The organism is Specibacter sp. RAF43, assembly GCF_052114065.1.
Taxonomy (GTDB): Bacteria; Actinomycetota; Actinomycetes; order Actinomycetales; family Micrococcaceae; genus Specibacter.
The window spans coordinates 45,629-150,274 of sequence record NZ_JBFREA010000026.1 but is presented as its reverse complement, the minus strand read 5'-3'; the positions used below and the strand labels follow the sequence as shown (position 1 = coordinate 150,274).

General features: G+C 67.8%; 98 protein-coding genes and 1 tRNA gene. 52 read left to right on the top strand and 47 right to left on the bottom strand.

Going from position 1 to position 104,646, the window contains the following annotated elements; translation table 11 throughout:
* Window positions 1–500 (bottom strand): hypothetical protein (locus tag AB4Y80_RS14340; protein WP_442215018.1); only part of this gene is annotated, 500 nt, incomplete at its 3' end.
* 217 nt (window positions 501–717) lie between these two features.
* On the opposite strand from AB4Y80_RS14340, the gene AB4Y80_RS14335 reads away from it, so the two are divergent.
* Both AB4Y80_RS14335 and AB4Y80_RS14330 read left to right on the top strand, forming a co-directional pair.
* Window positions 718–1,428, top strand: coding sequence for a DUF6318 family protein (locus AB4Y80_RS14335; protein ID WP_442215017.1), 711 nt, complete (start codon window positions 718–720; stop codon window positions 1,426–1,428).
* Window positions 1,429–1,808: 380 nt separating this feature from the next.
* Entirely contained in the window at window positions 1,809–2,336 is a 528-nt protein-coding gene (locus AB4Y80_RS14330; protein ID WP_442215016.1) for a PKD domain-containing protein, read from the top strand.
* A 77-nt stretch (window positions 2,337–2,413) separates the two neighbouring features.
* On the opposite strand, the gene AB4Y80_RS14325 is transcribed toward AB4Y80_RS14330, so the two are convergent.
* Together AB4Y80_RS14325 and AB4Y80_RS14320 are read right to left on the bottom strand one after the other, a co-directional pair.
* Window positions 2,414–4,489, bottom strand: a complete 2,076-nt coding sequence (locus tag AB4Y80_RS14325; RefSeq protein ID WP_442215015.1) for an acyl-CoA dehydrogenase family protein — start codon at window positions 4,487–4,489, stop codon at window positions 2,414–2,416.
* Between the two features lie 3 nt (window positions 4,490–4,492).
* Window positions 4,493–5,155, bottom strand: coding sequence for a TetR/AcrR family transcriptional regulator (locus AB4Y80_RS14320; protein WP_442215014.1), 663 nt, complete (start codon window positions 5,153–5,155; stop codon window positions 4,493–4,495).
* Window positions 5,156–5,297: 142 nt separating this feature from the next.
* Here AB4Y80_RS14320 and AB4Y80_RS14315 point away from each other — a divergent pair, with 142 nt between their 5' ends.
* The 4 genes from AB4Y80_RS14315 to AB4Y80_RS14300 all read left to right on the top strand — a co-directional run bounded on the left by AB4Y80_RS14315 (window position 5,298) and on the right by AB4Y80_RS14300 (window position 9,776).
* Entirely contained in the window at window positions 5,298–6,629 is a 1,332-nt protein-coding gene (locus AB4Y80_RS14315; RefSeq protein WP_442215013.1) for an acetyl-CoA C-acetyltransferase, read from the top strand.
* Between the two features lie 5 nt (window positions 6,630–6,634).
* The gene (locus tag AB4Y80_RS14310; protein ID WP_442215012.1) at window positions 6,635–8,002 is read left to right on the top strand and encodes a 3-oxoacyl-ACP reductase; all 1,368 of its coding nucleotides are present in this window, start codon (window positions 6,635–6,637) and stop codon (window positions 8,000–8,002) included.
* A 2-nt stretch (window positions 8,003–8,004) separates the two neighbouring features.
* Entirely contained in the window at window positions 8,005–8,928 is a 924-nt protein-coding gene (locus AB4Y80_RS14305) for a MaoC family dehydratase (RefSeq protein WP_442215011.1), read from the top strand.
* Between the two features lie 227 nt (window positions 8,929–9,155).
* A complete protein-coding gene (locus AB4Y80_RS14300; protein WP_442215010.1) occupies window positions 9,156–9,776 on the top strand; it encodes a COG4315 family predicted lipoprotein in 621 nt (206 codons plus the stop codon).
* 45 nt (window positions 9,777–9,821) lie between these two features.
* Here AB4Y80_RS14300 and AB4Y80_RS14295 read toward each other — a convergent pair whose 3' ends face one another.
* The 5 genes from AB4Y80_RS14295 to AB4Y80_RS14275 all read right to left on the bottom strand — a co-directional run bounded on the left by AB4Y80_RS14295 (window position 9,822) and on the right by AB4Y80_RS14275 (window position 13,486).
* Window positions 9,822–10,625, bottom strand: a complete 804-nt coding sequence (locus AB4Y80_RS14295) for a zf-HC2 domain-containing protein (protein ID WP_442215009.1) — start codon at window positions 10,623–10,625, stop codon at window positions 9,822–9,824.
* The gene (locus AB4Y80_RS14290) at window positions 10,622–11,173 is read right to left on the bottom strand and encodes a sigma-70 family RNA polymerase sigma factor (RefSeq protein ID WP_442215008.1); all 552 of its coding nucleotides are present in this window, start codon (window positions 11,171–11,173) and stop codon (window positions 10,622–10,624) included. The genes AB4Y80_RS14295 and AB4Y80_RS14290 overlap by 4 nt, the downstream gene beginning before the upstream one ends.
* A 283-nt stretch (window positions 11,174–11,456) precedes the next feature.
* The gene (locus AB4Y80_RS14285; RefSeq protein WP_442215007.1) at window positions 11,457–12,383 is read right to left on the bottom strand and encodes an HNH endonuclease family protein; all 927 of its coding nucleotides are present in this window, start codon (window positions 12,381–12,383) and stop codon (window positions 11,457–11,459) included.
* A gap of 182 nt (window positions 12,384–12,565) precedes the next feature.
* Window positions 12,566–13,291, bottom strand: a complete 726-nt coding sequence (locus AB4Y80_RS14280) for a hypothetical protein (RefSeq protein ID WP_442215006.1) — start codon at window positions 13,289–13,291, stop codon at window positions 12,566–12,568.
* A 112-nt stretch (window positions 13,292–13,403) separates the two neighbouring features.
* Window positions 13,404–13,486, bottom strand: a tRNA-Leu gene (locus AB4Y80_RS14275).
* A gap of 192 nt (window positions 13,487–13,678) precedes the next feature.
* Between AB4Y80_RS14275 and AB4Y80_RS14270 the strand changes: the two genes are divergently transcribed.
* Window positions 13,679–14,983, top strand: coding sequence for a M20/M25/M40 family metallo-hydrolase (locus tag AB4Y80_RS14270; protein ID WP_442215005.1), 1,305 nt, complete (start codon window positions 13,679–13,681; stop codon window positions 14,981–14,983).
* Between the two features lie 30 nt (window positions 14,984–15,013).
* The gene (locus tag AB4Y80_RS14265; protein ID WP_442215004.1) at window positions 15,014–16,168 is read left to right on the top strand and encodes an acyl-CoA dehydrogenase family protein; all 1,155 of its coding nucleotides are present in this window, start codon (window positions 15,014–15,016) and stop codon (window positions 16,166–16,168) included.
* Between the two features lie 34 nt (window positions 16,169–16,202).
* Here AB4Y80_RS14265 and AB4Y80_RS14260 read toward each other — a convergent pair whose 3' ends face one another.
* Window positions 16,203–16,442: a DUF5703 family protein gene (locus tag AB4Y80_RS14260; protein ID WP_442215003.1), complete on the bottom strand. Its 240-nt coding sequence runs from the start codon at window positions 16,440–16,442 to the stop codon at window positions 16,203–16,205.
* Window positions 16,443–16,554: 112 nt separating this feature from the next.
* On the opposite strand from AB4Y80_RS14260, the gene AB4Y80_RS14255 reads away from it, so the two are divergent.
* Window positions 16,555–16,827: a hypothetical protein gene (locus tag AB4Y80_RS14255; RefSeq protein WP_442215002.1), complete on the top strand. Its 273-nt coding sequence runs from the start codon at window positions 16,555–16,557 to the stop codon at window positions 16,825–16,827.
* Between the two features lie 5 nt (window positions 16,828–16,832).
* Here AB4Y80_RS14255 and AB4Y80_RS14250 read toward each other — a convergent pair whose 3' ends face one another.
* On the bottom strand, window positions 16,833–17,762 hold the full coding sequence (locus tag AB4Y80_RS14250; protein ID WP_442215001.1) for an aldo/keto reductase: 930 nt from the start codon (window positions 17,760–17,762) through the stop codon (window positions 16,833–16,835).
* 85 nt (window positions 17,763–17,847) lie between these two features.
* Here AB4Y80_RS14250 and AB4Y80_RS14245 point away from each other — a divergent pair, with 85 nt between their 5' ends.
* A complete protein-coding gene (locus tag AB4Y80_RS14245) occupies window positions 17,848–18,684 on the top strand; it encodes an undecaprenyl-diphosphate phosphatase (RefSeq protein WP_442215000.1) in 837 nt (278 codons plus the stop codon).
* 116 nt (window positions 18,685–18,800) lie between these two features.
* Entirely contained in the window at window positions 18,801–20,093 is a 1,293-nt protein-coding gene (gene mshC, locus AB4Y80_RS14240; RefSeq protein ID WP_442214999.1) for a cysteine--1-D-myo-inosityl 2-amino-2-deoxy-alpha-D-glucopyranoside ligase, read from the top strand.
* Between the two features lie 40 nt (window positions 20,094–20,133).
* On the opposite strand, the gene AB4Y80_RS14235 is transcribed toward mshC, so the two are convergent.
* Window positions 20,134–21,015 carry a PAC2 family protein gene (locus tag AB4Y80_RS14235; RefSeq protein WP_442215024.1) on the bottom strand — a complete coding sequence of 294 codons (882 nt, stop codon included), beginning with the start codon at window positions 21,013–21,015 and terminating at the stop codon, window positions 20,134–20,136.
* Between the two features lie 106 nt (window positions 21,016–21,121).
* Between AB4Y80_RS14235 and AB4Y80_RS14230 the strand changes: the two genes are divergently transcribed.
* The 18 genes from AB4Y80_RS14230 to AB4Y80_RS14145 all read left to right on the top strand — a co-directional run bounded on the left by AB4Y80_RS14230 (window position 21,122) and on the right by AB4Y80_RS14145 (window position 42,193).
* Window positions 21,122–21,889 carry an HAD family hydrolase gene (locus AB4Y80_RS14230; RefSeq protein ID WP_442214998.1) on the top strand — a complete coding sequence of 256 codons (768 nt, stop codon included), beginning with the start codon at window positions 21,122–21,124 and terminating at the stop codon, window positions 21,887–21,889.
* A complete protein-coding gene (locus tag AB4Y80_RS14225) occupies window positions 21,886–23,037 on the top strand; it encodes a M50 family metallopeptidase (protein WP_442214997.1) in 1,152 nt (383 codons plus the stop codon). Before AB4Y80_RS14230 ends, AB4Y80_RS14225 begins: the two co-directional genes overlap by 4 nt.
* A 96-nt stretch (window positions 23,038–23,133) precedes the next feature.
* Window positions 23,134–24,231, top strand: coding sequence for a tRNA (adenine-N1)-methyltransferase (locus AB4Y80_RS14220; protein ID WP_442214996.1), 1,098 nt, complete (start codon window positions 23,134–23,136; stop codon window positions 24,229–24,231).
* A gap of 261 nt (window positions 24,232–24,492) precedes the next feature.
* Window positions 24,493–26,178, top strand: coding sequence for a proteasome ATPase (gene arc / locus AB4Y80_RS14215; protein WP_442215023.1), 1,686 nt, complete (start codon window positions 24,493–24,495; stop codon window positions 26,176–26,178).
* 14 nt (window positions 26,179–26,192) lie between these two features.
* A complete protein-coding gene (dop, locus tag AB4Y80_RS14210) occupies window positions 26,193–27,770 on the top strand; it encodes a depupylase/deamidase Dop (protein WP_442215022.1) in 1,578 nt (525 codons plus the stop codon).
* A gap of 68 nt (window positions 27,771–27,838) precedes the next feature.
* The gene (locus tag AB4Y80_RS14205; protein ID WP_442214995.1) at window positions 27,839–28,051 is read left to right on the top strand and encodes a ubiquitin-like protein Pup; all 213 of its coding nucleotides are present in this window, start codon (window positions 27,839–27,841) and stop codon (window positions 28,049–28,051) included.
* A gap of 6 nt (window positions 28,052–28,057) precedes the next feature.
* Window positions 28,058–28,867, top strand: coding sequence for a proteasome subunit beta (gene prcB, locus AB4Y80_RS14200; protein ID WP_442214994.1), 810 nt, complete (start codon window positions 28,058–28,060; stop codon window positions 28,865–28,867).
* A 2-nt stretch (window positions 28,868–28,869) separates the two neighbouring features.
* Window positions 28,870–29,655, top strand: coding sequence for a proteasome subunit alpha (gene prcA, locus AB4Y80_RS14195; protein ID WP_442214993.1), 786 nt, complete (start codon window positions 28,870–28,872; stop codon window positions 29,653–29,655).
* A gap of 1 nt (window position 29,656) precedes the next feature.
* Complete coding sequence (pafA, locus tag AB4Y80_RS14190; protein WP_442214992.1) at window positions 29,657–31,030, top strand: Pup--protein ligase; 1,374 nt, start codon at window positions 29,657–29,659, stop codon at window positions 31,028–31,030.
* A gap of 148 nt (window positions 31,031–31,178) precedes the next feature.
* Window positions 31,179–32,147: an FKBP-type peptidyl-prolyl cis-trans isomerase gene (locus tag AB4Y80_RS14185; protein WP_442214991.1), complete on the top strand. Its 969-nt coding sequence runs from the start codon at window positions 31,179–31,181 to the stop codon at window positions 32,145–32,147.
* 26 nt (window positions 32,148–32,173) lie between these two features.
* On the top strand, window positions 32,174–32,569 hold the full coding sequence (locus tag AB4Y80_RS14180; protein WP_442214990.1) for an FKBP-type peptidyl-prolyl cis-trans isomerase: 396 nt from the start codon (window positions 32,174–32,176) through the stop codon (window positions 32,567–32,569).
* A gap of 104 nt (window positions 32,570–32,673) precedes the next feature.
* Window positions 32,674–34,770, top strand: coding sequence for a helix-turn-helix transcriptional regulator (locus AB4Y80_RS14175; RefSeq protein WP_442214989.1), 2,097 nt, complete (start codon window positions 32,674–32,676; stop codon window positions 34,768–34,770).
* Window positions 34,771–34,779: 9 nt separating this feature from the next.
* Window positions 34,780–35,151, top strand: a complete 372-nt coding sequence (locus AB4Y80_RS14170) for a hypothetical protein (RefSeq protein ID WP_442214988.1) — start codon at window positions 34,780–34,782, stop codon at window positions 35,149–35,151.
* Between the two features lie 21 nt (window positions 35,152–35,172).
* Window positions 35,173–35,451, top strand: coding sequence for a Sec-independent protein translocase subunit TatA (tatA, locus tag AB4Y80_RS14165; protein WP_442214987.1), 279 nt, complete (start codon window positions 35,173–35,175; stop codon window positions 35,449–35,451).
* Between the two features lie 17 nt (window positions 35,452–35,468).
* The gene (gene tatC, locus AB4Y80_RS14160) at window positions 35,469–36,305 is read left to right on the top strand and encodes a twin-arginine translocase subunit TatC (protein ID WP_442214986.1); all 837 of its coding nucleotides are present in this window, start codon (window positions 35,469–35,471) and stop codon (window positions 36,303–36,305) included.
* Window positions 36,306–36,347: 42 nt separating this feature from the next.
* Window positions 36,348–39,218, top strand: coding sequence for a DEAD/DEAH box helicase (locus tag AB4Y80_RS14155; RefSeq protein WP_442214985.1), 2,871 nt, complete (start codon window positions 36,348–36,350; stop codon window positions 39,216–39,218).
* An 88-nt stretch (window positions 39,219–39,306) separates the two neighbouring features.
* Window positions 39,307–40,971, top strand: coding sequence for an amidohydrolase (locus tag AB4Y80_RS14150; protein ID WP_442214984.1), 1,665 nt, complete (start codon window positions 39,307–39,309; stop codon window positions 40,969–40,971).
* Between the two features lie 493 nt (window positions 40,972–41,464).
* Entirely contained in the window at window positions 41,465–42,193 is a 729-nt protein-coding gene (locus AB4Y80_RS14145) for a polyprenol monophosphomannose synthase (protein WP_442214983.1), read from the top strand.
* 91 nt (window positions 42,194–42,284) lie between these two features.
* Here AB4Y80_RS14145 and AB4Y80_RS14140 read toward each other — a convergent pair whose 3' ends face one another.
* From AB4Y80_RS14140 to yczR, 4 genes are all read right to left on the bottom strand, one after another.
* On the bottom strand, window positions 42,285–42,626 hold the full coding sequence (locus tag AB4Y80_RS14140; protein WP_442214982.1) for an RNA polymerase-binding protein RbpA: 342 nt from the start codon (window positions 42,624–42,626) through the stop codon (window positions 42,285–42,287).
* An 85-nt stretch (window positions 42,627–42,711) separates the two neighbouring features.
* Window positions 42,712–43,656, bottom strand: a complete 945-nt coding sequence (locus AB4Y80_RS14135; protein WP_442214981.1) for an SPFH domain-containing protein — start codon at window positions 43,654–43,656, stop codon at window positions 42,712–42,714.
* 90 nt (window positions 43,657–43,746) lie between these two features.
* The gene (locus AB4Y80_RS14130; RefSeq protein ID WP_442214980.1) at window positions 43,747–44,232 is read right to left on the bottom strand and encodes an NfeD family protein; all 486 of its coding nucleotides are present in this window, start codon (window positions 44,230–44,232) and stop codon (window positions 43,747–43,749) included.
* 61 nt (window positions 44,233–44,293) lie between these two features.
* Window positions 44,294–45,703 (bottom strand): MocR-like transcription factor YczR, encoded by a 1,410-nt coding sequence (yczR, locus tag AB4Y80_RS14125; RefSeq protein ID WP_442214979.1) that lies wholly within the window; start codon window positions 45,701–45,703, stop codon window positions 44,294–44,296.
* 60 nt (window positions 45,704–45,763) lie between these two features.
* On the opposite strand from yczR, the gene yczE reads away from it, so the two are divergent.
* Window positions 45,764–46,423, top strand: coding sequence for a membrane protein YczE (yczE, locus tag AB4Y80_RS14120; protein ID WP_442214978.1), 660 nt, complete (start codon window positions 45,764–45,766; stop codon window positions 46,421–46,423).
* Window positions 46,424–46,471: 48 nt separating this feature from the next.
* On the opposite strand, the gene AB4Y80_RS14115 is transcribed toward yczE, so the two are convergent.
* From AB4Y80_RS14115 to AB4Y80_RS14105, 3 genes are read right to left on the bottom strand one after another with little or no spacing between them, the layout of a single operon-like run.
* The gene (locus tag AB4Y80_RS14115) at window positions 46,472–47,365 is read right to left on the bottom strand and encodes a methyltransferase domain-containing protein (protein WP_442214977.1); all 894 of its coding nucleotides are present in this window, start codon (window positions 47,363–47,365) and stop codon (window positions 46,472–46,474) included.
* 41 nt (window positions 47,366–47,406) lie between these two features.
* Window positions 47,407–48,060 (bottom strand): peptide deformylase, encoded by a 654-nt coding sequence (locus AB4Y80_RS14110; protein ID WP_442214976.1) that lies wholly within the window; start codon window positions 48,058–48,060, stop codon window positions 47,407–47,409.
* Window positions 48,053–48,247, bottom strand: coding sequence for a hypothetical protein (locus AB4Y80_RS14105; RefSeq protein WP_442214975.1), 195 nt, complete (start codon window positions 48,245–48,247; stop codon window positions 48,053–48,055). The genes AB4Y80_RS14110 and AB4Y80_RS14105 overlap by 8 nt, the downstream gene beginning before the upstream one ends.
* Window positions 48,248–48,368: 121 nt before the next feature.
* On the opposite strand from AB4Y80_RS14105, the gene AB4Y80_RS14100 reads away from it, so the two are divergent.
* On the top strand, window positions 48,369–48,911 hold the full coding sequence (locus AB4Y80_RS14100; protein ID WP_442214974.1) for a GNAT family N-acetyltransferase: 543 nt from the start codon (window positions 48,369–48,371) through the stop codon (window positions 48,909–48,911).
* A 515-nt stretch (window positions 48,912–49,426) separates the two neighbouring features.
* Here AB4Y80_RS14100 and AB4Y80_RS14095 read toward each other — a convergent pair.
* Window positions 49,427–50,059 carry a class I SAM-dependent methyltransferase gene (locus AB4Y80_RS14095; protein WP_442214973.1) on the bottom strand — a complete coding sequence of 211 codons (633 nt, stop codon included), beginning with the start codon at window positions 50,057–50,059 and terminating at the stop codon, window positions 49,427–49,429.
* Between the two features lie 382 nt (window positions 50,060–50,441).
* On the opposite strand from AB4Y80_RS14095, the gene AB4Y80_RS14090 reads away from it, so the two are divergent.
* The 3 genes from AB4Y80_RS14090 to AB4Y80_RS14080 all read left to right on the top strand — a co-directional run bounded on the left by AB4Y80_RS14090 (window position 50,442) and on the right by AB4Y80_RS14080 (window position 54,488).
* Window positions 50,442–50,798: a VOC family protein gene (locus AB4Y80_RS14090; protein ID WP_442214972.1), complete on the top strand. Its 357-nt coding sequence runs from the start codon at window positions 50,442–50,444 to the stop codon at window positions 50,796–50,798.
* A gap of 107 nt (window positions 50,799–50,905) precedes the next feature.
* Window positions 50,906–53,296 carry an ATP-binding cassette domain-containing protein gene (locus tag AB4Y80_RS14085; protein WP_442214971.1) on the top strand — a complete coding sequence of 797 codons (2,391 nt, stop codon included), beginning with the start codon at window positions 50,906–50,908 and terminating at the stop codon, window positions 53,294–53,296.
* A gap of 376 nt (window positions 53,297–53,672) precedes the next feature.
* Complete coding sequence (locus AB4Y80_RS14080) at window positions 53,673–54,488, top strand: MBL fold metallo-hydrolase (protein ID WP_442214970.1); 816 nt, start codon at window positions 53,673–53,675, stop codon at window positions 54,486–54,488.
* Between the two features lie 34 nt (window positions 54,489–54,522).
* Here AB4Y80_RS14080 and AB4Y80_RS14075 read toward each other — a convergent pair whose 3' ends face one another.
* A complete protein-coding gene (locus AB4Y80_RS14075) occupies window positions 54,523–55,200 on the bottom strand; it encodes an NADPH-dependent F420 reductase (protein WP_442214969.1) in 678 nt (225 codons plus the stop codon).
* A 242-nt stretch (window positions 55,201–55,442) separates the two neighbouring features.
* Between AB4Y80_RS14075 and AB4Y80_RS14070 the strand changes: the two genes are divergently transcribed.
* Window positions 55,443–55,952 (top strand): YbaK/EbsC family protein, encoded by a 510-nt coding sequence (locus tag AB4Y80_RS14070; protein ID WP_442214968.1) that lies wholly within the window; start codon window positions 55,443–55,445, stop codon window positions 55,950–55,952.
* Here the strand turns inward: AB4Y80_RS14070 and AB4Y80_RS14065 are convergent.
* Window positions 55,949–56,422, bottom strand: coding sequence for a VOC family protein (locus tag AB4Y80_RS14065; protein WP_442214967.1), 474 nt, complete (start codon window positions 56,420–56,422; stop codon window positions 55,949–55,951). The genes AB4Y80_RS14070 and AB4Y80_RS14065 overlap by 4 nt on opposite strands.
* A 143-nt stretch (window positions 56,423–56,565) precedes the next feature.
* On the opposite strand from AB4Y80_RS14065, the gene AB4Y80_RS14060 reads away from it, so the two are divergent.
* Window positions 56,566–56,955, top strand: coding sequence for a DUF3054 domain-containing protein (locus AB4Y80_RS14060; RefSeq protein WP_442214966.1), 390 nt, complete (start codon window positions 56,566–56,568; stop codon window positions 56,953–56,955).
* 81 nt (window positions 56,956–57,036) lie between these two features.
* A complete protein-coding gene (locus tag AB4Y80_RS14055) occupies window positions 57,037–57,318 on the top strand; it encodes an Lrp/AsnC family transcriptional regulator (protein WP_442214965.1) in 282 nt (93 codons plus the stop codon).
* A 27-nt stretch (window positions 57,319–57,345) separates the two neighbouring features.
* Here the strand turns inward: AB4Y80_RS14055 and trpD are convergent, their stop codons facing one another.
* Window positions 57,346–58,416 (bottom strand): anthranilate phosphoribosyltransferase, encoded by a 1,071-nt coding sequence (gene trpD / locus AB4Y80_RS14050; RefSeq protein ID WP_442214964.1) that lies wholly within the window; start codon window positions 58,414–58,416, stop codon window positions 57,346–57,348.
* A gap of 186 nt (window positions 58,417–58,602) precedes the next feature.
* Between trpD and ctaE the strand changes: the two genes are divergently transcribed.
* From ctaE to qcrB, 4 genes are all read left to right on the top strand, one after another.
* Entirely contained in the window at window positions 58,603–59,241 is a 639-nt protein-coding gene (ctaE, locus tag AB4Y80_RS14045) for an aa3-type cytochrome oxidase subunit III (RefSeq protein WP_442214963.1), read from the top strand.
* Between the two features lie 89 nt (window positions 59,242–59,330).
* Window positions 59,331–60,119, top strand: a complete 789-nt coding sequence (gene qcrC / locus AB4Y80_RS14040; protein WP_442214962.1) for a cytochrome bc1 complex diheme cytochrome c subunit — start codon at window positions 59,331–59,333, stop codon at window positions 60,117–60,119.
* A gap of 93 nt (window positions 60,120–60,212) precedes the next feature.
* A complete protein-coding gene (qcrA, locus tag AB4Y80_RS14035; protein WP_442214961.1) occupies window positions 60,213–61,244 on the top strand; it encodes a cytochrome bc1 complex Rieske iron-sulfur subunit in 1,032 nt (343 codons plus the stop codon).
* Between the two features lie 2 nt (window positions 61,245–61,246).
* Entirely contained in the window at window positions 61,247–62,920 is a 1,674-nt protein-coding gene (gene qcrB / locus AB4Y80_RS14030) for a cytochrome bc1 complex cytochrome b subunit (RefSeq protein WP_442214960.1), read from the top strand.
* 104 nt (window positions 62,921–63,024) lie between these two features.
* Here qcrB and AB4Y80_RS14025 read toward each other — a convergent pair whose 3' ends face one another.
* A complete protein-coding gene (locus AB4Y80_RS14025) occupies window positions 63,025–63,804 on the bottom strand; it encodes a GntR family transcriptional regulator (protein ID WP_442214959.1) in 780 nt (259 codons plus the stop codon).
* Between the two features lie 79 nt (window positions 63,805–63,883).
* Here AB4Y80_RS14025 and AB4Y80_RS14020 point away from each other — a divergent pair, with 79 nt between their 5' ends.
* Window positions 63,884–64,213: an HPr family phosphocarrier protein gene (locus AB4Y80_RS14020; protein WP_442214958.1), complete on the top strand. Its 330-nt coding sequence runs from the start codon at window positions 63,884–63,886 to the stop codon at window positions 64,211–64,213.
* A 33-nt stretch (window positions 64,214–64,246) separates the two neighbouring features.
* On the opposite strand, the gene AB4Y80_RS14015 is transcribed toward AB4Y80_RS14020, so the two are convergent.
* From AB4Y80_RS14015 to AB4Y80_RS13995, 5 genes are all read right to left on the bottom strand, one after another.
* Entirely contained in the window at window positions 64,247–64,648 is a 402-nt protein-coding gene (locus AB4Y80_RS14015; RefSeq protein ID WP_442214957.1) for a cytochrome c oxidase subunit 4, read from the bottom strand.
* The gene (gene ctaD, locus AB4Y80_RS14010; RefSeq protein WP_442214956.1) at window positions 64,645–66,351 is read right to left on the bottom strand and encodes an aa3-type cytochrome oxidase subunit I; all 1,707 of its coding nucleotides are present in this window, start codon (window positions 66,349–66,351) and stop codon (window positions 64,645–64,647) included. Before ctaD ends, AB4Y80_RS14015 begins: the two co-directional genes overlap by 4 nt.
* Before the next feature lie 13 nt (window positions 66,352–66,364).
* Window positions 66,365–67,237: an aa3-type cytochrome oxidase subunit II gene (ctaC, locus tag AB4Y80_RS14005; protein ID WP_442214955.1), complete on the bottom strand. Its 873-nt coding sequence runs from the start codon at window positions 67,235–67,237 to the stop codon at window positions 66,365–66,367.
* A 182-nt stretch (window positions 67,238–67,419) separates the two neighbouring features.
* Window positions 67,420–67,806, bottom strand: coding sequence for a HesB/IscA family protein (locus AB4Y80_RS14000; RefSeq protein WP_442214954.1), 387 nt, complete (start codon window positions 67,804–67,806; stop codon window positions 67,420–67,422).
* An 80-nt stretch (window positions 67,807–67,886) separates the two neighbouring features.
* Window positions 67,887–69,326: a dipeptidase gene (locus tag AB4Y80_RS13995; protein ID WP_442214953.1), complete on the bottom strand. Its 1,440-nt coding sequence runs from the start codon at window positions 69,324–69,326 to the stop codon at window positions 67,887–67,889.
* A gap of 70 nt (window positions 69,327–69,396) precedes the next feature.
* Here AB4Y80_RS13995 and AB4Y80_RS13990 point away from each other — a divergent pair, with 70 nt between their 5' ends.
* Window positions 69,397–69,999, top strand: a complete 603-nt coding sequence (locus AB4Y80_RS13990) for a DUF3043 domain-containing protein (RefSeq protein WP_442214952.1) — start codon at window positions 69,397–69,399, stop codon at window positions 69,997–69,999.
* Between the two features lie 74 nt (window positions 70,000–70,073).
* The gene (locus tag AB4Y80_RS13985) at window positions 70,074–71,078 is read left to right on the top strand and encodes an aldo/keto reductase family protein (RefSeq protein ID WP_442214951.1); all 1,005 of its coding nucleotides are present in this window, start codon (window positions 70,074–70,076) and stop codon (window positions 71,076–71,078) included.
* A 27-nt stretch (window positions 71,079–71,105) separates the two neighbouring features.
* Here AB4Y80_RS13985 and AB4Y80_RS13980 read toward each other — a convergent pair whose 3' ends face one another.
* Window positions 71,106–72,173: a quinone-dependent dihydroorotate dehydrogenase gene (locus tag AB4Y80_RS13980; RefSeq protein WP_442214950.1), complete on the bottom strand. Its 1,068-nt coding sequence runs from the start codon at window positions 72,171–72,173 to the stop codon at window positions 71,106–71,108.
* Between the two features lie 103 nt (window positions 72,174–72,276).
* On the opposite strand from AB4Y80_RS13980, the gene AB4Y80_RS13975 reads away from it, so the two are divergent.
* Window positions 72,277–73,944 carry an FAD-binding dehydrogenase gene (locus AB4Y80_RS13975; protein ID WP_442214949.1) on the top strand — a complete coding sequence of 556 codons (1,668 nt, stop codon included), beginning with the start codon at window positions 72,277–72,279 and terminating at the stop codon, window positions 73,942–73,944.
* Between the two features lie 5 nt (window positions 73,945–73,949).
* Window positions 73,950–75,026, top strand: a complete 1,077-nt coding sequence (locus tag AB4Y80_RS13970) for an alpha/beta hydrolase (RefSeq protein ID WP_442214948.1) — start codon at window positions 73,950–73,952, stop codon at window positions 75,024–75,026.
* Between the two features lie 36 nt (window positions 75,027–75,062).
* On the opposite strand, the gene AB4Y80_RS13965 is transcribed toward AB4Y80_RS13970, so the two are convergent.
* The 3 genes from AB4Y80_RS13965 to leuA form a co-directional block, all read right to left on the bottom strand.
* Window positions 75,063–75,875: an isoprenyl transferase gene (locus AB4Y80_RS13965; protein WP_442214947.1), complete on the bottom strand. Its 813-nt coding sequence runs from the start codon at window positions 75,873–75,875 to the stop codon at window positions 75,063–75,065.
* 3 nt (window positions 75,876–75,878) lie between these two features.
* Complete coding sequence (gene recO / locus AB4Y80_RS13960) at window positions 75,879–76,631, bottom strand: DNA repair protein RecO (protein WP_442214946.1); 753 nt, start codon at window positions 76,629–76,631, stop codon at window positions 75,879–75,881.
* Between the two features lie 65 nt (window positions 76,632–76,696).
* Window positions 76,697–78,436 carry a 2-isopropylmalate synthase gene (gene leuA, locus AB4Y80_RS13955; RefSeq protein ID WP_442214945.1) on the bottom strand — a complete coding sequence of 580 codons (1,740 nt, stop codon included), beginning with the start codon at window positions 78,434–78,436 and terminating at the stop codon, window positions 76,697–76,699.
* A gap of 298 nt (window positions 78,437–78,734) precedes the next feature.
* On the opposite strand from leuA, the gene AB4Y80_RS13950 reads away from it, so the two are divergent.
* Window positions 78,735–80,690, top strand: a complete 1,956-nt coding sequence (locus AB4Y80_RS13950) for a M13 family metallopeptidase (RefSeq protein WP_442214944.1) — start codon at window positions 78,735–78,737, stop codon at window positions 80,688–80,690.
* Window positions 80,691–80,702: 12 nt separating this feature from the next.
* Here AB4Y80_RS13950 and AB4Y80_RS13945 read toward each other — a convergent pair whose 3' ends face one another.
* The 5 genes from AB4Y80_RS13945 to AB4Y80_RS13925 form a co-directional block, all read right to left on the bottom strand.
* Window positions 80,703–82,298 carry an LCP family protein gene (locus AB4Y80_RS13945; protein WP_442214943.1) on the bottom strand — a complete coding sequence of 532 codons (1,596 nt, stop codon included), beginning with the start codon at window positions 82,296–82,298 and terminating at the stop codon, window positions 80,703–80,705.
* A gap of 271 nt (window positions 82,299–82,569) precedes the next feature.
* Window positions 82,570–83,535, bottom strand: coding sequence for a GTPase Era (gene era, locus AB4Y80_RS13940; RefSeq protein ID WP_442214942.1), 966 nt, complete (start codon window positions 83,533–83,535; stop codon window positions 82,570–82,572).
* Complete coding sequence (locus AB4Y80_RS13935) at window positions 83,528–84,919, bottom strand: hemolysin family protein (protein ID WP_442214941.1); 1,392 nt, start codon at window positions 84,917–84,919, stop codon at window positions 83,528–83,530. Before AB4Y80_RS13935 ends, era begins: the two co-directional genes overlap by 8 nt.
* Entirely contained in the window at window positions 84,916–85,389 is a 474-nt protein-coding gene (gene ybeY, locus AB4Y80_RS13930; RefSeq protein ID WP_442214940.1) for an rRNA maturation RNase YbeY, read from the bottom strand. Before ybeY ends, AB4Y80_RS13935 begins: the two co-directional genes overlap by 4 nt.
* The gene (locus AB4Y80_RS13925) at window positions 85,386–86,462 is read right to left on the bottom strand and encodes a PhoH family protein (RefSeq protein ID WP_442214938.1); all 1,077 of its coding nucleotides are present in this window, start codon (window positions 86,460–86,462) and stop codon (window positions 85,386–85,388) included. The genes ybeY and AB4Y80_RS13925 overlap by 4 nt, the downstream gene beginning before the upstream one ends.
* A 397-nt stretch (window positions 86,463–86,859) precedes the next feature.
* Between AB4Y80_RS13925 and AB4Y80_RS13920 the strand changes: the two genes are divergently transcribed.
* A complete protein-coding gene (locus tag AB4Y80_RS13920; RefSeq protein WP_442214936.1) occupies window positions 86,860–87,795 on the top strand; it encodes a GerMN domain-containing protein in 936 nt (311 codons plus the stop codon).
* Between the two features lie 38 nt (window positions 87,796–87,833).
* Here the strand turns inward: AB4Y80_RS13920 and AB4Y80_RS13915 are convergent, their stop codons facing one another.
* From AB4Y80_RS13915 to hrcA, 3 genes are read right to left on the bottom strand one after another with little or no spacing between them, the layout of a single operon-like run.
* Entirely contained in the window at window positions 87,834–88,619 is a 786-nt protein-coding gene (locus tag AB4Y80_RS13915; protein WP_442214934.1) for a 16S rRNA (uracil(1498)-N(3))-methyltransferase, read from the bottom strand.
* A 5-nt stretch (window positions 88,620–88,624) separates the two neighbouring features.
* On the bottom strand, window positions 88,625–89,749 hold the full coding sequence (gene dnaJ / locus AB4Y80_RS13910; RefSeq protein ID WP_442215021.1) for a molecular chaperone DnaJ: 1,125 nt from the start codon (window positions 89,747–89,749) through the stop codon (window positions 88,625–88,627).
* Between the two features lie 54 nt (window positions 89,750–89,803).
* Window positions 89,804–90,817: a heat-inducible transcriptional repressor HrcA gene (hrcA, locus tag AB4Y80_RS13905; protein WP_442214932.1), complete on the bottom strand. Its 1,014-nt coding sequence runs from the start codon at window positions 90,815–90,817 to the stop codon at window positions 89,804–89,806.
* Between the two features lie 169 nt (window positions 90,818–90,986).
* Between hrcA and AB4Y80_RS13900 the strand changes: the two genes are divergently transcribed.
* Window positions 90,987–91,838, top strand: a complete 852-nt coding sequence (locus AB4Y80_RS13900) for a DUF3097 family protein (protein WP_442214930.1) — start codon at window positions 90,987–90,989, stop codon at window positions 91,836–91,838.
* Window positions 91,839–91,891: 53 nt separating this feature from the next.
* Entirely contained in the window at window positions 91,892–92,287 is a 396-nt protein-coding gene (locus AB4Y80_RS13895) for a DUF4870 domain-containing protein (protein WP_442215020.1), read from the top strand.
* Window positions 92,288–92,489: 202 nt separating this feature from the next.
* Here the strand turns inward: AB4Y80_RS13895 and hemW are convergent, their stop codons facing one another.
* Window positions 92,490–93,716 (bottom strand): radical SAM family heme chaperone HemW, encoded by a 1,227-nt coding sequence (gene hemW / locus AB4Y80_RS13890; protein ID WP_442214928.1) that lies wholly within the window; start codon window positions 93,714–93,716, stop codon window positions 92,490–92,492.
* 33 nt (window positions 93,717–93,749) lie between these two features.
* Window positions 93,750–95,606: a translation elongation factor 4 gene (lepA, locus tag AB4Y80_RS13885; protein WP_442214926.1), complete on the bottom strand. Its 1,857-nt coding sequence runs from the start codon at window positions 95,604–95,606 to the stop codon at window positions 93,750–93,752.
* Window positions 95,607–95,802: 196 nt separating this feature from the next.
* On the opposite strand from lepA, the gene AB4Y80_RS13880 reads away from it, so the two are divergent.
* Window positions 95,803–96,339, top strand: coding sequence for a type II toxin-antitoxin system PemK/MazF family toxin (locus AB4Y80_RS13880; protein WP_442214924.1), 537 nt, complete (start codon window positions 95,803–95,805; stop codon window positions 96,337–96,339).
* 183 nt (window positions 96,340–96,522) lie between these two features.
* Window positions 96,523–96,783 carry a 30S ribosomal protein S20 gene (rpsT, locus tag AB4Y80_RS13875; protein WP_176615907.1) on the top strand — a complete coding sequence of 87 codons (261 nt, stop codon included), beginning with the start codon at window positions 96,523–96,525 and terminating at the stop codon, window positions 96,781–96,783.
* A 100-nt stretch (window positions 96,784–96,883) separates the two neighbouring features.
* Here rpsT and holA read toward each other — a convergent pair whose 3' ends face one another.
* From holA to leuS, 5 genes are all read right to left on the bottom strand, one after another.
* The gene (gene holA, locus AB4Y80_RS13870; RefSeq protein ID WP_442214921.1) at window positions 96,884–97,891 is read right to left on the bottom strand and encodes a DNA polymerase III subunit delta; all 1,008 of its coding nucleotides are present in this window, start codon (window positions 97,889–97,891) and stop codon (window positions 96,884–96,886) included.
* A gap of 153 nt (window positions 97,892–98,044) precedes the next feature.
* Window positions 98,045–99,778, bottom strand: a complete 1,734-nt coding sequence (locus AB4Y80_RS13865) for a ComEC/Rec2 family competence protein (protein WP_442214919.1) — start codon at window positions 99,776–99,778, stop codon at window positions 98,045–98,047.
* 223 nt (window positions 99,779–100,001) lie between these two features.
* Window positions 100,002–100,802 (bottom strand): helix-hairpin-helix domain-containing protein, encoded by an 801-nt coding sequence (locus tag AB4Y80_RS13860; RefSeq protein ID WP_442214917.1) that lies wholly within the window; start codon window positions 100,800–100,802, stop codon window positions 100,002–100,004.
* A gap of 57 nt (window positions 100,803–100,859) precedes the next feature.
* On the bottom strand, window positions 100,860–101,852 hold the full coding sequence (locus tag AB4Y80_RS13855; protein ID WP_442214915.1) for a DegV family protein: 993 nt from the start codon (window positions 101,850–101,852) through the stop codon (window positions 100,860–100,862).
* 72 nt (window positions 101,853–101,924) lie between these two features.
* The gene (leuS, locus tag AB4Y80_RS13850) at window positions 101,925–104,429 is read right to left on the bottom strand and encodes a leucine--tRNA ligase (protein ID WP_442214913.1); all 2,505 of its coding nucleotides are present in this window, start codon (window positions 104,427–104,429) and stop codon (window positions 101,925–101,927) included.
* Window positions 104,430–104,646 lie beyond the last annotated feature (217 nt).

Below are 104,646 nucleotides of genomic sequence, written 5' to 3'. Positions count from 1 at the left end.
GGCAGCAGGGCCTCGGCCAGGCGCAGGCGCCGGTTCGCCTCGGCGCCGCTAAGCAGCAGGGACCCGGTGAGCACCCCGGCCGGGTGCGTGATCCCGGCCTCGCTGAAGCGCCCGGCCCGGGTGCGCCCGGCCAGCTCCCCGGCCGCCTGGACCTGCAGGCCGGCCAGGAACCGGCCCAAGCGCTCCAGCTCCTGCGCCCAGGCCACCGCCTGGGCATCCGTCAACACCCCCAACTCCACCCCAAACGGCACACCGCACCCGCCAGGCCCCACATCGGAACCCATGGCATCCGCGACGGAGGCGAACGCGTCCGTGTCCCCGGACCCGGCCCCCACATCGGAACCCACGGCGCCGGAACCTGCGGCGTCCACGCCCGCGGCGTTCGCGGCGGCGTCGGCCAGGGCGGCGGCGAGGGCCAGCAGCCGGTGGATGTGTCCACCCAGCCGCCCCGCCGCCGTGCCGGAAGCGGTGCTCCCCGGGCCCCTCGTCGTCGCGTCCATACCCCGATGCTACCGACCACCACCGACACTTCTCGACCCATATTCGAAGGATGTGGACAACTTTCGAAAAATACTAGAAGAGTTCTATCAAATGGATTTACCAGAGGATTTCTGTGGATAACTTCTGGCTGGGATTTCGGTTTGGGGTTAGGTTGGAACCAAGCTGACTTGGGGCCGCTCCGGAGGAGCCCCCGCACGATTTACTGCAGGGGCTCATATGACGACCAGAACGTTGCGTTCACAATCGATTCCCGCACGTGTCCGCCCCCGCTGGAAACGACGATTCGGCTTGGCCCGGCATCTGGGACTTGTGTTGGTTGCCGGGCTGCTGCTGGCGGGCTGCGCTGCAGCCGAGAATCCCGGCGGGGTAGTGGGCACGTCGGGGCAGCCTCCGGCACTAACCATCACGGCCACGACGCCGGCTGTCACTCCGTCACCCGTGCCCGTGTATAAGCCGGCGACCGCGGATGGCCCGGCCGAGAATGTCCCCGTGCCCGTACTGCCAGCGGCGGCCAAGGAATTCTCCAAAAAGGGCCTGGAGGCCTTCACTCGGTACTGGTACTCGACACTCGGCTATGCGTTCGAGACCGGGAATACCGGACCGATGATGAAAGTTAGTGACTCAAATTGCCAGATGTGCCATGCAATGGAACAAGGTGTGATTGGCGGCCATTCAGACGGTAAGTGGATAGTTGGCGGCCAAATGATTGTCTTGTCCGCGGATAGCCCCTTTGTGCCAACCTCCGACGGAAACTATCAGACGATCAGCATGGTCCGACAAGACCACGTGAAGTACTTCAAGGCCAATAAGTCCCTTGCTAAGGACCTTGGCGTGGCTGCCTCGATTGGGGACATATTGGTCGGAAAGTACGAAGGAGACCACTGGATAGCAATCACAGTCGGACACCTTAGTGGTAGCAAGAAGTGACGAGCATGGCGCTCCATAAATCACGGCGTATCCTCACAATTGCCGTCGCAGCTGGAATAATCTCGTGTTCAACCGCTAGCGTCAGCGCTGCCGGAGATGATGAATACACACCTAGCTGGAGCACTCCAGGAATCAATACGGACGCATTCCATAGACTTCCGGGAGTCGATGTTCTGTATGGTCAACCCCCATCGGCTAGTCTGTCGGACCCTTATATTTACGAACATCGGCTGGCATGCACCACGGCCGACAATGCAATTTTTCCTGACTGCGCCGCGAATTTGATCCAATGCACGGCCGCCGCCGGCGGTGTCGCTGTCTATTGGTACCACTCGTTGAGTACGGCAAGCCCTCCCTCGTGGTCGTTCGATTCGGGTCCAGTGTGCGTCTACTCTGAAAAGCCCCTGGATGTACTGGCGCAGATCGCCGCCCAAATCGACCACGCCTTCGAGCAGTCGCCGGTCATGCCGGCTACTGTGGGCAGCCAGCCCGGCCCGCACACCCTCCGCGGCGAGGAAACGAACTTCTACGCCCAGGCCGAAGAACAGGTCTTCACCCTCACCCTGCTCGGTCAGACCGTCCACCTCACCGCCACGCCGGTCGCCTACACCTGGAATTACGGCGATGGCACCGTCTGGGGCCCCACGGTCAGCGCCGGCTTCCCGCTGCCCGATGACCGGATCGGGGAACACACCAAGACCAGCCACGTCTACACCGCCAGCGGCAAGTATTCCATTGTGGTGACCACCCACTTCAATGGCCGCTACAGCGTCAACGACGGCCCCACCCTGCCCATCCCGAACCAGGGACACACCGTCTCGGCGCCGCTGGGCCTGACCGTCTGGCGGGCCATCACCCGAAACTACGCCGACGACTGCATCGTCAACCCCGCCGGTGCGGGCTGCTAGACCAGGCGCGGGCTGCTAAACGCGGGCTGCCAGAACAGGAGCCCGCTCTGCGAACTCGCCGTCCCGAGACGCGAGCGCTACTTCCGGCCGTGCACCTTGGTCCTAAGCAGCAGGACCTTTTCGTCGATCGGGGCATCGGAGCTCGCACGCATGGCGCGATAGTATTCGCGGGCCTCTTCCTGGCGCTCCCGCTCAATCCCGGTCGCGATTGGGGCGCGCAGGTGTTCGGGGCCGTAGCCAAACGCATCCACCAGTTCCAATGCGTGCGGGCGCAGCTTGGCCAGGACACGGTTGATGTACGGGGCCAGCGTCCGCGCGCGCTGCATGGAAATCCGGCCGTTCATCAGGTACCAGTCCAGATGCTTCTCAATCAGCGTCAGGCCGAACAGGTCGCGCAACCGTGTCAAGACCTTCAAGGTGCCCTCGTCCGCAATCCCGCCCAACGCCTCCGTGAACGACTCCCACTGCAGCAGCTCAGCATGGGCCCTGGCAGCCTCAATGAGTTCGTTCTGGTGCTCGTTGAAAATCTCGGCGGCCTTGTCCTGGGGGAGCTTGGCGGCACCCTTCAGGGCCCCGGCGACGTCGGCCACCATGGTTTGGACACGCCCGGCAAGCATCTGGTGCTGGGTGTCCTGGTCCTTGAGTGCCTTGGCGGACTTTTGCGCCGAGCCGGTGTCGGCCACGAACTGGCTCACCTGACGCAGCCCCGTCTTGTTAAAGGCGAGGTCCGCGGCCTGCCCGACGGCGAAACGCGCCAGCACGCCGAAGTCCAGGTTGCGGAACTCCTTGCTGTAATCGGCCAGCAGCCGCTTCGCCACGAGCTGCAGCAGCACGGTGTTGTCGCCTTCAAATGTGGCGTACACGTCCAGGTCGGCACGCAGGGAGGTGAAGCGGTTTTCCACCATAAACCCGGCGCCGCCGCAGGCCTCCCGACATTCCTGCAGGGTTTCCAGCGCATGCCACGTCGACAGCGACTTCAGCGCCGCCGCCAGCGTTTCCAGATCCTGCCGGTCCTCGTCGGAGTCGTTGGCGCCGGAAAACACGTCATCGAACTTCGCCAGCAACTTCTCATGGGCAAAGGCGGCCGCATAAGTGGTGGCGAGGCGGGGGAGCAGCCGCCGCTGGTGGCGCTGGTAGTCGAGCAGGACCACCTCTTCGGTGTCCGAGGCGGCGTTGAACTGCCGGCGTTCGGCGGCATACCGGATCGCGATCGTCAGCGCCACCTTGGAAGCCGCGACGGCTGCCCCGTCCAGCGACACACGACCCTGCACCAGGGTGCCGAGCATGGTGAAGAAGCGCCGCCCGGGGCTGGCGATGGGGGAGGAGTAGGTGCCATCGGCGGCGACGTCGCCATACCGGTTCAGCAGGTTGGTGCGCGGAATGCGCACATTCGTGAAGTGCAGGCGGCCGTTGTCGATTCCGTTCAGCCCGCCCTTGATGTTGTCGTCCAGGCCGCCGATGCCAGGCAGGAACTCCTTGGTCGAAGGATCCCGCAGCTCGACGTAAAAGGCGTGGACACCATGGTTCACCCCTCGCGTGACCAACTGGGCGAACACCACCGCGGCGAGTCCGTCGACGGCGGCGTTGCCAATAAACTCCTTCCAGGCGGCGCGGAACGGCGTGTTGATCACAAACTCCTCCGTGCCGGGATCATACGTCGCCGTTGTCGCGATGGAGGCCACATCGGAACCATGCCCGATTTCCGTCATGGCAAAGCAGCCGGGGATCGCCAGCGACATGATGCCCGGAAGCCACTTGTCCTGATGTTCCCTGGTGCCCAGATGCAACACGGCGGAGCCGAATAGGCCCCATTGCACGCCGGCCTTGATCTGCACCGACGGGTCGGCCGTGACGAGCTCCTCGAAGCCGGCCACGTTGCCGCCATGGTCGTTGTTCCCGCCCAGGCGCTGGGGGAAAGCCCGGTGCACGGCGTTGTGTTCCACCAAAAGGCCGAGCTGGCCAAACGCCCGCTTGCGGTGTTCGGTGTGCGTCAACCCCTCCACCTTGTGAAGATCGGGCAGGCCCGCCAGCGCCCGGGCCTGCAACCGGACGTCGGCCCATCGCCCAAGCAGTGCCCTGCCGAGCTCTGCCACGTCAACCGTGGTGCCGGCGTCGTTCGAAGGGATTGTCGTGGCGGTGAATACGTCAGTCATGGATTACTTCTCCTGCAGGTGATCGGTGGCGACGGGGGAGACTTGCGAGCCCACCCCGTCAAGGAGCCAGGTGGTGATTTGTTCGGCCATGGCGGCGTGGTCCGGCTTGTGGTGCGAGGCCGGTGCCTTCAGCCAGAGCTCGCCGGCGGAGCGGACCAGGCCGATCGCCGAGGTGGGCCAGTAGCCAAGCAGCGGGGAGCCGGCGTCGCCGAGCATGTCCCGCAGCGGCTCGGAAATCATGGCGACGACGGCGTCGAAAAAGCCGCTCAGGTCATCGGTCTCGCCGGCGCCGTCGACCGCGGCGGCGGTGACGAACATGTACACGTTGGGGGAGGTCTGGGCCATTTCCAGGTAGGTGCCGACCATGTTGGCCAGTCCTTCGCGAGGGGAGCGGGCGGTCCGCCCGGCCACCAGGATCCGCTCCTCCATCGCCCCGATCACCACCTTGCCCACCGCCTGCTGCAGGCCGGCCTTGTCCCGAAAGTAGCGGTAGAAAACGGACTTGGACGTGCCGGCGTGGACGGCGATGTCTTCCATGGACGCGTCGGCGCCCAACTGGTGGACGGCGCGGCGCGTTGCCTTGATGAGCTCACGACGCCGTTCCTCCCGGTGGCTTTCCCAGCGCGCCGAACGCCCGTCCACCGACCCCGGCTGTAATATTTTCACGATACCCAGCGTATCAGGTACGCTGGGTATCAGTAACAGACTGGTGCGTCGGCCACGGCACGGCTCCCGTACGCCGGGGCGCGGCGGCGGGCGGCCGACTGACGCACACCAGCGTCCCACCAAGCTCCAAGGAGTCGGATACATGAGTTCTCCCACAGCAGCAACCACGCCCCTGACGGGTGTCCGCCAGGCCGTCATCGTCGGCGGCAACCGGATCCCGTTCTCCCGGGCGGGTGGCCCCTACGCCCATTCCTCCAACCAGGACATGCTCACCGCCGCGCTGGACGGACTGGTGGCCCGCTTCGGGCTGGCGGAGGAACGGATCGGCGAGGTCGCCGCCGGCGCCGTCCTGAAACACTCACGCGACTTCAACCTCACCCGCGAGGCCGTGCTGGGCTCCGCCCTTGCCGCCGACACCCCGGCCTACGATCTCCAGCAGGCATGCGCCACGGGCATGGAAGCGGTCATCGGGCTCTCCAACAAGATCAAGCTGGGCCAGATCGACTCCGCGATTGCCGGTGGCGTGGATTCCGCCTCCGACGCACCCATCGCCGTCAGCGAGGGACTCCGCGCCATTCTGCTCGACCTGAGCCGGGCCAAGACGGTGCCCGAGAAGCTCAGGATCATCGCACGCATCCGGCCCAAGGACCTCGCCCCGGATGCCCCCTCCACGGGGGAACCACGGACCGGGTTGTCCATGGGCGAGCACCAGGCGCTCACCACCGCCCAGTGGAAGATCACCCGCGAGGCGCAGGATGAGCTGGCCCTGGCCAGCCACAAAAACCTCGCCGCCGCCTATGACCGCCACTTCTTCGATGACCTCCTCACCCCGTACCGGGGGCTGGTCCGCGACAACAACCTGCGCGCCGACTCCTCCATGGAGAAGCTGGCCAGGCTCAAGCCCGTCTTTGGCCGCAACCTGGGCGACGCCGCCACCATGACGGCCGGCAACTCCACCCCGTTGACGGACGGCGCCGCCACCGTGCTGTTGGCGTCGCCGGAGTGGGCGCAGTCGCGGGACCTTCCGATGCTGGCCACCGTGGTTGACGGCGAGGCCGGGGCCGTGGACTTTGTCCATGGCCGGGACGGCCTGCTCATGGCGCCGGTCTTTGCCGTCCCGCGCCTGCTGGCCCGCCAGGGGCTGAGCCTTGATGACATTGACTACTTTGAAATCCATGAGGCGTTCGCCGGCACGGTGCTGAGCACCCTGGCGGCCTGGGAGGACGAGGAATTCGGCCGGACGCGGCTCGGTCTCGCCGGCGCCTTCGGCACCGTGGACCGGGACAAGCTCAACGTCAACGGCTCTTCGCTGGCCGCCGGCCACCCGTTCGCCGCCACCGGCGGCCGGCTGGTGGCCACACTCGCCAAGATGCTGCACGAACGCGGCCGCGTGGACGGCCGCCCCGCCCGCGGCCTGATATCCGTGTGCGCGGCCGGCGGCCAGGGCGTTGCGGCACTCCTGGAAGCCAGGTAAGCCGCATGACACCGCCGGTTTCCGAAAAAGAAAAAATAGACAAGTACACCGAATTCGTCGGCAGCGGCCTGGGCCGCGAGCTGGCCAGGCGACTGGGCCTGCCGCAGCCGGCCATCCTGCGCCGCTACGACCCCCAGGCGCCGCTGGTCGAGGGCCCCATCCTGGTGGTGGGGCCGGGGGTTGGGGCCGACGCCGTCGCAACGGTGCTGCTGGGCTGGGGCCAGGACGTGCGCCGGCATGCGAGCCCCAAGGAGAAGCTGGGGGCCATCGTGGCGGTCCTGGACGAGCTGGCCCACCCGGATCAGCTGTCCGCCCCCGTGCGGGAGATCGGAAGCTCACTGCGTGAGCTGGCCCGCAACGCCCGGATCGTCACCATATCTCGGCCCGCCCAGGCCGGGGACGTCCCGGAAGTGGCGGCCGCCCGCCACGCCGTGGACGGCATCGTCCGTTCACTGGCCAAGGAACTGCGCTCAGGCGCCACGGCCAACGGCGTGCTGCTGGCCGGTGATCTGCCGGCGGATGCGCCGAGCGCCATGGCGTCGCTGCGGTTCTTCCTGTCGGGCCGCTCCGCCTTTGTGGACGGCCAGTTCCTGGCGGCGGGCGACGCCGGCACCCGCGCCGAGCAGGACTGGGCGCGGCCGCTGGACGGGCGGGTCGCCGTCGTCACCGGTGCCGCCCGGGGCATCGGCGCCGCGATCGCACGGACGCTGGCCCGCGACGGTGCCAAGGTCGTGGTGGTGGACGTGCCGGCCGCCGGCGACCGGTTGGCCGACGTCGCCAATGAAATCCGCGGCACCGCCCTCCAGCTGGACATCACCGCCACCGAGGCCGGGGCGCGCATCCTGGACCATGCCGCCTCCCGCCATGGCCGCCTGGACATTGTGGTGCACAACGCCGGCATCACCCGGGACAAATTGTTGGCCAACATGGACGCGGCCCGCTGGGACTCGGTGATCGTCGTGAACATCGCCGCCCAGCTGCGCATGAACCAGGCCTTCCTGGCCAGCAGCCATTTCGCGGACAGCCCGCGCATCATCAGCGTCTCCTCCACCAGCGGCATCGCCGGCAATCGCGGCCAGACCAACTACGCGGCGTCCAAGGCGGGCGTCATCGGGATGGTCCGGGCGACGGCGCCGCTGCTGGCCGCGGCGGGCGGCACCGTCAACGCCGTGGCGCCCGGGTTCATCGAGACGGAGATGACGGCCAAAATCCCGTTCGCCACACGCGAGGTGGCCAGGCGGCTCAACAGCCTCCAGCAGGGCGGCACGCCGGGCGACGTCGCCGAAGTCATCGCGTTCTTCGCCTCGGGTGCGGCCGCGGGCGTCACCGGCAACGTCCTGCGCGTATGCGGACAAAACCTGGTGGGGCAGTGACCATGGACGAACGACTCACCGAGATGCCTTCCCTCTCCAAGCTGTATCTCAATGCGGCGGCCGCCTCGGCCCGGCAGCGGCTGGCCCGGACAAAACCGGTGGTGGCCCTGCCGGCCCGCGCCGTGGAGGTGCGCGGCGTCACGGCCAACCCCGCGAAACTGACCGCCTTCGCGCACCTGATGGGCAAGCCGGCCCGGGACGTGCTGCCGTCCGGCTACGTGCACTCGCTGGCCTTCCCGGTGGCCATGAGCGTCATGGTGGGCGAGGACTTCCCGCTGCCGCTGCTGGGCATGGTCCACCTGGACAACCATGTGGAACACTTGGCGCCCATCCAGTTCGATGACGTGCTGACCATCAGGGCCTGGGCCCGGGACCTCGCCGGCCACCGCAGCGGCACCCAGGTGCAAATCGTGGCGGAGGTGCTCACCGCCGACGCCGTCACGGTCCTGTGGCGCGGCGTCTCGACCTACCTGGCCAGGGGCATCTACCTGCCGGGCCTGGACAAGCCCACCGCCGCGGGGGAACGGGCGCCGTTTTCACCGCCCACCCCCACGGCCCAATGGCGGCTCGGCGTCGATACCGGCCGGGCTTACGCCGCGGTCTCGGGCGACTTCAACCCCATCCACCTGAGCGTCCTGAGCGCCAAGGCACTCGGCCTGCGGCGGTCCATCGCGCACGGCATGTACGCCGCATCCCGGGTCCTCTCCGATGTCGGAACGCCTAAACCGGACGTCTTCAGCTGGGACATCTCCTTCGCCTCGCCGGTTTTCCTGCCGGCCATCGTGTCCTTGCACATTGGCGACTCGCTGGCGGACGACGGCGGCTGGCTCGGTTCCGAGTTCGTCGCCTGGAATGCGCGCAGCGGCAGAAAGTACTTCAGCGGCAGCGTCACCCCCGGCAAGTTCCCTCGCCCCGTGCAGCCCTAACGCGGCGATCTGGCGCAGCCCTAACGCGGCGAGCGAGGACAGATGCTCCCGGTCGGCGGGCCCCGGGCTGGCCGCACCTGCCCGGACCGGCCTTTTTGCCGTCCACGCCACGGCACGGGTGAACCGCCGGTGGGGCCGCACCGTTGTTGGGGTATCACGGGCCCGGGCGTCGGGTGCGCGAGGATCCGAGGGATCGGCCGCGGGACGGCCGGAACGGGAGCATGAACATGAAAGCACGGAAATGGCCGGTCCTGGCCCTGGCCCTGCTGGCCGTGGCTGCGGCGGGTGGTTGTTCCTCGCCCGCGGCCCCGGCCGGCAACGGACATACTACCGCGACCACGGTTGCGACGCCGACCCCATCAACGGCGTCGGCCCAATCCACGGCGCCCCCATCAACCGCCTCGGCCCCATCAAGCGAACCGGCCACCCAACCGGCTTCCCGCCAGGCCGCGCCCCCGGCTGCCGCGCCGGTACTAAAGACCGCATCGGCGTCTCTGGGCACCGTCGTCGTCAACGGACGGGGCCTGACCGTCTACGTCTTTGACCACGACCAGGCCAATGCCGGAAGCAGCACGTGCTTTGGCAGCTGCATTGCCTTGTGGCCGGCCGTCACCACCACGGAGGCGACGCCCCGGGTAGCGGGGGTCACCGGGACGGTGGGAACCATCATCCGGCCGGACGGCGCCCGGCAGGTCACCCTCAACGGCCTGCCGCTGTACACCTACGCCCCCGATGCCAAGCCCGGGGACGTGATGGGCCAGGGTTTTGGCGGGATCTGGTGGGTGGTGGCCGCCGACGGCACCAAGATGACCTCGGTCGCCGGTGGCGGCGGGGGGAGCGGCTACTAGAATTCGGGGCCACTGGAATGCGGGCGGGCGGCGCCCCTGGTGGTCCTAGAGCCGTGCGCGGAGCAGCGGCGTCCCGGTGCCGGCAGGGGAGGCCGACTGGATGATCATTTCCTGCATGGCGGAGACCGGGATGGTGGTGGTTGCCACGGGGGTCACTGTGCTGCCCGGCGCCGCCCTCCAGCTCGCCACGCTGATCCGTTCTCCCGTCTTGGTGACCACCACGAGTTCGTAGGCATGGGGTTCCTCCGCGACGTGGCTCGTGCCGCTGGAGGCCGGGGCTCCCGTTTCCGTCGCGGACGCCCGGTAGGTGCAGGTCCACGCAATGCGCGTCCCCCAGGGCTCCGCCTGCGCCTGCCCCGAGGCCGCCAGCACCTGCTGCCCGGTGGTGGTGAACGCCAGCCGGACGGCCGCGGTTCCGGGGCCGGGTGTGGATTGGGTCGCCGGATAAGTGGTGTCGGGCAGCAGGCCGGCCGTCACCGCTGCGGTGCCCGTCACCAGCGCAAGCACGGCGGCAGCCGCCGCGGCGGCGATGCCCGCCCTCCGGCGTCGCACCTTCCGGGCAAAGGCGGCATAGGGGGCGACGTTCACCGGCAGCTCCTGCGCGGGCGCCGCCGACGAGCCTGGAGAACCGGCCCGGATCGAAGCGGGTTCGGCTAAGCCCAGCAGTCCCGGCAGGCCGGAGACTCCGGCCAGGCGGCGGCGGCACCGGGCGCATCCGTCCACATGCTGTTCGTAGTCGCGCCGCTCCGATGCCGGCAGGGCGCCGAGCACATAGGCGGCGTCCCAGAGCTCGTAAGGATCGGAGTCCCAGAGCTCGTAAGGATCGGAATTGGTCCGTGGCGTGGTCATCGCCGACTCACCCCCCTCTCCTGAAGGGCGAGTCGCAGGGCGCGCAGGCCGTAGTGGAGGCGGGACTTGACCGTGCCGTCGGGGATGCCCAGGGTCGCGGCAATGGTGCGCGTGTCCTGGCCCTGGAAGTAGGCGAGCCGGATGACGTCGCGGTGGTCGGCGGTGAGCGTGAGCAGGGCGTCCTCCACCAGCCAGGCGTCCAGGACGCGGTCAATTTGGTCGGGGCCGGGCGATTCGGGGAGTCTGTCGGTGCCGATCTCCATCCGGTGGCGGGCACTGCGCCAATCGTCGATCACCAGGTTCCGGGCCACGGTGAACAGCCAGGCGCGCAGGGCCGGCTCGGGCCTCTGGAGGACCTCCGGGTGCCGCCACGCCCGGACCAGCGTCTCCTGCGTGACGTCCTCGGCCAGCGAATGGTCGCTGGTCAGCCGGGTCACGTAGCGCAGCAGCGGGGCGGCAAAATCGGCGTGCAAGCCCCGCAGGGCATCCCCGCGCGTTACCTTGGCGGGCGCCGCATCCGGGTGCCGCCCCTTTGGCTGCGCGGCCATTCCTTGCTGCGAAGACAACTCCACGGATACCTCCTGACAGGGAGACGGAGCGGAGACCGCCGTGGTTCACCGGCGCCCCGGCCCGGCCTCCCGTATCACCCACGGCGAGCGCGCACCTGATGAACTAGGAACCCAAGGGCCTTCCACTGCATATTCTCCTCGCCCCCGCGGTCCTCGTCACGGTGCCGCCGCGAAGGCTGACGTTCGCTGCGAGACCGGGGTCTGGGTACCAAAAGCGGTGAACAACGCCCGGTTTCGGCGGGAACTACCGGTTTCGCCCTCCTCAGACCCGCCAGCGCAGTCGAGTGTCCGTGGAGCTCTTCTTGCAGGTGTAGGTCTTGCCGTTGGACTTGCCGATGCCCTTGGCGCCGTTCGTCGAGCAGAAGGCGCCGGGGGAGACCTTTGCCAGCGGGGCGGGCTTGACGGCGGGCTTAATGACAGGCTTGACGGCAACGGGAGGTTTCGGTGCCGGCTTGGGGGCGGCATGGACGGCCGACGTGCCGGCGGGCTTGATCGGAATGACCTTCGGGACCCCCTGTTTGGGGCATGGCTTGAGCATCTGGAGCATCATGGCCTTCTCCGGTGACGTCACCGACAACGCATACTTCTTCTTGACGGCGATTTGCGTGGCGACGTAAACGCACCGGAACGCCTTGTTCGCCGGCAACCAGGCGGAGGCTTCCCTGTCGCCCTTGGCCCGGTTGGCATGCGCGTCGACGGCGAGCAAATTCAGGGGGTCGTTGGCCAAGGCGGTGCGTTGGGTCAGGGACAGGTGCTGGGCACCGGCAACCCAGGCCTGGCCGAGGGCGACGACATGGTCAATGTCCACGGTGTTCCCGCCCTTCACCCACCGGATGGACTTGGCGGTGTACGGGTCTTTCAACATTCCGGACGTGACGGCGCATTTCTTTGCATCCGAGAATCTCGTCCCAGTGAAGTCGCGTTTCAAAACGTCATTTCGGGTATCGCAGCCGTTGCGGTCCACATCTTTCCACGCCTGCCCGAATTGGGCGCGGGTATATCCGGTCTTGGCCGCCTTGCCCTTGACGGGCAAGGTGTTGAGCATGGTGACGGCGGCCCCGCCATTGGAGGCCAAGTGGGGAAGTGCCGCCGCGGCGCTCTCGGCGGAAGGGAGTGAGGAGCAACCGGTGAGCAGCAAGGCAGCGGCAAGGGCTGTGGCGGCCAGATTGTGGGCGCTTAAAATCTTCATGATTCCTATGGGTTACGACAAGACTTATATGTATCCGTGATTTAAAGTCCAGCCTAACTCAGCAATGCCGCCACAAATGCGGGCAGCGCGCCGACCGTCATGGGCATATTCGGCCGTTACCGGTCACGTGTTCGCATTGTGATGGCCAGGGCCAACTCCGGTGGCCGATTCGAGTTCGCCCCTCAGGGGCGTTGGGCCGTCACCGCCAGGGATGCTGCCTGTATGCTCCGCCAACCGCGCAGGCCGGCAGCGGAAGCGGCGGGGGACAGCTGCACGCCCTTGTTTTGCAGGATGGCCACCAGCGTGGCGTTGATGACATCTTCCCGCAGCTCCGCCTGCCAGGCGCCGCGAATGTTCGGCATGACAGGCACCCGTGCCTGGACGGTAATGACGTGCCCACCGACCAGGGCCGCCACAATGCAGGCGACGCCGGTCAAGACCAGTTTCAGCAGGTCCTCCCGATCGGTCGCCACGACGTAGACGGGCAGGGCGACCAGGGCGATCATCAGCAGCAGGCGCAGGGCCATGGTCCGCCGGGCGCTGCCGGAGGCCCGGCGCCGGGCTATCGTGCCGGCCAGCCGCTTGTCCCGGACCGCCTGTGCCTTCTGCCGCCACTGGCGCTGGGAGCCCAGGTGATGTTTGACAAGCGCCCGCGCTGCGGCCAGCTCTTCCGGGTAATCATTCCGGAGCCCCTCCACCAGCGGATCCGGAGCGTCGGCCCAGGAACTTGCGAGCCGGCGGTCAATGGCGGCCGCCATGTCATCCAAACCCAGGCGTGCGCCGGTCTCGGGTACTTCATCGGTCTGGGTTCCGGGCGTGACCCGGTTCGCCGGCTCCTCGGCGCCGTTGCCGGGGATGCGTGAACCGTACCGGGGCGAGCCATCGGCGAGATGGTAGTCGTTTCTCATACTTCCCCAATTTAGATGGTCCAGGCCGCAGGGCGTAACCGCGAAAAAGGCCACAGAATGTGCGGGGGCAAGAAAAAACCCCTGGAATCGTTGGATTCCAAGGGTTGTTCTGTGCGCGGAGGGGGACTTGAACCCCCACCCCGTTTCCAGGACTAGCACCTCAAGCTAGCGCGTCTGCCATTCCGCCACCCGCGCAGGTGAAACGAGAGCCCTGTTCAACCTTTCGGCCGAACCGCAAGCTCTCGAAGCAGCGAGAAATACGATAGCACGAGTTTTGGCTGGGCAACAATCGCGCCGACTGGCCGGCCGGACGGTGCGCTGCGCCGTCGCGGAAACGTCCCCGATGTAGGCTGGCAAGAGACGCCAAGCCTCAAAGGAGCCCCTCACGTGAGCACTGTCCGGCCCGAAGATGAAGTCACGCGCATCTGCCAGGAGCTGATTCGTTTCGACACCAGCAACTTCGGCACCAATGAGGGACCGGGGGAGCGGGCGGCCGCGGAATACACCGCCGCCCTCATGGCCGAGGTGGGCCTGGTCCCCGAGCTTTTCGAGTCCGCCCCCGGCCGGGCCAGCGTGGTGACCCGGCTCGAAGGCACCGACCCCTCCCTGGGGGCGTTGGTGGTGCACGGCCACCTCGACGTCGTCCCCGCACTCAAGCACGACTGGAGCGTTGACCCGTTCGGCGCCGAGGAAAAGGATGGCCTGATCTGGGGCCGCGGCGCCGTGGACATGAAGGACATGGACGCCATGATCCTCTCCGTCCTGCGCTCCCTGGCCCGGGACGGCCGCAAGCCCCGGCGGGACATCATCTTCGCGTTCTTTGCCGACGAGGAGGCCGGCGGCGCCTACGGGGCCCGCTGGGCGGTGGACAACAGGCCGGAACTGTTCGACGGCGCCGTGGAGGCCATCTCCGAGGTCGGCGGGTTCTCCGCGGAGATCGGCGGCAAGCGGGCCTACCTGCTGCAGACGGCCGAGAAGGGCCTGGCCTGGCTGCGGCTAACGGCCCACGGGCGCGCCGGCCACGGCTCCCAAATCAGCACCGACAACGCCGTGACCCGGCTGGCCCGGGCCGTCACCCGCATTGGCGACCACCAGTGGCCCATCGAATACACGGCCACCACCCGCCAGTTCCTCACGGGCGTCTCCGAGCTCACCGGCGTCGAATTCGACGAGGGCAACCCGGAGACGCTGCTGCGCCAGCTGGGCACCGTGTCCCGCTTCGTGGGGGCCACGCTGCAAAACACCGCCAACCCCAGCATGCTGGCGGCCGGCTACAAGGCCAACGTGATTCCCGGCACCGCCGAGGCCACCATCGACGTCCGCACCCTGCCCGGCCGGCATGAGGAGGTGCTGGAGCTGGTGCGCGAACTTGCCGGGGACGGCGTGGATGTCACCACCCTCCACGACGACGTCGCCCTGGAAACCCCGTTCACCGGCAACCTGGTGGACGCCATGATCGATTCCCTCCATGCCGAGGACCCGGGCGCCGCCGTCCTGCCCTATACCCTCTCCGGCGGCACGGACAACAAGTCGCTCTCCCGCCTGGGCATCACCGGCTACGGGTTCGCCCCGCTGCAACTGCCGCCCGAGCTCGACTTCACCGGAATGTTCCACGGCGTGGACGAGCGCGTCCCCGTCGCATCGCTAAAGTTCGGCGCCCGCGTGCTGGACCGGCTGCTTTCCACCTACTGAACCACCACGCGAACCAAGGATCGAGAACCGATGGACCCCGCTGAACTGCTCCCCGACGGCCTGCTGGAACGGTTCCGTGCGCGCGCCGCCGGATATGACCAGCGGAACGAGTTCTTCCATGAGGACCTGGCGGAGCTGACGGAGCGGGGCTACCTGGGCTTGTTCGCCGCCACGGACGACGGCGGCCTCGGCTTGGGCCTGCGGGAGGTCGCCGCCGCGCAACGCCGGCTGGCGACCGCCGCACCGGCCACCGCCCTGGCGATCAACATGCACCTGGTCTGGACCGGCGTCGCCCATCTGCTGCACGAGCGCGGCGACGACTCCCTGCGCTACGTCCTGACCGAGGCGGTGGCCGGGGAGGTCTTCGCGTTTGGCAATTCGGAGGCCGGCAACGACTCCGTCCTCTTCGACTCCAACACCGTGGCCCGGCCGCTCGGCGACGGCGGCTATTCCTTCACGGGCACAAAGATCTTCACCTCGCTGTCGCCGGCCTGGACCCGGCTGGGCGTGTTCGGCAAGGACACCACGGGGGAGGAGCCGCGGCTGGTGCACGCATTCATCACCCGCGACACGCCGGGCTACACCATCAAGGACGACTGGAACACCCTGGGCATGCGGGCCAGCCAATCCAACACCACCGTCCTGGACGGCGCCGTGGCGCCGGCGGACCGGGTGTTCCGCAGCCTCCCGGTGGGCCCCAACGCCGATCCCCTGATCTTTTGCATCTTTGCCTGCTTTGAAACCCTGCTGGCCGCCGTCTACACCGGGCTGGGGGAGCGGGCGCTGCAGATCGGCGTGGAATCAGTGCGCCGCCGGACCTCCCTGAAAAACGGCGGCCGGTCCTACGCCCAGGACCCGGACATCCGCTGGCGCATCGCCGACGCCGCCCTGGCCATGGACGGGCTCTACCCGCAGCTCGACGCCGTGGCCCGGGACATCGATGAGCTGACCGACCACGGGGCCCTGTGGTTTCCCAAGATGGTGGGGCTAAAGATCCGCGCCACCGAGACCGCCCGCACCGTGGTCGACCTGGTCATCCGGGCCAGCGGCGGAGGCAGCTACTTTGCCGGCAGCGAACTGGGCCGGCTATACCGGGATGTCCTGGCCGGGCTGTTCCACCCCTCCGACGACGAATCCGCCCATGCGACCATCGCCAACGCCTGGCTGGGGCCGATCGAACCGTAAGGACTCCCGCAGGGTCCCGCCGCCGGCCGGGCGCCTAGTACACGTTCAGCGTGCGCTCCACCCGGAAGACGCGCCGGCGCAGCCAAAACTTGCGCCCGCCGCCCACATACAGGCGGCTGCGCTCCAATTCCCACTTGCCATACTCCGCGTGCTCGCGCAAACGCTGGTAGGCAATGGGTGCCGACTCATCCGGGCGCACGGACACGATGAGGTACTCGTACTGCCTGGTCGGCATCCCCATTCCGGTGGCAGCCGGCTGCAAGGTTTCCTTCATGACCCGCCATTCCATCCGTCGTGTGCCTATCCTGCTCTCCCCATTAAAGCTACCCGCACGGGCCCGGGAAAAGGTCTTTCATGTTGACTGACACACTGGTAGCGTCATTCGCATGAGCATCGATCCGCGTGCAGCACTTAGTGCCTTGACGTCAGCCCTGGAGGAACACCTGGTGGCTGCTTCCGCACGTCGCGGAGAAGAAGACCCCATCGTCGAGGCAACCTTCCTGGGCATCATCGACGCCTTTGAGGTGTATGAGGAGGCGCTCTTCGACGCCTTCGACGAGGTCACACCGTTGGTGATCTACGGCGAGGACGACTCCGAAGAGGACTACGACGACTCCGAGGAGGACGTCGAGGACGACCTGGACCCGATCGACGACTGAATCCGCTAGCTTGATACCTCTTCGAGGACGGCCGCGATCTGCGCGGGCAACGGCTCCAGGGTCGAGTCAAGAATGTCCATGAGCTGGTCCACGGTCCGTGGACCCACCACGGCCCCCACCACATTCTGCTGGTCGAGCAACCAGCTCAGGGCCACGTCAAGCGGCTGCCGGCCCAATCCCTTGGCCGCGGTCACCAACGCCTCGGTGATCCGGCTGGGGCGTCCCCCCAGATACGGGTCAACATACGCGCTCATGGTTTCACTGGCGCCGCGGGAGTCCGCCGGTATCTGCCCGCGATACTTCCCGGTCAACACGCCCCGGCCCAGCGGGGCCCAGCACAAGACGCCGGCACCCACATGTTCGGCGGCCGGGACCACTTCCCGTTCGGCGCCCCGGGCCAGCAGCGAGTATTCGACTTGGTTGGCCACCAGCGCGGTCTCGGAGAGGGTCGCGGCCCGGGCCAGCTGCCATCCGGCATAGTTGGAGACGCCGGCGTAGCGGACCCGGCCGGTCGTGACGGCCAGATCCAGGGCGCTGAGCGTTTCCTCCAGCGGGACGTTGTCGTCCCAAATATTGGCCAGCCACAAGTCCAGGTGGTCCGTGCCGAGCCTGGCCAGCGACGCATCCAGGCCGGCCAGCATGGCCCGGCGGGACGTGTCCACCATGCGCTTGCCGTTGCGGTGGGTAACCCCGGCCTTGGAGATGAGCACCACGTCAGGGCGGGCCACCACATCCCCGACGAGCTCACCCAACAAACCTTCGGCCCGCCCCTCGGCGAAGCTCCCGGCCGTATCGATCGTGGTCCCGCCGGCATCCATGAACCCGCGCAGCAGCTCGCGCGCGGTGTCGTCGTCGGTTTCCATTCCCCAGGTCATGGTGCCCAATGCGAGTGCGGAAACGCGCAGCCCGCTGGTGCCCACGAATCGTTGTTCCATACCAGCTAGCTTACGGTGAAATCCGCCGTGCCCGGCGCGGCACGGCGCACCGGCCGGCGGGTGCCGATGCTCTAGGCTAAAACCCGTGAACTGGTTTGCAGCGGCCTTCCTCGGCCTGATTCAGGGGCTGACGGAATTCCTGCCAATTTCCTCCAGCGCGCACCTCTTTGTCGTCGGGAAGTTCCTGCCCTCGGGCGCGGACCCGGGCGCCGCGTTCACGGCCGTGAGCCAGCTGGGCACGGAGACGGCCGTCGTCGCATTCTTCTGGCGTGACATCGTGCGCATCGTCACGGCCTGGTTCGGCTCGCTGCGCGGGCGTGTTCCCCGCAGTGACCCCGATGCGCGCATGGGGTGGCTGGTCATCATCGGCAGCGTGCCCATCGCGGTTCTGGGCGTGCTCTTCCAGCACCAGATTGAATCGAGCCTGCGCAACTTGTGGCTGGTGGCCACCACGCTGATTGTGTTCGGCCTGATCCTGGCCGTCGCGGACGCCACCGCCGCCCAGACACGCGAGTTGCGGCAGTTGAGCGTCAAGCACGGCATCATCTTCGGCTTCGCCCAGGCACTGGCCCTCATCCCCGGCGTGTCCCGCTCGGGCGGCACCATCACGGCGGGACTCCTGATGGGGTACACGCGGGAGGCCGCGGCCCGGTACTCCTTCCTGCTGGCCATTCCGGCCGTGTTCGCCAGCGGGCTGTTCGAGCTGTACAAGATCTTTGCTAAGCACGAGGGCGCACAGGGTCCGTTCTCCATCGGCCAAACCGCGCTGGCCACCGTGATCGCCTTCGTCGTGGGATATTTCATCATCGGCTGGTTCCTGAAATTCATCTCCACCAAGAGTTTCCGCCCGTTCGTCTGGTACCGGATCGCCCTGGGCCTGCTGCTGTACATCCTGCTCGGCTTCGGCGTCATCACCGCCTAGGCACGGCCGCCCCGCGCCCTCGGGCACCTTCGGGGCCCCTCGGACGCTAGCGCCCAGCGTCCTCCCCAAAACTCGCTTCACTCCTTCGGGGCCCGTCGGACGCTAGGCTTAGGTACGTGAAAACTTGGAAGTCCCGCCCCGTTCCTGAGCTCCCCGGCACCATGCCGGCGCTCCTGCTCCACGAAACCACGGCGAATCGGGTGACGGCGCTGCCGGACGACGATCACGCCAGCCTCTACGTCTGCGGCATCACCCCCTACGACGCAACCCATATGGGCCACGCCGCGACCTATGTCGCCTTCGACCTGCTCAACCGGCTCTGGCGCGACGCCGGCCAGACCGTCAGCTACGTCCAAAACGTCACCGACGTCGACGACCCCCTGCTCGAGCGGGCCGCCCGCGACGGCGTTGACTGGCGTGAGCTGGCCGCGGAGCAGACGGCCCTGTTCCAGGAGGACATGGAGGCCTTGAACGTGCTGGCCCCGGACCACTACATTGGCGCCGTGGAATCGGTCGGGTGGATCGTTCCGCACATTGAGGAACTCATTGCCGCCGGTGTGGCGTACCGGGTCCCGGGCACGGCCGGCGAGCCCGACGGCGACGTGTACTTCTCCGTCGAGGCGGCCTCTGCGGAGAGCCACGGAAGCGGCCTTGACGGCCCGTGGTGGCTGGGCCAGGTCTCCGGCCTGTCCCGGGAGCAGATGCTTCCCGTCTTCGCGGAGCGCGGCGGCGACCCGGAGCGCCCCGGCAAGAAGCACCCCCTGGACGCGCTGCTGTGGCGGGTGGCCCGGGACGGGGAACCACACTGGGACGGCGCCTCGCTCGGCGACGGGCGACCCGGCTGGCACATCGAGTGCACCGTGATCGCCCAGCGCTTTCTGCCCGAGCCCTTCACGGTGCAAGGCGGCGGCTCGGACCTGGTGTTCCCGCACCATGAAATGGGCGCCGGCCATGCCTACGCGCTCAGCCACGTGCAGATGGCCCGGCACTACGCCCACACCGGAATGGTGGGGCTGGACGGGGAAAAGATGAGCAAGTCCCGCGGCAACCTGGTGCTGGTCTCCAAGCTCCGTGCCGACGGGGTGGAGCCGGCGGCCATCCGCCTGGCGATCCTGGCCAACCACTACCGCTCCGACTGGAATTGGTCCGACGCGCTGCTCTTCGCCGCCCAGGAGCGGTTGTGCACGTGGCGGGCGGCCCTGGACCACGCCAGGGCGGGGTCCGCCATGCCGCTGCTGGCGCAGGTCCGCGGCGCCCTGGCCGCCGACCTGGACGCGCCGGGTTCGCTGGCCGCCCTCGACGCCTGGGCTGCGGCCTGCCTGGCGGAGCCGGTCGTTCCCGCGGCCAGCGAACGCGACGTTGCCCTCGTCTCCGACGCCGTCGAGGCCCTCCTCGGCGTGGAGCTCTAGCCCGACCCCGGCATCCCTGCGACGGATACCGGGAGGGACGCTAGGGGAGGTCCTTGCCGCGGCGGCGCAGGTAGCGTTCAAATTCCTTGGCAATGGACTCGCCCGAGGCCTCGGGCAGGTCCACCGTATCCTTGGCCTCCTCCAGCTGGCGCACATAGGCGGCGATCTCGGGGTCGTCGGCGGCCAGGTCATTCACGCCGCGCTCCCACGCCTGGGCGTCCTCGGCCAGCTCCGTCGTCGGGAACGGGGACTGGAGGAAGTCCTCCACCTTGTTCAGCAGCGCCAGCTCGGCCTTCGGGGAGGGCGCCTGCGCCACGTAGTGCGGGACCGCGGCCCACAGGGAGATGGTGGGCAGCCCGGCCAGCAGGGCCAGCTCGTTGAGCACCCCCACAATGCCGATGGGGCCCTCATACTCGGAGGCCTCCAGGTTCAGGCGTTCCCGGAGGTCGCCGTCGTCGCACGTGGCCGTGACGGGGATAGGGCGCGAGTGCGGCACATCCGCCAGCAGGGCACCGACCAGCACCACATAGTTGACGTTGAGCTCGGCGGCCTTGGCCAGCAGTTCGGCCGTGTAGGCGCGCCACCGGTAGGACGGCTCGACGCCGTGGACGAAGATGACGTCCACGGCGGTCCCCGGGATCGTGGCCTTGGCGATCTTCGTCACGGGCCACTTGATCCGCCGCGCCCCGGAGGCGGTCCGACGCACCTCGGGCCGGGTGAACTGGAAGTCATAGTAGTCGTCGGGTTCGATGGTGGCGATCCGCTTGGCACCCCAGAGCTTGTGCAAATATTTCAGGGCGTCGCTGGCCGCCTCGCCGGCATCGTTCCAGCCCTCAAAGGCCGCCAACAGCACCGTGACGCGCTCCTCACCGGCCACCGGTTCCAACAGGTGGCGGGCCCTTACTGGTTCCCCGTCATTGATACTCGTCACGCCACCAGCCTACGTCCCCCCGCGATTTACGCCAGCCCGAATCACCGGCCCCGCCGCACAAAAAGTTTCCGTCCGACATCCCCCGTAGACTGGTGCCATGCGTTTACCGACCTCACCCGCAGTGCACCCCCTCGACCAGTATTCCGCCACCCTCAAGGCGGCCCTGTGGGACATGGACGGCACCCTGGTGGACACCGAACCCTATTGGATCGCCGCCGAAATGGAGCTGGTCCGGGCCCACGGCGGCAGCTGGGGCACCGCCGAATCCCACGCCCTGGTCGGTTTCCCGCTGGAGGAATCGGCGGCCGTGCTGCAGCGCGCCGGCGTGGAAATGTCCGTCCGTGACATCGTCGAGTTTCTCTCCGCCCGCGTGGCCGAGGGCATACGCCGGGAAATCCCCTGGCGGCCCGGGGCCAGGGAACTCCTGGAGGAACTGCACGGCCGGGGCGTGCGCTGTGCCCTCGTCACCATGAGTGAGGGACCGCTGGCGCATGAGGTCATCAACGCCCTGCCCGCGCCCTATTTTGAGTTTATGGTCACCGGCGATCAGGTGGAAAACGGCAAGCCGCACCCGGAGCCGTACCTGCGGGCCGTCGAGCTGTTGCGCGCCGCGGACCCGTCACTGACCGTTGCCGACTGCGTGGCGTTCGAGGACTCGGTTCCCGGGGTCGCCTCGGCCCGGGCCGCCAACGTCACCACCATTGCCGTCCCGCACATCGTGCCGCTGCCGGAGGACCCCTCCCGGGTCACCTGGGCGACCCTGGCGGGGGCCGGGTACGACGACGTCGCCCGCGTTTTCGCCGCGCGGGGCACCGATGCCGCCCTCGCCGGGACCGGAGCGGGCGGCGCGGGGGCCGGGCTGTGAGCGGAGGCGGAACGGCGACCCGGCCCCGGCGGGAGGGGCTGGTCCTGGGCTCGGTGCGCGGCACCCCCATCATCCTGGCCAACTCCTGGTTCCTCATCGCGGCCATCACCGTGGTGATCTTTGGCCCGCAATTGCAAAAGTCGCTGCCGGACCTTGGCGCCAGGGCCTACCTGGTGGCCTTCGCCTATGCCCTGCTGCTGCTGTTTTCCGTGTTCATCCACGAACTCGCCCACGCGGTGGCCGCCAAGATTTATGGCTGGCCCACGCACAAGATCGTGTTGAACCTGTGGGGCGGCCACACGGAGTTTGACTTCACCAAGGCCACGCCGGGGCGTGCCCTGGTGGTGGCGTTTGCCGGCCCGCTGGCCAACCTGGTCCTGGCCGGGCTGGGCTACGCCCTCCTGCTGGCCGTGCCCCAGCCCACCTCGCTGGGCCTGGCGGTCACCCACCTGCTGGTGAACATCTTCATCTGGGCCAACCTCCTCATCGGCGCGTTCAACGTACTGCCCGGGCTGCCGCTGGATGGCGGCCGGCTGGTGGAGTCGATCGTGTGGAAGTCCACCGGCAGCCTGGAGAAGGGCACGATCGCGGCCGGCTGGGCCGGGCGGATCATCGTGGTGCTGATCGTCCTGGGCGTCCTGGCGGTCCCCCTCCTGGGCGGGGGCCGGCCGGACCTGACCACCACCTTCATCATGGTGCTGCTGGCCGGGTTCCTGTGGATGGGGGCCACGCAGGCCATCAAGGGCGCCGGCATGCGCCTGCGCCTGCCCCGGATCACCGCCGGGGAGCTGGCCCGGCCGGCCGTCGGCGCCTCGGTCGAGTGCAATGTCGCCCAACTGTGGACGCTGCGCGGCCGGCACCCGGGGGTGCCGATCGTGTTGTGTGCCGTGGACGGGCGTCCCGTCGCCGTCGTGGACGAGCACGCGCTGGCCAACGTGCCGCCCCAGGTGGCCGCGACCACCCCCGCCACCGCCGTCGGACGGAACCTCTCGCCGGGGGCCTACGTCCCCGCCGACGCCTCGGGTGCGGACCTGGTGCAGTACCTCTCCCAGCTCAAGGACACCGAATACGCCGTCATCGACCCGCAGGGCCGGGTGACCGGCCTGCTGAGCCAGGCCAAGGTGGTTGCGGCGCTGACGGGCAAGTAGCGCCCTTCCGCGGGAAGTCCTCCCGGGCCCCGCCGCCACGACCCGACTGAACCTCACTGATCCCGACTTCATTTTCACGCACGCAAAGGACCACGCATGAGCCAGATTGACCCCGCCGTGAGCGGGACAGCAAAACCTGCCGGCACCGGCCAGGCGCATGGTGCACGCCAGGCGCATGGGGCGGCCTCGCGCCGCGGGCCTTTCCGGGCGGGGGAGCGGGTCCAGCTCACGGACGAGCGCGGCCGGATGAACACCATCACCCTGACCCCCGGCACGGCGTACCACACGCACAAGGGGTTCCTGAACCATGATGCGTTGATCGGCCGCGCCGAGGGATCGATGGTGGAGAACAACGTGGGGCAGCAGTACCAGGCCCTGCGCCCGCTGCTCTCGGACTTTGTGCTCTCGATGCCACGCGGCGCCGCCGTCGTCTATCCCAAGGACGCCGGACAGATCATCACCATGGGCGACATCTACCCCGGCGCCCGCGTCGTGGAGGCCGGGGTGGGCTCCGGCGCCCTGTCCATTTCCCTGCTGCGCGCGGTCGGCGACTCCGGCTACCTGCATTCCTTTGAACGCCGCGAGGAGTTCGCGGACATCGCCCGCGGCAATGTCGAGACCATCTTCGACGGCCCGCACCCGGCCTGGAAGATCTCGCTCGGCGACTTCCAGGACCAGGTGGTGGCCCAGGAAGCGCCCGGCAGCATCGACCGCGTGGTCCTGGACATGCTGGCGCCCTGGGAATGCCTGGACGCCGTGGCCACCGTGCTGGCTCCCGGCGGGGTGTGGATCAACTACGTGGCCACCGTCACGCAGCTCTCCCGCACGGCCGAGGCCATCCGCGCCGACGGGCGGTTCACCGAGCCGGACGCCTGGGAATCGATGGTCCGCGGCTGGCACCTGGAGGGGCTGGCCGTGCGCCCGGACCACCGCATGGTGGCCCACACCGGCTTCCTGATGGTCACCCGCCGGCTGGCCGACGGCGTGACGGGCCTGAACCTGAAGAAGAAGGCCAAGGCCGAATTCACCGAGGCCGACCTCAACGCCTGGACCCCGGAGGCCGTGGGGGAGCGCGCCGTCTCGGACCGCAAGCTGCGCCGGGCCGCCCGGGACGCGGCCTCGACCGTGCAGACCCGGCGCACCAAAAGTAAAAATACAACACCGGCTTCCGAAGGCACTCCCGCCGACGACTAAGGTCGATACTAGAACCAGCCGTTGGTTCGTGACTGACAGGGCAGGATGGCAGGATGGGGCAGTTCGACGGCCCCGGCTTGCACGGCGGAAGGACGGAGCATCATGAGTGATTCGACGAACAGTGCGGCCCCGATTCCCGGTGACGGCGGCGCGGGCCAGGATGCAACGGGCCAAGACGCACTACGTGAGCCCTCGACCGGGCCCGCCTACAGCCCGGCGGCGGCCGGCACCGCCTATGGTTCGGCCCCCACGCAGCAGGCGGTGCTCGAACGGCAGCTGAACGTGCTCCGGGACAAGGCCCGCAACCTCGACCGCCAACTCTCGGCCGCCACGCAAAACAACTCCCGGCTCGTGACCATGTTGGAGACGGCCAAATCGGAGATCCAAAAGCTGCGCACGGCGCTGGAAAATGAAGGCCAGCCACCCTACGGTTTCGGCACCATCCTGGCACTTAACGAACGTCGGTCGGCGTCCTCGGCCGCGCCCGGCGTCGCGGTGACCGAGGAAAGCGTCGACATTTACGCCTCCGGGCGCAAGATGCGCGTCGGGCTCAGCCCCCTCTTGAAGCTGCGGGAACTGCGCGTTGGCCAGGAGGTGCTGCTCAACGAGTCCTTCGCCGTCATCGCCGGGCTCGGCTTCGAACGCGTCGGCGAACTGGTCACCGTGAAGGAACTGCTCGGCACGGATCGGGTGCTGGTGATCGGGCGCGCCGACGAGGAACGCGTGGTGCGCCTCTCCGGTGCCCTCCAGGCCGGGCGCTTGCGCGTCGGTGACGCCCTGACGGTGGACGGCAAGACCGGGTACGCGCTGGAGAAGATCCCCCGCTCCGAGGTGGAAAACCTGATCCTGGAGGAAGTCCCGGACATCTCCTACTCCGACATCGGCGGGCTGGGCTCCCAGATTGAGCAAATTCGCGACGCCGTCGAACTGCCGTTCCTGCACCCGGACCTGTACCGGGAACACGGGCTCAAGGCCCCCAAGGGCATCCTGCTGTACGGCCCTCCGGGCTGCGGCAAGACGTTGATCGCCAAGGCCGTGGCCAATTCGCTGGCCAAGCGCGCCGCCGAACGCTCCGGCGTCAAGGACCAAAAGAGCTACTTCTTGAACATCAAGGGTCCGGAACTGCTCGATAAGTACGTGGGCGAGACGGAACGGCAAATCCGGCTCATCTTCAGCCGCGCCCGGGAAAAGGCGTCCGACGGGAGCGCCGTCGTCGTCTTCTTCGACGAGATGGACTCGCTGTTCCGCACCCGCGGCACGGGTGTCTCCTCCGACGTCGAAACCACCATCGTCCCGCAGCTGCTCAGCGAGATCGACGGCGTCGAGCGGCTCGACAACGTGATCGTCATCGGCGCCTCCAACCGGGAGGACATGATTGATCCGGCCATCCTGCGCCCCGGCCGGCTCGATGTGAAGGTCAAGATCCACCGCCCCGACGCCGAGGCCGCCGCCGATATTTTTGCCAAGTACATCACCACGGAGCTGCCCTTCCACAAATTCGACGTGGAGGCAAACAACGGCAGCCTGCAGGAAACCGTCGACGCCATGATCCAACGCACCGTGGAGGCCATGTACGCCACCGACAAGTCCAATGAATACCTCGAGGTCACCTACGCCAACGGCGACACCGAGATGCTCTACTTCAAGGACTTCAATTCCGGTGCAGTCATCCARAACGTGGTGGACCGGGCCAAGAAATACGCCATCAAGGACCTGCTGACCAGCGGCGAGAAGGGCATCCGGATCGAACACCTGCTCCGCGCCGTCGTCGATGAGTTCCGCGAACACGAGGACATGCCCAACACCACCAACCCGGATGATTGGGCCCGCATCTCCGGCAAGAAGGGCGAGCGGATCACCTATATTCGCACGATCGTCCAAAGCAAGGAGGGGCAGGTGCCGGGCAAGAGCCTGGAAACCGTCACGAACACCGGACAGTATTTGTGAGCGTCATCCGGGTCATGGGGGCGGAAACCGAATACGGCATCCACGCCCCCGGCGCCACCACGTTCAACGCCACCTGGCTCTCCACCCAGGTGGTGCACGCCTACTCGCTCGAAACCGGGCATCGGGCCGCGGCGGGCGGGGAGACCCGCTGGGACTACACGGACGAGGACCCGCTGGCCGACGCCCGCGGCTGGGTCGTCCCGCGCGGCAACGCCCACCCCTCCCAGTTGACGGACGTCCCGCCCGAGCTCACCGCCGCCCAGATCGCCCTGGAGGGAGGGGAGGTCAGGGAGGCGTCGGGACCGCCGATGATGAACATGGTGCTCGGCAACGGGGCCCGGCTGTACGTGGACCATGCCCACCCGGAATATTCCTCCCCGGAGGTGACCAACCCGCTGGACGCGGTGCGCTGGGACGCGGCCGGGGACGTGGTGGCCCTGGCCGCCGTCCGCCGGCTCGCCGCGACGCCGGGGGTGCCGGCCGTCAACTTGTACAAGAACAACACCGACAACAAGTCCGTCTCCTACGGCAGCCACGAAAACTACCTGGTGCCGCGCCAGGTGCCGTTCAACGACATCATCCGCCACCTCACCCCGTTCTTTGTCACCCGCCAGCTCATCTGCGGGGCCGGCCGGGTGGGACTGGGCCAGGACGGCTCCGGCCACGGCTTCCAAATCAGCCAGCGGGCCGACTTCTTTGAGACGGAGGTGGGGCTGGAGACCACCGTGCGCCGGCCCATCATCAACACCCGGGACGAACCCCACGCCGTCGCGGACAAGTACCGGCGCCTGCACGTGATCATCGGCGACGCCAACCTCAGCCAGGTCTCCAACTACCTCAAGTTCGGCACCACCGCCCTGGTGCTGGACATGATCGAACACGGAACCGCCCCCGCGCCGGTATTTGCCGACCCCGTCCAGTCCCTGCACGAGGTCAGCCATGACTGGGCGCTGGAACAAAAGTACCTGCTGGCGGACGGGCGCCGGGTCAGCGCGCTGGATGTGCAATGGATGTACTTTGAGGCGGCCCGGGATCACGCAGCCGCCAACGGATCCGCCCACCCGGACTCCGGCGACGGGCACACCGCCGCCGTGCTGGCCCGCTGGGAGGCGGTCCTGACCGGGCTCGGCGCCGACGTCAACAGTGTGGCCGCCCAGGTGGAGTGGGTGGCCAAGCTCGGCCTGCTCCAGCAATACCGGCGGCGGGACGCCATGGCCTGGGACGATGCCCGGCTGGGGCTGATCGACCTGCAGTGGGCGGACATCCGCCCCGAGAAGGGCCTCTACCACCGGTTGCTGGAGCGCGGACGCATGGAGCGGCTGCTCAGTGACGACGCGATCGCCGCCGCCGCGCTGGAGCCGCCCCGCGACACGCGGGCGTACTTCCGGGGGCAGTGCATCCAGCGGTACGGTGCCAACGTGGTCGGCGCCAGCTGGGACTCGGTCATCTTTGAGCTGCCCACCGTGCGCCGGCTCCAGCGCGTGCCCACCAAGGAACCGCTGCGCGGCACGGCGGCGCTGACCGAGGAACTTTTTGCCACCAGCCCCGACGCCGTCACGTTCCTGGGCCGCCTGTTACAAACCGGTAAGTAATGCAGCGCACCGGCGCGGGTCCGTGGCAGGATGGAAGGGCAGTACCCCTTCGACCCTAAGGACGCATCATGGCTTCGCAGGAACAAAAGAACGTCTCCTCCCGCACCGAGGAAGAACACGTCGACGAGGCACCGCTTCCCACCCCCGCGCCCGCAACGGATTCCTCCCAGGCCCAGGCGGCGACGTCCGGGGTGGATGATCTCCTGGACGAGATCGACGGCGTCCTGGAGTCCAACGCGGAGGAATTTGTCCGCGGGTTCGTCCAGAAGGGCGGCCAGTAAACAGGTATGGATGCCCATGAAGGGGGCCGCCACCTTGTCCCCGCATCAGCGTCGTTCCTGGACTATGTGACGCGCACCAACCCCGAACTGCTGCCCTTTGGCCGCAGCCTGCCCGCCGGGGACCTGCCGCCCACCCCGCACGGGACTACGATCGTGGCCCTGACCTATGCCGGCGGCGTGCTCATGGCGGGGGACCGGCGCGCCACCATGGGCTCCATGATCGCCAACCGGCACATTGAGAAGGTCTTCCCCGCCGACCGCTATTCCGTCCTGGGGATCGCCGGCACGGCCGGGATCGCCGTGGACATCGTGCGGCTGTTTCAGGTGGAGCTCGAACACTACGAGAAGATCGAGGGCACGCTGCTGAGCCTGGAGGGCAAGGCCAACCGGTTGGCGGCCATGATCCGGGCCAACCTGCCCATGGCGCTGCAGGGCCTGTCCGTGGTGCCCCTCTTTGCCGGCGTCGAGGCGGGCCAGTCCCGCGGCCGGCTGTACTCCTACGACGTCACCGGCGGCCGCTACGAGGAACTGGAGCACCACAGCGTGGGCTCGGGCGCCGTCTTTGCCCGCGGCGCGTTGAAGAAGCTGTGGCGCCCGGAGATGGGCGAGGACGACGCCGTCGCCGTCGCCGTCGAGGCCCTCGTGGACGCCTCAGACGACGATTCGGCGACGGGTGGGCCGGACCTGGTGCGCAAGCTCTGGCCGGTCGTGTACGTTGTGAACGACGACGGCGCCCGGCGGATTGGCGCCCCGGCGCTGGCTGCGGTGGTCCAGGCCATCGTGGACCGGCGCACGCTTGAGGGACGGGAGGCCTGAGAATGGCGCAGCAATTTTACGTTTCCCCCGAACAGATGATGAAGGACCGCGCCGATTTTGCCCGCAAGGGGATCGCCCGCGGCAAGTCGGTGGTGGTGATCAGCTACCGGGATGGGATCGCCCTCGTGGCGGAGAACCCCTCGCCCACCCTGCACAAGATCGGGGAAATCTACGACCGCATTGGATTCGCGGCCGTGGGCAAGTACAACGAGTTTGAAAGCCTCCGCCAGGCCGGAGTCCGGTACGCCGACGTCCGCGGCTACTCCTATGACCGGGTGGACGTAACGGCCCGCGGGCTGGCCAGCGTCTACGCCCAAAGCCTGGGCACCGTGTTCACCGCCGAACAGAAGCCGTTCGAGGTCGAGCTGGCCGTCGCCGAGGTTGGCGAGACCCAGGACACGGACCATATTTTCCGGCTCACCTTTGACGGCTCCATCGCCGACGAGCACGGCTTCCTGGGCATGGGCGGCCAGGCCGAGACGGTCCAGCAAAAGCTCGCCGAACTGTGGCGGCCCGGGGCGGAGCTGCCGCAGACCCTGGAGTGGGCCGCGGCCGCGTTGCAGGCGCCGCGCGCCGAGGCTGCCGCGCAGGCCGCCGCCGCCGCCGCGTCCGGCCCCAACGGCGCCGGGCACGGGGGCATGGCCGGCGCCGGCCTCATCGGGGCGGAGAAGTTGGAGGTGGCCGTCCTCGAACGCAACGTCAGGGAAATCCGCGGCACCCACCGGGCTTTTCGACGGTTGGCCGCCCCGACGGTGGCGGACCTCTTGGCGACAACGGAAGGGCCCTAGCATGGATCGGCGCATCTTCGGCATAGAAACGGAGTTCGGCATCGCCTACTCGGCCCCCGGGGCCCGGCCGCTCTCACCCGAGGAGGTGGCACGGTACCTCTTCCGCAAGGTGGTCAGCTGGGGGCGGTCCTCGAACGTGTTCCTCACCAACGGTTCCCGGCTATACCTGGACGTCGGCTCACATCCGGAGTACGCCACCGCCGAATGCGACGGGATCGGCCAGTTGATCGCCCATGACCGGGCCGGGGAGCTGATTCTCAACGACCTCGTGGAGGAGGCACAATCCCGGCTGGCCTTGGAGGGGTATGCGGGGAAGGTCTTCCTGTTCAAGAACAACGTCGACTCCGCCGGCAACTCCTACGGCAGCCACGAGAACTACCTGATCACCCGGCGCGGGGAGTTCAACCGGCTGGCGGACGTCCTGATCCCCTTCCTGGTCACCCGCCAGCTGCTTGCCGGCGCCGGGAAGGTCCTGCCCGCCCAGCAGGGCGGCCACTTTGCCTTCTCCCAGCGCGCCGACCACATCTGGGAGGGCGTCTCCTCCGCCACCACCCGGTCCCGGCCCATCATCAATACCCGGGACGAGCCCCACGCCGACGCCGAGCTCTACCGCCGCCTGCACGTCATCGTGGGCGACTCCACCATGTCCGAGACCACCACCATGCTCAAGGTAGGCACCGTGGACCTGATCCTGCGCATGATCGAGGCCGGCACCATCATGGCGGACATGCGCATGGAAAACCCGATCCGCAGCATTCGGGAAATCTCCCACGACCTCACGGGCAAGCACGCGGTCAAGATGGCCGACGGGCGCACCATGAACGCCATCGACATCCAACGGCACTACCTGGAGAAGGTCACGCGGTTTGTGGCCGCGCACGGCGCCCACAACGCGTTCGTGCCGCGCGTGCTCGACCTCTGGGAGCGCACCCTGGACGCGATCGAAACGCAAAACTACGCCGGCATCGACACCGAAATCGACTGGGCCATCAAACGCAAGCTCATCGATGCGTATTCCGCCCGCCACGACGTGGACATGGGTTCGGCCGCCGTGGCGCAGATCGACCTGCGCTACCACGACATCTCACCCGGGCGGGGCCTGTTCAATTTGCTCGAGCGCAGGGGGGAGGCCGCCCGGGTCACCACGGCCGAGGCCGTCGCCGAGGCGGTCGAGACCGCCCCGGCCACCACCCGCGCCCGGCTGCGCGGCAACTTTGTCCGGGCCGCCCGCGACGCCGGCCGGGACTACACGGTGGACTGGGTGCACCTCAAGCTCAACGACCGTTCCCACCAGACCATCCTGTGCAAGGATCCGTTCCTGAACCAGGACGAGCGCGTGGACGAGCTCATTGCCTCCCTGCACGTGCAGCCGTGAGCCGGGCGGAGCGGGGGCATCGCGGCATTAAGCGCCCCAGCGAAGGACGCCACCAGCGTTTCTCCAGAATCACCCGCTAGGCTGGAGACGCCCCGAAGGCCGGATCAGGTGACGGGGTCCACCTTATCCCGCCAGCGAAAGTGTTTCCGTGCGCCGAATTCTTGCACTGCTTCTTCCCCTGCTGCTCCTGGTCACCGCGTGTGCCACCGGGACGCCGGCGGCCAAGGAGAGCCCCGCCCCAACCATTGCCGTGCCGGCCGCGAACGCCGAGGCCCTGGCCTCGGTGAAGGTGGCCGACGCCGGCAAGAACAAGGCTCCGACCGTCAGCTTCACCAAGCCGCTGGCGGTCAGCGCCGAATCCATCCGGATCGTGGAGGCCGGCACGGGCGCGGCCATCAAGGCCGGGCAAAATGTGGACATCCGGGCGGTGGCCCTGGATGCCACGACCGGCAAGACACTGGGCGAAAGCTTCAGCTCCGGGGCCGCGGAAGCCATCACGCTCAGCGATGCCATGCACAAGCAGTTCCCGCTGGTCTACAGCACGTTTGTCACGGCGAACGTTGGCAGCTACATCGCCTACGGCACCCCGGCCTCCCTGGCCGTGGCCGCCACGGCGGCGTCCGCCGCGCAGGCGGCCCAGCCCGCGCAGGTCACCGTCTTCCAGGTGATGGGCGCCAAGGACCCGGCCAAGCTCATGAGCGCCGATGAGGTGAAGAAGCTTGCGCAGGCCGGCGGTCTGCCGGCGGCGACCTTCGATGCCAAGGGCGTCCCGGCCGTCACCATCCCCAAGAAGGCCGCACCGGCCGACCTTGCCGTCCAGGTGCTCACCGAAGGCAAGGGCGCCCCCGTGGCGGCCACCGATTCCATCTCCGCCTCCTACACCGGCTGGCGCTGGGCCGACGGGAAGAAGTTTGACTCCAGCTTTGACAGCGGGGCTCCCATCACCTTCAGCCTCCAGGGCGTCATCCCCGGCTGGACCATGGGCCTGGCCGGGCAGAAGGTCGGCTCCACCGTGCTGCTGACCATCCCCGGCAGCCTGGCCTACGGCGACGTCGCCCAGGCGGGCAAGCCTGCCGGAACACTCGTCTTTGTGGTTAAGATTGACGCGAAGAAGTAATACCTGATCGACGCCTAAGGAGCGCCATGTCATTTGGAAACCGTGAATACGACCGCACGAAGCCGGAAATCGACTTCCCGAACCACGCCGTCCCCACCGAACTCGTCATCGAGGACCTCATCGAAGGCACCGGCGCCGAGGTAGTGGCCGGCAACACCGTCTCCACCCACTACGTGGGCGTGGCCTTCTCCACCGGCGAGGAATTCGACTCCTCCTGGGGGCGCGGGACACCGCTGGAATTCCGTGCCGGCGTCGGCCAGGTCATTCAGGGCTGGGACCAGGGCCTGCTCGGGATGAAGGTCGGCGGGCGCCGCCGCCTGGAAATCCCGTCCGAGCTGGCCTACGGCTCCCGCGGGGCTGGCGGCGCCATCGGCCCGAACGAGGCCCTGATCTTCGTCGTCGACCTCGTGGGCGTGCGCTAACACCGCCCGCACCAGTGGCAGGCTCCGGCCCCGAAGCGTCGCTTCGGGGCCGGAGTGACCTGCGGCGGCCTGCACGCGGGCAACGGGCTAGTAGTCTTGGCTGGGTGTCCACGAATATCGATACCACCGAACGGTTGCTCAACCTTGTCATCGCCCTGCTGGGTACCAGGCGCGGGTACAGCAAGCACTACATCCGCAACAACATCTTCGGGTATGCGCCCGCCGCGAGCGACGACGCCAAGGCGGAACGGGCCTTTGAGCGGATGTTTGAGCGCGACAAAGAGGCGCTGCGCCGGCTCGGCATCCCGATCACGGCCGTGACGAACTATGACCTGGACGCGGAAAGCCAGACCTACTACCGGATCAATCCCGCCGATTACCAGGTCCCCCAGGTGCGCCTGGACGGGCCGGCCATGACAATGCTGGCCGTGGCGGCGAACCTTTGGGCCGGGGCGGCGTTCGGTGCCGCCGCCCAGTCCGCGCTGCGCAAGATTGCCACGGGCACCGGGACCGGCTGGTACGACGACGACACCACCGTCCAGGCACGCATCCGCACCCAGGAGCCCGCGTTCGAACCCCTGTGGGAGGCCCTGCGCAACAGTCAGGGGGTAACTTTTTCCTACCGGGCCGCCGAGGCCGCGGCCGACACCGACCGGACCGTCCAGCCCTGGGGCCTGGGCAACAAATACGGCCAATGGTACCTCTACGGCTTCGACGTCGCCCGGGCCCAGACCCGGGCGTTCCGGCTGTCCCGGATCACCTCCCCGGTCACCGTGCTGGCGCAGCAGACCTTCGCCCGGCCGGCCGACTTCTCCATCACCGACGTACTGGACGCCCTGGGCACTGGTCCCAGCCAGACGGCGCTGCTGAGGGTTCCCGCGCACGCAGCGCACGCCCTGCGCAACCGCGAGGGCGCGGCCGTGGTCGACGCCGGACCGTCCGGCACCGACATCCTCTCGGTCCCGTACCGCGAGCCGGAACTGATGGCCGACGACCTCGCCGCGATGGGCGCCCATGCCGTGGTGCTGGAGCCCGCGGCGCTGCGCGCCGCCGTCCGGTCCCGGCTTGCCGCCGCGGCAGCGGCCGCGGAAGCGTCCCTGCCGGATCCCGCCCGGCTGGACTTCTCCCCGTCCTCGACCGCCGCCCTATCGTCCCCCGGCGCCCGCAAGGACGCCCGCGAACACCTGGTCCGCCTGCTGTCCATGGTGCCGTACCTGGTGGCCAACCAGGGCGTCGAGCTGCAAGAGATCGCCGCCGAGTTTGGCATCACCCTGGACCAGGTAGAGCGGGACTTGGCCCTGTTGTCGGTGTGCGGGCTGCCCGGCTACCTCCACGGCGACCTCATGGACGTGGTGGCCGATTCCGGCCAGGTGTTCATCCGGGACGCCGAAACCCTGGCCCGGCCGCTGCGCTTGACCCAGGAGGAGGCGTGCGCGCTGCTGGTGGGGCTGGAGGCGCTGCGGGCCGTGCCCGGCACGCGGGAGGCACAATCCGTGGCGACGGCCCTGGAGTCCGTGCGCACGGTGGCCGGCGACTCGGCCTGGCTGGCCGACGCCGTGGCGCTGCGCCTGGCCTCCGGGCCCGTGCTGGAGCTCGCCGCCAGGCTGCAGGGCTGCATCCAGGAGCGGCGGGCGGTCTCCATCACCTATCTGGTCCGCAGCCGGGACGAGCTGACCCGGCGGGTGATCGAGCCGCGGCGGATCCTGTCCATCGACTCCACCTGGTATGTGCGGGCCTGGTGCCGCAGCGCGCAGGCGATGCGCAACTTCCGCGTCGACGGCATTCGGGCCCTGGCCGATGCCGGAGCCGTGGACGAGGCCAAGCCGGGGCTGCGTGAGCCTCTGCCGGCCGGTGCCGCGCCGGGCCTGTACACCCCGGGCGAGAAGGACCGGGCGGTGGTGCTGGCCATGGACGCCGCCACGGCGCAGCGCCTTGGCCCGTCCTATGGTGCCGCCGTGGCCGTGCTGCCCGACGGCCGGTCGGCGCTGCGGTTCCTGGTGGGCGACGCCGGCACCATCCCGCCGCTGCTCGCGCGCCTTGGCGGCAGGGCCCAGCTGGTGGAGCCGGCCGACATCCGGGACCGCACCCGCCGCTGGCTGGCGGACGCGCTGGGGGAATATGATCCCCGGCAGGACGCCACCCACCCCACCCCAAACGGCACCGGCACCGGCGCGACGCAAACGCCGCGTTTCGACGGATAGACTCACTGCATGTCTTGGTGGTCGTGGATACTCCTGTGGATGGCGCTGGTGGCGCTGTCCCTGCTCTTCATCGTCGTGATGGGGCTCAAGCTGTGGCGCGACGCCGCCCGGACGATGCGCGGCGTGGGGCGCACGCGCGATTCCCTCAGCGCCCATTGGGAGGAACAATCCCGGGCCGCCGCGCAACGATCCGTCCCCGAACCACGGACCACCCTCCCAGGTGCGGCGGTTTTTGCAACCCCCGAACAAATGAAGGATGATTACCTAGCCGCCAAGGAAGCCCGGCAATTCGTACGGCGTCAACGGCGCGTCGCCCGCAGGAAGGAACGCGGCCAGCTCCAATCCCTGCGCGACATCAGGGCCCTCGAAGACGTAGGATGAACCAAAAGGAAAGGCATCACCGTGGGAAGACTTTTTGAGAGCCCCTGGGCTATCACCATCATCATCATCGTCGTTTTGCTGCTCTTCGCGGCCCCCAAGCTCCCGGGCATGGCCCGCAGCCTCGGCCAGTCCATGCGGATCATCAAGTCCGAGGTCAAGGAAATGAAGAACGACGGCAAGGACGAGAAGCCGGCCGCCGCACCCGAGGCACCCGTTGAAGGCAAGATCGTGAACAACCCGGCCCAGCCCGGCCACACGACCACCGACGGCACCGGATCCGGTACCGGCGCGCAGTCATAGAAGCAGCACTTGAACCAGTGAGCGTGACAAAGGGCCGCAAGGCCAATCCCGAAGGGCGGATGGCGCTCAAGGAACACCTCATCGAGGCCCGCAACCGGCTCGTCAAGAGCGGGCTGGCGATGATTCCGGGCATCATCATCGGGTGGATCCTCTATGATCCCCTCCTGCAGGCGATTTCCGAGCCGATGAAGCAAATCAGCCTCGAACGCGGGGTCAACGCTTCGCTGAACTTCGACGGCGTCACCTCCTCCTTCGACCTGAAAATCCAGGTGTCCCTGGTGCTGGGACTCATCCTCGCCTCACCCGTGTGGATCTATCAGTTGTGGGCCTTCATCACGCCCGGGCTGACGAAGAAGGAACGCAAGTACACGCTGATCTACCTCGGCGCCGCCGTGCCGCTTTTCCTGGCCGGATTGTATGCCGGGTGGACCATCCTGCCGAACATCGTGTGGGCCATGACCTCCTTCACCCCACGCGACGGGTCCAACCTCATCCCCGCCCGCGACTACCTGCAATTCGCCATGCAGCTGCTGCTGTTCATGGGCATCGCCTTCCTGGTCCCGGTGCTGCTGGTGGGCCTGAACGCCGTGCGGATCGTGCGCGGCACGACCTACGTGAAGGCGTGGCGGTTCACCATTCTCGGGGTCACGGTGGTCTCCGCCATGGCGGCGCCGGGATCGGACGTCATGTCCATGTTCTTCCTCGGCGCCCCGTTGCTGGTGCTCTACTTCGGCGCGATCGGCCTGTGCGTCCTAAACGACAAACGCCGAGACCGCCGCGACGCCAAGCGGGCCCACGAGACCGAGGCCACCGCCAACGTTCCGACGCCGCTCACCGACCTCGAGGGCCTCTAGCCCAGGGCGTCCCGGGCCATGCCGCTGCCGTAGGCTAGAAGCATGCCAACGCCAGAGACGCCCTCACCCGCCCAACGCTATCTGGCAGCCAGGGAGAGCAACGCGGACCGCGCCACGAGTTTTGGTGCGTTCCAGGAAACCCTGGACTTTGACCTGGATGCGTTCCAGCTCATCGCCTGCCGCGCCATGGTGGAGGGCCGCGGGGTCCTGGTGGCCGCCCCCACCGGCGCCGGCAAGACCATCGTGGGGGAGTTTGCGATCTACCTGGCCCTGGCCCGCGGCCACAAGGCGTTCTACACCACCCCCATCAAGGCGCTGAGCAACCAGAAATACCAGGAGCTGGCCCGCAAGTACGGGTCCGAGAACGTGGGGCTGCTGACGGGGGACACCAGCATCAACGCCGAGGCCCCCGTGGTGGTCATGACCACCGAGGTCCTGCGGAACATGCTCTACGCCGACTCCGCGACCCTGGCGGGGCTGGCCTACGTGGTCATGGACGAGGTCCACTACCTGGCCGACCGCTTCCGCGGCGCCGTGTGGGAGGAGGTGATCATCCACCTGCCCAGCGAGGTCCAGGTGGTCTCCCTGAGCGCCACGGTGTCCAACGCCGAGGAGTTCGGCGCGTGGCTGGGCACGGTCCGCGGGGACACCGCCGTCGTCGTCTCCGAGCATCGTCCGGTCCCGCTGTGGCAGCATGTGATGGTCCAGCGCGAGATCGTCGACCTCTTCGCCACGAACCTCTCCTTTGACGAACTGGCCCGGCACCCGGAAAAGACGGAACGGTTCAAGGTCAATCCGGAGCTCCTGCGGGTCGCGCGCAGCGAAGCCGCCGGCTTCTACCGGGGACGGCAGGGCCCCAGGGCGGGCCGGCGCCCCGGGCGCAATGCCGCCGGCGGCGAGCCGGCCGGCGGCGCCTTCGGTGGCTCCCGGCATGGCGCCCCGGCCCAGGAGCCCGTCCGGCGTGCATCCCGGCCACAGGTCATCCGTGCGCTGGAGCGTGCGGACCTGCTTCCGGCCATCACCTTCATCTTCTCCCGGGCTGCGTGTGACGCCGCCGTCCAGCAGTGTGCGGCCGCCGGGCTGTGGCTGACCAGCCGGGCGGAGCAGGAAGAGATCGCCCGGCGCATCGACGCCGCTTGCGCGGAGCTGCCCGACACCGATCGCGACATCCTCGGCTACTGGGGCTGGCGGGACGGGCTGCTGCGCGGGCTTGCCGCCCACCACGCCGGCATGCTGCCCAGCTTCAAGGAGGTCGTGGAGGGCCTCTTCGCCGATGGCCTGGTCCGGGCTGTGTTCGCCACCGAAACCCTGGCCCTGGGCATCAACATGCCCGCCCGCACCGTGGTGTTGGAGAAGCTGGAAAAATTCAACGGCGAGTCCCATGTGGGCATCACGGCCGGCGAATACACGCAGCTGACCGGCCGGGCCGGGCGCCGGGGCATCGACGTCGAGGGCCACGCCGTGGTCCTGTGGCAGCCGGGCACGGATCCGACCGCCGTGGCGGGCCTGGCCTCCCGGCGCACCTACCCGCTGAACTCCAGCTTCCGCCCCACCTACAACATGAGCATCAACCTCGTGGCCCAGTTTGGCCGCGAACGCACCCGGGACATCCTGGAATCCTCCTTCGCCCAGTTCCAGGCCGACCGCTCCGTCGTGGACCTGGCCCGGCAGGTGCGCTCCCGCGAGGAGTCGCTGGCCGGATACGAGAAGGCCATGACGTGCCACCTGGGCGACTTCAACGAATACGCCAGGCTCCGCCGCGAACTCTCCGACCTCGAATCCGGGGCGACCAGGACCGCGGCCAAGCAGCGCCGGGCCGCGGTGGTGGAGTCCCTGGCCGGGCTCCGGCCGGGGGACGTGATCATGGTCCCGGTCGGGCGGAACTCCGGCCACGCCGTCGTCATCGACGCCGATCCACACGCGCGGGAGCCCCGGCCCGGCATCCTCACGGTGGACCGGGAGGTCCGCCGACTGGGCCTGCACGACCTCACCGGCCCGGCCGTCCCCCTCGCCCGCGTGCGCATCGGGAAGGGGTTCAACGCCAAGGTGCCCAGGGATCGGCGCAACCTGGTCCAGCAGGTGCTTGACTCGCTGGCCGAGTCCGGTTCCGGGCGGCCGGACCGGTCCGCGGCGTTTGCCCGCACCGGCACGGCGGCGGCGCAGGAGGACTCCATGGACGCCCTGCGCCGGGCCCTGCGGGCACACCCGTGCCACGGCTGCAGCGAGCGGGAGGATCACGCCCGCTGGTCCGAGCGGTGGTGGAAGCTGCGCCGCGAGACCGACACCCTTGTCCGTGCCATCTCCTCCCGCACCAACACGATCGCCAAGACCTTTGACCGCGTCATCAATCTGCTGGCCGGGTACGGCTTCGTCGAGACGGACGACGCCGGCCGGCTGCGTCCCAGCGAGGACGGCCAGCGGCTGCGGCGCGTCTACGGCGAAAAGGACCTGCTGATCGCCCTGGCCCTGCGGGAAGGCGCGTTCGAGGACCTGGATGCCGCCGAGCTGGCCGCGTTTGCCACCACGGTGGTCTACCAGGCCAAGCGGGATCAGGCGCTCGCCCGCCCGCGCATGCCCAGCGTCAGCCTGGAGACCTCGGTCGAGACGGTCATCCTCCAATGGTCGATCCTGGAGGATGCCGAGGAGTCGCACCGGCTCCCCTTGACCGGCGAACCCGATCTGGGCCTGGTCTGGCCGATGTTTAAGTGGGCCAAGGGTCGTTCCCTGCAGGACAGCCTGCACGGGACCGAACTGGCGGCCGGGGACTTTGTGCGCTGGACCAAGCAGGTCATCGACCTGTTGGACCAATTGGCCAAGGTGCCGGGAATGCCTGCCGGCTTTTCCCGGTTGTGCATTGAGGCGATCGAGTTGGTGCGCCGGGGAGTGGTGGCTTACACCTCCGTGGTTCAATAGCCGGTCTCGTTCCTGCCCGGGCCGCTGGCCCGAGCGCCACGCGGGGCTTCTCCCGCACCGATTGATCCAGGAAGGACCCTTTTTAGCCATGTCTTTGACCCTGTACCGCAATGGCTCCGTCTACAGCGCCGCCGATCCCTTCGCCACCGCCATGCTTGTGGACGGGGACACGGTGGCCTGGGTGGGCTCCGAACATGCCGCCGCGTCGCTGCTGGATGCGCGCATGAAATTGGTCGACCTGGCCGGCGCCCTGGTGGCGCCGGGCTTTGTGGACTCGCACGTCCACGTCACGGAGACCGGGCTGGCCCTGGGGTCCCTTGATCTCTCCGGGGCCCGTTCCGTCCGGGCTGCCCTGGACCTGGTGGCCGCGGCGGCCGGGGACGGCGGCGACGGGCCGGTGCGGGGGCACGGCTGGGATGAGGGGCAGTGGGCCGAGCAGCGGCCGCTGACCGCCGCGGAGCTGGACCGGGCCGCCGGCGGCCGGGACGTCTACCTGTCCCGGGTCGACGTCCATTCGGCGGTGGTCTCAGGCGCTTTGGCGCATCGCTGCGGGCTTGCGGAGCTTGAGGGGTGGCTGGGCGCCGGGCTGGTGACCGGAGCCGCGCACGCGGCGGCCCGCGACGCCGCCACGGCCCTGGCACCCGCGGCCCGCACGGCCGCCCAACGGCGCGCACTGCGCCACGCGGCCGCCAACGGCTATGTGGCCCTGGCCGAGATGGGGGCCCCGCATGTGGGCTCCCCGGAGGACCTGGCATCCCTGGCCGCACTGACCGCCGGGGACGCCGCCGAGGCGCTGCCGGAGGTGCTGGCGTACTGGGGCCAGGCCGTGGCCAGCGCCGAGGAGGCCAAGGCGGTCCTGGCCGGGCTGGGCACACCCGTGCACGGGCTTGCCGGGGACCTGAACATCGACGGGTCGCTGGGCTCCCGCTCGGCGCTGCTGCGCGAGCCCTATGCCGACGACGCCTCCCACGGCCGCGGCTACCTGACTGTGGACCAGGTGGCGGACCACCTGGCGGCCACGTCCGAGCTGGGCATCACCGGCGGTTTCCACATCATCGGCGACGCCGCCATGGACATCGCCGTCGAGGGACTGCGGCGTGCCGCGGCCAGGGTGGGCATCGAGAAGGTGCGCTCCGCCGGACACCGTTTCGAACATGCCGAAATGGTCGACGACGCGGCCATGGCGGTGCTTGCCGCCCACGCGGTCACCGTCTCCGTGCAACCATCCTTCGACGCGCTGTGGGGCGGGGGAGAGGGCATGTACGCCCGCCGGCTCGGCCGTGACCGCGCGGCCGCCTTGAACCCCATCGCCTCCTTCTACGCGGCCGGCGTGCCGGTGTGCTTTGGCTCCGACGCCCCCGTGACGGCCTTGGATCCGTGGGCCGGCGTGCGTGCCGCCTTGGCCCACCACCAGCCGGCCCAGCGGATCTCCGCCAGGGCGGCCTTTATTGGCCACACGCGCGCCGGGTGGCGGGCGGCCAAGGCCGCCAACCCCATGTTGGGCCAGCTGGCCCCCGGGGCGCCGGCGAGCTTCGCGGTCTGGGAGGTGGAGGAGCTGATGGTGCAGGTCGCCGATGAACGGGTGCAGTCCTGGTCCACCGACCCGCGCGCCCGCACCCCGCTGCTGCCGGCGCTGGACACCGACAACGCCCCCCGATGCCTGCAAACCGTCCACCACGGCCGGGAACTCTACGCGCTGGACGGCTTCACGCCCGACGCGCGAGCGGGCGAACACGCAGGGCGCCAAGGCTAAGCAACGCTGCGTCCCGCAGTCTTTCACCCGCCAATAGCTGCCCCCCAAACCCGGCCCTGACCTGCACGGATACCCATCGGTGCAGGTCAGGCGGAGGTTGACACCGGGTGGCTCGGGCCACTAGCTTGGTTGAAGCGGATACCCCATATAGGGCATCCCGGCCGGCACAGGGGACAGCGCCCGAGGTGCCGAAGGATGGGTCCACGCGTCAGTAGAAAACAGGCAAGGCCAACGGACTTCCGTGCGCCTTCTCTGGCCCGAAGGCGCGTGGGCTTGTCTTTAATGCTGGGCACTCCTGCCCTCTCGCGGCGGACGATGCGCCCTGTGGTTCTCACCTATAATGGGGACTTGGCGCCACCCTGGACGGGCCGCCGGGGCGTAATGTCCCCACCCCATCGCTTTTCACGCTCACCGCACGGCCGCGCCACGGTCCCGCCGGCGGCATGCGAGGAGCCACGATTCACCACGAATCCCAACGGAAAGGCACCAACAGTTGCGTGTCCTGACAATCATCCCCACGTACAACGAGCTGGAGTCGCTGCCCGGGACGCTGGCCCGACTGCGGGCCGCCGCTCCGGACGTCGACGTCCTCATCGCCGATGACAACAGCCCCGACGGCACCGGCGGGCTGGCCGACGGCTTTGCGGCCGCCGATCCGCAGGTCCACGTGCTGCACCGCGCCGGCAAGCAGGGCCTCGGCGCCGCCTACCTGGCCGGCTTTGCGTGGGGCCTGGCGGCCGGGTACGACGTGCTGGTGGAGATGGATGCGGACGGTTCACACCAGCCCGAACAGCTGCCGCGGTTGCTGGCCGCCATTGACCAGGGCGCGGACCTGGTCCTGGGCTCACGCTGGGTGCCCGGCGGCAAGGTGGTCAACTGGCCGCTGCGCCGGAAGCTGATTTCCACGTGCGGCAGCCTGTACTCCCGGGTCCTGCTCGGGATCAGCGTGCGTGATGTCACCGGCGGCTACCGCGCGTTCCGGCGGACGACGCTCGAGGCCCTGGACCTGGCCGCGGTGGATTCGGTGGGCTACGGCTTCCAGGTGGACATGTTGTGGCGCGTGTGCCAGAAGGGGCTGAAGGTGGTCGAGGTGCCCATCACCTTTGTCGAGCGCGAATTCGGCGCGTCCAAGATGAGCGGCAACATTGTCCAGGAGGCCATGCTCAACGTCACCAAGTGGGGCCTGAGCGCCCGCTGGAACAGGCTGACCGGCCGGCGGTAATGGCCGGCAAAACACTCGAGGGCGGGTGCTCCGGGAGGTCCCGGAGCACCCGCCCTCGGCGTCGGTCCTGGTGCGAGAATGCGCGTGCGGCCTAGGCGTTCTCGCCGCGCTTTTCGCGCAGAATGGTCAACCGGTCGGCCAGGATGGTTTCCAGTTCCGGCAACGAGCGCCGTTCCAGGAGCATGTCCCAGTGCGTGCGCACGGGCTTGTCGTTGGAGGTGTCCGGCTTCTCGCCGTTGACCAGGAGTGCTTCCTTGCCGGTCTTGGAAACCCAGACCGGCGGGATCTCGGCCTCGGAGGAGAACGTCACGAACACCTGCTCGCCGTCCGCGCAGCGGTACTCAACACGCTGCCGCGGGGCCGGCTCGACACCTGACTCGGTCTCCATGCTCTGTGCGCCCAGGCGCATCCCGCGCAAGCTACGATCGCTCATGACTTCTCCCTAATGTTGGTGACGGCCGCCCTGGCCAAGCACCCATTATACGTGCTTGGCCGCGCGGTCCCCGCCGGTTTGAGGGTCAGTGGACGGGCTCCTGGCCGTCCATGGGTACGGTCGCCGTGTCCCCGGCATCCGGCGTCGAGGTCCCCAAAACATTCCCGATGCCCTTGAGTGCCTCGCCCACCTCACTGGGGATGATCCACAGCTTGTTGGAGGTGCCGCTGGCGATCTTGGGCAGGATCTGCAGGTACTGGTAGGCCAGCAGCTTCTGCGTCGGGTTCCCCTTGTGGATGGCGTCGAACACCTTCTGGATGGCCTGGGACTCGCCGTCGGCGCGCAGGATGGCGGCCTTCGCGTCACCCTCGGCCTTCAGGATCGCCGACTGGCGTTCACCTTCGGCGGTGAGGATGGCCGACTGCTTGGTGCCCTCGGCCGTGAGGATGGCGGCACGGCGGTCACGCTCGGCGCGCATCTGCTTCTCCATGGAGTCCTGGATGGACAGGGGCGGGTCAATGGCCTTGAGCTCCACCCGGCTGACGCGGATGCCCCACCGCCCGGTGGCCTCGTCCAGGACGCCGCGGAGCTGGCCGTTGATCTGGTCGCGGGAGGTCAGCGCCTCCTCCAGGTTCAGTCCGCCGACGACGTTACGCAGCGTGGTGGTGGTCAGCTGCTCCACGGCCTGGATGTAGTTGGCGATCTCATACGTGGCGGCACGCGGATCGGTCACCTGGAAATACACCACCGTGTCGATGGAGACCACCAGGTTGTCCTCGGTGATCACCGGCTGCGGCGGGAAGGAGACCACCTGCTCGCGCAGGTCCAGCAGCGGCAGCAGGCGATCCACAAACGGGATCAGCACCGTCAGGCCTGGGTTGAGGGTCCGTTGGTACTTGCCCAGCCGTTCCACCACGCCCGCACGCGCCTGTGGAATGATCCGCACCGACCGCACGAGCACGATCACCACAAAGACCAATAGGACAGCAACAACGAAAAGCCATGCCAGCGCTCCCGCTCCGTCACCCATGAAATCCCCTCTTTTCCTTTTACGAAGAATGATTGCCGCCCAAGCCGAATGGCACAGGGCGGTACAGCCGCCGGGGCCGACCCGCGCGGGTCAGGCCGTGGTTGTTGCCGTGCCGGATTGCCGGCGCGTGGCCGAGGCGGTGATGATGGCCGTGGCCCCGTCGATGGCGGCCACCTCCACGGTGGCCCCGACGGGAATTTCACTGCCGCCGCGCACCCGCGCCGTCCACACGTCCCCGCCAATCTTGATGAGCCCGGCGTTCTCGTTGACAGCCTCGAGCACGACGGCGCTGTGGCCGATCAGGCGCTCGACGTTGGTGAGGGTTTCCGTGGGGCCGCGGCGCAGGTGCGCCATGGCCACGGGCCGGATCAAGACGGTCGTGGCCAGCGCCACGACACAGAAGACCACCATTTGCAGCCAGAAGTCGGCATTGAGCAGGTAGGCCACGATGGCGGCGAGCGCGCCCGCGGACATCAGGATGAAGTAGAGGCTCAGCGTCAGCATTTCGACGACCGCGAGCAGCAGGAACACAACCAGCCAGATGATCCAGCCGAAGTCATTAATCCATTCAAGCATCGAGTCCCCCTTGTGACTTAACGTACCAATGAGCCTACTACGCAAACGTGGGAATTGCGCCCTAGATCACGGCCTGGAGCGGCAGGCGCAGCGGTTCGGTTCCCACCTGTGAGTTGATCCGGGCGAGGATGCCCACGCCTTCGGCCAGCTGGTCGTCGCCATAGCCGAACGGTAGGCGCAGGAACCGTTCAAAGGCCCCGTCCACGCCGAACCGCGGACCCGGGACCAGGCCCAGCCCCTCGGTGCGGGCGGCCAGGGCCAGGGCCGAGGTGGAGGTGGATTCCGTGTTCACCCACAGGCACAGCCCGCCGTTGGGGACGGTGATGTTCCACTGCGGCAGGCTGTGACTCAAGAGCCCCACCAGCGTGTCCCGTCCGCGTCGGAGGTCCCGGCTCCGGTTGGCCGTCATGAGGGGCATCTGGCGCATCAGCTCGGTGGCCACGAGCTGTTCGAACAGGGGCGTGCCCAGGTCTGACGCCGGCCGGTTGCGCAGGACTTGGGCGAGGACGTCGCGGCCGGCCCGGATCCAGCCGATCCTCAGGCCGCCCCAGGCCAGCTTGCCCAGGGAGCCGAGGGTGACGACGGTGGGGGAGAAGGCGGCCATCGGCGGCATCTCCCCGCGGTCGATGTCCAGTTGCGCAGTGGTTTCATCCACCACCAGCACCGTGCCTTCGCGCTGCGCCGCGGCGGCCAGGTATTCCCGCTCGTGCACGGACATGCTCATGCCGGTGGGGTTGTGGAAGTCCGGCATGAGGAATGCCATGCTGGGGGCGGCCCGGCGTATTTGCCGCAGCGCCTCCGCGAGGTCCCAGCCGCCCTGTTGGGTGACGGGGACGGCCACCACGCGGGCCCCCACGGAGGCGAAGGTATCCAGCGCATGGGGGTAGGTGGGTTGTTCGACCATGATGCGCTCACCGGGGGAGTACAGCGTGCGGGCCACCAGGTTCAGGGCGTGCTGGGCGCCGATGGTGACCATGATGTTATCCGCCGACGTCGGCAGACCGCGGTCCCGGTAGCTCTGGGCGATGGCCTCGCGCAGGTCCGGGCGGCCTACCAGGTCGAAGCCGTCATGGGCCAGGTACGCCGGCATTTCCCGGGCCGCGGCCGTGAACGCGGCGGCCAGCCCCGGGTAGGCGGGCGCGGTGGCCTTGGAGAAGTCCAGCGCCATGCCGGGGTGCAGTGAGTGTTCGCCGCGGTCGCGCCCGGGCAGCACCAGGGTGCTGCCGGATCCGCGCACGCTGCGCAGATAGCCGTCATCGCGCAAGGTGGAATAGGCGGCGGCCACCGTGGTGCGGCTCAGGGCCAGGGCGGTGCACAGCTCTCGTTCCGCCGGCAGCCTGGCCCCGCTCGCGAGCCGCCCGTCCATCAACAGCACGCGAATTCGATCCGCCAACGCCCGGTAGGCCGGCGCCGCGGACCGCCATTCGCCGAGTTCACGGGCAAGGCGGCGACCGGTGACAAGGGTGTTCATAAAGCCACCCTAGTGGAATTGGCTCTATTGCATAAGGCCACATATGGCTAAGTTGGAGCCATGCTTTCGTTCTTCACCACCCAAAATCTGTTGGTCCGCCTCGTGCGGCTCGCCGTCGGGCTGTTTCTGTACGGGATGGGCATCGCACTGATGATTCGCGGCAACATCGGGGCGTCCCCGTGGGATGTGTTTGCCCAGGGGCTCTCCCGCACCACGGGCGTCACGTTTGGCTGGTGCACCATCATCATCAGCGGCGCGGTGCTGCTGCTGTGGATCCCCTTGCGGCAGCGCCCGGGGGTGGGCACGATCGCCAATGCCATCCTGATCGGGCTGTTCGCGGATCTGGGACTGGCCATGATCCCGCAGGCCGAGCAACTCCTCCTGCAGGGCGTGCTGTTTGCCGCCGGTCTTTTCATTGTGGCGTTCGCCACGGCCCTGTACATCGGCGCCGGCATGGGGCCCGGCCCGCGGGACGGCCTGATGACCGGCCTGGTGCGGGTCACGGGCCGGCCGGTGTGGATGATCCGGACCGGGATCGAACTGGCCGTGGTGGTGGTGGGCTTCTTCCTCGGCGGCGTGGTGGGCGCCGGCACGGCGGCGTTTGCCATGGGCGTGGGGCCCCTGACCCAGGTGACGTTGCGGTGGCTGCGCGTGGACCTGCGCGGCAAGGACCTGCGCGCCGGGGCGGTGCACCCGGTCGACGTCGCCAACCTCAGCTGACCCGCAATAGATGTCGAAAAACCCCGAATATTCGGGGTTTTTCGACATCTATTGCGGGTCAGATCCGCTGATGGGTTTCCCCGGCATGAGGCCGAAGGTGGAAATCCTGAAGGCGGCTGTCACGGGAGTTGACGGCGGCAGCGCCGCAACGGCCGCGGCCAGCTTGGCCGGGTCCAGGTGGTGCGCGGCCGGCCCCATCAGCGCCACATTGCGCACGTCCCCCGGCGTGAGCCCAAGGCGGATGGTGACGTCCCGGCTGTCCTGCCGGTGGAAGTGGCCGGCCAGGGAGTCCGCCAGGGCGGCGTCCTTGTCGGGCTGGATGCCCAGCATGCCGACCGGGCCGGCAATCTCGGCCAGGTGCTCCGGCAGCGGAGTGACCACCACCAGCTGCCCGCCGGGCTTGAGGACGCGGGCGAATTCCGCGGCATTCCGGGGCGCAAACACCACCACGATGACATCGGCGCTGTCCGCCGCCAGCGGCAGGGGACGCCACAGGTCCCACACGAGGTTCAGCGTGGCGGGGTTGCGGCGCGCCGCCCGGCGCAGCGCAAACTTGGAAATGTCCAGCGCGACCGAGTCCGCGTCGGACGCGGCGAGGAGCTGCTGGAGGTAGTACCCGGTCCCGGTGCCGGCGTCGAGCACCAGCGGCCGGCCCGGCCCCGACGGGGTGGCCGCCAGCGCGGCCGCGGTCAGCCCGGCCAGTTCCTTTGCCAGGGGCAGGTAGTGGCCAGCGGCGAGAAAGTCGTCCCGGGCGGCCACCATCTCGGCCGAATCGTGCGCGAACTTGGTGCCGTGCCCGGTCAGCAGGTTGACATAGCCCTGCCGGGCAATGTCAAAGCTGTGTCCGTCGACGCATTGCAGGGCCGTCTCCCCGGCCAGCGGCGGGATGACTTCCAGGCCGCACACCGGGCACACCAACGCATCAACGGCAGTCAAGTCCATGACTTCATCCTAGGTGGCCGGACGGCGGCCGGAGGGCCGGTCTAAAAGTGCAGGACCTCGCGCGCGGCGGCAATATCGGGCCGGGACCAGTGCGCGGCGTATTCGGCGTCGGAGGTCAGCGACCGGGTATGGGCCCGGTCCAGGTACAGGATTCCGGCGAGGTGGTCGGTCTCATGCTGGACAATCCTGGCCTGCCAGCCGCCAAACCGGCGCCGGAGCGCGGTGCCGGCCTCGTCGTCGTACGCCAGGTCAACGGCGACGGCCCGGTCCACCACCGCCTGCCAGCCGGATATGGACAGGCACCCTTCGTAGTGCGAGGCCGTGGCCGGGCCCACCGGCGTGTAGCGGGGGTTGAGCAGGGTCAGGAAGTCCAGCGGCCTGCGGTCGCGGGCGGCGGCGTTGTCCGCCGGGACCTCATACAGGTCCTCCAGGACGGCCAGTTGCAGCGGGATGCCGATCTGCGGGGCGGCCAGGCCCACGCCCGGGGCCGCATGCATGGTCGCTCGCATGACGGCGATCAGCCGGGCGAGCTCATCGGCCGGGATCTGGCCGGTGAACGGCACCGCCCGGGCCCGCAGCACGGGGTGCCCCGCCTGGACGATGCCGGGGAGGCCGTCCGCCTCGAGCACCGCCGCCACGGCCTCGCGGACGTACGCGTCGGAAAACAGCGCCTTGCCGCCGGCGGGTTCAGTCATTGCCGTTCTCGATCCGCCAGGATCCCACGGCGGCATACCCGCTGTCCCGAATGGTCTCGCCCGAGCCCGGGGCCAGGGGGTAGTGCTTGACGTTGCCGGCCCAGTAGCGCAGGATGCGGCCCAATTCCTCCACGGGGGCGGCATTGAGCGCTTCGCCGTCCAAATCAACTTCCAGTACAAACTTCACGGATTTCCCCTTCATCGAGCCGGTGAGTCCATTGTGCCAAACCGTCCGGCCCCTTGCCCGGCCTGGGTGGTTTTTGCCGCAGGACCTGCCACGGCGGGCGCAGGACGGGCATGATGGGGAGATGAAGAACATCGTCACGGAACGACTTGTCCTGCGCCCATGGGAAGACACCGACGTGGATTTTGTGTTTGACCTCTACTCCCGGTGGGTGGTCCAACGGTTCATCGGCGCCGAGCCGCGCGTTATGGAGAGCCGCTCCGAGGCTGTCGAACGGGTCGCCCGCTTTCGGGCGATCGACCACCCCGTCCACGGGATTTGGGCCGTGACCTCCAAGGCGGACGGCCGCCCCGTTGGGACGTTGCTGCTCAAGCCGATCCCGGCCTCCGGCCAGGAACCGCTTCAGCCCTCCGGGGATGTGGAGATCGGCTGGCATTTTCACCCGGACCACTGGGGCGGCGGCTTTGCCTCCGAGGCCGCCGCCGCGGTGCTCGGGCACGCGTTTGCCGGCGGATTGGACCACGTGGTGGCCGTGACGAACCCGGCCAACGAGGCCTCCCAGAGTGTGTGCCGGCGCATCGGCATGAAGCACCTGGGGCCGTCCAAGAAGTATTACAACGCGACGTGCGAGTTGTTCGTGGCCAAGAATCCCGCCTCGTTGAGGTGACAGTAGGCGCGGGTCCAGCCTCGTTGAGGTGACAGTAGACGCGGGTGACCTCTGCTCTTTGGCAGCCGTCCCGGTGGCAGTGCAAGGTCTCCCGCCGGGGAGTGGGGGGCAGCTGGATCCACTGCACTCAGAGAGTATGGGAATGACTGAGCATTGCCAATCAGCTGATATTGGTAAACGGACTGCCCGCGTCCGGAAAACGGTGGAGTGGGAAAAGTTGGCTGGTCAAAGACGCATTATTGGGACCCCACCATGGGCCGGCCCCGGCCGGCCACTATCTGGGCGGCATCACCGTCAGGCCGGACTGGCGTCGCCGTCATGTTGACCCGGGCCCGAATGGACTGGATTTGGGAACGGGCTGACTTCGCTTGGTACGTTGTGAATGCCAGCAATTTGCCCTCGATTTAGCTGCATCGAAGGTGGCAGTATTCAGAGGTTGCCATGGCTCCAAAATTTCACACGACCGAGTTTAACGGCGGCGTCGGACTGCTGATGAGGGCGATGCGTCACCAAGGCTAGACTGGCGTCGCAAATGTGCCCGGGTGTGCGGATACGGCGCGGGCGGCGATGGCCGCGTGCGGCCGCGGGTCACCCTCGATGCGGGCCATCGTGTATTCCGCTTCGAAGCCGCTCATGGCCAATTGGTGGGCCATATCCTCAGTGGGCCACGCGTAGGCCTCGACCACTTTGTGGCCAAACGGTCCCGCAATGTCCGCCCCAAAGAATCCAATGAGCAGCTTTCCGCCGGGAGTAAGTACGCGACGGAATTCGGCGAGTGCCATGGCCAATTCCGCGGGGTCTAAATGAATCAGCGAATACCATGCGAGGATTCCGGACAACGACTCCTCCGGTAAGCCCATGGATACCATCGATCCCACCTGGAAGGGGACGAGCGGATATGTCGTTTGGGCGTGTGCAATGAATTCAGCCACCAGGTCGACGCCGGATACGTTGATCCCGAACGAGTGCAGGTACGAAGCCAGATGTCCTGGACCACAGCCGGCGTCCAGAACTGGACCGTGCGCATGCTTTGCCCAACGGCGAATCATGCCGAGGTCGTCTGGATGGACGTTTTCCACGGAACCAAAGCGGGCGACGTATTCCTCTGCACGCCTCGCGTACGCAGACGCGACTTGCTGTTCATTCACGGCATCATTCTAGGGTGGCCGGTTTCGGGATCGGGTTCTGGCAAGCGCGCGAAATCGCAATTCCCTGTGAATCAAGGACGGCGGGGGAGTTCTGCGGCGACGTTACCATCAGTATGCAGAGTCCGGGGAGTTCGGCCCTGGCCTTGCTCGGGCGCGGCGGTGCAGCAAGGCCACACGGCGAGTATCAAAAAGTGGAAGAGCTGTCCGGAAAAGGATCCTTCTAAAGCCTTGGGGGAGTGGCCGAGTTCTTCGGCATGGGACAGCGAATGYGGAGCGGTTCCGGACCGAGCAGGATTCGAGAAGCGCCGTCGTCATCGCGCGCCTAGAGTTGATGACGGCAGGACAAACCGGGCCGACTCGACCCACCATTTCAGGAGTCATCATGACCAGCTCAGCTACTGAGGGAATCAAGACCGTACTGCACCCCGTCTCAGACCTGGCGGCGGCCAAGGCGGTATACGCCGCCCTGCTCGGTGTGCCGCCGCAGAACGACGAGTCCTACTATGTTGGCTTCGAGGCCGCCGGCCAGCACATCGGACTGGTCCCGCGAGGCGGACCGCAAGGCATGACCTCCCCGGTGGCCTACTGGCATGTGGCGGACATCGCGGCGAAGCTTCTGGAGGTGACCGCTGCGGGAGCCACCGTGAAGGAGCCTGCGCACGACGTCGGTGGCGGGCGCCTGGTGGCCACTGTCACCGACCCGGACGGCAACGTCCTCGGACTGCTTCAGGACCCCTGAGTTCCACCCCCCCAACCGGCACGCCGAAACGATAAAGTGGACAGCGGCCGGTGCAGCAATGCCAACGGACCCCGCGAAGGCGGCCCCACCTAGACGATGGAGACACGATGGGCATGGACACGAGGTTGGACACGCAGACCTCTGCGCGGCATGTAGGCGACAGTCACGATCAGATCCGTGTGAGGGGCGCGCGCGTGAACAACCTCAAGGACGTCAGCGTCGAAATCCCGAAGCGGCGCCTGACCGTCTTCACCGGCGTTTCCGGCTCGGGCAAGAGCTCCCTGGTCTTCGGCACGATCGCCGCCGAGTCGCAGCGGATGATCAACGAGACCTACAGCACCTTTATCCAGGGATTCATGCCGACGCTTGCGCGTCCCGACGTTGACGTGCTGGAAGGGCTGACCACCGCGATCCTGGTCGACCAGGAACGAATGGGTGCCAATCCACGCTCCACCGTCGGCACCGTCACGGACGCCAACGCCATGCTGCGCATCGTCTTTAGCCGGCTCGGGCAGCCACACATCGGCTCGCCGCAGGCGTATTCATTCAACGTCCCTTCGGTCAGCGGGGCAGGTGCGGTCACGATCGAGCGCGGCGGGCAAACCGTCAAGGAGCGGCGCAGCTTCAGCATCACCGGCGGCATGTGCCCCCGCTGCGAGGGCCGCGGCGAGGTAACCGACTTCGACCTGACGGCGCTGTTCGACGCCGAGAGATCGCTGGCGGAGGGTGCGCTCGCCATTCCGGGCTACAGCATGGACGGCTGGTATGGCCGCATCTTCAGCGGATCCGGCTACTTCGACATGAACAAGAAGGTCGGCAAATTCACCAAGAAGGAGCTTCAGGACCTGCTCTACCGGGAGCCGACCAAGATCAAGGTCGAAGGCATCAACCTGACCTACGAGGGCCTGATCCCGAAGTTGCAAAAGACGATGCTGTCGAAGGACCGTGACGCCATGCAGCCGCACATTCGGGCGTTCGTGGACCGCGCCGTCGTCTTCCAGACCTGCCCGGACTGTGACGGCACCCGGCTGGCAGGCCCGGCCCGTTCCTCAAGAATCGACGGCCTGAACATCGCCGACGTGTGCGCGATGCAGATCAGCGACCTGGCCGCATGGGTGCGCGGGCTCGACGAACCGTCGGTGGCGCCGCTGCTGGGTTCGCTCGGCGACACGCTTGACTCGTTTGTCGAGATCGGGCTCGGCTACCTGAGCCTTGACCGCCCATCCGGCACGCTCTCGGGTGGCGAGGCGCAGCGGACCAAGATGATCCGCCACCTCGGGTCCTCGCTCACCGACGTGACCTACGTCTTTGACGAGCCCACCATTGGGCTGCACCCGCATGACATTGCGCGGATGAACAATCTTCTGTTGCAACTGCGCGACAAGGGCAACACCGTCCTGGTGGTGGAGCACAAACCGGAGGCGATCGCGATCGCCGACCATGTCATTGACCTTGGCCCGCTCGCAGGCACCCAGGGCGGCGAAGTGATGTTCGAGGGGACCGTCGAGGGGCTGCGGTCCAGCGGCACGCTCACCGGGCAACACCTGGATGACCGCGCCACGCTGAAGAAGACAGTGCGGAAGGCTTCGGGGGCCCTTGAAGTGCGCGGCGCCACCGCCAACAACCTCAAGGACGTCGACGTCGACATTCCGCTGGGGCTTTTGACCGTCATCACCGGGGTGGCGGGCTCGGGCAAGAGCTCGCTGATTCGAGGCTCGGTTTCCGGGCGTGAGGGCGTGGTGTCGATCGATCAGGGGGCGATCAAGGGCTCGCGGCGCAGCAACCCGGCAACATACACGGGACTGCTCGACCCCATCCGCAAGGCGTTCGCGAAGGCCAACGGCGTGAAAGCGGCACTGTTCAGCGCCAACTCCGAAGGTGCCTGTCCCGTCTGCAACGGCGCCGGCGTCATCTACACCGAGCTGGGCTTTATGGACACCGTCGCAACTCCCTGCGAGGAGTGCGGGGGCAAGCGTTTTCAGGCATTGGTGCTCGAATATCGCCTCGGCGGAAAGGACATCAGCGAGGTCCTCGCCATGTCGGTGGCCGAGGCTAAGGAATTCTTCAACACCGGAGAGTCGCGCATCCCCGCCGCCCACAAAATTTTGGCGCAACTCGCCGACGTCGGACTCGGCTACGTTAGCCTCGGCCAGCCGCTCACCACGTTGTCCGGCGGCGAACGGCAGCGCCTGAAGCTGGCCAGCCACCTGTCCGAGAAGGGTGGCATCTACGTCCTCGACGAACCAACCACCGGGCTGCACCTGGCCGACRTCGAAAACCTGTTGGGCCTCCTGGACCGGCTTGTTGATGCCGGCAAGTCAGTCATCGTGATCGAACATCACCAGGCGGTCATGGCGCACGCCGACTGGATCATTGACATCGGCCCCGGCGCCGGCCACGACGGCGGAACGATCGTTTTCGAGGGCACGCCCGCCGAGCTCGTGGCCGGCCGCGAGACCCTCACCGGCAAGCACCTGGCGGCCTACGTCGGCAGCTAGACGGGAAGCTCGTCGCCATTTTGAGTGGAATGTGATCTGTATCACATATCGTGGGGGAGTGGTACCACTGGGTCATCTCGGGAGGCGGGCCGTCTCCAATCCGCGCGGTGAGGTGCAAGTGGTGGCTTGGGCGGCGGATTCTCCGGATATAGCTCGTCTCAGCCTGGCCACATCCCGGAAGGATCGCGGCGACGTGTTCGGCGGTAATTGTTCCGGACGTACTCAGGCGGCGAGACCTCGGGTTTGAAGCCCATCACGATGAGCCGATAATCTACATTATGTAAAGTAAACTTCAAATGGACATGACCTTGCCATCCATTACCGCCTAGGACTACAGTCGCGACAAGCCGTCGCAAACCACAATTGGAGGGTGCCCGTGCTGAGCCAGGTCGCGGAGGGTGTGCTGATCCACGAGAGCGAGTTTTGCCAGAGCAACACCGTTGTCGTGCAGGGCCGGGCCGGCGTGTTGCTCATCGACGCCGGGGTGCACGGCCACGAACTGGCCTGCCTCGCGAACGACCTCTCCGATTCGGGCCAGACCGTTGTGGCTGGCTTCTCCACGCATCCTCATTGGGATCACCTGCTCTGGGACGCCGGGCTCGGCGCGGCGCCCCGTTACGGCACCGCCCGCTGCGCGTCCACGGTTCGAGACCGGTTGTCGGGGGGGATCGATGCAAGCCGGCTCGGCATCCCCGAGGATGTGCCCCTGGACCTGCTCGGCCTAATCACAGGCCTGCCCGCGCAGGCGGCGCAGATTCCGTGGAATGGTCCGGGGATCCGGATCATCGAGCATCAAGCGCATGCCCCGGGTCATGCGGCGCTGTTGATCGAGGAACGCGGGGTCCTCGTCGCCGGCGACATGCTTTCTGATGTCTTGATTCCGATGCTTGACTTGAACGGCACGGCTGACCCGATCGAGGACTACCTCGCCGCCCTGCGGCTGCTCGAAGACGTGGCGGTCGACGTCGATGTCTTCATTCCCGGCCACGGGTCCATCGGCGGAGCTGATCAGGTACGCGAACGGATCGACCAGGATCGGGCGTACATGCACGCCTTGCGTGACGCCGATGTGTCCAGCGACCCGCGGCTCGGCCCGTCGGCCTTGCCCGGCTGGGACTGGGTGGGCGGCGTGCACGCACGGCAACTCGAACTCCTCGCCCGAAGAAGCGAACCAGACGGAGCGCCCGGCTAGCTGAGCTCATCGACTTGGATGAGACGGGACAAGATCACCGGACGATCCTGTAATTGAACATCGGCGTGCCGAGCGCACCCCACAGCCGGAGCCACACGGGCATCATCATTTCCGTGCCACGTGCGGTAGATAACCCGCCGAGGTCGATCACGTCGGAGTGGCCGAACTCGTGCAACAACTTCGACACGAATTCCTTGGCTTCAACGTCGTCACTCGAGACGAAGACACTGGATTCTTCGGGCAGCGTGCCGGGTCTGACCATCAGCGGAGCACTCAGGGTATTGAGGGTCTTCACGACGCGGGCTTCGGGGTACGTGCGCTGTATCCGCTCCCCCAGCGAGTCCGTGTCCGAGATGAGTAGCGTGGGCGGCATGCCGTGGGAGAAATCGAGGGGGTTGGCAACATCTATGAGCACTTTGCCGGCCAGGTGCTCGGCCCCGGCGAGCTCAAGGACCTGCAGTGACGCCGCGCCGTTGGTCGCATTGACGACGATTTCGGCCTGGRCCGCGGCATCTGCGAACGAAGCCAGTTCCACCCCCGGATGCTCGACGGACCACTTGGCGAACGGCGGATTGCCCATGCCGTCGAATTCCTGGCGCGACCTCGTCGCCAGCGGGTCGCGGGTGCCTACCGTCACTTCGTGGCCGAGTTCGTCGAGCCGGCCGGAAATGGCCCGCCCTACCGCACCAGTGCCAAGGACTGCGAACTTCACGACTGTTCCTCAAGTAGACGGGCACACTTCTGAGTTTCAGCTGCGAGGCTAGCAGACCGGTCCGGTGCCTACAAGGGTTTCAGCGACTTGCATTCAAGAGAGTTGGTCGCTCCAGGCATGCTCATCGCGGTACGACCACCGGCCGCGCAACAGGGGCACCCGCAGGTGCTGTCAGGTCAACGGCGGGGCACCCGCAGGTGCTGCCAGTTCAACGGGGTCACGGAGGCCGCTACTCTGGAAACATGAGCCAGCCCACCTTGATGCCGTCGGTCCGCGAGTCGATCGAGCGGCACGGCATAGTCCACGAAGTGCTCCCGTGCGCCGATGAGCTCTCGGACACTGCCGCATTCTGCGAACACTACGGCGTCTCCCTGGAGCAGGCGGCCAACACGATCGTGGTGACCTCCCGCAAAGTCGAGCCGTCCGTGCAGGCAGTCTGCGTGGTCCTGGGCACCACCCGATTGGACGTCAATCGGAAGGTCAAGGACCTCCTGGGCGTCCGGCGGGTGTCCTTTGCCGACGCCGACCTCACCATTGAACGCACGGGCATGATGATTGGCGGGGTGACCCCGTTCGGGGTGGAAGGCATGCCCGTCTACGTGGACTCCGCCGTGCTCGAGCAGCCGGAAGTCATCATGGGCGGCGGCAACCGCACCAGCAAGCTGCGCCTCGATCCGCGGCAATTGACCAAGCTGCCCAACGTAGAAGTCATTGACGGGCTGGCCAAGGCGCCGGCCCCGGCCGAACCCTAGCCGTCATAGGCGGCCTGCAGTTCGGCGATCTGGAGCTTTTGCATGCCGAGCATGGCCTTCATGGCCCGGCTGCAGCCATCCGGGTCGGGGCCGTTGAGCACGCTGGTCAGCATGGCCGGGATCAACTGCCAGGACACCCCGAACTTGTCCTTGAGCCAGCCGCACTGGCTCTCCTGGCCGCCATCGGCCGTCATCGCCTCCCACTTGGCGTCCAGCTCCGCCTGCGTGTCGAAGTTCAGCACAAAGGAGATGGCCTCGGTGAAGGTGAATTCCGGTCCGCCGTTCAACGCCATGAAGTCGCTGCCGTCAAGTTCAAACGCCACGGTCAGCACGCTCCCCTCCTCCCCCGGGCCCGTGTCCCCCCAGCGGGCGACGTCGGTGATGCGTGAATTCTCAAACAGGCCAACATAGAAATTGGCCGCCTCTTCGGCTTGCCCGTTGAACCACAGGCACGTGCTGATCGGCTTCATCTGGATCACTCCCTCGCTCGGTTACCTGCGCCGAGCCTAGACGCCGGGCCTCCGGGCCTCAAGGCCTACCCGCCGGTAGCTTTGTGCCGGCGGGGGCACCCGGGCTGGGTGGATCCGCCCCCGACTGCGTCTAAACTTGAGCAGTGACCCAAGTACAAACCAAACCCGCCGTCAAGGCCGTTGCCCTCGCCCTGCTGCTGGACGCTGCCCTCATCATCGTCTTTGCCGCCTCGGGCCGCAGCTCGCACGCCGAATCCCTGGGCGTCGCCGGAGTCCTGGGCACGGCGTGGCCCTTCTTGGCCGCGCTGGGCATTGGCTGGCTCGCCAGCCGCACCTGGCGCCACCCGTTCCGCCTCTGGCCCACCGGCGTCTGTGTCTGGCTGATCACCGTGGCCGGCGGCATGGCCCTGCGCATCGCCTCCGGGTCGACGGCGGCCATTCCCTTCGTCGTCGTCGCAACACTGGTGCTGGCCCTGTTCCTGCTCGGCCAGCGGGCCGTCGTCACACTCCTGATGCGCCGCACGCAACGCTAAAACGCGCCTCGATTGGGTTAGGATCGAAGCCACCGCAGCGCCGCAACGTCACCACTCCCCGACATGAAAAGGACACACCCCGTGATCACCGCCTTTGTCTTGATCAAGACCGATGCCTCCCGGATTCCGGAATCCGCCCAGGAAATCTCCGAGCTGGCAGGAATCAGCGAGGTCTACTCCGTGACCGGCGAGTGGGACCTGATCGCGATCGCGCGGGTGGAAAAGCATGAGGACCTGGCCGACGTCATCGCGGACAAGCTCTCCAAGGTCAAGTCGGTCATGTCCACGACCACGCAGATTTCCTTCCGCGCCTATTCCCAGCACGACCTCGACGCCGCCTTCTCGCTCGGCTTCGACCACTGATCCCCCGCGGGGTGAGAGTGGCCGGGACTATCCGGCCGTCAGCTCCGCGGTCAGCGCGATCCACCGCTTGAGCACATTGGCGGCCGCGCCGCCATCGATGGCCGCCTCGGCCCGCGCCGCGGCGAACCTCATCCGCTCCACCAGCGTGCCCGTCGCCGAACGGTCGTAGGCCACCAGCCCCGCGGCGGCGTTGAGCACGACGGCGTCGCGTACCGGCGTGCGTTCCCCGTCCAGGATGCGCCGCACCACCTGCGCGTTGTATTCGGCGTTCTTGCCGCGCAGGTCCTCGATGGTGGCCCGCGGAATGCCGATCTCCAGCGGATCGAAGACGCTTTCGGTGACCACATTGTCCCGGACCTCCCAGATGGCGGAGGGGCCCGTCGTCGTCAATTCATCCAAGCCGTCACTGCCGCGGAAGACCAGGGCGCGCACATTGCGGGCGGCCAGGACGCCGGCCACCAGCGGGGCCATCGTGGCATCGGCCACGCCGATAGCGGAGGCCACCACATGGGCCGGGTTGGTCAGCGGGCCCAGGAAGTTGAAGGCCGTCGGGACGCCGAGCTGGGCGCGCGCCACCGCCGCATGGCGCATGGAGGGGTGGAAGACCTGGGCAAAGCAAAACGTCATGCCCACCTGGGCGGCGGCGGCGGCCACACCCTCCACGGGGACGTTCAGGCGGACCCCCAGTGCTTCCAGGACATCGGCCGAACCGGCGGCGGACGACGCGGCCCTGTTGCCGTGCTTGACCACGGTGGCGCCGGCCCCGGCGCAGACCAGGGCGGCCATGGTGGAGATGTTGACGGTGTTCAGCCGGTCCCCGCCGGTGCCCACGATGTCCAGGGCATCCCCGTCGATCGCCAGCGGCCGGGCGTTTTGCAGCATGGCCTCCACCAGGCCCGCCACCTCGCCCACGGTTTCACCCTTGGATCGCAGCGCGACCAGGAATCCGGCGGTCTGCACATCCGTGGCGTTGCCGGCCATGATGGTGTTCATGGCCCACTTTGTCTCCCCCGCCGAAAGATCATGCCCTGCTATGAGCGCCGCGATCAGGTTCGGCCAGGTGGGTGCCACGGTTACTGGGGCCTCTTGAGGATTCACCCTCTCGATGTTAGACGATTCCGGGCCCGCCCGAACGAATGTGACCGTTGACACCCGGGCCCGACTGTGCATGTCCGGCTGGGTTTTGGCTGGGAATCCCCGGGAATTTCGCAAGTTTGTAGAAAAAGTTCGGCGAAACGGCATTTTGCATTGGGAACTCTGGAGTTTTATAGACATAATGTCTATGTGACAACTGCGACCCATGCCCCCAGTATCCCGGCGCATCCGACGCTGAACCGCCCCAACATGGTTTCCGTAGGAACCGTCGTTTGGCTCTCCAGCGAACTGATGTTCTTTGCCGGCCTCTTTGCCATGTACTTCACCCTGCGATCCACCACCGGTGGACTGTGGGCGGAAGAAACGGCCAAGCTGAACTTCCCCTTCGCCCTGATCAACACCCTTGTCCTGGTCTCCAGCTCCTTCAGCTGCCAGATGGGTGTGTTCGCCGCGGAGAACCTTCAGCCCCGCCGCATCGGCCGGCGCCTCCAGTTCTCCCGTTGGGGAATGACTGAGTGGTTCCTGCTGACCTTCGTGCTCGGCGCCATTTTTGTGGCTGGTCAGTCGACCGAATACGCCATGCTCACCTCAGAGCACGTCACCCTTAATTCCGACGCCTACGGCTCCGCGTTCTACATCACCACCGGGTTCCACGGCCTGCACGTGCTCGGCGGACTAGTGGCGTTCCTGCTCATCATTGGACGAGCCTACGCGGCCAAGAAGTTTGGACACTTCGAGGCCACCAGCGCCATCGTCACTTCTTACTATTGGCACTTCGTGGACGTCGTGTGGATCGGCCTGTTCTTGGTCATCTACGTCCTGAAGTAAGCTGACAACAGTTTTCTTCTACACGAGGCAGAAATAGGATTTGCGGCCCTCTCTAGGGGCTGCCGGATATAGATCAAAGGAACCACCAAGTGAAGGCACTTTCGCAGAAGCGACGTCATCCGCTGGCAGCAATAGCGTTGCTGCTGATGGGGCTCATGCTGACAGGTGGGTTGTACGCCGTTGTCACAACGGTGAACTCGGCCAAGGCCGATACCACCACCTACACGGCACAACAGGTTGACGAAGGCGAAAAGCTCTTCGTGGCCAACTGTGCTACCTGCCACGGCATTGGCGCCAGCGGCACGGACAATGGCCCGTCCCTGGCCGGCGTCGGCGCAGCGGCCGTGGACTTCCAGGTGGGCACCGGACGGATGCCCATGCAGATGCAGGGCCCGCAGGCCCGCCAGAAGCCGGCCCAGTTCAACGCCGACCAGACCCGCGACATGGCGGCCTACGTTGCCACCCTCGGTGACGGACCCGCCGTGGCGGATCCGAAGTACCTCGATGGCAAGGGCGACGCAACGCTGGGCGGTGAGCTGTTCCGCGTGAACTGCGCCATGTGCCACAACGCCGCGGCCGCCGGTGGCGCGCTGACCCGTGGGAAGTTCGCTCCGGCGCTGGCCGGTGTGTCCAACGAGCACATCTACGGCGCCATGGTCACCGGCCCGCAGAATATGCCCGTTTTCAGTGATGCCAACATCACCCCCGAACACAAGCGCGACATCATCACGTTCCTGAACACCATCGAGTCCCAGGGCTCCCCCGGCGGCGCCCAGCTTGGCTCCCTGGGCCCGGTCTCCGAGGGCTTGTTCCTCTGGACCGCCGTTCTGGGCGTCATCATCGGCTTCACCATCTGGCTGACGTCGCGGACTTCCTAGTCCACAAGAGATTTTTGGCCGCCTTTGGCGGCCGCGCGAAACATACATTACGACCCCGGAACCTAACCGGGATAAGAGAAGGATGAGGGGATTATGGGCAACCATAGTGACGGCTCGCCGACAGGCTCCGACGCCGTAGCTAAGGCTGGTCACATCAGTGAGGTGGAGCAGTTCCAGGACCCTGGACTGCCGCCGCATCGATTGAGGCTGGCCGACACGGACCCCAAGGCTGCCAAAAGGGCCGAGCGCCAGGTGGCGATCCTGTTTGTGATCTCCATTGTCGGCACCCTGTTGTTCCTCTTTGCCTACTTTGGCATTCGGCTGGATGAGACCATTGCGACGCTGCGGTTGCAAAACATCTTCCTTGGCCTGGGCGTGGCGTTCGCCATGCTGGGCATCGGCACGGGAATCGTCCACTGGGCGCGCGCGCTCATGCCGGACCACGAGGTATCCGAGGAGCGCCACGAGCTGCGCTCGGAGGACGACCGCCAGGCCGCCGTGAAGATCGTTGATGACATACTCGAGGAAACCGGCATCAAGCGTCGTCCGCTGATCCGCAACACCCTCATCGGCGCCATGGCCCTGGCCCCGCTGCCGGCTATCGCCATCTTCCGCGACCTGGGCCCGCTGCCCGGAAACACTCTCCGCCACACCTTGTGGAAGGAAGGCGAGCGGCTGGCCCGCGACCCCGACGGCACACCCATCAAGGCCTCGGACGTCACGATCGGCTCGGCGTTCCACGTCATCCCCGAGTCGCTGAACAAGCTCACCGAAGGCAAGCTCAACGAGAAGGCCAAGGCCGTTGTCCTGCTGATGCGCCTGAACCCGGATGACCTGCACCCCTCGGCGGGCCGGGAGGACTGGGCTTACAATGGCATTGTCGCCTACTCCAAGATTTGCACGCACGTCGGCTGCCCGGTGGCCCTCTACGAACAGCAAACCCACCACCTGCTGTGCCCGTGCCACCAGTCAACGTTCGACCTGACCAACGAATGCAAGGTCATCTTTGGCCCGGCCGTTCGCCCGCTGCCGCAGCTGCCCATCACGGTGGACAGCGACGGCTACCTGGTCGCCCAGAGCGACTTCCACGAACCTGTTGGACCAAGCTTTTGGGAGCGTGGCTAATCATGGCTGCCGCAACGCAAACACCATACGAACCCAAGACGGCCACCGGCCGCATCACGAACTTTGTGGACGAGCGGGTGGGAGGCTCCGGCATCCTGCGCGAATTTGGGCGCAAGGTCTTCCCGGACCACTGGTCGTTCATGTTCGGCGAGGTGGCGCTGTACACCTTCGTCATCCTGCTGCTCTCCGGGACCTTCCTGACGTTCTTCTTTGATCCGTCCATGGCGGAGACCCACTACAACGGCTCCTACGTTCCACTCAAGGGCATGGAAATGTCCGTGGCCTACGATTCGGCCTTGAACATCTCCTTTGACGTTCGCGGCGGGCTGTTCATGCGCCAGGTGCACCACTGGTCGGCGCTCTTATTCGTCGCCGCCGTTTCGGTGCACATGCTGCGCGTGTTCTTCACCGGGGCGTTCCGCAAGCCCCGCGAGCTGAACTGGGTGGTGGGCGGCGTGCTGCTCATCCTGTCCATGGCGGCTGGCTTCACCGGCTACTCCCTCCCCGATGACCTGCTCTCCGGCAACGGCCTGCGCATCATCGACGGCGTGATGAAGTCCATCCCCGTGGTGGGCACCTACATCTCCTTCTTCCTGTTCGGCGGCGAATTCCCGGGCACGGCGATCGTCGGGCGCCTGTACATGATGCACATCATGCTGGTGCCGGCACTGATCCTGCTGATGGTGGCGATCCACCTCTTCATGGTGGTCGTCCACAAGCACACCCAGTACCCAGGTCCGGGCCGCAATGACCGCAATGTGGTCGGCTACCCTCTGGGCCCGGTGTACGCGGCCAAGGCCGGCGGCTTCTTCTTCATCGTCTTTGGCATCGTCGCATTCGTTTCGGCCCTGTTCACGATCAACCCGATCTGGAACTACGGACCGTACGACCCCTCCCCCGTATCCGCAGGCACCCAGCCTGACTGGTACATCGGCTGGGTAGACGGCGCCTTGCGACTGATGCCGGGCTGGTTGTTCGCCATCCCCCTGGAATGGCACATCCCGCTCCCCTGGGGCGTGAACACCCTGAGCTTGAACGTGCTGATCCCGGCCCTCATCCCGGCCGGAATCGTGTTCACGCTGCTGTTCACCTACCCCTGGATCGAACGCTGGATCACCCGCGACAACCGCGAACACCATGTGCTGGACCGGCCGCGCAACGCACCGACGCGCACCGCGATCGGCGTGGCCGGGTTCATCTTCTACTGCGTGATGTGGGCCGCGGCAAGCTCCGACTTGATCGCCACCCACTTCGAAGTCTCGCTAAACGACGTGACCTACTGGCTGCGGGCCCTGTTCATCATCGGCCCGATCCTCGGTTTCATCGTCGCCAAGAGGGTCGCCCTGGCCCTCCAGCGCAAGGATCGTGAGATCGCCCTGCACGGCCGGGAAACCGGACGCATCGTGCGCCTGCCCCACGGCGAATTCCAGGAGATGCACGCCCAGCTCGACGACTACAAGCGCTACAGGCTCGTCGGCTTCGAGTCTCCCCTTCCCGAGGAGGGCATCCCGAACGAAAACGGGATTGTCACCAGGACGGAAAAGCGCCGCGCCGCGCTCAGCCGCTTCTTCTTCGAGGACCGCGTAGCCCCGGCCACCCCGGCCGAGCTGGCGCTCACCCACGGCCACCACGAGGCCATCGAGAGCGGCGAGGAGGCCGCGTCGGTCACGCACTAACTCGACCGGCAAGCCCATTGAGATCAGGCGGTCCCCGCAAGGGGGCCGCCTGATCGACGTTAACACGGCCCCAACGGCCCGTGCAGGCCGCAACGGCGACGGAACTAGTAAGTGCGCCGGGTCCGCACGCCGGGGCGCTGCAGGGGCACCCAGAGCTTGTAGCGATCGGCCCGGTAGAAGGACACCGAGTAGTCCACCATGGCCCGGGAGACAAACGCGTGCCGTTCCATTCGCAGGACAGGGGCGCCGACGTCGACCTTGAGCAGGCGGGCAATGGAGGGCGTGGCCGCATTGGCCTCGATCATGTCCTCGCCCCACTCGATGACCAGCCCGTACCGTTCGCTCAAAAGGTTGTACAGGGACGTGGGCGGGGCCTTTTCCAGGATGCCCGGGACCCGCCAGGCCGGGATGAAGTTCTCATCAACGCTCATGGGTTCCCCGTCCGCCAGCAGGAGCCGCCGGAACCGGATGACCGGCTGCCCCTCGTCCATCTGGAGTTCACGTGCCAGGCGGGCCGTGGCGGGAATCTGTTCGAAGGCCAGGGTCTTGGCCGCGGGGGTCATGCCGCGGCGCTGCATTTCCTCCGAATAGGACGTCAACTTCACCTGGACGTCGAGCTTGCGATGGGAGACAAACGTCCCGACCCCCACCACCCGCTCCAGCAGTTCCTCGTCCACGAGGGCCTCGACGGCGTGGCGCACCGTCATCCGGGCGACGCCGAAGTGCTCGGCCATGTCGCGTTCGGAGGGCAGCTGGCGGCCGGACTTGGAATGGTTGGTGATGTAGTTGCGCAGCAACTCCCGCAGCTGGATGTGAATGGACACCTCGGAGGAGCGCTCCAGCGCGCCCGGGATGCTGCCGGCGGGCGGTACCAGATAGCCCATGATTGTCCTTTCGAGACCATGACCAGCCTAAAACACGACTACTCTCATTACAGATACAACTACCGTCAAGGAGCCAGCAATGTACACCCGGAAAGCCACCGTAGCAGCCAGCGTGGGGCTGCACGCCAGGCCCGCCGCAGTCTTTGTCCGCGCCGTGCACCACACGGGTCTGCCCATCACCCTGGCCAAGGCGGGCGGGTCCCCCATCGACGCCCGCTCCCTGCTGGAGGTCATGACCGCCGACTTCTCACAGGGCACCGAGGTCGAGATCGGGGTCAGCGGGGACGGGCACGAGGACGCCCGGGTGCGGGAGGCTGTTGACACCCTCGCGGCCCTGCTGCGCACCGATCTGCGTGACTCCTCCCCCGTGGGCGGCCACTCAKGGAGTGGCCGCCAGACCCTATGCTAACGGATCGGCAGGCGCCCGGGGCGAAACGAGCCCCTAGTGCGCGTGGTCCCCGCGACTGTATTCGTACACCCAACCGATCAGGGCGATCACGGCCAGGCCGGCACCGAGGAAAAGCACCCACCAACCGGCGGCCAGGCCCAGGAAGCCGGTCGCAGCGGCCAGGCCCAGCACCAGCGGCCACCAGCTCCAGGGGCTGAAGTGCCCCTGTTCGCCGGAGCCCTCATGGACCTCCGCGTCCACGCGGTCCTCGGGGCGCAGACCCACACGGTTGCCCGTGTAGCGCAGGTAGATCCCGATCATCAGGCCCAGCCCGGCACACAGGTAGCAGGCCAGGAATCCGACCGGCTCCTGCCACTTCACCATGAACCCGTAGACGGTGGCGACCGGGATGAAGAACGTCCCGACGATCATGAAGATGAAACTTTCAACCTTCACTTGGTTGCTCCCTTCGAGGAGGCGGCAACGGGGGCCGGGACATAGTGCGGGGCCAGCTCGGGATGGTGAAGATCCAGGGCGGGGCGCTCGGAACGGATGCGCGGCAGGGACGTGAAGTTGTGCCGCGGCGGCGGGCAGGACGTGGCCCACTCCAGGGAGGCGCCAAAGCCCCAGGGATCGTCAACTTCGACCTTCTTGGCACTGCGCCACGTAATGTAGACGTTCCAGAACCACGGGATCATGGAGGCGCCAAGCACGAACGAGGAGATCGTGGAGAACTGGTTCATCCAGGTGAAGTTGTCCTCGACCATGTAGTCCGCGTAGCGGCGCGGCATGCCCAGCACGCCCAGCCAGTGCTGGATCAGGAACGTGCCGTGGAAGCCCAGGAACAGCATCCAGAAGTGGATCTTGCCCAGGCGCTCGTTGAGCATGCGCCCGGTGAACTTGGGCCACCAGAAGTAGAAGCCGGCGAACATGGCGAACACCACGGTGCCAAACACCACGTAGTGGAAGTGCGCCACCACAAAGTAGGTGTCCGAGACGTGGAAGTCCAGCGGCGGGGACGCCAGGATGATGCCGGTCAGGCCGCCGAAGAGGAACGTGACGATGAAGCCCAGGCTCCACAGCATCGGCGTCTCAAAGGTGAGCGAGCCGCGCCACATGGTGCCGATCCAGTTGAAGAACTTCACCCCTGTTGGCACGGCGATCAGCATCGTCATGAAGGAGAAGAACGGCAGCATGACCTGGCCGGTGGCGTACATGTGGTGGGCCCACACGGTAACGGACAGGGCGGCGATGGAGATGGTGGCGAACACCAGGCCCTTGTAGCCGAAGATCGGCTTGCGGCTAAAGACCGGGAAGATCTCCGAGACAATGCCGAAGAACGGCAGGGCGATGATGTACACCTCGGGGTGGCCGAAGAACCAGAACAGGTGCTGCCACAGTATGGCCCCACCGTTTTCCGGGTCGAAGATGTGGGCCCCGAACCGGCGGTCCGCACCCAGGGCGAACAGTGCCGCGGCCAGCGGGGGGAACGCCATCAGGACCAGGATGCCCGTGATCAACGTGTTCCAGGTGAAGATGGGCATCCGCCACATCGTCATGCCGGGGGCACGCAGACAAATGATGGTGGTGATGAAGTTGACCGAACCAAGGATGGTGCCGAAGCCCGAGAGCGCCAGGCCAAACACCCACAAGTCGCCGCCGATGCCGGGGCTGAACGTGGTGTTCGACAACGGTGCATAGGCGAACCAGCCAAAGGCTGCGGCGCCCTGCGGGGTGATGAAACCGGCGACGGCAATGGTGCTGCCAAAGAGGAAGAACCAGAACGCCAGTGCGTTCAGTCGCGGGAATGCAACGTCGGGTGCCCCGATCTGCAGGGGCATGATGACGTTGGCGAAGCCGGCGAAGAGCGGTGTTGCGAACATGAGCAGCATGATGGTGCCGTGCATGGTGAACAGCTGGTTGTACTGGTCCTTGGTCTGCAGGATCTGCATGCCGGGTTCAAAGAGTTCCGCCCGGATGATCAGCGCCATGACGCCGCCGAGGCAGAAGAAGATGAAGGAGGCGATCAGGTACATGTAGCCGATCGTCTTGTGGTCGGTGGACGTGATCCAGTTGACGACGATGCGCCCCTTGGAGATGGGAACCACCCTTGGTGCAGCCGAAGTAACTTCGGTTGCCAAGTACTCGAGTGTAGACACTTTCCTCTTCCCCTTACTTCTTCTCGTTCAGATTCGGATTGCGGTCATACTTGTTGCCCAGCGTGCCGGTCTGCCCCTGGTCCTTCAAGCTGGCCAGGTGCGCGTCGAATTCCGCCTGCGTGACCACCTTGACGTTGAAGAGCATCTCGGAGTGGTATTCGCCACACAGCTCGGCGCACTTGCCGTCATATTCGCCCAGCGTCGTCGGCGTCAGGGTCATGTAGTTGGTCTTGCCCGGCAGGATGTCCAGCTTGTTCAAGAAGGCCGGAACCCAGAAGGAGTGAATCACGTCGCGGGCATTGAGCTGCAGTTCGACGCTGCGGTTGACCGGCAGGTACAAGGTGGGCAGCGTCGACTTGTCAAACGGCTTTCCGTCCAGCTGCGCCTGGACGCCGATGTCATACACGGCCTCCTTGACGTTCTGGCCCTGCAGGTAGTTGAAGTCCCACGACCACTGTTTGGCCCGGACGTCAATGGTGACGTCGGGGTTGGCGTCGCGGGCGGTGATGGATTGCTGCTCGGCGTCGGTGAAGTGGAAGAACACCAGCACCATGAACAGCGGCACCAGCACATAAAAAACCTCCAACGGGAGGTTGTAGCTGGTCTGGCGCGGGAAACCGGTGGCACCCTTGCGACGACGGTAGGCGATGATGCACCAGATGATCAATCCCCAGGTGATGAGCCCGATGATCAAGACTGTGATCCAGGTGTTGACCCAAAGATCGATGATGCCCGCCGTGTGATTGGTGGTATCACGTTCGGCTGGCATCCAGCCATTCTTATTCTGTGCCGTGCATCCAGATAAAGCTAACGCTCCGGCAATCGCCAACCCGGCTATCGGGATGACTTTTGCGCGTCGGCTGCCGGTTCGGTCCTGCGAACTCACAGACGGCCCTTCCTCTTGTTACTGCGCACCGTCCCGGCCAGGGGCCGGGGATGCGAAACGGGTTTTACTACTCGATGTAGAGCTTACCGCTAGAGCACGCAAAACGCGTACTAAACCCACCGTGCGTCGCCGGCATTTTGCGAATGCCGGCAGTTTTTTGTACATCGAGACAGCATGTCTGGTTAGTGGAATGAATCGCCGCAGGCACAGGAGCCGCCGGCGTTCGGGTTGTCGATGGTGAAGCCCTGCTTGGAAATGGTGTCCTCAAAGTCGATGCTGGCACCGTCGAGGTAGGGCACGCTCATCTTGTCGATGACAACGGCCACGCCGTCGAAGTCGCGGACCGCGTCCCCGTCGAGCAGGCGTTCGTCAAAGTAGAGCTGATAGATCAGCCCGGAGCAGCCGCCGGGCTGGACGGCCACGCGCAGGCGCAGATCGGTGCGGCCCTCCTGTTCCAGGAGGCTGCGCACCTTGCCGGCGGCAACATCGGTGATCTGGACGCCGTGGACCGGCAGCTCGGCCTCGGCAACGGGGGCGGCTGTGGTGTCTTCGTGAACATTTGCAGTCATGAAATTTCCTTAATCGGGGTACAAGTACATGCTACGTCGAGCCCGGGACGGGCGCTAACTTATGTCAACGGCATTCATGCTCAGTCTCTTCCCGCGGCCTGTCCGACGTTCATGGCGGACAGCAGCAGCGCCTCCGCCACGATCGCCTTTTCAAAGTCGCCCAGGTGCAGGGACTCGTTGGCGCTGTGCGCGCGGGAGTCGGGGTCCTCGACCCCGGTGACCAGGATCTGTGCCGCCGGGAACATGTCGTGGAGGTCCGCGATGAACGGAATGGACCCGCCCATGCCGCTTTCGACGGCGGGGACGCCCCACGACTCCCCGAGGGCCCACAGCGCGGTGCGGGCGGCCGGGGCGCCGGTGTCCGTGGCAAACGGCTGCCCGGCCTCCCCCGGGGTGAACGTGACGCGGGCGCCAAAGGGCGCGTGCCGGGTGACATGCGCCTCGATGGCGGCCATGGCCGTCTGGGGTTCCTGGCCCGGCGCCAAGCGCAGGCTGAACTTTGCCCGGGCGGAGGGCAGCAGCGTGTTGGAGCTCATGGCCACGGACGGGATGTCCATGCCGATGATGGACAGGGCCGGCTTGGCCCACAGCCGTGCGGTGATGCTGCCCGTGCCGGCGAGCCGCACGCCCTCGAGTACGGCGGCGTCGGCGCGGAAGGCCTCCTCCGGGTACTCGAGGGTCGGCGCGACGCCGGTGCTGAGCCCGGCGATCGCCACGGAGCCGTCGTCGTCGTGCAGGGTGGCGATCAGCCGGGCCAAAAGCGTGGGGGCATCCAGCAGCGGCCCGCCGAACATGCCGGAGTGGACGGCGTGGTCCAGGACGCGGACCTCGATCGTGCCGTCCACCAGGCCGCGCAGGCTGGTGGTCAGGGCGGGTACGCCGACCTTCCAGTTGGCGGAGTCGGCGACCACGATCACGTCGCCGCCGAGCAGCTGGCGGTGGGTTTCCAGGAAGGTGCGGAAGGTGGGTGAACCCGCCTCCTCCTCGCCCTCGATGAACAGTGTCACGCCCAGGCCGAAGTCGGGGCCGTGGACCTCGGTGAGCGCGCGCAGGGCGCCGACGTGGGCCATGATGCCGGCCTTGTCGTCGGCGGCGCCGCGCCCGAACAGCCGCCCGTCCTTCTTCACGGCCGTGAAAGGCTCGGTGTCCCACAGGGACAGGTCCGCCGGCGGCTGGACGTCGTGGTGGGCGTACAGCACCACCGTCGGGAATCCGGGTGCTGCGGGCTTGCGGGCCACCACGGCCGGGCCGCCCGGCGTTCCGTCGTCCTTGTTCACGCGCAGGATTTGCACGTCCTGAACGCCGGCGCCACGGATCAGGGCGGCAACGGCGTCCGCGCTGCGGTCCAGTGCGGCGGCGTCGAACGCGTCCCAGGCGATGCCCGGGATCGCCACGAGGTCCATCAGTTCGGCCACCGTGGCCTGGAAGTTCTCTCCTACGCTTTGGCGCAGTCTCTCCACCGGGACGTTCCCCCCGATATGGTTCGCGGTGTTGGGTGTGGTCGTGGTCTCTTCAGTCATATAGGCCACCCTACCGCCGCGTATTCGACACCGGTCAAGATGGATGGCGGTCTCGGGGTATCCTTTACGGGTGTTTGGACGTAAGAAAGTAAACCCCACCGACCAGCAGGTTGCGCCTGCCCCCGCCGAGTCCGTTGACAGGTCTAGGGACCCGCAATCGGCCAAGGGCACCCCCACGCCGTCGCGCAGGGCCCAGGAAGAGGCGCGCAAGCGGCCGCTGGTCCCCAATGACCGGGCCGCCGCCAAGGTCGCTGCCCGGGATGCCCGCCGCGAGGAGCAGTCGCGGATGCGCCGCGCCCTGGACACGGGCGAGGAACGCTTCCTGCCGGCCCGGGACAAGGGCCCGCAGAAACGCTACGCCCGCGACTATGTGGACGCCCGGTTCAGCCTGGGCGAATACGTCATGTTCGTGGCGTTGGCCATTGTGGTGCTGACGGTGGTCATTCCGCCCACCAGCGACTCCCAAATCCTGATCTTCGGCCTGTTTTGGGTCATGGTGGCCGGCGTCGCCGTCGACGCCTGGTTTATGTCCCGCAAGCTCAAGCGCAAGCTCATTGCCAAGTTTGGTGCCGTAAACCCGGGCGTCATCTGGTACGGGACCATGCGTTCCCTGCAGTTCCGCCGCCTGCGTCTGCCCAAGCCGATGGTCAAGCGCGGCGAGTACCCCCACTGACCGCACGCCAACACGCCGGTTCCTCCCCCACGGAGGGACCGGCGTCGTGCTTTAACGGTGGGTAGGCTGGGGACATGGAATACCGCTACCTTGGCCGCTCCGGCCTGAAGATCACCGAAATCACCTACGGCAACTGGCTCACCCACGGTTCGCAGGTGGAAAACGACGTCGCCACCGCCTGCGTGCGCGCCGCGCTGGATGCCGGCATCACCACCTTCGACACGGCCGATGTGTATGCCAACGGCCGGGCCGAGGAAGTCCTCGGCGCGGCGCTGGCCGGCCAGCGCCGCGAGTCCCTGGAGATCTTTACGAAGGTCTACTGGCCGGTGGGACCCAAGGGCCCCAACGATACGGGGCTCTCACGCAAGCACATCATGGAGGGCATCAACAATTCCCTGCGCCGGCTGAACATGGACTACGTGGACCTGTACCAGGCCCACCGCTTTGACCACGAGACCCCGCTGGAGGAGACCATCGCGGCGTTCGCGGACGTGGTGCGTGCCGGCAAGGCCCTCTACATCGGCGTCAGTGAGTGGACCGCGGACCAGCTGCGGCGCGGCCAATTCCTGGCCCGGGCGGCCGGTTTCTCCCTCGTGTCCAACCAGCCGCAGTACTCGGCGCTGTGGCGGGTCATTGAACCGGAGGTCATCCCGGCCGCCCGGGAACTGGGCATGTCCCAGGTGGTGTGGTCGCCCATGGCCCAGGGGGTGCTGTCGGGGAAGTACCTGCCGGGTCAGCCGCTTCCGGGCGGCAGCCGCGCCACGGACGAGCACGGCGGCAAGGAGATGATCAGCCGCTTCCTCGACGACGGGATCCTCACCAACGTCCAAAAGCTCCGGCCCGTCGCCGAGGAACTGGGCCTGACCATGGCCCAGCTGGCCATTGCGTGGGTGCTCCAAAACGACAACGTGGCCACCGCCCTGGTGGGTGCGTCGCGGCCCGAGCAGGTGGCCGAGAACGTCAAGGCCTCCGGCGTGAGGATTCCGGCCGAACTCATGGCGGCCATCGATGACGCCCTGGCGCCCAGCATCGTCAACGACCCCGCCAAGACGGTCAGCCCGCCAACCCGCGTGGTGTAGTCGGCTGCGACCGGTTGCGGGTCGCCATCAGCGGCGCAGCCCGGCCAGTTCCTTGTTGATGCGGGCCGCCCAGAAGGGACCCTCATAGAGGAATGCCGTATAGCCCTGGACGAGGGTGGCGCCGGCGTCGAGGCGCTCCTGGACGTCGGCACCGGTTTCCACCCCGCCCACCGAGACCAGGACCAGCCGCTCGCCCACGACGGCCTTGAGCCGGCGCAGGACCTCCAGGGACCGGACCTTCAGGGGCGCGCCGGAGAGCCCGCCGGCGCCCTTGGCCGCCACGACGTCGGCCGGGCTGCCCAATCCTTCCCGGCCGATCGTGGTGTTGGTGGCGATGATGCCGTCGAGGTTGAGGTCCAGGGCCAGCGCGGCGACGTCGTCCACGTCGTCGTCGGAAAGGTCGGGGGCGATCTTCACCAGCAGCGGCACGTGCCGGCCCGCGGCGGAGTCGGCCGCCGCGCGGACACCGCTGAGCAGGGGCCGGAGCGTTTCGACGTCCTGGAGCAGGCGCAGGCCCGGCGTGTTCGGCGAGCTGACGTTCACGACAAGGTAGTCGGCCGCCGGCGCCAGGGCCCGGGCGCTCACGAGGTAGTCGCCGAGGGCGTCATCGAGATCCACGGCCTTGGTCTTGCCGATATTGACCCCGACAACCGGCCGGACGCCGTCGTAGCCGGCCCGCAGCCCGGCCAGCGCCCGGGTGAGCCGGGGCGCCACGGCGGCGGCGCCGTCGTTGTTGAAGCCCATGCGGTTGATGACGGCCCGGTCCTGGACCAGGCGGAAGAGGCGCGGGCGGGGGTTTCCCGGCTGGGCGGCCCCGGTGATGGTGCCGACCTCGATGTGGCCAAAACCCAAGTTGGCGAGGGCGTTGACCCCCTTGGCCCCCTTGTCGAACCCGGCGGCCAGGCCGAACGGCGTGGGGAAGGTCAGGCCGAACGCGGTGGTGCGCAGGGACGGGGCGGGGGCGAACAGGCGGCGCAGCACGGCCCCGGCTCCCACCGTGTGGGCGGCCCTGATCAGGGCGAACCCGATCCTGTGCGCCTGCTCGGCGTCCATCCAGGAGAAGCAGACGCGGAAGACGGTGGGATAGATTCGCATGCCCCTAGTTTTCCGTCTCCACCGCGCAACTGCAAAACGCGTCCACGCAGGTGCCGCCGGGACGGTTCGGGCGCCGGCCGGACCCAAGGTCTAGCATGGCGGCATGGGAAGCAACAGCAGCGGTTCGCGGCTCGACGCCGACGTGGTGGTGATTGGCGCGGGCATCTCCGGACTGGTCAGCGCCGCCGAGGCCTACAACGCCGGGCGGAGCGTGGTGATCGTGGACCAGGAGCCCGAAGCGTCGCTGGGCGGGCAGGCGCATTGGTCCTTTGGCGGCCTGTTCCTGGTGGACTCCCCCGAACAGCGACGCCTGGGCGTGAAGGACACTGTGGAGCTGGCGCTGGGCGACTGGATGGGCTCCGCCGGCTTTGACCGGCCCGAGGACGATCGGGCGCGCCGCTGGGCCGAGGCCTACGTCCACTTTGCCGCCGGGGAGAAGCGCGCGTGGCTCCACGCACTCGGGGTCCGCTTCTTCCCGCTGGTCCAGTGGGCCGAACGCGGCGGCTATGACGCGCAGGGCCACGGCAATTCCGTGCCCCGCTTCCATGTGGTGTGGGGCACCGGGCCCGGCCTGCTGGAACCCTTCCTGGCCAAGGTCAGGGAGGGCGTGGCGGCCGGCCGGGTGCGCCTTGCCTTCGGGCACCGGGCCACGGAGTTGATGGTCGAAGCCGGTGACGTCACCGGGGTGCGCGGCCAGGTGCTCGTGCCCGCCGCGACCGCCCGGGGCGTGGCCGGCAGCCGGGAGGTGGCCGGCGAATTCACGGCCCGGGCCGGCGCCGTGGTGGTGACGACCGGCGGCATCGGCGGCAACTTCCGCCTGGTCCGCGAACAATGGCCCGGCCCCGACAGCCCGGCGCACCTGCTGGCGGGGGTGCCCGCGTCCGTCGACGGTGAATTCCAGCAAACCGTGGCCCGCGCCGGCGGCCGGCTCGTGAACACGGATCGCATGTGGCACTATCCGGAAGGGGTGCACAATACGGACCCCGTCTGGCCCCACCACGGCATCCGCATCTTGTCCGGCCCCTCCCCCGTATGGCTGGACGCCGTCGGCCGGCGGCTGCCCGGTCCCTTGTTTCCCGGCTTTGACTCGCTGGACACGTTGCGCCATCTGACCGCCACCGGCTACGACCACTCCTGGCTGGTGCTCAACAAGACCATCATCGGCAAGGAATTTGCGCTGTCCGGGTCCGAACAAAACCCGGACCTGACCGGACGGAACCTGTCGCTGCTGGCCCGGCGGGTGCTGCCCGGCCCGGCGGGACCGGTGCAGAACTTCCTGGACCGCGGGGTGGACTTCCTGCAGGCGGCAACCGCACAGGACCTCGCCGGGCGCATGAACGCCCTGGTCGGTGACGAACTGATCGATCCGCAGGGGCTCCATGAGACGCTGGCGGCCCGGGACCGGCAGGTTGTCAGCGGCCTGGGCAAGGACGCCCAGGTCAATGCGATCCGCGCGGCCCGCCGCTATGCCACGGACAGGCTCATGCGCGTCGCGCCCCTGCATCCCCTCCTGGCCGCCGAGCACGGGCCATTGATTGCCGTCCGCTTGTCCGTCTTGACCCGCAAGAGCCTGGGCGGCCTGCAAACCGACCTGTCCTCCCGGGTACTGGACGCGGGCGGGGCACCTATCGGTGGGCTGTTCGCCGCCGGCGAGGTCGCCGGCTTCGGCGGCGGCGGCGTCCACGGCTACCGCTCCCTTGAGGGAACCTTCCTGGGCGGATGCCTGTTCTCCGGGCGGGCCGCGGGCCGGGCCGCCGCCGCGGTGGGATGACGGGCATGACGGGCATCGCCTGGACCGAGGACATCCTGGGCCCGGAGTTCAGTTGCACCCCGCTCGAGGTGCCGCGCCCGGACGGCACGCCGCGCCGGGCCACGCTGATCAGGCACCTGACCGTTGACGGGACCACGGGTGGGGACAGGGTCGGGAACACTGACGGGACCGCGGGTGCTGCCGGGCCCRGCCGCGAACTCGGCGGGGCCGCCGACATCTCCGATGGCGGGAAACCCGCGGTGCTGTATCTGCACGGCTGGTCGGACTATTTCTTCAACGTGCTCCTGGCCAGGTTCTTTACCGCGCGCGGGCATCGCTTCTACGCCCTGGACCTGCATAACCACGGGCGCTCCCTGGCATCGCCGAGCCTGGGCGGGTATGTGGATGATCTGGCCGACTACGACGATGAGATCCGCCTGGCCGTGGCGGTGCTGCGGGCGGACACGGGGAAGGACGGGCCGGTAATCCTCATGGGCCACTCCACCGGCGGGCTGATCGCGGCGCTATGGGCGGCCAAGTCCCCGGCCCAGGTCAGCCACCTGATCCTCAACAGCCCCTGGCTGGAGATCCAGGGCGGGGCGGCGATCCGGCGCACCGCCACGCCCCTGATCCGGCCGCTGGCGGACCTGCGCCCGCTGACCCGGATGCGCGTACCGGAGCGAAGCTTTTACTGGCGGGGCATCAGCGACGAGGCATACGGGGAATGGGCGGTGGATCGCAGAATGCGCCCGCCGCAGGCCTTCCCCGTGCGGGCGGGGTGGATGAGGGCCATCCTGTCCGGGCAGCGCAGCGTGGCCGCCGGCCTGGGCCTGGCGGCCCCGGTGCTGGTGCTGGTCTCGACGCGGAGCATGCTCGGTCCCGTCTGGAACGAGGACATGCTCCGGGCCGACGTCGTCCTGGACGTCCGCGCGCTGGCCCTGCGTGCGCTGTCCCTGGGGAACAGCGTCGCGGTGGAGCGCATCGACGGCGCACTGCACGAGGTGTTCCTCTCGCCACAGCCGGTGCGCGACGACGCCTACGCCCGCCTGGAGCGCTGGCTCAACGGGTACGTCCCCACGCCCTCCCGACCCGCGGCGCGCTAGGCGCGCCCCGCCCCGGGGCCCTCGGRCGCGTGGGCCCTAGGCCTTGGCGGCGTCGACGGCGCCGCCGTAGCGGCGGTCGCGGCGGGCGTATTCATCCACGGCCGCCCACAGCGTGCGCCGGTCGACGTCCGGCCACAGCGTGTCCATGAAGACAAACTCCGCGTAGGCGGACTGCCACAGCATGAAGTTGGACAAGCGCTGCTCGCCGCTGGAGCGCAGGAACAAGTCGACGTCGGGGGCGTCCGGGTTGTACAAGTACTTTTGGATGGTCTTCTCCGAGACGGCGCGCGGGCTCAGGCGCCCCGCGGCGACGTCCGCGGCGAGGGCCGCCACGGCGTCTGCGATCTCGGCCCGGCCACCGTAATTAACACACATGGTCAACGTAATCACGTCGTTGTCCTTGGTGAGTTCCTGGGCCACCTGAAGTTCCTTGATGACCGACCCCCACAGCCGGGGCCGGCGTCCCGCCCAACGGATGCGCACCCCCCACGCGTCCAGTTGGTCGCGCTGGCGTCGTAGCACGTCCTTGTTAAATCCCATCAGGAAGCGCACCTCCTCGGGCGAACGCTTCCAGTTCTCGGTGGAGAACGCGTAGACGCTCACATGCTTGATGCCCAGTTCGATGGCGCCGGCCATCACGTCCAGCAGTGCCGGCTCGCCGGCCTTGTGGCCTTCGATCCGGGGCAGCCCGCGCTGGTTGGCCCACCGCCCGTTCCCGTCCATGACGATCGCCACGTGCGCGGGAACCAACCCGGCCGGGATGGTGGGCACGCTCTCCCCGGAGGCGTGCGGCCACGGGGCGACGACGGCGGGTTTGGACAGGCTCCTGCTGCTGCGCTGGACGGCCACTCTTTATACACGCTCCACAAGTTTGAGGGAGCGCACGGTGCGCTCCAGATGCCATTGGACATAACTGGCCACCAGGCCCGCGGCTTCCCGGCGGTGCGCCGGTGCGGAGGCGTCGGCCCCGGCCCAGTCCCCGCTCAACAGGCATGCCAGCAAGAACATGGTCTCCGCCGCCGGGGCCGGGGATCCCGGCGGGCGGCACTCATGGCACACGGCGCCGCCCAGCGCGGCATTGAACGCCTGGTGCGGGCCGGGCTCCCCGCACCGGGCGCAGTCCCCAAAGCTCGGCGCCCACCCGGCGATCGAGACGGCCCGCAACAGATAGGAATCCAGGCACAGCCCCGGGGCGTGGGCCCCCCGGCTCAGTGCCGCCAGGGCGCCGACCAGCAACAGATAATGCGCGGTGGAGGTCTCCCCATCGACGTCGGTGAGCCGCTCGGCGGTCTCGGCCATGGCCGCGGCCACCACGTAACGGTCATAGTCGGCCGCGATGGCATCGCCGTAGCTCGCCCGGGCCACGGCCTGGGTGATGATGTCCAGGCTGCGGCCCTTCACCAGCTGAAGGTCGGCCACCATGAAGGGCTCCAGCCGGGCGCCGAACTTGCTGCTGGTGCGCCGGACCCCGCGGGCCACGGCCCGCAGCTGCCCGTGATGGTGCGTCAGCAGCGTGATGATCCGGTCCGCCTCGCCGAGCTTGTGGGTGCGCAGGACGACGGCGTCATCCCGGTAGGTGCGCGCGGCAAACGATGAATTGGACACGGTTCCATTCTTCCACCATCGACCCGGCGCCGGCGGACTTCCGGCGCCGGGTCCGGCGGATAGCGTTATGCCCGGGCGTCCCGGACGGCGCGGTTGACGGCCGAAACGACGGCCTTCAGCGATGCGGTGACCGTGTTCGCGTCGATGCCGGCGCCCCACAGCACGCGTTCGCCCACGGCACACTCGACGTAGGCGGCGGCGCGGGCGTTGCCGCCCTCGGACAGGGCATGTTCGGTGTAGTCCAGGACCCGCACGTCCACGCCATCCTCGCCCAGGATGGCCAGCAGGGCGGCGATGGGGCCGTTGCCGGTCCCGGTGCGGCTGGTGGTGGCGCCGTCGATGGTGAGGTTCGCGACCAGGGTGACCTCGCCGTCGTCGTCCGTCGAGGCGCTGAAGGAGCCGATCCGGTAGCGGCCCCACGAGCTGCCGTGGTCCTCGGCCGGCAGGTACTCGTCGGAGAAGATGCCCCACAGGGCCTCGGCGCTGACCTCCCCGCCCACCGTGTCGGTGCGCTTTTGGATGACCCCGGAGAATTCGATCTGGGCCCGGCGCGGCAGGTCCAGGTTGTGCTCGTTCTTGAGCAGGTAGGCCACCCCGCCCTTGCCGGATTGGGAGTTGACGCGGATGACCGCCTCGTAGCTGCGGCCCACATCCTTCGGGTCGATCGGCAGGTACGGCACGGCCCAGGTGTAGTCCGCCACCGGCACGCCGGCGTCCGCGGCGTCCGCCTCGAGCGCCTCCAGGCCCTTCTTGATCGCGTCCTGGTGCGATCCGGAGAACGCGGTGAAGACCAGGTCTCCACCGTAGGGGACCCGCTCGCCGACGGGCAGCTGGTTGCAGTATTCGACCGTGCGGCGGATCTCGTCGATGTTGGAAAAGTCGATCATGGGATCGATGCCCTGGCTGAACATGTTCAGCCCCAGCGTCACCAGGTCAACGTTGCCCGTGCGTTCGCCGTTGCCGAACAGGCAGCCCTCAATGCGGTCCGCGCCGGCCAGATAGCCCAGCTCGGCGGCCGCGACGCCGGTGCCGCGGTCGTTGTGCGGGTGCAGGGACAGCAGGATGCCCTCCCGCGGGTGCAAGTTGCGGCTCATCCACTCGATGGAGTCGGCATAGACGTTCGGGGTGGCCATCTCCACGGTGGCCGGCAGGTTCACGATCACCTGGTTGTCCGCGGAGGCCTCAAAGATGTCGGCCACGGCGTTGCAGACCCGCACGGCGTAGTCGAGCTCGGTGCCGGTGAAGGACTCGGGCGAGTACTCGTAGGTGATCTTGGTGTCCTCGAGGGTTTCCTCATACTTTTTGCACAGCCGGGCGCCCTGGAGTGCCATGTCCATGATGCCGTCCTGGTCCTGGCGGAAGACGACCTTGCGCTGGAGCACCGAGGTGGAGTTGTACAGGTGGACGATGGCTGTCCGGGCGCCGACCAGGGACTCGTAGGTCCGCTCGATCAGGTGTTCCCGGGCCTGGGTGAGGACCTGGATGGTCACGTCATCGGGGATGTGTCCGCCCTCGATGAGCTGGCGGACAAAGTCGAAGTCCGTCTGGGAGGCAGACGGGAAGCCGACCTCGATCTCCTTGTACCCCATGGAGACCAGCAGCTTGAAGAACTTCAGCTTGCGGGCCGGGCTCATCGGGTCGATCAACGCCTGGTTGCCGTCGCGCAGGTCCACCGCGCACCAGCGCGGCGCGGCCGTGATGACCTTGTCCGGCCAGGTGCGGTCCGCCAGCTCGACGGTGATTTGGTCCTGGAAGGGGATATAGCGGTGGACCGGCATGCCTGAGGGTTTTTGTGCATTTTGCATTGGAAAGGTGACCTTTTCTGGGGGAACGATGGGGAAGGTCGGCCGGGCACAACAAACTCCGCAGCGAGGGGCGGCCAATTCGAATCGTTGTGCAGTCCGTGTCACCCCACGCCCGGTGGGGATCTCTTGGGCTAGAACAACGTGTGTGAGGCCTCGCCGCGGCAGCTAAGAAGAAGCATTCCAGTGCGCACGTTTTAAGCCTAGCACGGCACGTAGGATGGAGGTCGAAGAGCTCGCATCATGGACACCGCCGGTGTGCGACCGGCCGCCGTCCGCGACCGACAGACAGGTGATCCCCTTGAAACATTCCGGCATCAATCTGGCCAACCTGGACCGTTCGGTCCGGCCCCAGGACGACCTGTTCCGGCACGTCAACGGCAGGTGGCTGGCCGCGGAGGTCATCCCGGACGACCGCGCCGTCAGCGGGTCCTTTGTCACCCTGCGCGACGAGTCCGAGGCCGCCGTGCGCAGCATCATCGAGGAAGCCGCGGCCCGGCACACCACCTCGCCGGGGTCGGTGGACGCCAAGATCGGCGACCTCTACGCGAGCTTCATGGACCAGGACGCCGTGGAGGCCGCCGGGGCCGGCCCACTGGCGGCAACGCTGGAGGAGATCGCCGGCACGGACTCGATCGCCGGCGTCGTCACCCTCATGGGACGCCTGGACCGCTCCGGCGGCGACGGCCTGTTCGGCGGCTACGTGAACAACGACGCCGGCAATCCGGAACGCTCCCTGCTCCACCTTTTCCAGTCGGGACTTGGCCTGCCGGACGAGTCGTACTACCGGGAGGAGAAGTTCGCCGACATCCGGGACGCCTATCTCCTCCATGTGGAGGCCATGCTGGGCCTTGCGGGGATGGCGGAGCCGGGCCCGGCCGCGCGCCGCATCATGGCCCTGGAGACCCAGATCGCCGCGACGCACTGGGACAACGTCACGTTGCGCGACCCGCAGAAGACGTACAACCTCATGGCCAAGGCCGACGCCCTGGACCTGCTGCCCGCCCTGGAGCTGTGGCTGGAGGCCCTGGGCGTCACGGCCGAACAAAGCGCGGAGCTGGTGGTGGCCACCCCCGATTTCTTCAGCGGCCAGGCCCGGCTGCTGACCGAAGACCGGCTCGGGGACTGGCGCGAGTGGCTGGCCATGCGCGCCATCACCAGCGCCGCCCCCTTCCTCTCCCGGGACTTCGTGGACGCGAATTTTGCCTTCTATGGCACCATCCTCAGCGGCACCCCGGTCATCAAGGATCGCTGGAAGCGCGGGGTGGCGCTCGTGGAGGGCGCCCTGGGCGAGGCCGTGGGGCAGCTGTACGTCGCCGCGCACTTCCCCGAAACGCACAAGGTGCGGATGGAACAGCTCGTGGCCACCCTGATCCAGGCCTACCGGGAGAGCATCTCGGCGCTGACCTGGATGAGTGCGCAGACCATCGAGAAGGCGCTGGCCAAACTGGACGCGTTTGTCCCGAAGATCGGCTACCCCACCAAGTGGCGGGACTACTCGAAGCTGCACATCATCCCGGGCGACCTGGTGGGCAACGTGGCCCGCAGCCACATCTTCGAGCTCGACCGCCAGTTGGCCAAGATCGGGGTCCCGATCGACCGGGAGGAGTGGCTCATGACCCCGCAAACCGTCAACGCCTACTACAACCCCACCCGGAACGAGGTGGTGTTCCCCGCGGCCATCCTGCAGCCGCCGTTCTTTGACGCCGACGCCRACGACGCCGCCAACTTTGGCGGGATCGGCGCCGTGATCGGGCACGAGATCGGTCACGGCTTCGACGACCAGGGCTCGCAGTTTGACGGCTCCGGGGCGTTGCGCAACTGGTGGACCGATGAAGACCGGGCCGCCTTCGAGTCCCTGACCGCCAAGCTGGTGGAGCAGTACAGTGTCCTCTCCCCTTCGGCCGCGCCGGGGCACCAGGTCAACGGCGAGCTGACCCTGGGCGAAAACATTGGCGACCTGGGCGGGCTGGCCATCGGCTACAAGGCCTATCAGCTGAGCCTCGACGGCACCCCGGCGCCGGAGATTGACGCCCTCACCGGCGCCGAACGGTTCTTTTACTCCTGGGCCGAGTGCTGGCGGGCCAAGATCCGCCCGGAGGAGGCGGTGCGCCGGCTGGCCGTGGACCCGCACTCCCCCGCGGAGTTGCGCTGCAACGCCGTCGTACGCAACCTCGACGCCTTCCACCACACCTTTGGCACGACGCCCGGGGACGCCCTTTGGCTGGATCCGGGCGAACGGGTCAGTATCTGGTAGCGGCGAGGACCGTCAGTTCGTGTAGTAGAGCGGATTGACGACCAGGCACTGGTCGCTTTGCTCGGCCGTGCTGGAGACGACCCCCTCGGGGACGGCGACTTCGCCGTAGGCCTTGCCGGAGACCCAATCGGTGCCGACCACCAGCTGGACGCCGGTGATCCGGGGATCGGCCGTGACGGCCGTGCCGGGGATCTTGAACGCCCGCGCCACATCCGCGGCCACATCCGCCATGTCCGCCCCGTACAGGACCTTGGTGACGTTCTCGGCCGGCACGTCCCCGGCGGACCAGGCGCCGGTGTAGCCCGTGGCCGCCAGGTGTTGGAGGAGTTCGGTGCCGCGCCCCGCCACGGCGGAGGCATTGACCACGCTGATGGGCTGGATGGCCTTGTCATAGGCCGGCGCCGAGGGGGTGGGCGTGGCCGCCGGGCCCGTGGCCGGGGTGCCCGGGGACGGCGGGGTCGAGGCGGCGGCCGCGCTCGCCTTGGCCATGGCGGCGGCCTGGGCCTGGGTCAGCGCCGAATCGTGCCGGAGGGCGGCAAAAAACTGGCCGGCCTGCGGTTCCTTCAGCTGGACCCGGTTTGGATCGGCCGCATACGGTTCGTTCGGGACGGTGACGAAGGAGACATTGGCGAGGTCGATCTTGTTGAGCCGGTTGGCGATGGCGATCATGGCCGGGACATTGGCCAGGCCCGTATCGATCGTGAGGTTCTTGGTGACGACGTCGGCCAGGTTGTACAGCCGCGGCAGGTTCGTCAGGGTGCCCTCGCTCTTGACCTTGCGGACCATGGAGCCCAGGAAGTACTGCTGGGCCTTGATCCGGTCCAGGTCGCTCGCATCGCCGAAGGCGTGGCGGGTGCGCAGGAACGCCAGCGCCTGTTCGCCGGCGACCAGGCTCTTGCCCTTGGGCAGCTTCAGGAAGGAGCCGTTGACGTCGTACATGGCGTGGTCCACGCACACCTGCACGCCGCCCAGGGCGGAGGACAATTCCTTCACGGCCGTAAAGTCCGCCAACATGAAGTGGTCAATGGTCAGGCCCGTCATGTCATTGATGGCCGCCACCGTGCAGCCTGGTCCGGCGGCCAACGCGGCATTGAGCTGGCCGATCGCCTGCGCGGCAACGGCCTGGCCGGACTTGACCGGCCGGCATTCGGGGATCGGCACCATCAGGTCGCGCGGGAAGCTGGTGACGGAGACGCGTGAATTGTCGGCCGAGATGTTCATCAACAGCATCACGTCCGAGTGGCCCTCCCCGGCGGAATCATTGGCCGAGCCGTAGGCGCTGTTCTTCCCGTCCCGGGTGTCGGTGCCCAGGATCAGCACCTGCAGGGAGCCGGTGTCCTCGACGGTCGTGGGCCGGCCGTCCTGGGTGACGGCCGCATTCAGCGGCGCCGTCGTGACGTTGCTTTGCAATTTCCAGAACAGGAATCCGACGGCGCCGATCCCCAACACCAGCGCCGCGCTCAGCGAGACGGCGGTGATCTTCAGCCACAACGGCGCCCGGTGGCGCGGCTTGAAGTGGCGGCCGATTGGACCGGCAGCCCCGCGTGGTTGTGCACGGGAGGTGCCGGCAGCCTTCGCTGCCGCCGTTTCGGCACGGCGTCGCCCCATGAATCAACCTTTCGCTGCGGATATAAAGTAAATCTTCTTGGCAAATCTTCCAGGCAAATCTTCCAGGCAAAACCACTGCCCGGCCTGGACATGTTCGTCCGCGGGGGCGCTGCGCCATCGATGATTTGCGCCATGCAGAAAGGGCACCGCCAACCATGGCGCTGCCACTACCTGACCAAATCACTGAACCGAGTTTATCGGCGAACTCTGGGAAGAGCCGCAAAGGCGCTCCGGGGACGGGCCACGGCGTCCCCCGCCAAGCTCGCCGGGGCTAGAACCCGAGCCTGACCAGCTGCTTGGGGTCCCGCTGCCAGTCCTTGGCGACCTTGACATGGAGGTCCAAATAGATCCGCGTGCCCAGCAGCGCCTCGATGGCGTGGCGGGCCGTGGTGCCAACCTCCCGCAGCCGCGCGCCGCCCTTGCCGATGATGATGGCCTTTTGCGACGGCCGCTCCACGTACAGGTTCACGCGCACGTCCAGGAGGGGGCTGTCCTCGCTGCGGCCCTCGCGCGGGACGATCTCCTCCACCACGACGGCCAGCGAATGCGGGAGCTCATCCCGGACACCCTCCAGGGCGGCCTCCCGGATCAGTTCGGCCACCATCACCGCCTCCGGCTCGTCGGTCAGCTCGCCGTCGGGATACAGGGCAGGGGATAAGGGCATGAAGCCCGCCAGCACGCCGGCCAGCGTTTCCACCTGGAAGTCCTCGACGGCGGAGACCGGCACGACGGCGGCGAACCCGGACTCGCCCAGGACCTCCCGGCCCAGTGCCTCGACGGCGATGAGCTGATCGGCGACGGCCTGGCGGTCCACCGTGTCCGTCTTGGTCACGATCGCGACCACCGGCTGCTTGCCCACATTGGCCAGCTGCTGGGCAATGTAGCGGTCCCCGGGGCCAATTTTCTCGTTGGCGGGCAGGCAGAACCCGATCGCGTCCACCTCCGCCAGGGTGGCGGCCACGAGGTCGTTGAGCCGTTTGCCCAGCAGCGTGCGCGGGCGGTGCAGCCCGGGCGTGTCCACCAGAATCAGTTGAAACGCGTCGCGGTGGACGATGCCGCGGATCGTGTGCCGGGTGGTTTGCGGCTTGGCCGAGGTGATGGCCACCTTGTGCCCCACCAGGGCGTTGGTCAGGGTTGACTTGCCCGCGTTGGGCCGGCCCGCCAGGACGGCAAACCCGGCCCGGAAGCCGTCATCCTTGGGGCTGGGCATGGCCAGCTGTCCCTTTGACTTACTCATGGTTGCTCCTGTGGTGTTCCTTGGTGGCGTGGGTGCGTGGCGTCCTGCCGGCGGCGAGGTGGTCGTCCGGGCCGGTGGGTGCCTCGCGGGGGGCGGTGCCGTCCCCGTCCGGCAGGCTGGCGGGGCTGTGGCTGTCCGCGGGGCTGGCCACGATGTGGCTGACCCGGTTCCGGCCCGGTTCCATCCGCTCGGCCTCCAACTTGATCCCGTCGACCACCACGGTGCTGCCCGGGACCGGGATCCGGCCAAGGTACTTGGACAGCAGCCCGCCCACGGTGTCCACCTCGTCGTCGTCCAGTTCCCGCCCGAACAGCTCGCCGAGGTCGTCGATGCCCAGGCGGGCACGAATCAGGTAGCGGTCCGCGCCCAACCGTTGCACGTCGGGTGAGACGGAGTCGTATTCGTCCACGATCTCCCCGACGATCTCCTCGATCAGGTCCTCGAGCGTCACCAGGCCGGCGGTGCCGCCGTATTCGTCCACCACGATCGCCACGTGGGTCGACTCAAGCTGCAATTCCTTCAACAAGTCATCGACCGGCTTGGACTCCGGCACGTACCGCACGGGCCGGGCCAGGTGCTCCACCCGGGGCGGCTGTTCGCCGTCGCCGAGCCGGTGCATGGTGGCGACCAGGTCCTTCAGGTACAGGATGCCCAGAATGTGGTCGGTGTTCTCGCCAATGACCGGGATGCGGGAGAAGCCGGATTCCAGGAACACGTCCATGGCCTCCTCCAGGGTCGAGCCTTGCTCGATGCTGCGAATGTCCGTCCGGGGCACCATGACGGCCCGCACCATGGTCTCGCCCAGGTCAAAGACGCTTTGGATGAGTTCGGCCTCGTTGTCCTCAATCATCTCGGACTCGCTGGCCCGGTCCACGAATTCCCGGAACTCCTCCTCGCTGACGAACGCATCGTCGTCGGCGGGTGCATCCTTGGCCACGACGGCGCCCAGCGCCACCAGCCAGCCCGGAATCGGGCCCAGGATGCGGTACAGGAAGTGGACCAGCCAGGCGGTCCGCCCCACCAGGGCGGCCGAGTGCAGCCGGCCCAGGCGTCGGGGGGACACGCCAACCAGCACAAAGCCGATGGCCGCCATGACGAGGCTCGCGATCAATCCGGCCACCCATTCGTTGGCCACCAGCCGCACCAGCAGCACGGCCACGGCGACGGCGGCGGCCATCTCAAACCAGACCCGCCAAAACCGCAGGGCGTTCATGTGCGGCATGGGGGCGGCCAGGATGCGGGCCAACGACGTGCCGCGGCTGTGCGCGGAGACGGCCTCGGCATCGTGCCGGGGGAAAAAGTTCAGGGCCGCCTCGATGGCCGTAAACAGCGCGGCCACGGCCGCGAAGACCAGGCCCAGGACCGGTAGGGCGACCACCGTCACTGCATTGTCTCCCGCGGAGCCGCCTTGCCCAGGAAGCTGGAGAGCAGCTCGCGCTGCAGCGCGAACATTTCCTCCTTCTCCTCTGGCTCGGCGTGGTCGTAGCCCAACAGGTGCAGGAGGCCGTGCGTGGTCAACAGCAACAGCTCCTCGGCCAGGGAGTGGCCGGCCGCGACGGCCTGCTCCTGGGCCACGACGGGGCACAGCACAATGTCCCCGAGCAGGCCGGCCGGTGTGGGCCGCTCCGGCGTGCCGGGACGCAGCTCGTCCATCGGGAAGGACAGCACGTCGGTGGGGCCGGGCTGGTCCATCCACTCAATGTGGAGCTTTTCCATGTTTTCCACGTCGGCCATGATGATCGACAGCTCCGTTTCGGGATGCAGGTGCATGCGCTCCATGATGTGCCGAACCAGCTTGAGCAGGTCCTCCTCGTGGACGGCCACGCCGGATTCGTTGTTGATTTCAATGCTCATCGGGTGCCAGGGTCCTTGATGTTGGTGTAGTCGATGTGATGCCGTTCATCCCACGCGCCATAGGCGGAGACGATCGCCCCGACCAGCCGGTGCCGGACCACGTCCTCGGCCGCAAGCATGGAGAAATTAATGTCGTCGATGCCCGCGAGGATCTCCTGGACAACCCGCAGGCCGGAGCGGGTGCCGCTGGGCAGGTCCACCTGCGTGATATCCCCGGTCACCACAATCTTGGAGCCAAAGCCCAGGCGGGTGAGGAACATCTTCATCTGTTGCGGGGTGGTGTTCTGGGCCTCGTCGAGGATGATGAACGCGTCATTGAGCGTTCGTCCGCGCATGTACGCCAGGGGGGCCACCTCGATGGTCCCCGCCGCCATGAGCCGCGGAATGGTTTCCGGGTCCATCATGTCGTGGAGGGCGTCATACAACGGCCGCAGGTACGGGTCGATCTTGTCGTTCAGGGTGCCGGGGAGAAATCCCAGCCGCTCGCCGGCCTCGACGGCGGGACGGGTGAGGATGATCCGGCTGACGTCCTTGCGTTGAAGCGCCTGGACGGCCTTCGCCATGGCCAGATAGGTCTTGCCGGTGCCGGCCGGGCCGATGCCAAAGACCACCGTGTTGCGGTCGATGGCGTCGACATAGTTCTTTTGGTTAAGCGTCTTGGGGCGGATGGTCCGGCCCCGGCTGGAGAGGATGTCATGGGTGAGCACGTCCGCCGGGGAGACTTCCGGCCGGGACTTGAGCATGGTGACCAGCTGCTCCCAGACGGCGGCGTTCATGGTGGTGTTCCGCGACACCAGCCCGCGGGCCTCTTCGAAAAGGTGCATGATGCGCAGCACTTCGGCCTTGGGCCCGGCGATGGTCAGCAGGTTGCCGCGCGCCAGAAACTGCACGTGGGGATAGATGGCTTCCACGATCCGCAGGCCCTCGTCCTCGGCACCCAGGGTGGCCACCATCTGCTCGGTGGACTTGAACTGCACCACCTCGGTCCGCGTTCCATCGACCGAGTGGGGAAAGACACTCCCGGACCCGGGTTCCTGCTGCTGCTCGGGGCGGCTCTCTGTTGACTCTGGCATACAGTCGGCCCGCTTGGGACCTTGGATCGCTCCTTAGTTGTTGCCGGCTGGTGCCGGCGGCGATGGAATACGGCTAGGACCAATCTTAGTGCACCGGCCACGGATCCCGGCGAACGGCGGCGCGGCCCGTTCGGCCCCGTGGAAGGCGCCCGCTCCCGGACTTCCCCCGGCCCTGTCTCGGACGAGTCTCGGAAGTGTTTCGAATCGGTTTCAGTTCGCCCATATTGGACGAATCCACTCCTGCCGGGCGGGCAAATGTGCCAAGCTGTTGTGGGTTCAAGACATTGGAGATCTTGGACGCTGCGCGCCGCGCCGCCTTGGCCGCCACCACCCACTGAAGAGCGAGTTCGTTATCCGCACGCCTGACACCCACCCTGCCCCTCGGCGGCACACGCCCGTGCCGTCCCGGCACCGGGTGTCCCTGGCGGCGGCCGTGCTCTCGGTGGCCGTGGGACTGGCCGGATGCACCGCCGGCATTCCGGCCAGCAGCGATCACGTCATGCCCACGACGGCGTCCAACACGGCCACCAGCATGGTCAGCAGCGCCCCCCTGGAGACGGCGACCACGACCCAGGCCATCCCGGTGTATTGGCTGGGCCACAGCAACGATGCCGTCTACCTGTACCGGGAGTACCTGCCGGCCCCGTCCACGGATGATCCGATAGTCACCGCACTGACGGCCATGATGAGCCGGCACCCGAAGGACCCGGACTACTTCTCGGTCTGGAACAAGCCCTCGCGCATCGGCGCCTCAATTTCGGCCAAGAACGTCATCACCGTGGATGTGTCCGCGGACGCCTTCGGCCAGAAGGTGGACCGGGGCATTGCCGAGCGGTCCGTGGCCCAGCTGGTCTACACGGCAACGGCCGCGGCGGCGATGGCCGGGCTGATCGACTCCTCCCAAAGCATCCAGGTCTCGATCCTGGTGGACGGCCATACCGGCTTCAACGCCTTCGGGCACGTCCCGTTGAACACGCCGCTGACCCGCGAGACGGGCTTCGTGGCCCCCATTTGGATTATGGACCCGGCCAACGACACCGCCGTCAAGAACCTCCCCCTGAAGGTCAGCGGGCAGGGGATTTCCACCACCGGCACCCTGCGGTGGAGCCTGTCGGCGCTCAAGAACGGGGCAGCGGGCGACGTCCGGCTCTCCGGCACGACGGCGATCACCAAGGGACCCAATGAGCTCGGCGGCTACAGCTTTACGCTGGCGCCGCCGCCGGGCAGCTACCAGCTTGCGGTCTACGCCACCGATCCGGCGACCCCGGGGGCGCGCATTGCCACGGACACGAAGGACGTGACCATCGTCGCCGGTGGCGGCCAGGCCGAATAGTCCGGCACCCGCCGGGGCGGCACCGTTCCGCAGTTCGGCTACCAGCGGCCCAGTTCGTGGCTGAGCAGCACGACGCCGGCCGGTCCGGCCGTTGACGACCTCAGGACATGGTGCCCCAGCAATGCCGTGCGGGCGCCGGCGTCCTGAAACGCTGCCACCTCGGCGGCGCTCATGCCCCCCTCGGGGCCGACCAGCATAAGGATGCGCCGCGGCGTGCCCGGCGGGGACCCGGCCGGCGTTTTCGCGGCGCCGCGCCAGGTCCGCACGATCCCCGGGACGGTGTCCGTGGCATCCTCATGCAGGACCAGGGCGAGGTCGGCGGCCCGGATCAGGGCCACCAGGGCCTTGGTGCCGACCACCTCCCCCACCCAGGGAACGCGGGCGCGCCGTGCCTGCTTGGCGGCACCGGACACCGCGTTGCGCCACTTGGCCTCGCCCTTGGCGCCCTTGTCGGCCTTCCACCGCACGATCGAACGTTCGGCCTGCCACGGCACCACGCCGTCCACGCCGAGCTCGGTGGCGGTTTCAATTGCCAGCTCGTCGCGGTCGCCCTTGGCCAGGGCCTGGACCAGCACCAGCTCATGGGGTTGGACGGGTTCGGGCTGCACGCTCGCCACCACGACCTCCAGCACCCCGGCCCCGGCGGCGGTGACGCGGCACACCAGGCGCAAGCCGGCGCCGTCGCACACGTCAACTGGCTCCCCGGCAGCCAGGCGCTTGACCGTCACGGCGTGCCGGCCCTCGGGCCCGCTGAGCGCGAAGGAATCGCCCGGGCCCAGCGGCGCCAGCTCGGCGGGGTCCGCGTAGAAGACGGGGTTGCTCATGCGCGCTAGAGGTTGCCGAGCTTGTCGCGCAGCTTGGCGAACATGCCGCCGCTGCTGACCAGCTTGCCCTCGGTGTACGTCTCACCGCGCAGGGCGGCCAGCTGCTTGAGGAGTTCCTCCTGGGCGGCGTCGGGCTTGGTGGGCGTCTCCACATGGATGTGCACCAGCAGGTTCCCCCGGCCGTAACCGCGCAGGTGGGTGACGCCGAGGTTGCGCAGGTTGATGACCTCCCCGGCCTGGGTGCCCGGCCGGATGCTGATGGGCTGGTCGCCGTCGTAGGTGTCCATGGTCAGCTCGGTGCCGAGGGCGGCCGCGGTCATGGGGACGCTGAGCGTGGCGTGCAGGTCATCGCCTTCGCGCAGGAAGGCGGGGTCGTTGTTGACCTTCATCTCCACGTAGAGGTCCCCGGCGGGGCCCCCGGCGGGGCCGGCCTCGCCCTGGCCGGCCAGCTGGATGCGCGTGCCGGTGGCGACGCCGGCCGGGACCTTGATGGTCAGGCTGCGGCGGCTGCGGACCCGGCCCTCACCCATGCATTCGTTGCAGGGGTCGATGATCATGGTGCCAAAGCCCTGGCAGGAGTTGCAGGTGGCCAGGGTCATGACGTTGCCCAGGATCGAACGCATGGGGCGCTGGATCTGGCCGCTGCCGTGGCACACGTCGCACGTGGTGGGGTGGGTGCCCTCGCGGCAGCAGCTGCCCCCACAGGTGGGGCACGTGACAGCGGTTTCCACCTCGAGCTTCTTGTTGACGCCAAAGACGGCCTCCCGCAGGTCGATCCGGACCGTGATGAGCGCATCCTGGCCCCGACGCATGCGCGACGCCGGACCATGGCCCTGGCCGCCGCCGCCAAAGAACGTCTCAAAGATGTCCTGGAACGCAAAGCCCTGGCCGGCGAAGTTCCCGGCCCCGTTGTCCGTGCCGTTCTCATTGCCGGTGGTGTCATAGACGCGCCGTTTTTGCGGGTCCGAGAGGATCTCGTAGGCGTGCGTGACCGCCTTGAAGCGGTCCTGGGCGTCGTCGGCGTTGTTGACGTCCGGGTGCAGCTTTCGGGCCAGCTTGCGATAGGCCTTCTTGATCTCTTCCGGCGTGGCGTCGCGGGAAACACCCAGTGCGTCGTAGTGGTTGCTCAAAATCATGCTCTTTCAGTGGATCTCATCAAGGGTGAATTTGTACATGGTCCGGTCTCAGCCGGCCAAAATGCGGGACAGGTAGCGGGCCACGGCGCGGACACTGGACATGGTGTTCGGGTAGTCCATGCGGGTGGGACCCACCACGCCAAGCTTGGCGCTCTCCCCCGGTGCGTAGCTGGTGGCCACCACCGACGCCTCGGCCAGGGAATCGTGGGGATTCTCCCGGCCAATGCTCACGGCCATGCCCATGGAATCCTGGGCCATCTGCTCCAGCAGCCGCAACAGCACCACCTGCTCTTCGAGGGCGTCCAGGACCGGGCCGATGCTCAGCGGAAAGTCAACGTTGGAGCGGGCCAGGTTCGCCGTGCCGGCCAGCACGATCCTGTCCTCCCGGGCGGACTGGGCCAACTGCTCCAGGCCGTGCGCCAGCTTCGCCGCCAGGTCCGCCTCCGACGGCGGCACGCCGGCACCCATGAGGCCAAGCGCCGTGGGCAGCCCGGCCACCGTCATCCCGTACAGGGAGCCCAGGAAGATGTGGCGCAGCCCGCTGAGGGTGGAATCGTCCACGGGCGCCCCGACGTCGATCACCGACTGCTCCACCTTGCCCGAGGCCAGGATGAGCACCAGCAGCACCTGGCTGGGCCCGAGGCGGACGAATTCGATGTGCCGCACGGTGGCCTTGGCCGAGCGCGGGTATTGCACCACGGCCACCTGGTTGGTCAATTGCGCCAGCGCGCGGACGGTGCGCTCCAGGACATCGTCGAGGTCGGTGGAACCGTCCAGCAGCACGGCGATGGCCCGGCGTTCGGCCGCGGACAGGGGCTTGACCGAGGAGATCTGGTCCACGAAGAGCCGGTAGCCCTTATCCGTGGGGATCCGGCCGGAGCTGGTGTGCGGGGCCGTGATCAGGCCCTCTTCCTCCAGCGCGGCCATGTCGTTGCGGATGGTGGCGCTGGAAACACCCAAGTGGTGGCGCTCCACGAGGGCCTTGGAACCCACGGGTTCACGGGAGTGGACATAGTCCTCGACGATCGCGCGCAGCACTTCCAGTTTCCGCGGTTCACTCATTCCAGCACCTCCTTGGCGGCTCGGCCGGCTGACAGCCTTTTTTAGCACTCTACCTATTCAAGTGCTAAGTCTAATACTTTCCGGGCAAACCCCGAACGGGACCGGCTGCCGGGCGCGCTAGCATGGAGTCCCCGACGACCGGCAAATTCGAGGAGAGAAGGCCCGAACCGTGCAGTACAGCAATTGGGGTCCCGCGGACCTGAGCGCTCCCCCCGCCCGGATCCTGCGCAAGGTGCCGGCCACGCGCGGGCTGGTGGTGGAGGACGTCCAAACGGGCTGGGTTGGCGCCGTGGTGCGGATTGAGAAGTCCGGCGGCATGCACATCATGGAACTGGCGGACCGCCGCGAGAAGGTGCGCGCGTTTCCGCTCGGCTTTGGCTTCCTCGTCGACGGCGAACCCGTGGAGGTCGTGGCGCCGGCACCGGCCGCCGGTCCGCGGCGGCAGGCGCGGACGGCCTCGGGATCGGTGAAGGTCGAGGGCCGGCGCGCCCAGGTGGCCAAGGCCAGCCGCATCTGGGTGGAGGGCAAGCACGACGCCGAACTGGTGGAAAAGGTCTGGGGCGACGACCTGCGGGTGGAGGGCATCGTCGTCGAGCCCCTCCGCGGCATTGACGAGCTCACCGCGGCCGTCGCCGACTTCGCGCCGGGGCCGAACCGGCGCCTGGGCGTCCTGGTGGACCATCTGGTGCCGCATTCCAAGGAATCTCGCATCGTGGCCGATCTCATGGCGTCCCCGGCCGCCCGCAACAACATCCTGGTGGTGGGGCACCCCTACGTGGACGTGTGGCAGGCGATCAAGCCCTCGACGCTGGGAATCCCGGCCTGGCCCGTCATCCCGCGCACCATGGAATGGAAGCTGGGCATTCTGGCCGCCTTTGGCTGGCCGCACCGCACCGCCGAGGACGTGGGCCTGGGCTGGGCGCGCCTGCTGGCCCGGGTAAACAGCTACGCCGATCTTGAGCCGTCCCTGCTCGGCCGCGTCGAGGAGGTCATTGACTTCCTCACCGCACCCGTATCCTAGTTAGGAGCGCCCGGCACTCGGGCGCGGCAGTCGCGCAGTTCGAGAGGTATGTCATAGTGAGCCATCCGGTGAACCGGTTTCAAGATCCGGCAAAGCCCCCCCTCACCCCGGCCGAGGACAAGCAGTGGGCGTTTCTGGCGCACTGCGGCGGCATCCTCGGCTGCGTCCCCTCGCTGCTGATCTACACTTTCATGGGCACCCGGGGCCCCTTTACGGGGCAGGAGTCCCGCGAGGCGCTGAACTTCACTCTGCCCCCGACCATCCTGGCGGTGGTCGTGAACATCATGGCCTTTCTTTGTTCCTTCTTCAGTCCCACCCTGGTCAGCGTTTTCGCCTCCATGGCGGTAGCCATCTGGGTGTTCCTGACGGTCTGGTCCGTCATTGCGGCCATTCAGGTGAACAAGGGCCAGCCCTACCGCTACGCCTGGAACCTGCGCCGGATCCAGTAGGCCCCGGCCACCAGCCCCCGGCCCCTGCGTCCCGCCCCCTCCCGGCCTCCCGCCCGGCAACTAACCCGCAATAGATGTCCAAAATTCGCCTCTCGGGGCTCATTTTGCGCATCTATTGCGGGTTGGTTGCGCTGCGGAACGGCGGGGATGGTCAGTCGAGGGCGGGTCAGTCGAGCAGGGCGGGTCAGTCGAGCAGGGCGGGTCAGTCGAGCAGGGCGCGGGTTACGGCGTCGCCGAGCAGCCGGCCCTTCAGGGTCAGCACCAGGGTGCCGGCGAACGCCTTCACCGGGTCGATGAGCTCGGCGGCGATGAGCCCGGCGATGGCCGCCCGTCCGGTGGTCCCGAGCGAGTCGATGCGCAGGCCATCGGACAGCCGGGAGCCCAGCATGATGCGTTCCATCTCGCGGGTTTTCGCATCCAGGGTTTCCCGCCCCGCCGCCGGGGACTCGCCGCGTTCCAGCCGGCCAGCATAGGCGCTGGGGTGCTTGACGTTCCACCAGCGCACGCCGCCCACGTGCGAGTGCGCACCCGGTCCCAGGCCCCACCAGTCGTCGCCGCGCCAATAGGCGAGGTTGTGCCGGCAGGCATCCTGGGGCGTTCGTGCGAAGTTGCTGACCTCGTACCAGCCCAGGCCCGCCTCCGCGAACAGCGCGTCGGCGAGCTCATATTTGGCGGCGTGGTCGTCGTCGTCGATGTCGGGCACCTGGCCGCGGCGGATTTGCGCGGCCAGCTTGGTGCCCTCCTCCAGGATGAGCGAATACGCGGAGATGTGGTCCGGCTCGTAGCTCAGGGCGGTCCGCACGGAGGCCTCCCAGTCGGCCAGGGACTCCCCGGGCGTGCCGTAGATCAAGTCGACGCTCACGTGCAGCCCGGCCTCGCGCGCCCACGCCACGGCCTGCGGGACACGGGCGGGATCGTGGGTGCGCTCGAGCACCTTGAGCACGTGCGGCACGGCGGACTGCATGCCGAAGGAGACGCGGGTAAATCCGCCGTCGCGCAATTCCCGCAGCGAATCCCGCGTGACAGAGTCGGGGTTGGCCTCGGTGGTGACCTCGGCGCCGTCCTCAAGGCCCCACTGCTCGACGGCGGAGCCGAGGATCGCCGTCAGGTCCCCGGCCGGCAGCAGGGTGGGCGTGCCGCCGCCAAAAAAGACGGTTGCCAGCTTGCGCGCCGGCACGCCCGAGGCGGCCAGGGCCCGGGCGGCAAACTCGACCTCGCGAACGGCCGTGGCGGCGTAGGCGTCCTGCGAGGCGCCGCCGCCGAGCTCGGTGGCCGTGTAGGTGTTGAAGTCGCAATAGCCGCACCGGACGGCGCAAAACGGGATGTGCGCGTACAGGCTGAAGCGGCGCTGCGCCGCACCGACGGCCGCCTGCTCCGGCAGGACGCCGTCGGCCGGGGCGGGATCGCCCACGGGCAGTGTGCTTGGCATGGGACTAGCCGCCAGCTTTCCTGGTCGAACGGTTCACTTCTTGGACTTGTCCTTTGACGGCTCTTCGGAGGACAGCGCGGCGATGAACGCCTCTTGGGGGACCTCCACGCGGCCCACCATTTTCATGCGCTTCTTGCCTTCCTTTTGCTTTTCCAGCAGCTTGCGCTTGCGTGAGATGTCACCGCCGTAGCACTTGGCCAGCACGTCCTTGCGGATGGCCCGGATGCTCTCGCGGGCGATGATGCGGGCACCGATGGCCGCCTGGATGGGCACCTCGAACTGCTGGCGCGGGATGAGCTCACGCAGCTTGCCGGTCATCATGACGCCGTACGCGTAGGCCTTGTCGCGGTGGGTGATGGCGCTGAAGGCATCCACTTGTTCGCCCTGGAGCAGGATGTCCACCTTGACAAGGTCGGCGACCTGTTCGCCGTCGGCCTTCCAGTCCAGTGAGCCGTAGCCGCGGGTCTTGGACTTGAGGATGTCAAAGAAGTCAAAGACGATCTCGGCCAGCGGCAGCCGGTACCGGATTTCCACCCGGTCCTCGGAGAGATAGTCCATGCCGCCCAGAATGCCGCGGCGGGACTGGCACAGCTCCATGATGGCTCCGACAAACTCGCTCGGGGCCAGGATGGTGGCGGCCACCATGGGTTCGCGGACCTCGGCGATCTTCCCCGACGGGTATTCGCTGGGGTTGGTGACCTGGATGACCTTCTTGTCCTCCAGGGTGACCTCGTACTCGACGTTGGGTGCGGTGGAGATCAGGTCGAGGTTGTATTCGCGTTCGAGCCGTTCGCGGGTGATTTCCAGGTGCAGCAGGCCCAGGAAGCCGACGCGGAAGCCAAAGCCCAGGGCCGCGGAGGTCTCGGGCTCATAGATCAGCGCGGCGTCGTTGAGCATCAGCTTTTCCAGGGCGTCGCGCAGCACCGGGTAGTCCGTGCCGTCCAGCGGGTACAGCCCGGAGAACACCATGGGCTTGGCCTCCTGGTAGCCGCCCAGGGATTCCGCGGCCGGCTTGTGCAACGTGGTGACGGTGTCGCCCACCTTGGACTGGCGCACGTCCTTCACCCCGGTGATCAGGTAGCCGACCTCCCCCACCCCCAGGCCCTTGGACGGTGTCGGCTCGGGCGAGCTGACACCGATTTCCAACAGCTCATGCGTGGCGCGGGTGGACATCATCTGAATTTTTTCCCGCGGGCTCAGGCTGCCGTCGATAACCCGGACGTAGGTGACCACGCCGCGGTAGGTGTCATAGACGGAGTCAAAGATCATGGCCCGTGCGGGGGCATTGGGATCACCGACGGGGGCGGGCAACTCCTTGACGATGAGGTCCAGCAGTTCCTCCACGCCGGCGCCGGTCTTGCCGGAGACCTTGAGCACGTCTTCCGGCCTGCCGCCAATCAGGCTGGCAAGCTCTGCGGCGTACTTCTCCGGCTGGGCGGCCGGCAGGTCAATCTTGTTCAACACCGGAATGATGGTCAGGTTGTTTTCCATGGCCAGGTACAGATTGGCCAGGGTCTGGGCCTCAATGCCCTGCGCCGCATCCACCAACAGGATGGCGCCCTCACACGCCGCCAGGGAACGGGAGACCTCATAGGTGAAGTCGACGTGCCCGGGGGTGTCGATCATGTTCAGGCAATAGGCGGTGCCGTCCACCTCCCACGGGATGCGCACGGCCTGGGACTTGATCGTGATCCCGCGTTCGCGTTCGATGTCCATCCGGTCGAGGTATTGCGCCTTCATGTCACGCTGCTGAACCACTCCCGTGAGCTGGAGCATCCGATCGGCCAGGGTCGATTTCCCGTGGTCAATGTGAGCGATGATGCAGAAGTTCCTGATGATCGCCGGATCGGTCGCGGCGGGCACCGGGGCAGTGCGGGCCATGGGTGACACTAGGGTTCCTTACTGTTGCATGGACGCAGGGACGCCGGCGAATTCGCCGGACCGTGCAGGGGTTGTGGCCGGGCGTTTAACGCCGGCCACGCATTCCCTCAAGTGTCCCACGTTTGGCCGGCCGCCACAGAACCGGCGGCCCGTATTGCCGGTCCCTGTCCACCGGGCCCGATCCGGATTCGCTAGGGTGGGCACCATGGCATCAACCTCGGGCCGCCTGCTCGGCCTCCTGCGCAACCTGGCCGGCGCGCTTCACAAGACCACCCGGGCGACGGCGCGTCCCCCCGCCGGCCCCCGGCCGTCCAATACGCCGGGACCGGCTCCGCTCGCCTCCCCCTACCCGGGGGACTTCACCGGCTCGGCCACCGTGGCCTATGCGCCCCGGCCCGACGGCGACCCCGACCCCGGTGAGATCGTGTGGACGTGGGTGCCGTACGAGGAGGACTATCTCCGGGGCAATGATCGGCCCGTGTTGGTGGTGGGGCGCAACGGGGCTCGGCTCCTTGCCGTCATGCTCACGAGCAAGGACCATGGCAACAAGCGCCGCGACGGCTTCGACTACATTGACCTGGGCCCCGGAGCCTGGGACGCGCGCGGGCGGCCGAGCGAGGCGAAACTGGACCGCATCCTGCAAGTCAGCGAGGCGGACATTCGCAGGGAAGGTGCCGTCCTGGACGCCGCGCGGTTTGCGTTGGTGGCAGACGGGCTGCGGCGGCGACACGGCTGGAAATAGTTCTTTCATTCCCGCCCGGGGCGCCGTATCTGATAATCTGGTTTGCAGTGTGTGCCCGTGCAGGTCGGCGGTCACAACAGGTTGGCCTGACGTTCACCGTAATTCGAGCATCCCCACGCCGCTGTCAACGGCCAACCTACGCCCTCTACGACCGAATGTCGCATCAAAAGAGAGTTATACAACGTGGCTAATATCAAGTCCCAGAAGAAGCGCATCCTCACCAACGAGAAGGCGCGCCAGCGCAACCTCTCGGTGAAGTCCGAGCTGAAGACCGCTATCCGTGCAGTAAACACGGCGGTGGCCAAGGCCGACAAGGATGCAGCTGCGGCTGCCCTGGTGAATGCAGGCCGTAAGCTGGACAAGGCTGTCAGCAAGGGCGTCATTCACGCCAATAACGCTGCCAACCGCAAGTCGGCCATCTCCAAGAAGGTTAACGCCCTCTAGGCCGATCTGCTTCGCAACTCAACGTGTGCCCCGCGCCAATTGGCGCGGGGCACACGTGTTTAACGAAAGCACCCGCGCCGGCCCCATTTGGAGGCACCCGTCAGTGCCTTGCCGAGGTGGCGATGACGATCACGGCCCGTTCCACGGCGTAGACGGGGTCCTTGGCGGCACCCTTAACCGCGGCGTCGGCTTCGGCAAGCACCTTGATGGCGGTTACCAGGGCCTCACCACTCCAGTGCCCGGCGTCCCGGCGGGCGGCATCCACCTGCCACGGGGCCATGCCCAGTTCCCGGGCCAGCTGCGCCGAACTCCCCCGGGCCGAGTGGACCTTGGCAACCTGCCGGATTTTCATGGCCAGGGCGGCGACCAGTGGCACCGGATCCACGCCCGTGGCCAGGGCATGGCGCAGCGATGACAACGCGGCCGGTGCATTGCCCGCCAGGGCGGCGTCGGCGACCCGGAAGGCCGTGGCCTCGACCCGGCCGCCATAGTAGTTGTCGACGTCCTCGCTGCCGACCAGGCCCGGGACATCGGCCATGAGCTGCTGGCAGGCGGCGGCGAGTTCGGCCAGGTTGGCGCCGACGGCGGCGACCAGGGCGCGCACCCCCGGGGCATCAATCCGGCGTCTGGCCGCCTGGAACTCCGCGCCGACGAAGGCCGCCTTGTCCTGGTCCTTCTTGAGCGCCTGGCACTCGATGCGGGGGGCGCCGGCCGCCTTCAGCGCGTCCAGCAGCTTCTTGCCGCGGGTTCCCCCGGCGTGCAGCAGGGCGAGCGTCACGTCCGGTTGTGGATCCAGGAGATACGCCAGGGCGTCGGCCAGGAAGTCATCGCTCATGCCCGCGAGCCCCGAAACCTCGATGAGCTTCGGCTCGCCGAACAACGACGGGCTGGCGGTCAGGCCCAGCTTGCCGGCCGTGTAGTGCCCGGCATCGATGGAGGTGATCTCCAGTTCGGGATTGAGCGCGCGCAACTTGGCGCGCAGCCCGTCGACGGCCCGGGCGGCAATGAAGTCCTCGGGGCCAAACATGAGCACCACCGGCGCCACCGGCACATCCCGCCAGTCAGCCGTCCCGGGCGCGCGCTGGCCGGCCCTGGTTGCCGGACTCACTGGACTGACTCACTCACTGGACGGTCTCACTCACTGGAATAGGCACAGCATCAACTGTGCCATGGCCCTGCGACAATCCCAAGGCGGCCGCCGGGCCGGACTCCTCCATCGACGCAGGGGTCTTCGGGACCCTGCCGGAGATGGCACGGCCGCTCACAGCGCCGCCCATGTCCAGGCGCCGGCGGCCACGGCGACGCAGGCCGTCAGTGCGCCGAAGCCGAACAGGAAATGCCACCGCCGTGGCACCGTTTCGCGCAAATGGTCCATCAGCTCTACGGTGCGTTGCCGTTCCACCGCGGCAACCAGCGCGGCCAGCACCAACGCGTTGAAAACGGCCATGAGCACCACGCCCGCAGCGCCGCCGGGCCAGGGCAGCACGGCGCCGGGAAGTGTGGCCATCCAGCGGGCGACGGCGGCAACCCACCAGGCGCCGATGCCGGCCACGGCCGCGCAGGCCATCGCGAGGGCGGGGACCAGGGTCGCGGTGACCAGGCCGAACGTGCCGACCGTGGTGACCAGACCCACCACGGGCGCCACCACCATGTTGGCGGGGACCGTGAAAAGCGTAAGCCGGGGCTGCAGCAGCACGATCAGCGGGGCGCAGAAGAGCTGGGCGGCCAACGGAATGGCCACCGCCTGAGCCATCCAGGCCGGCAGCCAGGCTCCCAGCCACCGGGCGCATCGCCGACCCACCAGATGCAGCCCGAGCGTGGCCAGTACCGACAAGGCGAAGGCAACGTCCCGGGCCAGCCAGGGGTCGAAGACCAGCAGGCCGACAATGGTGACGGACAGCAGCGCCCCGACGCGCTTGGGGCGTCCGCCGACCATGGCCAGGGCGCCAATCCCGCCCATGACCGCCGCTCGCAGCACGCTCGGATCGGGCCCGACCACCGCGACGAAGCCGGCGAGCCCCAGCCCGGCCCCCGCCGTGGCCGCCAGGCGTGGTAGGCGCGCCGTCCGCAGGATCGACAGCAGTGCGGCCAACACCAGGGTGCAGTTCGCCCCGCTGACGGCCGTCAAGTGCGTCAGCCCGACCGTCGTCATCGCAGCCTCCAGCCCGGGATCGACGCCGCTGCGATCCCCCATGACCATTCCGGGCAGCAGCGCCCCGGCGTCGGGGGACGCCCCGTTCCACGCCCCGTGCGCGGCATCCACCCAGCCGGATCGCAGGCCCTGGACGACGCCACGCCCGGAAAGTTCGAGGCCGGCCGGGGGCAGCGGCGCCGTCAGCGGGTGCAAATAGCCCAGGACTCGTTCTTCCGGGCCCCCGGGGCTGAGCCTGCCGGCGGTGGACACGGTGGCACCCTCGGCCACACCGGCCCACGGGATCCCGGCCACCACCCGCACGGGAGCCCGGCCGTGGGCCACGCGCCCGCCCGATGTCGCGCTCAAAATTTCCGCCTCAAAGATGACCTGCGGGCCGCCCCCGGATGCCGTGAGGGGGCGGGGCGCCGACTCCATACGCAGGACGACGGTTACCGCCGCGCCGCCGCGCAGCATCGCATCCAGCGGCGACCTCGCGCGGTCGAACTGGTGCAGGCCCGCGGCCACGCAGATCATGCCGGCACAGGCGGCGGCCACCACCACGGCACCGCCAACGCCCGCCAGGATGGGGTCCGCCGGGGCTTTGGCGCCTCGGCGGGATCGGATGGGACCACGGTCGGGGCTCCGGCGGGGTCGGATCCGGTCCCGATGGGGGCTCCGGCGGGACCGGATCGAGTTCCGGCCGGGGCGCGGGGAACCGCCGCGCCGCAGCGCCAGGCCCGCGAGACTCGCAGTGCACAGGAAAATACCCGCGCACCACATCGACTGCCGCCACGGCCAGGCCGTGGCCGCCGCCGCGGTGCTCCACGCCGCGATGGCCGCCGGCACCAACCGCAGGTCCATCCGGTGCTCCGACTCCTGCGCGGTCTGCCTATCGTTGACCGCCGCCAGTTGTCGCCGCAATGCCGCACCGGTCCGGCTCCCGCCCCGGACCCGCCACCGGGCGGGCGGGGGCACGGCGGGCGGGGGTGGTGCGGCTACCGCCGGGCGACCGATCCCCCGCACCTCGCTCACGGCCGCCCGCGCATACCGCGACCACCTCGGGTCCGGGCGCATCATCGTTTCGTCATCCCACGCTCACCAGGGCCCGCAGGTTCTCGAGCATCTTCGCCCCGATTCCCGTGACGGCGTCCAGTTCCGCAACGGCCTTGAACGGTCCATGGTCCGTCCGCCACTGCACGATCCGCTGGGCCAGCACGGGGCCGACGCCGGGCAGCGCGTCCAGGTCCCCCGCCGTGGCCGTGTTGAGGTTGATGGGGGCCGCCGCCCTCGGGGTGGGCCGGCCGCCGGCGGCCGGCATCGGGCCAACACCGTGCCCGGCCAACGCCTGCGACTTGGTGAGGACCAGCACCTGCTGCCCGTCGCTCACCACGGCGGCAAGATTGAGGGCGGACAGTTCGGCCGCGGGCAGGGCTCCCCCGACGGCGGCGATGGCCTGATAGACGCGACTGCCTGCGGGCAGGGATACGATGCCGGGATGGGATACCGCGCCCGCCACATGGACCACCAGCTCGCCCGCCCGCCCGGAACCGGGAACTCCCGCCGCGCTCCCTCCGGACGGGCCCGGCGACGCGGAGTCACCCGGCGCGGCGGAGCTCAGGGGTGTCCCGTTCATGGCTTGAACGCCGGGGACGGCCACCTTCGCGGGATCGTGCGCCGCGAGCTGGGCGGAGGCGCCGGAGACGCTTGCCGATTCCAGCCACAGGACCCCGAGGGCGGCCACGACGATGGCCAGCGTCACCACCAGGGCCCGGACGGAGATGATCCAGCGCGGCCCCCGGGGCCCGCGAACTCCCGCACCCGCGGCGGCGGACCGCCGGGGCCCTGCCTCGTGCGGAGGCCTCCACTGCGACTCGAATCCGTTCATATCCACACGCTAGGCGTGCGCGGGAGGCAGGGCCACGGCCACGCGACCGGAGGTGGACTATCCCGCTGCGGGCCCGGGGTGTGGAGGAGTGAATGCGTCGGCCACCACCACGACCAGCACGCCCAGTCCCGCGTGCGCCGCCAGGACGGCCGGGAGCCGGGTCAGGGTGAACGCGCCAAGTCCCGGACAGTCGGCCTGCAGGGCGGCCCCCAGATCCTTGGCCTGGGCCTCGTTGCCAAAGTAGTGCAGGCAGGCCTGGGCGGTCCCGGACGTCCGGGCGGAGACTTCGGCCGCGGCCAGCTTCTCCAGCCGGGCCACCGCCTTGCCGGCCGTGCGAACCCTTTCCAGCGGCACCACGGCCCCGTCGCGAATGCCCAGGATCGGCTTGATGTCCAGCATCGTCCCCACCCACGAGGAGGCGAGGCTGATGCGCCCGCCCCGGCGCAATTGCTCCAGGCTGGGGACGTAAAAAAACACCGTGCCGGAGCGCACCGCGGATTGTGCGGCCGCCACGACCTGTTCGGCGCCGGCGCCGGCCCGGGCCGCGGCGACGGCCGCCTGAACGCCCAGTCCCAACGCCATCCCCACGGTTTCCGAGTCAAGAACCTGCACCGGCACGGGCACCCGGGCGGCCGCCATCCGGGCCGCGTCCAGGGTGCCGGATAATTTTGCGGAAATATGGATTGAGACGATCGACTCGCACCCGGCGGCGGCCGCGGCCCGGTAGGCCGCCTCGAATTGCCCGGGCGACGGCCGGGATGTGCGCACGGGCGAGCCCGCCGCGAGGGCGAGGGAAATGTGGGTCTCCAGTTCGGCGTCGTCGTCGGCGTACACGTCCTCGCCGATGATGACCGGCATGGGGACGATGGTGAGCCGTCCGGCGCCGTTGTTGGCCGCCAGCCACTCCGGCGGCAGGGCGGCGGCGGAATCACTGACGACGGCGATGCGTGGCCGGGGCGGCGGGACCGCGCCGGGCGGGGCGGGCCGGGGCCTGAGCCGGCCAACCTGGTGCCGCAGCCAGCCGCGGACCGGGGTGCTTTCCGTTGCCATGATCACCGCCTTCCCGCAGAAAAGTGCCGTCCCGGCCCGTGCGGACCGGGACGGCGTGAGAACTCCGGGCCGTCAGGCCGGGACGATATTGACCAGCTTAGGCGCCCGCACAATCACCGTGCGGATGCCGCGTCCGTCCAGCGCACGCTTGATGGCCTCCGAGTCCAGGGCCAGCGCACGCAGTTCCTCCTCGGTGATGTCCGGGGATACCTCCAGGCGGTCGCGGACCTTGCCCTGGACCTGCACGATCGCCGTGATGCTCTGGCGCACCAGCAGGGCCTCGTCAACGTCCGGGAAGCCGGCGTTGGCCACCGATGCCGGGTGGCCGAGGGCGTTCCACATATCCTCTGCCGTGTAGGGGGCGAAGAGGCTCAACAGGACCGCGACGGCCTCGGCGGCCTCGCGGACGGCCGGATCCGCAGCCCCGGCACCGGAATCGATGACCTTGCGGGTGGCATTGACCAGTTCCATGAGCTTGGCCACGACCACATTGAACTTGTGGCCCTCCAGCAGGGTCTTGGCCTCGTGGATGGTGCGGTGGGCCAGGGAGCGCAGGGCGGGGTCGCCGGCGGCCGGGTTGGTGCCGGGTTTGCTGGCCACGTCGCGGCCAAGGCGCCAGGCGCGGGCCAGGAACTTGGCCGAGCCCGACGGCGAAACGTCGGCCCAGTCGACGTCGTCCTCGGGCGGGCCGGCGAAGATCATGGTGAGCCGGACGGCGTCGACCCCGTACTTGTCCAGCTGCTGGCCCAGGTCCACGCCGTTGCCCAGGGACTTGCTCATTGCCTTGCCGCCGTTGAGCACCTGGCCCTGGTTGAGCAGCCGGCTGAAGGGTTCGGTGGCGTCCAGTAGGCCCATGTCGTGGATGACCTTGGTGAAGAAGCGGGCGTACAGCAGGTGCAAGATGGCGTGCTCGACGCCGCCGACGTACTGTCCCACCGGCATCCACTCGTTGACCTTGGCCGGATCAAACGGGCCGTCGGTGAATTGCGGGGAGACAAAGCGCAGGAAATACCAGGACGAGTCGACGAACGTGTCCATGGTGTCGGTGTCGCGCTTGGCGGCGCCGCCGCATGCCGGGCAGGGGACGTTGACCCAGTCCGCGGCCGCCGCCAGCGGGGACGTGCCCTTCGGGGACAGGTCCTCCCCGCGCAGGTTGTCCGGCAGCCGGACCGGCAGCTGGTCGTCGGGGACGGGAACCTCGCCGCAATCCGGGCAATGGATGATGGGGATGGGCGTGCCCCAGAACCGCTGGCGGGACAGCAGCCAGTCGCGCAGGCGGAAGTTGACGAACTTTTCGCCCGTGCCCAGTTTTTCCAGGATGTCGATGGCGGCCGGGATCGCATCCGCCTTGGACAGGCCGTTGAGGTCCCCGGAGTTGATCAGCRTGCCCTCCCCGGCGGTGGCGACGCCGGTCACGGCCGGATCGTCCTCGCCGGTGTCCAGCACGGCCCGCACCGGCAGGTCGAAGGCGCGGGCAAAGTCCAGGTCACGCTGGTCGTGGGCGGGGACGGCCATGATGGCGCCGGTGCCGTAGTCGGCCAGCACGTAGTCGGCGGCCCAGACGGGCAGCCTCTCACCGGTCAGCGGGTTCAGGGCGTACCGGCCGGTGAAGACGCCGGTCTTGGTGCGCTCGGTGGACTGGCGCTCAATGTCGCTGAGGGCCTTGACCTGCTCGCGGTAGTCGCTGAGCGCCTCCGCGTGTTCGGCCGTCACCAGGTCCAGGGCCAGCGGGGCGTCGGCGGCCACCACGAAGAATGTGGCCCCGTACAGCGTGTCCGGGCGGGTGGTGAAGACGGTCAGCTCGTGCGCCGGCTTGTCCGCACCGGATTCCTCAATGACAAACGTGACGTGGGCGCCCTCGGAGCGGCCGATCCAGTTGCGCTGCATCGCCAGGACCCGATCGGGCCAGTGGCCGGCCAGCGCCTCCATGTCATCAAGGAGGCGGTCGGCGTAGTCGGTAATCTTGAAATACCACTGGTTGAGCGACTTCTTCGTCACCACGGTGCCGCAGCGTTCACAGGCGCCGTTGACGACCTGCTCGTTGGCGAGCACGGTCTGGTCCGTCGGGCACCAGTTGACGGGTGAGTTCTTGCGGTACGCCAGGCCCCGCTCGTAAAAGCGCTTGAACAGCCACTGCGTCCACCGGTAGTACTCGGGGTCGGAGGTATGCACCCGGCGGGACCAGTCCACGGAAATGGCGTAGCGCTTGAAGGACTCCGCCTGCGTGTCGATGTTGGCGTACGTCCACTCGCTGGGGTGGGCGTTGCGCTTGATGGCGGCGTTCTCGGCGGGCAGCCCGAAGGAGTCCCAGCCGATCGGGTGCAGGACGTCGTAGCCGAGCTGGCGCCAGTAGCGGGAGACGACGTCGCCCATGGCAAAGGCCTCGGCATGGCCCATGTGCAGGTCCCCGGAGGGGTACGGGAACATGTCAAGGACGTAGCGCCGTTCCCTGGACCCGTCGTCAAGGGGCGTGAAGACCTGCTGTTCGCCCCAGACGGCGGGCCACTTGGCTTCCATCGCGGCGAAACTGTAGACGCCCTCTTCGCTGTTCTCTTCAGTCTGCGACTGCACGCTCACGTACCCTGCCTTTTCATTCATCAACGGCTGATGCCCATTCAACTTCTTCACACACAAAAGCCCCTCGACCAAGGCAAGGGGCATGGCCGCGGCGGATGGCGCGGCTAACTAAGGCGAAGGAATGTATGCACCCATTTACTTTAGCGCACATACAAAACTCATGAGCAAGATCCATCCGCCGCTCGCCGGGGCAACCGTCGTCGAGAAGGGGCCCGGG

Excerpts from the sequence above, each read along its gene's own strand:
- AB4Y80_RS13945 (WP_442214943.1), bottom strand. The coding sequence starts at position 82,298 with ATGGGGCGACGCCGTGCCGAAACGGCGGCAGCGAAGGCTGCCGGCACC.
- AB4Y80_RS14135 (WP_442214981.1), bottom strand. The coding sequence starts at position 43,656 with ATGGGTGACGGAGCGGGAGCGCTGGCATGGCTTTTCGTTGTTGCTGTC.
- AB4Y80_RS14260 (WP_442215003.1), bottom strand. The coding sequence starts at position 16,442 with ATGAAGGAAACCTTGCAGCCGGCTGCCACCGGAATGGGGATGCCGACC.
- AB4Y80_RS14155 (WP_442214985.1), top strand. The coding sequence starts at position 36,348 with ATGCCAACGCCAGAGACGCCCTCACCCGCCCAACGCTATCTGGCAGCC.
- qcrA (WP_442214961.1), top strand. The coding sequence starts at position 60,213 with ATGGGCAACCATAGTGACGGCTCGCCGACAGGCTCCGACGCCGTAGCT.
- AB4Y80_RS14325 (WP_442215015.1), bottom strand. The coding sequence starts at position 4,489 with ATGACTGACGTATTCACCGCCACGACAATCCCTTCGAACGACGCCGGC.
- AB4Y80_RS14300 (WP_442215010.1), top strand. The coding sequence starts at position 9,156 with ATGAAAGCACGGAAATGGCCGGTCCTGGCCCTGGCCCTGCTGGCCGTG.
- AB4Y80_RS14295 (WP_442215009.1), bottom strand. The coding sequence starts at position 10,625 with ATGACCACGCCACGGACCAATTCCGATCCTTACGAGCTCTGGGACTCC.
- AB4Y80_RS14150 (WP_442214984.1), top strand. The coding sequence starts at position 39,307 with ATGTCTTTGACCCTGTACCGCAATGGCTCCGTCTACAGCGCCGCCGAT.
- AB4Y80_RS13925 (WP_442214938.1), bottom strand. The coding sequence starts at position 86,462 with ATGCCAGAGTCAACAGAGAGCCGCCCCGAGCAGCAGCAGGAACCCGGG.
- AB4Y80_RS14025 (WP_442214959.1), bottom strand. The coding sequence starts at position 63,804 with ATGGGCTATCTGGTACCGCCCGCCGGCAGCATCCCGGGCGCGCTGGAG.
- hemW (WP_442214928.1), bottom strand. The coding sequence starts at position 93,716 with ATGCCAAGCACACTGCCCGTGGGCGATCCCGCCCCGGCCGACGGCGTC.
- AB4Y80_RS14170 (WP_442214988.1), top strand. The coding sequence starts at position 34,780 with ATGTCTTGGTGGTCGTGGATACTCCTGTGGATGGCGCTGGTGGCGCTG.
- AB4Y80_RS14290 (WP_442215008.1), bottom strand. The coding sequence starts at position 11,173 with ATGGCCGCGCAGCCAAAGGGGCGGCACCCGGATGCGGCGCCCGCCAAG.
- AB4Y80_RS14205 (WP_442214995.1), top strand. The coding sequence starts at position 27,839 with ATGGCTTCGCAGGAACAAAAGAACGTCTCCTCCCGCACCGAGGAAGAA.
- AB4Y80_RS14285 (WP_442215007.1), bottom strand. The coding sequence starts at position 12,383 with ATGAAGATTTTAAGCGCCCACAATCTGGCCGCCACAGCCCTTGCCGCT.
- AB4Y80_RS14310 (WP_442215012.1), top strand. The coding sequence starts at position 6,635 with ATGACACCGCCGGTTTCCGAAAAAGAAAAAATAGACAAGTACACCGAA.
- AB4Y80_RS13880 (WP_442214924.1), top strand. The coding sequence starts at position 95,803 with ATGGCATCAACCTCGGGCCGCCTGCTCGGCCTCCTGCGCAACCTGGCC.
- AB4Y80_RS14265 (WP_442215004.1), top strand. The coding sequence starts at position 15,014 with ATGGACCCCGCTGAACTGCTCCCCGACGGCCTGCTGGAACGGTTCCGT.
- AB4Y80_RS13865 (WP_442214919.1), bottom strand. The coding sequence starts at position 99,778 with ATGGACCTGCGGTTGGTGCCGGCGGCCATCGCGGCGTGGAGCACCGCG.
- AB4Y80_RS14140 (WP_442214982.1), bottom strand. The coding sequence starts at position 42,626 with ATGAGCGATCGTAGCTTGCGCGGGATGCGCCTGGGCGCACAGAGCATG.
- era (WP_442214942.1), bottom strand. The coding sequence starts at position 83,535 with ATGAGTAAGTCAAAGGGACAGCTGGCCATGCCCAGCCCCAAGGATGAC.
- AB4Y80_RS14220 (WP_442214996.1), top strand. The coding sequence starts at position 23,134 with ATGAGCCAGATTGACCCCGCCGTGAGCGGGACAGCAAAACCTGCCGGC.
- AB4Y80_RS13985 (WP_442214951.1), top strand. The coding sequence starts at position 70,074 with ATGGAATACCGCTACCTTGGCCGCTCCGGCCTGAAGATCACCGAAATC.
- yczR (WP_442214979.1), bottom strand. The coding sequence starts at position 45,703 with ATGAACACCCTTGTCACCGGTCGCCGCCTTGCCCGTGAACTCGGCGAA.
- AB4Y80_RS13995 (WP_442214953.1), bottom strand. The coding sequence starts at position 69,326 with ATGACTGAAGAGACCACGACCACACCCAACACCGCGAACCATATCGGG.
- AB4Y80_RS14255 (WP_442215002.1), top strand. The coding sequence starts at position 16,555 with ATGAGCATCGATCCGCGTGCAGCACTTAGTGCCTTGACGTCAGCCCTG.
- AB4Y80_RS14180 (WP_442214990.1), top strand. The coding sequence starts at position 32,174 with ATGTCATTTGGAAACCGTGAATACGACCGCACGAAGCCGGAAATCGAC.
- AB4Y80_RS14000 (WP_442214954.1), bottom strand. The coding sequence starts at position 67,806 with ATGACTGCAAATGTTCACGAAGACACCACAGCCGCCCCCGTTGCCGAG.
- AB4Y80_RS14065 (WP_442214967.1), bottom strand. The coding sequence starts at position 56,422 with ATGAAGCCGATCAGCACGTGCCTGTGGTTCAACGGGCAAGCCGAAGAG.
- hrcA (WP_442214932.1), bottom strand. The coding sequence starts at position 90,817 with ATGAGTGAACCGCGGAAACTGGAAGTGCTGCGCGCGATCGTCGAGGAC.
- prcA (WP_442214993.1), top strand. The coding sequence starts at position 28,870 with ATGGCGCAGCAATTTTACGTTTCCCCCGAACAGATGATGAAGGACCGC.
- AB4Y80_RS13975 (WP_442214949.1), top strand. The coding sequence starts at position 72,277 with ATGGGAAGCAACAGCAGCGGTTCGCGGCTCGACGCCGACGTGGTGGTG.
- AB4Y80_RS13915 (WP_442214934.1), bottom strand. The coding sequence starts at position 88,619 with ATGAGCAACCCCGTCTTCTACGCGGACCCCGCCGAGCTGGCGCCGCTG.
- yczE (WP_442214978.1), top strand. The coding sequence starts at position 45,764 with ATGCTTTCGTTCTTCACCACCCAAAATCTGTTGGTCCGCCTCGTGCGG.
- leuA (WP_442214945.1), bottom strand. The coding sequence starts at position 78,436 with ATGCAAAATGCACAAAAACCCTCAGGCATGCCGGTCCACCGCTATATC.
- AB4Y80_RS14315 (WP_442215013.1), top strand. The coding sequence starts at position 5,298 with ATGAGTTCTCCCACAGCAGCAACCACGCCCCTGACGGGTGTCCGCCAG.
- pafA (WP_442214992.1), top strand. The coding sequence starts at position 29,657 with ATGGATCGGCGCATCTTCGGCATAGAAACGGAGTTCGGCATCGCCTAC.
- AB4Y80_RS14305 (WP_442215011.1), top strand. The coding sequence starts at position 8,005 with ATGGACGAACGACTCACCGAGATGCCTTCCCTCTCCAAGCTGTATCTC.
- AB4Y80_RS14110 (WP_442214976.1), bottom strand. The coding sequence starts at position 48,060 with ATGACTGAACCCGCCGGCGGCAAGGCGCTGTTTTCCGACGCGTACGTC.
- dop (WP_442215022.1), top strand. The coding sequence starts at position 26,193 with ATGGGGGCGGAAACCGAATACGGCATCCACGCCCCCGGCGCCACCACG.
- AB4Y80_RS13980 (WP_442214950.1), bottom strand. The coding sequence starts at position 72,173 with ATGCGAATCTATCCCACCGTCTTCCGCGTCTGCTTCTCCTGGATGGAC.
- AB4Y80_RS14280 (WP_442215006.1), bottom strand. The coding sequence starts at position 13,291 with ATGAGAAACGACTACCATCTCGCCGATGGCTCGCCCCGGTACGGTTCA.
- AB4Y80_RS13860 (WP_442214917.1), bottom strand. The coding sequence starts at position 100,802 with ATGAACGGATTCGAGTCGCAGTGGAGGCCTCCGCACGAGGCAGGGCCC.
- AB4Y80_RS13855 (WP_442214915.1), bottom strand. The coding sequence starts at position 101,852 with ATGGCAACGGAAAGCACCCCGGTCCGCGGCTGGCTGCGGCACCAGGTT.
- AB4Y80_RS14250 (WP_442215001.1), bottom strand. The coding sequence starts at position 17,762 with ATGGAACAACGATTCGTGGGCACCAGCGGGCTGCGCGTTTCCGCACTC.
- AB4Y80_RS14090 (WP_442214972.1), top strand. The coding sequence starts at position 50,442 with ATGACCAGCTCAGCTACTGAGGGAATCAAGACCGTACTGCACCCCGTC.
- AB4Y80_RS14230 (WP_442214998.1), top strand. The coding sequence starts at position 21,122 with ATGCGTTTACCGACCTCACCCGCAGTGCACCCCCTCGACCAGTATTCC.
- qcrB (WP_442214960.1), top strand. The coding sequence starts at position 61,247 with ATGGCTGCCGCAACGCAAACACCATACGAACCCAAGACGGCCACCGGC.
- prcB (WP_442214994.1), top strand. The coding sequence starts at position 28,058 with ATGGATGCCCATGAAGGGGGCCGCCACCTTGTCCCCGCATCAGCGTCG.
- AB4Y80_RS14130 (WP_442214980.1), bottom strand. The coding sequence starts at position 44,232 with ATGCTTGAATGGATTAATGACTTCGGCTGGATCATCTGGCTGGTTGTG.
- AB4Y80_RS14100 (WP_442214974.1), top strand. The coding sequence starts at position 48,369 with ATGAAGAACATCGTCACGGAACGACTTGTCCTGCGCCCATGGGAAGAC.
- AB4Y80_RS14070 (WP_442214968.1), top strand. The coding sequence starts at position 55,443 with ATGAGCCAGCCCACCTTGATGCCGTCGGTCCGCGAGTCGATCGAGCGG.
- AB4Y80_RS14335 (WP_442215017.1), top strand. The coding sequence starts at position 718 with ATGACGACCAGAACGTTGCGTTCACAATCGATTCCCGCACGTGTCCGC.
- AB4Y80_RS14115 (WP_442214977.1), bottom strand. The coding sequence starts at position 47,365 with ATGGACTTGACTGCCGTTGATGCGTTGGTGTGCCCGGTGTGCGGCCTG.
- ybeY (WP_442214940.1), bottom strand. The coding sequence starts at position 85,389 with ATGAGCATTGAAATCAACAACGAATCCGGCGTGGCCGTCCACGAGGAG.